We start from the raw sequence: 81,851 nt of genomic DNA on the forward strand, positions 1-81,851 counted from the left end.
CGTGAGTGAGAAACAGGGTTAGAACACTGTTTCTCACTCACGACGCGTCAGGCGAAGAGGCCGTCCATGCGTCCGCTGTGGCCCGGCAGCACCTTGCCCGCGTCGGTCGCCAGCACGTCCTCGACCAGGCTCGCGTAGACGTCCCGGAAGTCCGTGGTCAGCTTCAGGTCGCCGTCGTCGAGGTCGGTCAAGCTCGGCTCCGCGCCGTGGAAGCCGCCCTTCACGCGCGGTCCCAGGACGAACACCGGGCCCGCCGTGCCGTGGTCGGTGCCCTGGCTCGCGTTGGCCGTCACCCGGCGGCCGAACTCCGAATACACCAGCACCGTCGCCTGCTTGCCCCGGTCGGTCTTCGCCAGCCGCTGCGCGAACGGGGTCAGCGCGCCGTCCAGCTCGGTCAGCAGGCGCTGCTGGGTGCCGCGTTCGTCGGCGTGCGTGTCGAACCCGCCCAGCGACACCGAGTACACCCGCGTCGGCACGCCCGCTTCGATCAGCCCGGCGACGACGTCGAGCTGGGCGGCCAGCTCTCCCTTGCGGGGCTGCGTCTTCGCCTTGTCCTTTGTGGACCCGCCGAGGGTGGTGACCGCGCGGTGCAGGTCGTTCACCGATCGCGCCGCGCGTGCCTGCCAGAACCCCTCGCCGGCCTGTGCGGTGCCCAGTCCCTCGAAAGCCTTGCCCAGCGCGCCTTCCGGTAGCTTCAGCCCGCCGACCGGCATTGACGCGGCGGCGGTCCGCTCCCCGGCCAGCATCGGCGGCAGCACCGGGTCGACCGACACCGCGCGCAGCGGGTCGTCGCCGGTGGCGTCCAGCCAGCGGCCGAGCCAGCCGGTCGGCACCGACGTCTCCGGCGACGCGGTCTGCCAGATCGCCATCGACCGGAAGTGGCTGTGGTCGGGTTTCGGGTAGCCGACCCCGCGCAGCACGGCCAGCTGCCCGCCGTCCCAGAGGCTCTTGAAGCCCTTCATGCCCGGGTTGAGCCCGAGGCCTTCGCCGAGGTCGAGCACCTCTTCGGGCTTGTACGCCAGCTCGGACCGGGCGTTGACGTAGGCGGAGTCGCTCGCCGGGACGACCGTGTTGAGCCCGTCGTTGCCGCCGTAGAGCGTGACGACGACGAGCACGCCCGCGTCCGGGTCGAGCGGGTTCTCCCCGGCCGCCGACATGAGGTGGCCCCAGTCGACCTGGGTGGCCCCGGCGGCGAGCGCCGCCGCGGCCGTCACGCCGGTCGCGGTGAGGAACCGGCGTCGGTTCACCTGCTGCACGATCGTCACCCGCTCACTGCGTATTCGGGGGCACAAGCGGCCACTGTGGACAGTTGACGCACATTGCCGGCGACCCCCGCGAGCGCGGCGCGGGTCCGGTCGGACCAGGCGTCGACGCCGAGGAGGTCCCCGATGGCGGCGACCTTGTCGCGCGCCTTCGTCACCGCGCCGAGGTCGGCGTGCGCGGTGACCTCCTGCGCGAGGTGCAGCCGCGCGACGCCCGCGGACGTCGTCAGCCAGGCGCCGCCCGCCGCCCAGCCCCCGACGCTGGGTGGCTGGAACGGCACCTGGCCCATCCCGCGCAGCCCGGTCAGCAGCTGCGCGCGGGTCTTCTCGTCGAGCTTCGACGGACGGACACCGAGCGCGCGCAGCAACCCGGCCAGCCACTCGACCGGCTGCTTGACCAGCGACGTCGCGCTGTCGTGGAACGCCGGTTCGTCGGTGACCGCGCGCAGCAGCGCCCGGAGGTCGCGATGGCTCCCGTAGGCGGCGACCAGCCGGTTGAGGGCGTCGGCGGGCGGCGGGGTCGCGGACACGAGCCGGAACCACACGCGCCCCACGACGAACGCCGCGGATTCGGGCCGGCCGAGCACGAGGTCGGTGAACGACCGCGCGTCGAAGTCGCCGCTGGTGCCGAGGATCTTCTTGACGCCGTCGTCGTGGCGCTTCGCGACCAGCTGCGCGCCGTCGGCGTCGCGCTTGGCGGACCACCCGGTGAGCGCCCGCGCGGCTTCCCGGACGTCGTCCTCGGTGTAGTGCCCGACGCCGAGGGTGAACAGCTCCATGAACTCGCGGGCGAGGTTCTCGTTGGGCTTGCCCGCTTTGTTGCTGTTGCCGTCGAGCCACAGGAGCATCGCCGGGTCGACCACCATCGCGCGGGCCAGGTCGGTGAAGCTGCCGAGGGCGTGCTCGCGCTGGGTGCGGTTCTGCGCGAGCATCAGCCGCGGGCTGCGGACCTTCTGCTCACTCGTGGCGAAGTGCCCGTGCCAGAACCAGGTGAGCCGTTCCACCGACGCGACGTCGGCGGCGGCCATCCGGTCCAGCCACCAGCCGGCGGCCTGCGTCGCCTGGACCTGCACCTGCTTCTTCGCCTGTTGCTTCGCGGCCTGGTCGGCGTTCTTGCCGGGCTTGTCCGGCGGCGGGCCGAGGTCGGGCATCGGCGTCGCGGCCGCCCCGGCGTCCGGGCCGGTGCCGAGCAGCCGGTCGCGGGTCTCGGCGAAGCCCCGGTCGAGCTCCCCGGGCCGGGGCCCGAAGCCGAGCCGGTCGTGCAGCCGCCGGACGGCCGCGCGTTCGGAGAGGACCATGTCCCCGATCCTGCGGCGCGCGGGGTCGCCGCGGTGGGTGGGCGGGCGTTTCTTAAGCCGATCCACAGCCACGCCGGCCGGCGGGTGAGGCCGTAAAGTCGTCGTCGTGACGACTTCTCCCGATCCACCGCTCGCCCCGGACGAGCAGGTCGCCGCCGGCGGCGAACGCGAGGTGCTGGAGACGTTCCTGGACCTGTACCGGGGCATCGTCGTCCGGAAGGTGTCGGGCCTGTCCGCGGAAGCGGCGCGCCGGCGGCTGGTGCCGTCGTCGACGACGCTCGCCGGGCTCGTGCGGCATCTGACGTCGGTCGAGGGGGAGTGGTTCGCCGGGGTCTTGGGCGGGCGGCCCGTGGCCGGCGCGGCGGGCGACGGCTGGACCGTCGACGACGTGACCGACGTCGAGACCCTCGTCGCGGACTACGAACGCGCCTGCGCGGAGTCCCGGCGCGTGGCCGCGCGGTTCGCGCTCGACGACACCGTGCCGATGCCCCGGCTCGGCCGCGTTTCGCTGCGGTGGATCTACGTCCACCTGATCGAGGAGACCGCGCGGCACGCCGGGCACGCGGACATCCTCCGCGAGCAGAGCGACGGCGCCACCGGCTTCGACGGGTGACGGGGGAGCGGATGCGGATCAGCGACGAGGACTACCTGTGGTTCGCCGGCCGGGCCCTGGACGGGATGGCGGCGATCCTCGCGGAGCTCGGCGACGAGCGGGCCAACCGGCGGCCACCGCTGCCCGGGGCGAACACGCCCTACGCGATCGTCACGCACTGCCTCGGCGTGCTCGAATTCTGGGTCGGCTCGCTCGTCGCCGGCCGCTCGGTGCACCGGGACCGGGATGCCGAGTTCACGGCGTCGGGTCCGGTGAACGCCTTGGTCGAGCGGGTCGCCGTCGCCAAGGAACAGCTGCGCGCCGACCTGAAGGTGGCCGAGCCCGCCGAACCGCTGCGCGCGCCGGCGCCCGCCAAGTACGCGGACACCCCGGCGGGCCGCTCGCAAGGTGGTGCGCTGCAGCACGTCTACGAAGAGCTGGCGCAGCACCACGGCCAGCTCGAGCTGACTCGCGACGTCCTGCCTTAGAGCCGGTCGGCGAGCGTCTTCGCCAGGGTGGTGTAGACGTCGTCGCGGTGCTTGTGCAGGCAGATGTACGCGGTCCGGTTCTGGCCGTGGCTCCGCTTGCCGGTCATGACGAGTGCTTCGCCGGTGGTCACGCCGCAGAAGAACGCGCCGTCGCCGATTCCGGGGAGCGGCGTCACCGGTCCGGTGCAGTCCTTCTTGGCGTTCTCCATCATCTTGGGCAGGGAGTAGGAGCGGGCCGAGGCGATGATCCACAGGTCGGCCAGCCACGGGGACACGTACTTGCCTTCGTAGCGGCACTGGAACTCGGTGCCGGGCACGAAGGTCTTGTCCGGCGGTTTCTCGGTCGTGATGATGTCCTCGCTCGTCCCGAGCACCCGCTGCAGCTCCGCGGTACCCAGGAACGGGCAGGCCCCGGTGACCTTCGCGGGTGACGCCGGCGGTGTGAACTCCGGCGCGGACGGCTTCGGGGTGGTCACCGCGGTCGTGGCCGGCCGGGTGGTCGTGGGTGTCGCCGAGATGGCCGGCAGTGGCGGCGCGAGGGGCGTGCAGGCGGCGCAGGTCAGTGCCAGAACGGCCGCGAGCGCAGCCCCGGATCTCCCCATTTCGCCAATCTAGCCCCAAAACGGCGCTTCACCGAGGGGCGGAGCGAAGCGGGACCTCCCGGATGCGCCACGCCGCGACCGCCGCCAGCCCGGCGGCGAGCGCCGCGACGGTGAAGATGCGGGACATCCCGGTCGCCAGCGGGCCGGTGGCCAGCAGCGCGCCGAACGCCGACGTGCCGACCGCGCCGCCGATCGTGCGGAACATGGTCGTGTTCGCCGTCGCCACGCCGATCTCTTCGGTGGGCACGGTGTTCTGGGCGATCAGCGTCATCAGCTGCGTGCTCAGGCCGAGCCCGGTACCGACGAGCACAAGCGCGCCGCTGGTGAGCCAGACCGGGGTGCCGGCGTCGCCGGTGGCGAGCACCGCGCACCCCGCCGCCATCGCCGCCGCACCGATGATCGGGAAGCGCCGGTACCGGCCGGTCCGGCTGCTCACCCGCCCGGCCACCTGGGACGCGACGACGACGGTCAGGGTCATCGGCAGCAGCAGCGTTCCGGAGCCGGACGCCGACGCGCCCTGCACGGTCTGCTGGAACAGCGGGACGAACGTGATCGTGCCGAAGCTGACCACGCCGACGACGAAGATCACCGCGGTCGTCAGCCGGATGTTGCGCTCGGCGAACAGGCTCAGCGGCAGGACCGGTTCGCGGCTCCGCCGTTCCACCGCCACGAAAGCCGCGAACGCCACGAGCGTGATCGCCGCCACCACCCACGCCGGGCCCGTGCCGGTGGTGACCAGGAGCAGGCCGGTCACGGCGGTCGTGAGCAGCAGCGCGCCCGCGACGTCGAGGTGCACCCGCCGCCGGGGCGTCGGCGGCACCACCAGGACCACCGCGGTGGCCGCGAACACGACCACGCCGAGGGGGAGGTTGAGGTAGAAGTTCCAGCGCCAACCCAGAAAACTCGTCACCAGGCCGCCGAAGAGCGGGCCGCCGATCTGGCCGGCCGCCATCACGCTCGCCGTCAGGCCCTGGTAGCGGCCGCGGTCGCGAGGCGGGACCAGGACGCCGATCAGGGAGAGCGCGCCGACGGCCAGTCCGCCGCCGCCCAGGCCCTGGACCGCGCGGAACGCGATCAGCTGCGTCATGTCCTGGGCGAACCCGCACGCCACCGAGGCGACGGTGAAGAGCGCGATCGCGCTCAGGTGCACGCGTTTGCGCCCGTAGAGATCCCCGAGCTTGCCCCAGATCGGGGTCGAGGCCGCCGTCGTCAGGGTGTAGGCGGTGACGACCCAGGACAGCCGGTCGAGCCCGCCGAGCTGCCCGACGATCGTGGGCATCGCCGTGCCGACGACGGTGGTGTCGAGCATCGCGAGCAGCATGCCCAGCAGCAGCACGGTGAACGCCGCGCGCAGCCGCGCCGGGCTCATCGGTGCCGCGGCCGCGTCCGCGTGGGGTGGGGAGACGACCATGACGCCGCCCCTCAGACGCCGAGCACGAGATCGGCGACCCGGTCCGGCTGCTCGAGCTGCGGCTGGTGGCCCGCTTCGCGCACCACCGTGAACTCGGCGCCTTCGTCGTTCTCCCCGGCGAAAGCCGCCGCGAGAGCGCGGCCGTAGGACAGGTCGGCGATCCCGTCGCTTTCGCCCCAGATGACCCGTACCGGCATCCGCACCGATTCCAGCCGCGCCCGCAGGGCCGGGTCGTGCATGTACGGGTCGCCGGCGTAGCCGTTCAACGCGACGGCGTTGCCCTGCATCGCGGCGAGGCGTTCGGGCGGGAGGAGCGACGGGTCGAGCCGGAACCGGTCGGGGGAGTGGAAGACGTAGTCGGCGAGCTTGTCCGGCGGGATCGCCGACAGGTCGGTGATCGGGTGCCCGTCGACGGCGATCCCGACGGCGTCCAGCAGCACGAGCCGGCCGACGCGGCAGGCCGACGCGTCCCCGGCGTCGCGGGCCGCCTGCTCGTCGACGCCCATCTGCGCCGCGATCCACCCGCCGACCGAGTTGCCGGCGACGAGGACGCCGGTCAGGCCGAGCTCGCCGACCAGCTGCCGGAAGATCCGCGCCAGCGCGGGGACATCGGTGACGCCGGCGGCGGCCGGAGTGCCGTCGAAACCGGGGATGACCGGCGTGAGCACCCGGGTGCCGCGCGCCGCGAGGAGCGCGGCCAGGCCGGCCACCGAAGCCGGGCCCGCGCCGCCGTGCAGCAGCAGGACCGGCTGCCCGGCACCGCGTTCTTCGACCCGGACGACCACGTCGTCGTCGAGCCGGACGTCGGTGCTCACCGGCGTCTCGCTCGCGTAGGTCGTGGCCGGTTCCGTGTGGTAGCGGGCCATGATCTCGGTGATTTCGGTGCCCTGCGCGGGCCGTCCGGCCTCGGTGGCGAAGTCGCGCAGGTCGCGGAAGTACTGGACGTAGAGGTCCGGGGTGAACGTGTTGAGGACGACCGCGGGCTCGTCGCCCGGGTTCGCGAAGGTGTGCGGCGCGCCCGGCGGCACCATGACAAGGCTGCCGGCCGGCGCGTCGTGGGTCTCTTCGCCCACGGTGAAGCGGACCGTGCCGCGCACGACGTAGAAACCCTCGTCGTGCTGGGCGTGCCGGTGCTGCGGCGGGCCGGGCGTGTGCGGGGCGACGACGATCTCGCCGAGGCCCAGCCGGTGGCCGGTGGTGCTGCCGTCCTCCAGGATCCGCAGCTGGATCGGGCCCGTCAGGGTGATCTCGCCGTCTTCCGGCCCGACGATCGCGATGCGTGTCATTCCGCTCCTCATGAGAGTCAACTATCACGAAGAAGGTAAACCCTCATCTGGCGTTCGTGCAAGTGGACTCTTATGATGAGAGCTGGCTCAGATTTGAAAGGCGGCGACGATGGACGGCGGACGGGTCAACCAGAAGCGGCGGACGCGCAACGCGATCCTGGCCGCCGCGACCGAGCTCGTCCGGGACGGCCGGACGGTCACGATGCCCGAGGTCGCCAAGGCGGCGGAGGTGTCCGAGGCGACCGCCTACCGCTACTTCCCGGACCTGGCGAGCCTCCTGCGGGAAGCCGTCGCGGGGACGCTGTTCGACCCGGCCGAGGCACTCGCCCCGCTCGCGGACCGCACGGATCCCGTCGCCCGCGTCGCCGCCGCGACCGAGCACCTGCTGCGTCACGTCCTGACCCACGAGGGCGCGGTCCGCGCCATGATCGCGGCGACGATCACCCGCCCGGCCGACACGGTCGCCCGGCCCGGCCTGCGCTTCGGCCTCATCGAGGCGGCCCTGGCCCCGCCGGCCGAGCTGGGCGGGCTCGGCGGGCCGGAGCTGGCTCAGCTGAAGCGCGATCTCGCGGTCGTCATGAGTGCCGAGGCGTTGTTCGGGCTCACCGATCTCCAGGGATTGGCCGCCGGGGATGCCGTGACGAGCATCGTCCACACGGCGAGCGTGCTGACGCGTTCCGCGCTCGAGGGGTGAGGCGGCAACCCCCGGCTGGTCGCGGCGGGGCTCGCAACCTCCGGGCGGCGTACTCTCGGACCGTGCAGATGCCGACACGGCGCGAAAGCGAGCCGTCTTCGCCGGTTCGCGGCCACGGGTGCCGCCGGCCGGCCGGGGAGCGCGGGCCATGACCGCCGACCCGGTGACCGCCCGCCGGGGCCACGACCACGCCGCCGTCCGCTACGGCTCCGACGCCGAACTGCTCGCCGTCGCCGTCCCGTTCCTCGAAGCCGGCCTGGCCGCGGGCGAGCCGACCCTCGTGTCGCTGGACCCGGACCGGACCGAGCTGGTGCGCCGGGCCCTTTCGCCGTCGGCGCAGGTGCAGTACCTGGCGCCCGCCGACGTCTACGCGCGGCCCGCCGCCACGATCCGGTCCTACCGCGAGCTGATGGCCGGGTTCGTCGCCGAGGGCGCCCGGGACATCCGCGCCCTGGGTGAGCTTCCGCGCGTCGCGATCGACACGTCGTGGGACTGGTGGGCCCGCTACGAGGCCGCGGTCAACCACGCCTACGACGACTTCCCGTTGCGCAGCATCTGCGCCTACGACACGCGGACCACCCCGCGGCACGTGCTCGACGACGTCGCCCGCACGCACCCGTTCCTCGCCGCGCCCGGCGGCGGGCGCCTCGGCAACGCCGGCTTCGTCGACCCGCGCGCCTTCCTGGCCGGTCCGCGGCCGATGGCGCCGCACCCGATCCAGCACACCGCCCCGCTCGCCGAGCTCCTCGACCCGCTGCCGTCGGCGGCCCGGCGAGCGGTCCTCGACGTCGTCAAGACCGACCTGCCCGCCGCCGAGATCGACGACCTCGTGCTGGCGGTCAGCGAGATCGTCGACAACGCGTTGCGCCACGGCCGGCCGCCGGTCGCGCTGCGGATCTGGGCGGACGCCGACCACGTGGTCGTGACCGTGCACGACGCCGGCGAAGGCCCCGGCGACCCGTTCGCCGGCCTGCTCCCGGCCGGCCGCCACATCGGCGGCCGCGGGCTGTGGATCGCGCACCAGGTCTGCGACCAGGTGATCCTTCACCGCGACGAGACGGGCTTCACCGCCCGCCTCACCGTCGGGAACGCCTGGCTCCGCCGCGCGGACTGAACCCCCGGCTCACCGGTTCGCGGAGACCCGGTGGGGGCGGGGCGGGTGCGTCGCCCCGCCGTAGTGGGTGGCCCCGAGCGTCACGGCGGCGACGAGCACGGCGGCGCCGGTGACGGTCAGGATGCGCGCCGGGGTGCGCAGCCGCGGTCGCGGGCCAGGGATGTCGGCGCCGGTGTGGGACAGCTTCGCCGTGGCCCACCGGTAGCCCTGCGCGAGGGCGAACACCAGGGTCGCCCCGATGATGAAGAAGTCCGCGACGTTGAAGGTGTACTTCCCGACCGGAACGAAGTCGATGGCGCCGCGGACGCTGCCCGGCGCGGTGAGGTGGTGCAGCCCGAGGCGGTCGAGCAGGTTGCTGGTCCAGCCGCCGATCGCGAGCGCGGCCGGAGCCCGCAGGAGCACCGGGTGCCGGCGGCGCAGGAGGAGCAGCGTGGCGGCGGTCAGCGTCGCGCTCCCGGCGAGGTCGAGCACCGCCCCCGTCACCGGACCGGCGTACCAGGCGCCGACGACCGGCCCGACCAGCGGGTTTCCGCCGAAGTTGATGTGCGCCCGGGGCACTTCGCGCCAGGCCCACGCTTTGGTCACCTGGTCCGCGATGATGACCAGGACCAGGGCGAACGCCGTCCAGGGCGGCCGGGAGACCGTCGCGCCGAGACCGGTTGCTTCGAGCCGGATCGTTCCGGCGGTGCCATCACGGGTCATCGCTTCTCACCGCCCGGGCCCAGGCGACCACGGGCCGTGGCCCGGACGGGCGGCGACGGGGCTGCGTGGATTCGCGGGGTTGGGGAATACCCCACCGGCGACGTCGTCAAACCCCGGGTGCGGAAGCGCTTCTGTCCATTGTGGACCCGCGGGGGTGGCTCAGCCGGCGGTCTTGATCAGTGGCGCGTCCCGGGAAAGCTCCCGGAAGCCGACCCCGAAGTACAGCCCGCGGGCCCGGGGGTGGCCCGGCGCGCCGAGGCAGGCGACCGTCGCGTGCAGCGCACCCGCCGCCCGGGCCCGGTGCATCCCGTGCAGCATCATCGCCCGGCCGAGCCCGAGGCGCCGGTGGTCCGGGTGCGTCCCGACCGGCTCGAACTCGACGGTCTTGTTCACCTCGTCGAGCCACAGGATCGCCGAGGCCGCCATCGTCCCGTCCGGTGCTTCCACCAGCACGTGCAGATCGCCGCGATAGGCCGAGGTCCGCCGGACTCCTTCGTAGCTCGCGAGCGTGTACGCCGAGGGAGTCCAGCCGGCCAGGTGGGCCTCGACCGCGGCCGCCGGCCCGGCTTCCTCCGCGGTGCGGAAGCGGAATCCCGCCGGCAGCACCGGTTCCTCGATCTCGGCGAGGTCGCGTTCGTTGAGCTGGGTCCACGTCCCGTTGTCGCCGAGGGCACCCGGGTCGGTCTCGTAGCCGTGCGCCGCCCAGCGCTCCAGCGCGAACTCGTCGGCCGCGCCCGGCAGCACCGCGCGCTCGACGTCGCCCGCCGTCGCGTCGAACCAGGTGATCACATCGTCGATTAGCCCGGCGTGGTCGGGGTGGACTTGGTGCACCAGGGACGCGTCGGTGACGTCCTTCACGGAACCGTCGTTGCGCCGCACCCGGCGCGGGAGCTGGGCCCAGCCCCACGCCACCAGCTCACCGCCGGAAAACCACAGCCGGCGCGGCCAGGTCGCGTTGTGGTCGACGTGCCCGCGGCCCCAGTTCCAGGCGAGCTCGCCGTACGACGCGTCGCCGTTCACCAGGTCGGGCCGGGTGGCGGTGATGCGCTGCGCCAGGCTCTGCATGAGCTCGACGTCCTCGGCGGTCAGCAGCTCGACGTTCCCCATGGTCGGTCACTGTGTCAGGACCCCGCGGAGCCGTCGAATCGATTTCGGGCGGGGCTGCCGGCGCTCGGGTGGCGAGTCAGGGCGGGTGGCGCGGCGGTTGTCTTGAATGAGTCATTCAGGACCTGTGCGGTCCTGAATGACTCATTCAAGACAGTGGTTTCGAGTGGGCCGGTGCGGGAGACTTCGCTGCCGAGCTGCCCAGCCGATTTTCGGGGGGAGCTACCGGCGCTCGGGGATGCCCGCGAGGACCGCGCCGAGGCTCGGCAGCCAGCGCTGCTGCGGATCCGGGGCCGAGAGCCACTCCGTCGCCACGTCCACCCGGTGCGCGCCGACCGGGAGGGGGAGCAGTGTGCCCCATGCGAGCACGTCGACGTTCCGGGGCAGCGCCGAGCGCGGCGGGATCAGGCCGTCGGTCTCCGCGAGGAGGGCCACCCGGGGGCCGTGCTGGGTGGGGAGGTGCATGGCCGGGCCCTGGCAGCCCGTCGCCGCCAGGCGGGTCAGGACCGGGCCGGCGCTGAGCTTGGGCAGCGTCACCGCGCAGATCCCGTTCTCCAGCGCCAGGAACGGGTGGACGCCGCGCCACTTCACCGGCCAGCCGAACAGGCGGCCGTAATAGGCGTCGACCCGGTCGACGGGCGTGGTGGTGCTCGTCGGCACCTGCTGGTCGAGCGACATCGTCGGCGCCTTTCCACGGGGAGGGGTGATTTAGTCAGCCTAACGGCACTCAGTGCCGCTAGCAAGTGCGGCTGCTACCGTCCGGCCATGACGGATTCGCCGCGCCGCACGCCGGCCACCCGGGTCGGGGCGACCCCCGCGGGCCGGCGGCAGCTGCGCCGCGCCCTCGCCTCGGCGGCCGTGGACCTGTTCGCGGCCAACGGCTACGAGGCCACCACGGTGGACGACATCGCGGCCGCCGCCGGCGTCGGGCGCCGCACGTTCTTCCGGTACTTCGATGCCAAGGACGACGTGCTCTTCGCCAACCACGACGAGATCGTGGCGGAGATGGAGGAGGCCTTCGCCGCCGCCGACCCGGGCCGCGACCCGGTCGAGGTGGCGTGCTCCGCGGTCGGCCTGGTGCTCGACTCCTACGCCACCGACCTCGACGTGTCGCTCAAGCGGTTCGCCCTGACCCGCACGGTCCCTTCGTTGCGGGACAAGGAGGTCGCGACCGTCGACCGCTACCAGCGGGTGCTCGCGCGCTACCTGCAGGCGCGCTACGAGGAGCAGGGCGACGAGACGGCGAGCCTGCGCGCGGCCGTCGCCGCCGCGGCGATCGCGGCCGCCAACAACCATGTCCTCCGGCGCTGGCTGCGCACCGGCGGCACCGGCGACATCAAGGCCACCGCGGCCGAGGCGTTCGCGCTGGTCGTCGACGCGTTCCGGGCCCCGCGCGGCGACGAAGCCACCGTGGTCGCGGTGCTGACCACGGCGACGCCCCTGCGCGAGGTCGTCGCCCGGGTCGGCGAGGTCCTGCGCGGCTGACCAGCGGTGGCACTGAGTGCCACGCCGCTCGGGTGCGGGCTACACTCGATCGGTGGCGAAGCGGAAGAAGGTCAAGCCGACGCCGTTCCCCGAGACGAACGGCGGCGTTCCGTTCAACGCCTCGGGCGTGGTGCGGACGGGGTCCCGGCGCTTCACCTTCGTGGACAACAAAGACTCCACCGCCTTGTTCGAAATGACGTTCGACGCCGATCTGGCCGTGGTCGAACGGATCCACCGGCGCCGGCTGGCCGGCGCGAACGGGCCGGGCGATCCCGAAGGCCTCACCCGCGTCGACCTCGACGGCGACCCCATTCTCATCGTCGCCTCTTCCTTGTCGGTTGCGGCGAACGGCAAAGGACAGCGGATCAACGACGGCCTGGTGCGCGTCCGGTACCGCCCCGACGGCGACCTGCCCGCCGAAGCCATGACGGGGTTCCGCGAGTGGCTGCTCGCGCACGTGCCCACGCTCGCCGAGGCCGGCCGGCTGGAGCCGGACGCGGGCGGGCTGAACGTCGAGGGCCTCGCCTGGGACGCCCACGCGGGCGCCCTGCTGTTCGGCCTGCGGGGACCGGCCGTCCCCGGCCGTGTCGCCCTGGTCCGCGTCCCCGTCGACGTGGGCGGGAAGTGGACGACCGAGTCGCTGGGGCCGCCCGCCGTGCTGTCGGCCGGAGTCCCTCGATCGACGGGCATCCGCGACCTCTCCTGCGACGCGCGAACCGGCGGGCTCCTGCTGCTGCTCGGCCGGTCGGCCAGCCACGACGACGCGCCGTTCCGGCTCGCCACGTGGGATCCCGGCGACGAAACGGTCCGGCCGCTCGACGTCACCTTCCATCGCAGCGCGAAGCCGGAAGGCGTCACGACGTTCTCTATCGGCGACGAGCGGCGGATCCTCATCGTCGACGACGACGGCGGCTACGCGGTCCTTTGATTCAGGAGAAGTACAGTTTCGACGCGGCGACGTCCTGGACGACCCGGGGCCGGCCGGTGGGCGTGGGATCGGTGCCGAAAGCCGCACCGGCGCCGGTCCGGACGCTCGTCAGCGTGAAGAAGCCGCTGAAGCCGAAGGGATCGTCCGGTGGGTCGATCGCGGTGACCGAGAACTCCTCGCCGTGGTCGGCATTGTCCGCCGCGCGCGTGCCGAGCAGCTGGTGGCCCTGGGGCGACGCCGTCGTGCTCGCGTGGAGGAACCGGCCGGACCCCTTGCCGGCGAGCGACTTCCCGGTGCCGAGAGCGTCGAAGCACCACAGATCCGCTTCGTCGACGTCGGCGGGCCGAAGCCGGTGGATGACTTCGAAACTCCCCGGGTCCGCCGCGACGGGTTCGGTGCGGCTGGCGTGCATGCACTCGTTCGTGACGTCTTCGCGGACGTACGCGCCCTCGGCGCCGGGCAAGCCGCCGCAGAGGTAGCCGGCGGACGTGGCGAGCCGGAGCTGCTTGCGGACCGTGGTGACCTGCGCGGGCACGTCGGGCACCCCGAGTCCGGTCAGCACCGCCGCCATCCGCTCGAGCAGCGGCTTGAGCACCGTCTCCTGGGTCCGGTGGCCGAACACGCTGTCGCGGTAGGCGCGGATCTGGCCGATCAGCTGCGCGCGGCGGCCCGCGTCGTCGCGCACCAGCCGGGCGAGCAGCCCGGCCGTGTCGAGCCGGAAGTGCCGGGCGGGCTGCAGGGTCTGGTCGAGGCCCCACGGGATCATCTTGAACTCGACGTCGTCCACGCCGGGCGCGGCGACGGCCTTCACGTCGTTGTACACGTAGGTGTTGTTGGTGTTCCGGGAATAGCCGTCCCAGTGCTTGAGGAAGAACTCCATCGCGTAGACCTTGACGAACTGGTCGAGGTCGAACACCTGGCTCGCGCCGGCCAGGCCGTGCGCGGCGATGTGGTCGATGGCGAGCCGCAGGTCGGCCTTGTCCTCGAACTTCGACAGCGATTCCACGCCGATGAAACCGAACCGCTTGTCGACGAAGTCGTCATTGTGCTCGAGCTCGTACAGGTTGCCGTCCGGGTTGCCGAAATTGCGCTCGATGTAGCGCGGCATGATCGGCTCGACGTTCACGAAGACACCCGGGGCGGTGACGCCGGCGACGCCTTGGCCGATCGGGGTGCCGTTCACGAGCACCCGGGCGAAGTTGCCGCGGGAACGGGGCAGGCCGGCGAGCTCGAAGAGCCGGTAGCCCAGCAGCTGCCGGACGTAGGAGGCGTCCTGGACCGAGTTGTTGAGCGTCAGGTACCGCGACCCGATCAGCTTGTTGATCGGTGACTTGTTGGCGTCGAGGAACTTCCCGAAGTCGATGTGCAGGCAGGGTTTGTCGCTGTTGATCGACCCGCAGAACGACTTCTTCTTGATTCCCACGTCGGAAAAGCTCGTGCGGGCCGGGAACTTCGTCCCGGATATCTCGACCGACGCCTTCCGCCAGGTGTAACGGCTGCCGCCGGCCCAGTCGAAGTTGCACACGCCGCCGGCCGGCTGCTCGGTGCGCACCGCGTCCCAGTCGGCCTGCGGCAGCACGATATCGATCGTGAGCACATTGTCGATCTCGTAGAGGGAATCGAGTGCCCGCTGTTCCTGATCGCCCATCCCGTCAGTCTACGACCGGTTTTCCCGCGGCGGACCGGAAGAAATTCAGCGGGGAATTTTACGATCACGCCGCTTTTCGTGGATTGCTCACCCGGCCCGGGGCGGGTGGACGGCCGTGATGCCGGCGAGGATGAGGTCCACCCCGGCGAGGAACTGCTCGCGGTCGTCGTGCCCGCGCAGCTCGGCCGCCACCGACCGGGTGAACGGGTACTCCTCCGGGTCCAGGTCCTCCCAGGCGTTCGCCACCGCGTCGAGGAACTCGGTGCGATTCGCCTGGGGTATCGCGATCCGGGCGTTCGCCGCGTTCTGCCCGGCCGCGCCGAGGATGTAGGTGACCAACGCCGACGTCGTCGTGAACCGGTGGCCTTCGGGTACGCCCAGCGCGTGGACCGGACGGCCGACGGCTTCGAAGATCCGCGGGGTCACCGAGCCGCGCGAGAGCTGCAACGCCAGCTGCGTGGCCAGCCAGGGGTGCCGGTCGATCGCGTCGAACAGCCCGAGTGCGACCGCGCGGACCTCGTCGCGCGGGGAACCGGTGGCGCCGGTCGTCAGCACGGTGGCCAGGACGCCGTCGGTGGCGGCGTCGAGCAGCTCGCCCTTGTTCGCCACGTGCCAGTAGATCGCCCCGGCGCCGGTGGCGAGGCGTTCGGTCAGCGTCCGGAACGTCAGTCCGGCCTCGCCGCTCGTGTCGAGCAGTTCGATCGCCGCTTCGACGATGCGTTCGCGGCTGAGGGCCTCGGTGCGGCGGCGGGTGCGGGGTGGCATGCCTCATCTTGACATACCTGGAACGCTGTTCCAATATGGAATGGCATTCCAGACCACGAAGGAGTCATCATGAACGTCACGATCATCGGCGCCGGGCTCGGCGGCCTCGTCCTCGCTCGCGTCCTGCACGTCCACGGCGTCCCGGTCACGGTGTACGAGGCCGAACCGTCCCCGGCCGCCCGCAAGCAGGGCGGCCTGCTCGACATCCACACCCACACCGGCCAGGTCGCCCTCGAGGCGGCCGGCCTGACCGGCGAGTTCCGCGCGCTCGTCCTGGAGGGGCACGAGGCCACCCGGGTCCTCGACCGCGACGGCACGGTCATCCACGACGAGCCCGACGACGGCACCGGAGGCCGTCCCGAAGTGCCACGCGGCGAGCTGCGGCAGCTCCTGCTCGACTCGCTCCCGGACGGCACCGTCCACTGGGGGCACAAGGTCACCGGCGTCCGCGCGCTGGGCGACGGCCGCCACGAGGTCACTTTCGCGGGCGGCACCACCGTCACCGCCGGCCTGCTGGTCGGGGCGGACGGCGCCTGGTCGAAGGTCCGGCCGCTGCTCTCCGGCGCCGTCCCCGAGTACATCGGCCGCTCGTACGTCGAGACCTTCCTGTACGACGGCGACACCCGGCACCCGGCCGCCGCGAAGGCGGTCGGCGATGGGTCCCTGCTGGCGCTCGCCCCGGGCAAGGGGATCCAGGCCCACCGCGAAAAGGGCGGCACCCTGCACACCTACGTCGCGCTGACCGAGCCGGTGGAGTGGTTCGGCGACTTCACCGACGCGGCCGCCGCGATCGAGCGGACCGCGCGGGAGTTCGAGGGCTGGGCCCCGGAACTCACCGCGCTGATCACCGACGGCGACACCCCGCCGGTGCTCCGTCCGCTCTACAGCTTGCCGGTCGAGCACCGGTGGGACCGCGTGCCGGGCGTGACGCTCGTCGGCGACGCCGCCCACCTGGCGGCCCCGAACGGCGAAGGCGCGAACCTCGCGATGCTCGACGGTGCCGAACTCGGCCGGGCCTTGGCCGCGCACGACGACGTCGAGGCCGCCTTGGCCGAGTTCGAGCAGGTGATGTTCGCCCGGGCCGCCGAGGCGGCCGCCGACGGCAACGAGCTCCACGAACTGCTCTTCGGCGACGACGCGCCGCACGGCCTGGTCGCGATGTTCCGGGGGTAGTGACCGAGGTCAGGCGCCGTCGTGGGCGTCGGTCATCAGGTCCGCCAGGTCCTCCGGCGCCAGGAACGACGGCGGGGGCGGCGGGCCCCACGCGTAGAGGCTCTTCTCGCCGGCGACGACGCGGGGCTCCCAGAGCTGGTCTTCGAGGATGCAGTCGATGTCGGAGTAGTACTCGGAGAAGTTGCCCGCGGGGTCGCGCAGGTACCAGAAGAAGTTCGAGCCGATGTGGTGCCGGCCCAGGCCCCAGGTGTGGCGCTCCGGGTGGCCTTCGAGCATCGCGGTGGCGCCGCGGCCGACCTCGTCGACGTCGTCGACCTCCCACGACGTGTGGTGCAGGAAGCTCACCGGTGCCTGCTGCACCAGCACGTTGTGGTGGTCGGTGGAGCAGCGCATGAAGGAGGCGAAGCCCGGGGCCTCGTCGCTGACCTTGAACCCCAGTCCCTCGGTGAAGAACCGCTGCGTCGCGGCCTGGTCGGTGGAGCCGAACACGACGTGGCCGAGCTTGCGGGGCCGGACCGCGGACTCGCGGTCGATGCCGGGCGCGCGGGTGTTCGCCCGCCGGGCCGCACCGGGGCCGTTGTAGACCACCGGCTCCGGCGGTTCCTGGCGGATCCGCGGCGCGACCGACACGACGACGTCGAGCCCGGTGACCGGGTCCTTCGTGTGCAGCGCATCGCCGTCGATGCGGCTTTCGACGTCGAGGCGGGCCAGTGACGCGGTGATGCGGCCGAGGTCGTCCGGGTCGTCGGCGCCGATGCCGAGGGTGAGCAGCCGGCGGTGCGGGGTCCGCCGGAGCTCGAGCTGCTCGCCGCCGTCGGCGGTGGCGAACCCGGACGCGGTCGGCGTGAGGCCGAACTCGGTGTAGTACTTGGCGGTTTCGTCGACGTCCGGGACGCCGATGGCGATCTTGGTCAGGCGGTGCAGGCTCATGACGGGTTCCCTCCGGTCAGACGAGCGGGGTGATCTGGTCTTCGCGCCCGAGCAGCGCCTTGCCGTAGACCTCGTAGTTGACCGTCGGCGCGGCGATCGCGTGCCGGGCGGCCACCGCGGAGTCGCGCCAGATCCGCTGCAGCGGGTTGACGTCGGCGAAGCTGCCCGCGCCGTGCGCCGAGAGCAGGACGTCGATCGCGCGGGTGATGTTCTCGACGGCCCAGCCGGTGTCGGCGCGGGTCCGGGCGCGGGCTTCGACGCCGGGGTACGTGCCCGCCGCCGACGCCGTGTCGATGTCGTCGGCCGCGCGGTAGGCGTGCAGGTGGGCGGTGTCGATCCGCATCGCCGCTTCGGCCAGCTGGAGCTGGAAGGCGACGGAATCCGCCTGGGTCGCGTAGGTCGTGTACGAGACCGGCTTGCGGGAAGCCTTCTCCTTGACCAGCTTCAGCGCCTTGCGGCCGAGGCCCAGCTGCGGCCCGGCCAGCACCAGCGTCAGCACCGGCACGAGCGCGGCGCGGAAGAGGTCTTCTTCGGGCTCGCCGTTCGCGTACTGCCCGCCGATGGCCGGCGGCACGGACATCACGCGGTGTTCGGGCACGAAGACGTCGTCGGCGATCAGGCAGTTGGAGCCCGACGAGCGCATCCCGGCGACGAACCAGGTGTCCTCGAAGCCGAGGTCGGTGCGGGGGAGCAGGGCCATGCCCTGGTCCACGACCTCGCCGCGCTCGTCGGTCAGCGGGATGCCCAGGGCCGACCAGTCGGCGTGCCACGAGCCGGAGTTGTAGTACCAGCGCCCGGTGACGCGCCGGCCACCGTCCACTTTGGTCGTCTCGGCGGTCGGGGCGAGCACGCCGGACACCTTCGCGTCCGGGTTCGCGCCCCAGATGTCGTCCTGGGCCTGCCGGCTGAAGAGGCCCGCGAGCCACGCGCAGACGTTGCTCAGCGCGACGACCCAGGCCGTGCCGCCGTCGGCTTCCCCGACCGCGGCCGAGACGTCGAGCATCGCGCGGACCGGCAGTCCGTACCCGCCGTAGCGGCGGGGCTGGGCGATCTTGAACGCGCCGACCTCGGTGAGCGCGGCGATGCTCTCTTCGACGACCCGCCGGTCGGCCTCGCCCTGGGCGGCGTTCTTCTCCAGCAGCGGCTGGATGTCGGTGATGCGGGCGAGGAGCTGTTCGAGGGTGGGCGCGGGCTGTTCGGTCGCGAGGGTCATGACGGCGTTGTCCTTTCCGGGCGGGTCAGCGGGCGCAGGCGGCGATCTGGTCGGTGATGAGCGGGCGCGGCCGCGCGGCGAAGCGGGAGTGGGTGCCGAACGTGCGGTGGGCGTACACGAGCGGCGGCAGGTCGGTCCGGCCCAGGTCGGTGACCAGGCCGAACAGCAGGAGGTGGTCGCCGGCCTCGACGACGCGGTCGAGGGCGCAGGCCACCCAGCCGGCGGCGTCGCGCAGCCGGGGCAGCCCGCGGTCGGCGAACCACGCCGTCTCGCCGCCGAAGCGGTCGGCGCCGCGGGTGGCGAACCGGACGGCGAGGTCGTCCTGGCCCTGGCCGAGCAGGCTCACCCCGAACCGTCCCGCGTCGAGGACCTCGGCCAGCAGCGCCGAGCGCCGGTCGAAGGCGACGCTCACCAGCGGCGGGTCGAGCGAGAGCGAGGTGAACGAGCTGACCGTCGCGCCGTGCGGGCGGCCGGTGGCGTCGCTCGTCGTGACGACCGTGACCGGGGCGCAGACCGCGGCCATCACGGCGCGGAACCGGTGTCCGTCCACAGTGGTCATGACGGCTCCGTGAACCGGTGGCGCATCGTGCCGATGCCCTCGATCGTGGTCACGAGCTCGTCCCCGGCGGCGAGGAACCGCTGCGGGGAGCGGGCCATGCCGACGCCGGAGGGCGTGCCGGTGAAGATGACGTCGCCGGGCCGCAGGGGCAGGATCGCCGACAGCCGCGCGACGATCTCGGGCACGGAGAAGATCAGGTCGCTGGTGCGGCCCTTCTGCACGGACTCGCCGTTGACCGCGCAGCCCAGCTCCAGGTTGTCGCGGTCGGCGAACTCGTCCGGCGTGACCAGCCACGGCCCGGTGGGCCCGAAGCCGGGTGCGGACTTGCCCAGGCTGAACTGCGGCGCCGGGCCGGCCAGCTGCACCGTCCGGTCCGAGAGGTCCTGGCCGGCGGTCAGCCCGGCGATGTGGTCCCAGCCGCGCTCGGCGGAGACGGTGCGTGCTTCGCGGCCGATGACGGCGACCAGCTCGACCTCCCAGTCCACAGTGGACCCGGTGAGCGCGACGTCGCCGTGCGGGCCGGTCAGGCAGCTGGGGAACTTCGTGAACACGGCAGGCGAATCGGGCAGGCCGAGGCCGGACTCGGCGGCGTGGTCGCGGTAGTTCAACCCGACGCCGAAGACCTGGGCCGGAGTGGGGGAGGGCGCCCGCAGGTCCGCTTCTTCGAACGCGTCGGCGTCGAACGCGTCGGCGTTGCCCGCCCAGGCGGTGAACTCGTCCCACCGGGCGTAGACGGCGTGGGGGTCGGCGGAGAAGCGCTGCCCGCTGGCGCGCTCGACGTCGACGGCGCCGCCGGAGGTGAGCAGGACGAGCCGGCCGGCGAGGTTGGCGATCCGCATCGAGATGCCTTTCGGTCGAGGAGCCCCGACGCCGTGATCCCACTCGGCCGCGTCCCCGGATCGGTGCCGGGGCGGCGAGGTGCGTCGGTGTCCCCATACTCTGCCCGCGATATCCGACTGTCAAGACAAGAATCGATTCTTGTGCGAAGAGTGTGTTATCGTCTCGGCATGGCGAAGAGAGCGGGTGGCGAGAGCCTGGCCGTGTCGGTGTACCACCGGCTGCGCTCGGCGATCCTCAATGCGGAACTGGCCCCGGGCGAGCGGGTCAAGCCCGCCGAGCTGAGCGCGGAGTTCGAGGTCAGCCTCAGCGTGGTGCGCGAGGCGCTGGGGCTGCTCGCCGCCAAGGACCTCGTGCAGGTGGACCGCAACCGCGGGTTCCGGGTCACGCCGCTGTCGCTGCAGGCGCTGACGGACCTGACCGAGGCCCGCGCGATCAACGAGGGCTCGGCGCTGCGGCTGTCGGTGCGGCGCGGCGGCGTCACGTGGGAGTCGGAGGTGCTGGCCGCGCACCACCGGCTCGCCGGGCAGCCGATGATCCTGCCCGGGCCGCCGATGCGGCGCAACGAGGAATGGGCCCGCGCGCACCTGGAGTTCCACCACACGCTGATCAAGGCGTGCGGCAACGTCGTGCTGCTCGACATCTGCACCCGGCTGTCCGACGCGGCCGAGCTCTACCGCGCCTGGTCCGGCCCCGGAGGGGAGGAGCGCCACCGCGACGTCGCGGGCGAGCACCAGGGCTTGGTGGACGCCGCATTGGCGCACGACGCGGACCTGGCCGTCGCCCGGTTCGAGGCGCACGTCAACCGCACCAAGGAGATCCTGATGGAGTCGAGCTTCAGCGCCGAGCCGGCCTCGTGACGGCGGCCGACGTCGCCCAGCTGGTCCTGCGCGAACGGCAGGGCCGGGATCGTGGCTGGTGGGACCGGATGGGGGCCTGCTACGCACCGGGTTCGGCCGTGCGGCTGAGCTGGTTCCGGGGCAGCGGCGAGGAGTTCGTCGCCCGCTCGCGGGAGATGGCCGGACGCGGCGACGTCACCCGCCACCGGCTCGGGCCGCCCGTCGTGGACCTCGACGGGGACCGCGCGATCGCCGAGATGTCCGCGGCGATCGAGCTGCGGACCGTGCTCGACGGCGTCGAAGTCGACCTCACGTCCTACACGCGGCTGCTCTACCGGGCCGAAGTCCGGAGTGGACGGTGGCTGATCACCTCCCTGGATCCGGTCTACGAACGCGACGTCCTCGCGCCCGTGCTCCCGGGAACCCCGGTGCCGCTGCCCTCGCTCGGGGGTCTGCGCCCCTCCTACCGCTTCCTGGCGCACGTGTTCGGCCGGCGCGGGTACCCGATCGCCGACGACCTCTACGGCGACGACCGCCCCGCCGAGGTCGCCGGGCTCTACGACTCCCTCTTCACCTGGCTGCCCGGAAAGGCATCATGACCAAGACCGCCCTGACCGGTGTCCGCGTCTTCGACGGCGCCGGTCTCACCGAACCCACCACCGTGGTCGTCGACGGCGCGCTGATCGGCACCGACGTGACCGGCGCGGAAGCCCTCGACTGCGCCGGCGCCACTCTGCTGCCCGGGCTCTTCGACGCCCACGTCCACCTGCTCACCCCGGACGACCTGCGTGCCCTCGCCGCCCACGGCGTCACCACGGCGCTCGACATGGCGTGCTGGCCGCGCGAGCGCGTCGACTCGTTCCGCGGTCAGGTACCGGACATCCGCAGCGCCGGTGTGCCGGCGATCGGGCCGGGCGGCAACCACGCGAAGATGCCCGGCATGCCCGAGGAGGCGATCCTCACCGCGCCCGGCCAGGCCGCGGAGTTCGTCGCCCGCCGCGTGGCCGAAGGGGCCGACTACATCAAGGTCGTCGTCGAGGGCGACCTGCTCGACCAGGCCACGATCGACGCCGTGGTCGCCGCGGGCCGGGCGCACGGCAAGCTCACGGTCGCCCACGCGTCGTCAGTCGACGCTTACCGGCGCGCGGTGCGGGCGGGCGCGGATGTGGTCACCCACGTCCCGCGCGACGGCGTCCTCGACGCCGGAACCGTGTCGGCGATGGCCGGGCAGGGGCAGGTCGCCGTGCCCACGCTGACGATGATGGCCGCGCTCACCACCAAGCTCGGCGCCGACGGCTACGCGTTCAGCCGGGACTCGGTCACCGCGCTGCACGCGGCCGGCGTGCCGATCCTCGCGGGCACCGACGCGTTCTCCGCACCGATGCTGCCCTTCCCGGTCGTCCAGGGGGCGAGCCTGCACCAGGAACTGGCGCTGCTGGTCGAGGCAGGACTGTCCGAAACGGACACTCTGCGCGCCGCGACCGACCTGCCCGCCCGGTACTTCGGCTTGCCCGACCGCGGCGCCGTGCGCGAAGGACTGCGGGCGGACCTCGTGCTCGTCGACGGCGACCCGGCCCGGGACATCACGGCGACCGCCAAGATCCGGCGCGTCTGGGCCGCCGGAGAGGTGGTCGCGTGAGCGGGCTGGTCGACGTTCACGCGCACTTCCTCACCCCGGAGTACGTCGAGGCCGCGGTCGCGGCCGGGCACGGCTCGCCGGACGGCATGCCGGGGTGGCCGACGTGGGACGCGTCGCAGCACCTCGAGCTGATGGACCGCTGGGGCGTCGAGGTCTCGCTGCTGTCGATCTCTTCGCCGGGGGTCCACTTCGGCGATGACGCCGCCGCGCGACGGCTCGCGCGGCAGGTCAACGACGTCGGTGCCGAGGTCCGCCGGGCGCACCCTGATCGGTTCGGGCACTTCGCGTCGCTGCCCCTGCCCGATGTGGACGGTGCGCTCGCCGAGCTGGCGTACGCGGCCGACGAGCTGGGCTGCGACGGCGTGACGATCGAGACCAACGCCGGCGGCCGCTACCCCGGCGATCCGGCGTTCGCTCCACTGTGGACGGAGCTGGCGCGCCGCCGGACCCCGGTGTTCGTCCACCCGACGTCCCCGCCGCACGCCGAGGCGATCGCGCTCGGCCGGCCGCGGCCGATGCTGGAGTTCCTCTTCGACACCGGCCGGGCCGTGAGCGACCTGGTCTTCACCGGGACTCTGCAGCGGTACCCGGGCATCCCGTGGATCTTCACCCACGGCGGGGGAGTGCTGCCGCTGCTGGCCGATCGCCTGGAGCTGTTCCGCACCGCGTTCACCGGGGACGCCGGCGGGCCGACGGTCCCCGGGCAGCTCGGCGAGCTGTGGTTCGACATCGCGGGAACGCCGTTCCCGCGGCAGGTCCCGGCGGCCGAGCGCGCGTTCGGCACCGGCCGGCTGCTGTACGGCAGCGACTTCTGCTGGACCCCGCCGGCGGCGGTCGACGCGCAACTGGCGAGCATCGACGCGGCCGCGCAGCCCGCGGGCACCACCTGGCGGGAGCTCACCACCCGCAACGGCGCCCGGCTCTTCCCCCGGCTATCGCCTGCCTAGAGCCGTTCGCGGCCGGTGCGGAAGAACGCCGTGATCTCGCCGTCGAGTTCGCGCACGGGGCGGGCGGCCCCGAACGGCGCGTCCCAGAACTCGCCCTCCCGCGGCTCGAACGGGCCGACGTAGGCGTAGGGCTCGCCCAGGTAGCCGTCGCCGGGGGAGACGCCGTAGTTGACCTCGTCGAGGGTGATCGCGACGTCGAAGTGCTCGGGCCACAGCACCGGCGTGACGTCCGGGGTGAACTCGCGCAGCGCCCGGTCGCCATCGGCGAAGGCTGCCAGCAGGCCTTTCAGCGCGTCCGCGTCGAAGGTGATCGTCTCGCCGGGCCGGACACCGGGACCGCCGGAGTAGACACCGGCGGGCTCGCCCGCCTCGAGCCCGGCCTCCGCCGCGACGTCGGCATAGGTCCGCCCGGCCAGCGGCACCCGGGCCGAGTCCGTCACGAGTCCGGCACCTTCGACGCGCAGGGCGGGCCCGGCGACGGTCGCGAATCCGCCCTCGGCCACCCGGAGCTCGATGCGCCCGGTCGCGCGGTGCTGCGGGCCCGCCAGCAGCAGCTCCGCGACGCCGTGCAGTGACCGCCTGGTCGGTTCCCAGTCCATCCGAACTCCTCGTGTAACGCCCGGGAGGGTTCCGGGCACTGAGCCTGCCGTCGAAGCAGTGTCCCCGAACCCTGGAGGCGTTACATGGCGGAGAACGGCTGGCACCGGGTCGACCCGGCCGACGTGCCCGCGGACGGCCGGGTCCGCAGCGTCACCGTGGACGGCCGCGGCGTCGCCCTGTCGCGCTGCGGCGCGCGGCTGGGCGCGTTGGAAAACCACTGTCCGCACCAGGGCGGGCCGCTCGGCGAAGGCTCGATCGAGAAGGGCTGGCTGCGCTGCCCGTGGCACGGCTACGACTACGACCCGGTGACCGGGCAGCCGCCCGAGGGGTTCGGGGACGCCGTCGCCACCTACCCGGTCGAGGAACGCGCGGACGGCGTGTTCGTCCGTCTGCCGGACCCGGCGCCGCCGGCGCGGACGGTCGCCGACGTCCTGGTCGAGACGCTCGTCGCCTGGGGCGTGCGGCACGTCTTCGGCATGGTCGGGCACTCGAACCTCGGGTTCGCCGAGGCGCTGCGGCGGGCCGAGGCCCGCGGCGAGCTGACGTACTTCGGGATCCGGCACGAGGGCGCGGCGGCGTTCGCGGCGAGCGCGTACGGCAAGCTCACCGGACGGCCGGCGGCGTGCTTCGCGATCGCCGGGCCGGGTTCGACGAACCTGCTGACCGGGCTCTACGACGCCAAGCTCGACGGGGCGCCGGTGCTCGCGATCTCCGGGCAGGTGCCGTCGAAGGTGCTCGGCCGCGGCGCGTTCCAGGACGTCGACCTCTCCGCGGTGTTCCGCGACGTCGCCGTGTCCACCACGACCGTCCACAGTGGAAGCGACCACGGCGAGCTGGCGGCGCTGGCCGTCAAGCACGCCCTCGACCGGCGGGGCGTCGCCCACCTGGTGCTGCCCGACGAGGTGCAGGTGCAGCCGAGCGACGCGGAACCGTCCACACCGGACGGCCGGCGCGCGGGCCGGGCCGGGCCGCCCGGAGCCGCCGCCGTCACCGCGGCGGCCGCGCTCGTGCGCAACGCGCGGCGCCCGGTGTTCGTGGTGGGGCACGGCGCCCGCGACGCAGCCGCCGAGGTCACCGCGCTGGCCGAGCGCCTCGGCGCCCCGGTCCTCACCACGTTCAAGGCCAAGGGCCTGGTGCCCGACACCCACCCGCTCGGCGCGGGCGTGCTCGGCCGCAGCGGGACGCCGGTGGCCAGCTGGCTGATGAACGAAGCCGACGTGCTGGTCGCCGTCGGCGCGTCGTTCAGCAACCACACCGGGATCGCCGCCTACAAGCCGATCCTGCAGATCGACGACGACCCGGCCGCGATCGGCCGGTTCGACGCGGTCACGACGTCGCTGCTCGGCGACGCGCGGCTCGCCCTCGACGCGCTCGTGGCCGAGCTGGGGGAGCCGAAGGCCGAGGACCAGCGTGCCGACGTCGCCGCCCGCTGGGCGATCTGGCGCGCCGAGAAGGCCCGCCGGGTCGCCGACGACCGCGGCCGGGGCGTGTCGGCCGCGGCGGTGTTCGACGCGCTGTCCCGGCACCTGCCCGCCGACGCCGTGGTCACCGTGGACGTCGGCAACCACGCCTACTCGCTGGGCCGCTACCTGGAGTCGAAGGGCCAGCCGGTGCTGATGTCGGGCTACCTCGGCTCGATCGGGTTCGGCTACCCGGCGGCGCTCGGCGCGTGGGCGGCCGCCCCGGACCGGCCCGTCGTGGCGGTCACCGGGGACGGCGGGTTCGGGCAGTACGCGACCGAGCTGACCACCGCCGTCAAGTACGGCATCCCGGTCAAGCACGTGCTGCTGAACAACAACGCGCTCGGCAAGATCAGCAAGGAGCAGCTCGCCGGGGACTACCCGGTGTGGCAGACGTCCCTGGTCAACCCGGACTGGGCCGCCTACGCCGAGCTCTGCGGCGCCACCGGGATCGCCGTCACCGGGCGCGAGCAGCTGGACGAGGCCATGGCCGCGCTGTTCGCCGCCGAAGGACCCACCCTGCTCTGCGTCGAACAGGACGCCGAACTCCTCTGAAAGGACGACCATGCCCAGCTATGACGACCTGCGTGCCCTGTTCGTGAACTGCACGCTGAAGCGCTCGCCCGAGCGCAGCAACACCGAAGGCCTGATCGACGTCAGCCGCCGGATCATGGAGAAGAACGGCGTCGGCGTCGAAGTGCTGCGCGCCATCGACCACGACATCGCCACCGGCGTCTGGCCGGACATGACCGAGCACGGCTGGGCGAGCGACGAGTGGCCGTCGATCTACGAGAAGGTGCTCGCGGCGGACATCCTGGTGCTCGCGGGACCGATCTGGCTGGGGGACAACAGCTCCGTCACCAAGCTGGTCATCGAGCGGCTCTACGCCTGCTCACACCTGCTCAACGACGCCGGGCAGTACGCCTACTACGGCCGGGTCGGCGGCTGCCTGATCACCGGCAACGAAGACGGCGTCAAGCACTGCGCGATGAACGTCCTCTACAGCCTGCAGCACCTCGGCTACGCGATCCCGCCCCAGGCGGACTCGGGTTGGATCGGCGAAGCGGGCCCGGGACCGTCCTACCTGGACCCCGGCTCCGGCGGCCCGGAGAACGACTTCACCAACCGCAACACCACGTTCATGACGTGGAACCTGCTGCACCTGGCGAGGATGCTGAAGGACGCGGGCGGCATCCCGGCGCACGGCAACCAGCGCAGCGAGTGGGACGCGGGCTGCCGGTTCGACTTCGTCAACCCCGAATACCGCTGAGCGTCGCGGTGTGCCCGCCCGCGGGGCCGGGGTGGCCGTAAGGTGTCCGTCATCTTTTTCCGCCCCCGCAAGGGATACGCTCGGGCCGTGACCGAGCTGCCCCCGGACGAGGAGCTCGTCGCGGCCCTGCGGGCCGGCGACGGCGCGGCGTTCGCGGACGTGCTCGACGCCTGGTCGTCGTCGATGCTGCGGCTGGCCCGGTCCTTCGTCTCGACGCACGCGACCGCCGAGGAGGTCGTGCAGGACACCTGGCTCGCCGTCGTGACGGGCCTGGGCGCCTTCGAAGGGCGGTCGTCGGTCAAGACGTGGGTGTACCGGATCCTGGTCAACACGGCCAAGAAACGCGGGGCGCGCGAGAAGCGCAGCGTCCCGTGGACGAGCCTGCTGCCCGGCGACGAGGACCACGGCCCGACGGTGGATCCCGGCCGGTTCCGGGGCCCCGGCGGCGCCTATCCCGGGCATTGGCGGGAAGTCCCCGAAGCGTGGGCGTCGCCGGAGAAGACCGCACTGGCACTGGAAGTCCGCGAGGTGATCACCGGCGCGCTGGCCGAGCTGCCCGCGCGGCAGCGCGCCGTGATCAGCCTGCGCGACGTCGCCGACCACACCGCCGAGGAGGTCTGCGAGATCCTGCAGATCACCGCGGCGAACCAGCGGGTGCTGCTGCACCGCGCCCGCGCGGTCGTCCGGGAACGCCTGGCCGGCTACCTGGGGGCGGCGGGATGACCTGCGATGAGTTCGTCGAGCTGGTCACGGCGTTCCTCGACGATGCGCTCGACCCGGCGACGGAGGACCGGTTCGTCGAGCACCTGTCCCGCTGCGACGGCTGCGAGCGTTACCTGGCCCAGTTCCGCACCACGATCGCGGAACTGGGCGAGCTGCCCGCGGAGTCGCTGTCACCCGCGGTGCGTGCGGACCTCCTGGACGCCTTCCGCGACTGGCACCGCGGCTGAGTCCCGCAGGGTCGGGCGCAGCGCGAGGACCACCGCCGTCGTGACCACCAGGTGCATCAGCATCAGCCCGACGACGTTGGCGGCGGTCGCGCCCGCGGTCAGGAGCAGCAGGTCCGGGACCCAGGTCAGGACGAGGACCGCGGGCACGACCACGCGCAGCGCCTGGGGAGCCCGGCGGGCGATCAGGATCCAGCCCGCGGTGCCGAGGAGCAGCCCCAGCACGGTCGCCGGCAGGTAGGCGGGGGCGTTGAGGCCCATGCCGATCCCGCCGTCGTCGAGCGAGGACGCGGTGAGCGCTATGACGGCGTTGACGGCGGCGGCCGCCACGACGGCGACCCCCAGGCGGAGAGCCGTGGCGGACGTCCGGGTGGCGGTGGGGGTCATCGCTCCTCCTTGGGTTGCGTATTAAACCCAAAGGTAGATTGAGTTGCGTGTTAAAGTCAAGCGTGGACGAGCAGGCAGAGGAGCCGTTCGAGCGGCTCGGCAGAGACGAGCGGCGTGTGTGGATCAACCTCGCGAAGGTTCTGCTCACCCTGCCGGGAGCGCTGGAGAGCCAGCTGCTGCGCGACGCCGACCTGACGTTGCTGGGCTACATGATCCTGGCGCGGCTTTCGGTGGTGCCGGGGGAGAACCTGCGGATGAGCGAGATCGCCGAGATGGCCAACGGGTCCCTGCCGCGGATTTCCCACGCGGTGGCCCGGCTCGAGGATCGCGGGTGGGTGACCCGCAAGGTGTGCACGGGTCAGGGGCGCCGCTTCACGATCGCGACCCTCACGGACGCCGGCCGCGAGCACCTGGCGGCCGCGTCGCCCGCGCACGTGGCGAACGTGCGGCGGCTGGTGGTCGACCCGCTCGGCGACGACTTCGTGCGGCTCGGCGGCGCCGTCGAGCGGATCGTCGAGAACCTGGGGCTGCCGACCGAAGTCCTCAAGCGGCCGAATCCCTGATCGGCGTCAGCGCAGGTGCGAGGCGCCGTTGACGTCGAGGATCGCGCCGGAGCTCCACGCCGCCTCCGGTGAGGCGAGGTGGACGATCGCCGCGGCGACGTCCTCGGCGGTGCCCACCCGCCCGAACGGGCTCTGGTCCCGCAGCGCTTCGCCGCCCGGGCCGGTGAGTTTGGCCTCCTGGCGCTCGGTCGCGACGAACCCGGGCGCCACCGACGTCACGGAAATCCCGTGCGGCGCCAGGGCGATCGCCATCGACTGGCCGAACGCGTGCAGGGCCGCCTTGCTCGCGCCGTAGGCCGGGTGCTCGGGTTCGCCGCGGAACGCGCCGCGCGAGCCGACATTGACGACGCTGCCCGGCCGTTCGTGCTCGATCAGATGCCGGGCGACCGCCCAGGTGACGTTCGCGGCGCCGAGGAGGTTGACGTCGACCGTGCGCCGCCACACTTCCACCCACTGGTCGTAGCCGACCTCGGAAACGGCGTGGCGGGTCTGCTCCGTCGGGGCTTGGGCGGCGTTGTTGACCAGGACGTCGACGCGGCCGAGCGTCGCGATCGCCTCGTCGACGACCTGGCGCGCCGCGGCCGGATCACCCAGGTCGCCGGCGATGCACGTGTGCCCGGACCCCGTCAGTTCCCGGAGCGTCGCCTCGGCGTCGTCGCGCCGGGTCGCGTAGTGGACCGCCACGCGGTAGCCGCGTGCCGCGAAGGCGACGGCAGTGGCCCGGCCGATGCCCCGCGAGCCGCCGGTGACCAGCACGCCCTTGTGTTCGGTCATCGTTCGGCTCCCGGGGAGACGGACAGGGCGCGCAGATCGTCGAAAGCCTGCGAGAGATGGACGTCCAGGCTCTGCGACGGGTCGTCGATCCAGGCCTGGGCCGCGTGGTGGAAGGTCGCCCAGCCGGTCTGCGCGGCCAGCGCCGCCGGCCCGCCGGGGACGCCACGCCGGCGCAACGCCTCCGCCAGGGCGTCGCCGAGCGACGCGTGCTTGGCCAGTTCGCGTTCGCGCAGCGCCGGGGTCGCGGCGATGATCGCCAGCCGGGGCTCGGAGAACGGGCGGTTGGCCTCGAGGATCAGCGCGGCTTTCCGGAACGCGCGCAGCAGGATCTCGAACGGCGTGAGGCCGTCAGGTGCTTCGGCGACCTCCTGGGTCATCGTGTCGCGCAGGTCGGCTTCGCCGTCGAAGAGCACTTCGCGCTTGTCCGGGAAGTGCCGGAAGTACGTGCGCTCGTTGAGGCCGGCCCGCGCGGCGATCTCCGCCGTGGTGGTCCGGTCGAACCCGCGTTCCCCGTACAGCTCGAGAGCCGCCTGCTGGAGGCGGCGGCGCGCTTCCGCTCCGCTTCGTGGCACGAGCCGAGGCTACCGCATTCCGTCAGTGACTGGCGTCACGTTGCGTCAGTCGCTGGCGCTACGCGTAAAGTCAGTGACTGGCGCTAAGTAGTGCCAGTCACTGGCGTTAACGGGAGTGTCCGCATGCATGTCTTCGTCACCGGTGGTTCCGGCCAGACCGGCCCCACCGTCGTCGCCGAGCTCCTCGCGGCCGGCCACACCGTCACCGGTCTCGCGCGCTCGGACGCGGCCGCCGCCCGGCTGGAGTCGTTGGGCGCCACCGTAATCAGCGGCTCTCTGGAGGATCTCGACAGCCTGCGCGGCGGCGCCGAAGCCGCCGACGGCGTCCTGCACATGGCCTTCGGCGGCGACTTCGCCGACCCGGACGACCTGACCCGTCGCGACACGGCGGCGATCGAGGCGCTCGGCCGCGCGGGCAAGCGGTTCGTCAGCACGTCGGGCACGCTGGTCCTGCCGGGCGGCCGGGAGTGCACCGAGCGGGACGAGCCCGACGCGCACGGAATCGCCGGCTTCCGCATCCCGGGCGAACGGGCATGCCTGGACGCCGGCGGCACGGTGGTCCGGCTCGCGCCGACGGTTCACGGGCCCGAAGACCACGGGTTCATCCCGATGCTCATCACCACGGCACGCCAGTCCGGCGTGTCGGCGTATGTCGGCGACGGCGCCAACCGCTGGCCCGCAGTCCACCGGCGCGACGCGGCGATCTTGTTCCACTTGGCGTTGGAAGAGGCTCCCGCCGGGAGCGTGCTGCACGGCGTGGCGGAAAACGTGCCGTTCAAGAGCATCGCGGAGACGATCGCCCGCAAGCTCGGCGTGCCCACGGTTTCCTTGACTTCGGAGGAGGCTGCGACGCATTTCCCGAGCCCGTTCATGGCCCGGGTGTTCGGCTTCGACGGGCCGGTTTCCAGTGCCGGAACGCGACTGCTCGGCTGGGAGCCGACGCACCCGGGCCTGCTGGAAGACCTGGAAACCGGCGACTACTTCGCCGCGCGGGCCTAGCTTTCGAGCGGGTCGAGCCGCGGGGTTTCCCCCGGCCCCGCGGGGAAGTGGGCGATGAACGTGACGCCGTCCTCCTGAGCGTCGAACCGGGCGATCCGCGCGGCTTCGGGCTCGTAGAACACGTCGCCCGGCCGGAGCAGCGTCTCGGGCTCGCCCTCGATCTGGTACACCGCCGAACCCGCCTCGATGCTGCCGAACACCGGTCCATTGTGGACGTGCAGGCCGGTGCCGAAGTCCGGGGCGATCGTGATGCGGCGGATCTCGACGTGGTCGACCACGCGCGGGGCCGGAAGCTGCTGCTCCAGCACCATGGTCCGGGTGACGGGCTCGGCGGGGACGGGCGCGGGCTCGGCGCCGGCGACCGGGTCGCCGAGCTCCGTCGCGGTGCCGTCGGCGGGGATCTCCTCGATCGCCAGGTGGGTCATCGCGCTCGTGTCGGTGGCGCCGTGCCAGTGCCACTCGCCGGCGGCGACGCGGACCGTGTCGCCGGGCCGGACCAGCTGGGCCGGGCCTCCGCGCCGTTGCACGTACCCGGTGCCCTCGGTGACGACGAGGACCTGGCCGAGCGGGTGCCGGTGCCAGCGCGTGCGGGCGCCGGGCGCGAACTGCACCCGGTCGACCCGGGTGCGCGACGGGCCCTCGGGGACGGCGAGCGACGTGATCCACGCACTGCCGGAGATCGCGTCGGCGGGCGCGGCGGTGCTGGGGGGAACGGGACGGACGTGCACGGCGGGGCTCCTCAGCGGGCGTGGGTGGTGAGCAGGGCCAGGACGCCGGAAACGGCCTGGTCGAACGGTTCGGGCGCGTCCGCGGCGCGCGCCAGCACGTAGCCGCCCTGCAGGACGGCGACGACGGTGGCGGCCAGCGCGGCGGTGTCCAGCCCGGCGGGCAGCTCGCCCGCCGCCTTGCCCTCGTCGAGGACCTCGGCCAGCCGGGCGCGAAGGCGCGTCAGGGTCTCGTCGACCGGCGCGCGCAGCTCCGGGTCGGCGACGATCTCGGGGTCCTGCGTGAGCCGCCCGATCGGGCAGCCCCGCAGCACTTCGCGCTCACGGCGCAGGTACGCGGTGATCCGCTCGAGCGCGGTCCCGGGCCCGCGCAGCTGCGCCTCGGCGGCCGCCAGCAGCTCGTCCGCGCTGCGCCGCACGGCTTCCAGCGCCAGCTCCCGCTTGCCGGAGAAGTGGTGGTACATGCTGCCCTGCCCGGCGCCGGCGTGCTGCTGGATGGCCTTGGGGCTGGTGCCCACGTAGCCGCGTTCCCACAACAGCTCGCGGGTGCTGTCGATGAGCTGGTTCCTGGTGTCCACGCCGAGCACTGTACATACTAGTAGGTACAGAGACCAGAGCCGTCCCCGCCGAAAGGGGCGCGCAAGGCTCAGTGCACCGGCTCGAGAAGGGGATGCGGCCGCGCGAGAACGGCGCTGACCTGGCCCTCTTCCGGCGACGGCGGCGTCAGTCCCGGGCCCGGCGTCATCACCGTCTCGGCGAGCGTGACCTCGGCGCCGCAGCGCAGGCAGGTGCCCGACTGCGGCACCTCGCCGTCGCAGCCCGCGTGGACGAACACGCGCCGCCGGCCGCCCGGTGCGTAGTGCTCGTCGCCCCAGGCCGACAGGGCGCGGACGACCGGCCAGAGCCCGCGGCCCTTGGCAGTCAGCTCGTATTCGCTGCGCTTGCCGGGGCCCGGCACCCGCGCCAGCACGCCTTCGCCGATCAGGAACTCCAGCCGTTCGGTCAGGACCGCGCGCGGGATGCCCAGGTGCTCGACGAAGTCGCTGAAGCGGCGGACGCCGAAGACGGCATCGCGGACGATCAGCAGCGTCCAGCGCTCTCCGACGATTTCCAGGGCGCGGACCATCGAGCAGGCCTGGTTGGTGTATTCGCGGGGGAGTGCCATGCGTCCCAGTCTGCCACAGAAGAGTTCGGTCATCGAACCAACCGTGCTAGCCTTCCAGCGAAAGAGTTCGGTGACCGAATCAAGAGGAGTTCGCATGGCCAGCCGCCCGGGAGCCGTCCTCGTCGCCTCCGGTGGCGCGACCCTGCTCGCGCTCTTCGTGTTCACCGCGCCGCTCTCGATCGTCCCGGCCGTGGCCGGCGGGCTCGGGGCCGGTGCGGTCGCGACGTCGTGGATCCTCAGCTCGATGAGCCTCGGCCTGGCCGTCGCGCTGCTGCCGGCCGGCGCGGTCGGCGACGACTTCGGCCGGCGGCGCGTCTTCGTCGCCGGCGCCCTCGTGACGGCCGTGGGGTCCGTGCTCTGCGCGGTCGCGCCCGGGCCGCTGACGTTCATCGCCGGCCGGGTCGTCGAAGGCCTCGGCGGCGCCGCGCTGATCGCGTGCGGGCTCGCCGTGCTCGGGCCCGCGTTCCCGGATGCGGCCAGCCGCGCCCGCGCGAGCGGCCTGTGGGGTGCCTGCGTCGGCGCGGGCATCGCGATCGGCCCGCTGGCCGGCGCGGCCCTCGACGACGACTGGCGCGTGCTCTACATCGTGATCACGGCGCTGTCGCTCGGCGTCGCTGTGCTCGGGCGGGTTCTGCTCGAGGAGTCCGTTTCGGGGCGGGCGCGGACGATCGACCTGCCCGGCGCGCTGCTGCTGGGCGGCGGGCTCGCGGCGCTGCTGGCCGCGCTGACCGAAGGCAGGCAGGGCTGGACGAGCCCCTTCGAACTGGCGCTGATCGCGGCGGCGGTCGTACTGCTCATCGCGTTCTTCGCCCACCAGAACTCGTCCGGCGGCGGGATGCTCGACCTCACGCTCTTCCGCCGCCCCGCGCTGGTGTCGGCCACGGCGGGCGCGTTCGTCGCGGGCGCCGGGGTCACCGCGCTGATGGCGTTCCTCTGCACGATGCTCGAGAACGGCCTCGCGCTCAGCCCCCTGGCGGCGGCGCTGGTGGTACTGGCCTGGTCGGCGACGAGCGTGCTTTCGGCACTGCTGACCCGCCGGCTCCCGGCCACCCTCTCCGGCGGCACGCGGCTGAGCGGCGGCCTGGTCGTGGTGGCGGCGGGACTCGTCCCGCTCGCGTTCGTCACCCCGGGCTCGAGTCCGGGAGCCCTGCTGCCGGGCCTGCTGGTGGCCGGGCTCGGCACCGGCGTGGTGAACGCGTCGCTGGGGCGCGAAGCCGTGGCGAGCGTGCCGCCGCACCGGGCCGGCATGGGCAGCGGTATCAACAACACGAGCCGGTACGTCGGCGCGGCGATCGGCGTCACGGTGGTCAGCGTGCTGGCGGTCCACGGCACGCCGACGCCGGCCACTCTGACCGCGGGCTGGAACACCGCGGTCCTCGTGGGCATCGCGGTCTCGCTGGTGGGCTCGGCGGCGATCGCGGCCCTGACCGCCCGGGCGAAGCGCGCCGCAGCGGCGGTCGCGGCCTAATCGTCCGACTGGGGCATGGCCGCGAGGTGTCGATGGAGGATTGGGGAAGCGGAGTGGCCGGAATCCTCCATCAACGGGCCCCGAGGGCCCCTGCTGTGACGCGACCCTGACGGCGGAACCGTCGCCGGAGTTTCAGTGGGCGAACCCGTTCCAGCGTCACAACTTGCGACCTAGCTGTCCCGGGCCGCGAACCGGTCGAGCATGGCACGCAGTTCACCCGCGCCGACGTTCGCGCCGAAGGCTTCCGCGCCCGGCTCCAGGCGGACGCCCTCGGCCAGCGGGCCGGCGATCAGCGGGTCGAAGCCGAACGCGTCGACCAGTTCCGCCACACGCGCCACGTCGGCCGGGTCGTCGCCGGCGATCGCGATCGCCTTGCGGCCCGGAGTCCCCGCCGGGCGGGCCTCGTCCTCCAGGTCGTGATAACCCATGTGGTTGAACGCCTTCACGACGCGCGCGCCCTCCAAAAAGGACTGGACCGTCTCGCTGGTCGACACGCGCAGGTCGTCGCGGTGGCCGTCGACCTCCCACCAGTAGTTCATCGCGTCGATGACGAGCTTGCCGGCCAGTGCCGCCGCCGGGACGGTGCGGTACTTGCCCAGCGGCAGCGCGAGGAGCACGACGTCCGCCTTGACCGCCGCCTCTTCCGCGGTCGTCGCGACCGCGCCGGGCGTGAGGACGTCGACCGTGAGCGCGATCTTCTCCGGTGCGCCCGAGCCCGCGACGAGCACGTCGTGCCCGGCGGCGAGCGCGAGCCGGGCCAGGACGGTACCCACCTTGCCCGCGCCGAGGATGCCGATGATCATTTCGTCTCCGAGAGAAGGTCACGCACCATCGGGATCACCTTGGTGCCATAGAGTTCGACGGCGCGCAGACGGGCGCTCGCCGGCTGCGACCCGGAGCTGTAGATCAGGTCGAAGCGGCCGACGCCCAGCTCCGCGACCGCGCCGGCGATCTTGCGGGCGACGGTCTCGGGCGAGCCGATGTACAGCGAACCGTGCTCGATCTCGTGGTCGTACTCTTCGCGCTTGATCGGCGCCCAGCCCCGCAGCGCGCCGATCCGGTCGCGGATCACGCGGTAGCGCGGCCAGAACACCTCGCGCGCCTGCTCGTCGGTGTCGGCGACGAACCCGGGGGAGTGCATGCCGACCGGGTGGGCGGTGGTGCCGAACTGCGCGGCGGCCCGGCGGTACAGGTCGAGGTAGGGCGCGAACCGCCCCGGCGGTCCGCCGATGATCGCCAGCATGAGCGGGAGGCCGTGGTGGGCGGTCCGGATCACCGACTGGGGCGAGCCGCCGACGCCGACCCACGTCGTCAGCCTGCCGGATTCGGTCTTCGGGTAGACGTCGGCGTCCTCCAATGGCGGCCGGAGCTTTCCTTGCCAACTAACAGGTTTCTCGTCGAGCAGCCGCACGAACAGGTCGAGCTTCTCCTCGAAGAGCGCGTCGTAGTCGCTCAGGTCGTAGCCGAACAGCGGGAACGACTCGGTGAACGAACCCCGGCCGAGGATCACCTCGGCGCGCCCGTCCGAGAGCGCGTCGACCGTCGCGAAGCGCTGGAACACGCGGACCGGGTCGTCCGAGCTCAGCACCGTGACACCGGAGGACAGCCGGATGCGCGAGGTGCGGGTGGCGATGCCGGCCAGCACGGTCTCGGGCGTGGAGATCGAGTACTCGGGGCGGTGGTGCTCGCCGAGGGCGATCACGTCGACGCCGATCTCGTCGGCGAGGACGGCTTCGTCCACCACCTGCCGGATGGCGGCGGCGTGGGACAGCGGCCGGCCGGCGTCGTCCTCGGGGACGTCGCCGAAGGTGTCGAGGCCGAACTGCAGGTCAGACACGGGAGGGCTCCTTCGTGAGCAGTTCACGCACCCGCGGCGCGACCTCGCGGCCGAGCAGCTCGATCGTCCGGGCCCGCGCGGCCCGCGGGAGGTGCATGATGTCGTACTTGAGGTCGAAGCGGCTCAGGCGCAGGTCCCGCGCCACGGTCGCGATCTTGCGGGCGACGGTCTCCGGGGAGCCGACGAACAGGGCGCCGGTGTCCACTTCGGATAGATAGCGCCGCCGGTCCGGTTCGTAGAAGCCGCGCTCGGCGGCGATCCGCGTCACGACCGGTTCCCAGTACCGCCACCACGTCTCGACGGCTTCTTCGTCGGTGTCGGCGACCAGGCCGAGCGAGTGCTGGCCGACCGGCTGAACGGGGTGCCCGAACTGCTCGAGCGCGCGGTGGTACAGCTCCACGTGACCGGCGAAGCGCTGCGGGCGCCCGCCGATGATCGCCAGCATGAGCGGCAGGCCGTAGCGGGCCGCGCGCACGACGGAGTCCGGGCTGCCGCCCACGCCGATCCAGGTGGGGATCCCGCCCGGGCGCATCCGGGGGTGCAGCGTCTCGTCGGTCAACGGCGCGCGTACGTCGCCGGACCAGGTGACGCTCTCCTCGCGCTGCAAGCGCACGAAGAGGTCGAGCTTCTCCTCGAAGAGGTGCTCGTAGTCGGCGAGGTCGTAGCCGAACAGCGGGAACGACTCCGTCGCCGACGCCCGGCCCAGTACCAGCTGGGCACGCCCGTCCGAGACGGCGTCCAGGGTGGAGAACTCCTGGTAGAGCCGCACCGGGTCGTTCGTGCTCAGCACGGTCACGGAGGTGCCGAGCTTGATGCGCTCGGTCGCCGTGGCGATCGCCGCCAGCAGCACGGGCGCCGCGCTGTCGGTGTGCCCCTCGCGGTAGTGCTCGCCGACGCTGAATACGTCCAGCCCCGCCGCCTCGGCCAGCCGTGCTTCCTCGACGAGCAACCGGACGGTCTCGGCGTCGCCCAGCGTGCGGCCGTCGTCGGTGGCGACCTCGCCGAACGAGTTCAGGCCCAGCTCGATCATGGTGCCTCCTTTGATTGACACGTCAATCATCCGCTCGATATGATTGACGTGTCAACTAGGAGGCAAGGTGACCCGGACGACACGGCGGCGCGTACTGCCGACCACGGAGGAACTGCGCGTCTGGCGCGGGTTCATCGAGACGACCGAAGCCGTGCGTGCCGAGCTCGGCGCGCGGCTGCAGGCGGAGTGCGGGCTCTCGCCGGGGGACTACGCGGTGCTGCTCGCGCTCAGCGAGGCCGAGGGGCAGCGGCTGCGGTCGTCGCAGCTGGCCGACGACATCGGCTGGGAGCGCAGCCGCCTGTCGCACCACCTCGGCCGGATGGAGAAGCGCGGCCTGATCCGGCGCGAGGAGTGCCGGACGGACAACCGCGGCGCCGAGGTGGTGCTGACGGCGGAGGGCTCGGCGGCGTTCCGGGGTGCGACGGTTCCGCACCTGACGGCGGTCCGCGAGCTGTTCGTGGACGCGCTGACCCCGGAGCAGGTCACCGCGGCGGGGGAGATCGCGGCGGCGCTGCGCGCCAAGCTCGGCTAGAGGTCGTAGGTCTTGCCGATGATGTCGCGCTGGATCTCGCTCGTCCCGCCGTACACGGTGGACACCACCGTCGAGCGCAGGAGGCGTTCCATGCCGTACTCGGTCGCGTAGCCGTAGCCGCCCATCATCTGCATGCCGTCGAGAGCCATGGCCTTCGCGAACTCCGTCGCCTTGAGCTTCGCCATGGACGCTTCGCGCGGCAACGGCTTCCCGTCGGACGCGTCGATCTTGCGGGCGACGTCGTGCACCAGCAGGCGGGTGCACTCCAGCTCGGTCGCGTGGTCGGCGATCCGGTGCCGCAGGGCCTGGAACGACCCCACCGGGCGGCCGAACTGGTGCCGCTCGCGGACGTAGGACACCGTGTCGTCGAACGCGCGGCGCGCCGTGCCGAGCATCACGGCCGCCAGGATCATCCGCTCGAGGTTCAGGCCCGCCATCAGCTGCCGCCAGCCCTGGCCGGCCTCGCCCACCACCGCGTCCGCGGGCAGGGCGCAGCCGGTGAAGTAGAGGTCGTTCACCTCGCGCCCGCCCATCGTGTCGATGCCGTGCACGGCCAGGCCTGCAGTGCCGGCCGGGACCGAGAACATCGTCAGGCCGTCGTGCTTGCCGCCGTCGGCGGACGTGCGGGCGACCAGCAGGATGTGGCGGGCGATGTGCGCGTTCGAGCACCACGTCTTCTGCCCGTCGATCACCCAGCCGCCGTCCTGGCGGGCCGCCTTGCACGCGAGGGCGCCGACGTCGGAGCCCGCCCCGGGTTCGGACATCGAGACGGCCAGCACCTCGCCGCGGAGGAAGTCGCTCAGCACTTCGCGTTTGCGCTCTTCCGAAGCGAACTTCTCGTACGACGCCGCGGTGATCACCGACGTGGCGAAGCCGCCGATGGGTGCCTGGTGGTAGGCCGTGGTCTCCAGGAACAACACCAGGTCCAGCATCCCCTGGCCGGCGCCGCCGTACTCCGGCGGGACAGCGACGCCGAGCCAGCCCAGCTCGGCCATCTTCCGGTACAGCGCGTCGTCGTGCGCGGTGGTCCGTTCGCCCACCTCCCGGCGGCAGAAGTCGTCGACGGCGGCGACGAAGTCGCGTTGCTCGGTGGTCAGGCTCACGAGTGCTCCCGGCGATGGTGGAGATACACGGCTACGTGAGATGTATCTTCGTATCTGAGCGGCCGGAACTCAAGGGCCGCTCAGGCGTCGAGCAGCGGGACGAGGTAGCGCCGCGCGAGCGTGGCCAGCTGCTCCTCGTCGTCGAGGTCGACGACGAGGCTCGGGATGGCCAGGAAGGAGGCGGACACCCGGACCATCAGCTCGGCCACGACGTCGGCGTCCAGCTCGGCGCGCACATTTCCCGCGTGCTGCTCGTGCCGGAGCTGGCCGGCCACGAACTCCCGCACGGTGGCCAGTGTGCGTCCGTCGTCGGTGATCATCGACGACGCGAGCAGGCCCGGTTCGGCGGCGATCAGGCCGCCGATCAGCGGGTTGCCGCGGATGGCGCGCAGCGAGCTCACGAAGCCGAGGACGACCCGGTCGGCGACCGTCCCGGCCTGCTTGATCTCGGCGAGGAACCGGTCGAAGTAGCGGCGGTACTCCCGGCGCACGACGTGCTCGACGAGCGTGTCCTTGGTCGCGAACCGCCGGTAGACGGTGATCCGCGAGAGCCCGGCCCGCTTGGCGACGTCCTCCATCGTGGACCGCTGGACGCCCATCCGGCAGAACTGCTCGTAGGCGGCGTCGAGCACGCGGACGCGGATCTCGTCGGCATCACCGACCTGCTCGACGGCGTCGAGATACGCGCGCGCCAGCAAGGACTCCGCACCCGGCTCGGCGGTGAACGGCGACACCACGGGTTCCACGACCACCTCCTGATCCTGCCAGCCTAGGTCCTGTGACCCGGATTCCTCAGTCCAGCATGGAGTTCTTCGTCTCCGGTGCCCACTTCACCGACACCACGAGCCCGACCGCGAGGACCAGGGTCAGGATCAGCATCGTCGGCGAAAAGCCGATTCCGTCCAGCGCCAGCGGCAGCAGGAACGTGCCGATCGCCGAGCCCACGCGGCTCAGGCCGTTCAGCAGGCCCACGCCCGAACTGCGCAGGTCCGTCGGGAACAGCTCCGGCGGGTACACCTGGTCGAGGTTGACCGCCGCCGACATCGTGAACGTGAAGACCAGGAACAGCGGGAACAGCAGCGCCGTCGGGGCGTCCGGCCAGACCGCCATCGGGGCCATCGTCGCGATCAGCACCACGAACGACCAGATCGTCAGGCCGCGGCGGGTCATCTTCGCCACCAGCCACAGGCCGCCGAGGCTGCCCAGCAGCAGGAACAGGTTCAGCACGCCGTCGCTGGTGGTGTCCTCCTCGCCGATGCCGATCTTGAGCAGCACCAGCGGCAGGAACGTGTAGATCGCGAAGTACGGGATCACCTGCGCGTTGTAGAAGATCGCGCCGAACGCCGTGGCGCGCCGGTACTGCTTGCCGAACAGCTCGCGGTACTTCGCGCGCCGCTCCGGGCGGTGGGTGGCCACCAGCTGGTCGAACGCCGCTTCGTCGCCGCGCAGGCGGCGCACCACCGCGCGGGCCTGGTCGAGGCGGCCCTGCGTGAGCAGCCAGCGCGGGGATTCCGGGACGCCGATGCGCAGCAGCACCACGGCGATCGCGGGGACGCAGCTCGTCGCCAGCAGCCAGCGCCATGAGTCGCCGCCCAGGGAGACCAGGTAGTTGCCCAGGAAGAACGCCGCGACGTACCCCACGGTCCACAACACCGTCAGCGAAGCCAAGAGCCCGCCGCGGTACTTGCGGGGGACGAACTCCGCGACCAGCGTCGGCCCGAGCGCGTAGTCGGCGCCGATGCCTATCCCGATCAAGAGCCGCAAGATGAACAGCTGCACCGGATCCTGCACGAAGAACTCCGCGGCCGACGCGACGGCGATCAGCAGGAAGTCCAAAGTGTACAGTCGCTGGCGGCCGATCTTGTCCGCCGCCCAGCCGACCAGCACGCTGCCGAGGAAGATCCCGATCAGCGCCGACGCGCCGAGCAGGCCTTCCCACACCGCGCCGAAGCCGAGCGACGACGCGATCACCGGCAGGGCGATGCTGATGATGCCCAGCTCGTAGCCGTCGGAGTAGTTGGCGCAGAACGTCAGCGCCGTGATGCGCAGGTGGAACCGGTTGAGCGGGACGTCGTCGAACGCCGTTGCCGCCTCACTCGGGGAGGAAGAGGTCGTGCTCTGCGGCATAGTCTTCGAAGCCTTCCAGTCGTTGCCGGGCCGTGGCGCCGGCCGCGTCGGCCATCGCCTCGACCAGCGCCACGGTCAGCGAGACGACCGCGGCGTGGGAGTCGAACACGAACTCCGACGCGACGCCCGCGCTCAGCACGTCGTCGGCGAGCGGGGTCAGCGCCGTGACGGGCCGGTCCGTGATCAGCAGGGTGCGCAGGCCCAGTGCGCGGGCCTGGTCGAGCGCGGCGGCGCTTTCCCGCGGGTAGCGGGGGAGCGCGACCACGACCAGCGTCCGCGCGCCGCACCGGTGGGCGTGGCGCAGGGAGTCGCCGAAGACGCTGCCGGAGTCGGTCAGCAGCCGGACGTCCGGGTGGATCTTCGTGGCCAGGTAAGCGAAAGAGGCGGCCTGGGCCGCGGAGACGCGGTAGCCGGCCACGACGAGCGGGACGGATTCCATGAGCCCCGCCGCGATCGTGCGCAGGCGGGTGTCGTCGGCCAGCTGGGCCCGCAACGCGCCAAGGTTCCGGACGTCGGCGTCGATGGCGTCCTGGAACTTGGTGCCGCCGCACTCCGGCTCGGGCTCGGCCGCGGCTTCCCGCAGGTAGCGGCGGAACCCGGCATAGCCGTCGAACCCGAGCAAGGCGACGAACCGGGTGACCGAAGGCTGGCTGACCTGCGCGTACTCGGCGAGTTCGGCGCTGGTGAGCGCGACGGCCTCGGTGGCGTGGTCGGCCAGGTAGCTGGCGATGCGCCGCTGTGCCGGGGTCAGCCGGTGGGCGGTGAGCAGTTCGTGCAGCGACCGGGACACCGGGTCTCCGTCCTTGTGTGAATGAGTAGTTTCATGTCACCTTAGGAATGAATGAAAACTTGTCAAGAGCGCTTGTTAAGGAAGGTGGCGATGACCGACACCAACCGCATCGAGATCAGCGGGACCGGGCTCCGCTGCGCCGACGTGGTGCGCGTGGCCCGGCGCAGCGCGTCGACGGAGCTCGGTGCCGACGCGGTGACGAGGGCGGAGTCGAGCTACCGGCTGGCCGTCGAGCTGGGTGCCAAGCGCGCGGTGTACGGCCGCACGACCGGGGTCGGCGCCAACCGGCACACCGTCGTCGACCCGGAGTCGGCCGACCACCACGGCCTGCGCCTGCTGCGCAGCCACGCGGGCGGGACCGGTGAGCCGCTGCCCGACGACGCCGTGCGCGCGGTGATGGCCATCCGCCTCAACCAGCTCGCCGCCGGCGGCAGCGGCGTGCACCCGCGGCTGCTGGAGGTGCTGCAGACGGCGTTGCGCGTCGGCGCGCTCCCGCACGTCCACTCGCGCGGCGCGATCGGCACCGGCGACCTCGCCCAGCTCGCGGAGATCGCCCTGACGCTGGCGGGGGAGCTGCCGTGGGCGGCGGGCGACCTCGACCCGGTGGCGATCAGCCCGGGCGACGCGCTCGCGTTCATCTCCAGCAACGCCGCCACCCTCGGCGAGGCGGTGCTCGCCTGGCACGACCTGAGCCGGCTGCTCGCCGCGAGCCACGTCGTCACGGCGTTGACGTTCTGCGCGCTCGGCGGCTCGGCCGAGGCGTACTCGGAGCGCGTCCACGCCGCGCGGCCGCACCCGGGCGCCGTCCGGTGCGCGGCGGAGCTGCGCCGCCTGCTCGCCGGCGTCGCGGAGGGGCGGCGACTGCAGGATCCGTTCGGGTTACGGGCGTTCCCGCAGGTGCAAGGACCGGCACTGGACGCCGCGGCCGCCGTCGAACGCGTGCTGGCCATCGACATCAACGCCGCCGCGGAGAACCCGCTGATCGACGTCGAGACCGAGCAGGCCTACCACCACGGCCAGTTCTCGACGGCTCACGTGGCGCTGGCGTTCGACCAGCTGCGCGCGGCACTGCACCACGTCGCGGAGCTGTCGACCGCGCGGCTGGGCGACCTCGTGGAGCCGGACCTGAGCGGGCTGCCGCCGTTCCTCGCGGAGGGGCCGGCGGGCAGCTCGGGGATCATGATCCTCGAGTACGTCGCGCACGACGCGCTGGGCACGCTGCGGCACGCGGCCTCGCCGGTCACCCTCGGCACGGCCGTGATCTCCCGCGGGCTGGAGGACCACGCGAGCTTCTCGACGCACGCCGTCCGCAGCACGGTAGTGGCCACGGCGGCCTACCGGACGGTGCTGGCGTGCGAACTGCTCGGCGCGGTGCGCGCGCTGCGGCTGGCCGGCGCGACGCTGCCGGACACGCCGCTGCGGGAAGCGTTCCGCCTCGCCGACGGCGGCCTCCCGCACATCCCGGAGGACCACCCGCTCAGCGCGGAGATCAACCAGGCCGAGCGCCTGCTGGACCGGCTCGCGGTGCTCTGACCGCTCGCCTGATGCCCCGGCGATCACGCGTGATGCCCGCCGGATCACGCGTGATGCCGTTCGGGACACGGGATTTGCTCAGAGGCCGCACGCCTTGGTCAGCGCGGTGACCTGTCCGGCCTTGCGCTGCACCCAGTTCGCGGGACTGGTGACGAGGTCGTCGACCGTGGTTTCGCGCAGCGTGGTGGCCAGGGAGTCGATCGCCTCGCCGGCGGTCGTGTTCCCGGCCCGCTGCGCGAGGTCGGTCAGCTCCCGGCCGGCCGCGTGCGCGCGGTCCGCCGCGGCCTGCGGGTCGGCGAGGTCCGGGGTGGCGGTGGCGATCCGCACCGCTTCGGTGCAGACGCTGACCGTCGTGGCGGCGGTGCCGACCTGGTCCGCGGTTTCGGCGGCCACGCCGCAGGAGGTGAGGGCCAGCAGGAGGCCGCCGCCGATGGCGGCCGTCGTGAGTCGTTTCATCGGACTTTCCCTTCTTCCGGAAGTGCGGTGCGGGTCTTGAGCAGGCTCGCGACGACCGCCGTCGCCAAGATCAGGCCCACCACGCCCAGCGAAAGCGCCGTCGGGATCTTCCAGATCTCCAGCAGCAGCATCTTCACGCCGACCCAGACCAGGACCAGCGCCAGGCCGAGCTTGAGGTACACGAACCGGTGCATGAGGTCGGCGAGCAGGAAGTACAGCGCGCGCAGGCCGAGGATCGCGAACGCGTTCGACGTGAACACCAGGAACGGCTCCTGCGTCACCGCGAAGATCGCCGGGATCGAGTCGACCGCGAAGACCACGTCGGTGACCTCGATCAGCACCAGCACCGCCAGCAACGGCGTCGCCACCCAGCGGCCCGCCTCGCGGACGAGGAACTTCTTGCCGTGGTGGACATCCGTCGACGGCACGACCCGGCGGAACACGCGCAGGACGACGTTCTGCTCGTAGTCCGCCGGTCCCGAGCGGTGCAGCGCCATCCGGATGCCCGTCAGGACGAGGAAAGCGCCGAACACGTAGAGGATCCAGGCGAAACTCGCGAGCAGCGCCGACCCCGCGGCGATGAACACCGCCCGGAACACCAGCGCCCCGATGACGCCGTAGAACAGGATGCGGTGCTGGTGTTCGCGAGGCACGGCGAAGTAGCCGAAGATGATCGCGAACACGAAGACGTTGTCGACGGCCAGGGACTTCTCGATCACGTAGCCGGCGAAGTACTGGCCCGCGAGCTCCGCGCCCCAGACCCACCAGACGATGGCGCCGAACGCGACGCCCAGCGCGACCCACACGCCGGACCACGTCAGCGCTTCGCGGACGCCGACGACGTGCGCCTTGCGGTGGGCGAACAGGTCGACCGCGAGCATCAGCAGGATGACGCCCAGCACGGCGGCCCAGGCCCAGATGGGGACGGTCACGGCACACTCCTCCGGTTCGGTGGCGAACCGGAGGTCTTCCCGGCCACCTCGCAAGGTGGCGCCGGCACCGGGTCTGCGCAGGGGCAGCCGGATTGACGATGCCGGACCGGGGCGGGTACTCCCCTCCGTCTCCTCCAGAATGACGAACTGTGCTTCGTCTGTCAAGTGTGGACGGCTAAGCTGTGCGCATGGCCACGTGGACGTTCCTGAGCAACCACGCACACGTTCTGCTGTGCCTGGCGGAGGATCCGGACCACCGGCTGCACGACATCGCCGAGCGCGTCGGCATCACCGAACGTGGCGTGCAGCTCATCCTGGCGGACCTGATCGCGGACGGCTACGTCGAACGCGAGCGCGTGGGCCGCCGCAACCACTACACGATCCACCCGGAAAGCCGCCTGCGTCACCCACTGGAGGCGCACCACCGGGTGGCGGAGCTGGTCGAGGCCCTCGGCCCGGTCCGGCGTCACCAGACGAACTGCTGACCGCCGTCGATGTCGTAGGTCGCGCCCGTGAGCGCCGTGTTCGTCATGAGGTGGACCGCCAGCGCGGCGACGTCCGCGGGACTCACCACGCGGCCGATCGGGAGCGTCGCCCGCAACTCGGCCCGGCGCTCCTCCAGCTTGTCGCCGAGCAGCGTCGCCGACAACGGCGTGTCGACGAACCCCGCGGCGATCAGGTTGACGCGCACCGGCGCCAGCTCCAGCGCCAGGGCCGCGGTGAACGGTGGCAGCGCGGCGGTCGCGGCCGGGACGATGCCGAGCCCGTGCCCGATGCGGCGGCCGCCGGTGCCGCCCATCAGCAGCAGCGAGCCACCCGGGCGCATCTTTCGGGGCGGCGTGGCGGGCGACCTCGAGCGCGACCGAGATGTGGCCGCCGAGCGCCGTGCGCACGTCGTCGGCGGTCATCTCCAGCAGCGGCCCGTAGTGCGGGCCGCCCGCGGTGATCAGGACGTGGTCGACCGTGCCGGGCAGGTCCGCGAAGAAGCTCGCCACCGCGGCCGCGTCGTGAGGCGTCGAACGCGGCCGTGCTCCGCGCACCCACGGCTTCCGCGGCCTGCGAGAGCTTGCCGGGGTCGCGGCCGGTGAGCACGACGTCGGCGCCCTCGGCGCGTGCCAGCCGTGCCGTCTCCAGGCCGATGCCCGCGCTGCCGCCGACCAGCACGACCGTCTGCCCGCTCAATCCGCTCATCCCTGCCACGGTAGCTCGCCACGGCGGCCGGTGACGTCATCCGTTCGCCGGACTTCCCTCGGGTGAACCGGCGCTAAGGACCCGTAAATTTCGGGGGAACCCTCGTGCGGCGCGGCGCGGAGAACGCGTCCGGCCGAAGTGGACCAGTAGGGTCCGGACCCGTGAAACAGGAGACCGTGCGGCCGGCGCTGGTGGTCGGCGCGCTCGGCGTCGTGTTCGGGGACATCGGCACCAGCCCGATCTACACGCTGCAGACCGTCTTCAGCCCCGGCGACCCGCACCCGGTCCCGGTGAGCGCGGACAACGTGTTCGGCGTGGTCTCGCTGATCTTCTGGTCGGTGCTGGTCATCGTGACCGTCACCTACGTGCTGCTGGCCATGCGCGCCGACAACGACGGCGAGGGCGGCATCATGGCCCTCATCACCCAGCTGCGGCGCGGGTCGCGAGGTGGCCGGACCGCGCTGGTGCTGGCCGGGCTCGGGATCTTCGGCGCCGCCCTGTTCTTCGGCGACAGCATGATCACCCCGGCGATTTCGGTGCTGTCCGCGGTCGAGGGCCTCAAGGTCGTCTCCGACGGCCTCGACGCCTGGATCGTGCCGATCACCGCCGTGATCATCATCGGGCTGTTCCTGGTGCAGCGGCGGGGCACCGCCGCGGTCGGCCGGGTGTTCGGGCCCGTGATGATCGCCTGGTTCGGGGTGATCGGCGCGTGCGGCGTGGCCGGGATCGCCGGGCACCCGGAGATCCTCAAGGCGCTCTCGCCGACGTACGCGATCGGGTTCATGGCCGGGCACTTCGACATCGCGTTCTTCGCGCTGGCCGCGGTCGTGCTGGCGGTCACCGGCGCCGAAGCGCTGTACGCCGACATGGGCCACTTCGGCCGGCGGGCCATCACCCGGGGCTGGCTGTTCCTCGTCCTGCCCGCGTGCGTCCTCAGCTACCTCGGGCAGGGTGCGCTGATCCTCGAGGACGGGGCGAACATCAGCAGCCCGTTCTTCCTGCTCGTGCCGAGCTGGGGCCGGCTGCCGATGGTGGTGCTGGCGACGGCGGCGACGGTGATCGCCTCCCAGGCGGTCATCACCGGCGCGTACTCGGTCGCCGCCCAGGCCGCCCAGCTGGGGTACCTGCCCCGGCTGCGGATCGCGCACACGTCGGAGACCGAGCGGGGCCAGATCTACGTCCCGTGGATCAACTGGCTGCTCATGGTTTCGGTGCTGACGCTCGTCTTCGCGTTCCGCAGCTCGACGGCGCTGGCGTTCGCGTTCGGCATGGCGGTGACCGGCACGATCACCATCACGACCCTGCTGTTCTTCTTCATCGCCCGGTCGAGGTGGGGGACCCCGCGCTGGCTGCTCGGCGCCGGCGCGGCCGTCCTGCTGACCGTGGACCTGCTGTTCGTCGCGGCCAACCTGACCAAGCTCGTGCACGGCGCGTGGCTCCCGCTGCTGATCGGCCTCACGGCGTTCACGATCATGACGACGTGGCAGCGCGGCCGCCGGATCGTCACCGCCGAGCGAGAACGCCGCGAGGGGCCGCTGCGCGAGTTCATCGACGAGCTGAGCGACCGGGAGACACCGACGCAGCGGGTCCCCGGCACGGCCGTGTTCCTCAACCGCGGCGGCCGCACGGCACCGCTGGCCCTGCGCGCCAACGCCGAGCACAACCACGTGCGGCACGAGCAGGTCGTGATCCTGTCGCTGGAGACCGAGCCGGTCCCGCGCGTGCCGGCCGAGGAGCGGGTGAGCGTCGAGGACCTGGGCCACGCCGACGACGGGATCGTGTTCGTCACCGCGCGCTACGGCTACATGGAGACCCCGGACGTCCCAGGCGCGCTGGCCCTGCTCGACCCAGCGCAGACCGAAGGGCGGCTGCGGCTGGACGAGGCGTCGTACTTCCTGTCCAAGATCGAGCTCCAGCGCGGCCCGGAGCCGACGATGGCGGGCTGGCGCAAGCGGCTGTTCATCGCGACGTCCTACATCACCGCGGACGCCGCGGAGTACTTCGGCCTGCCCCGGGACCGCACGGTGATCATGGGCTCCCACATCGACGTCTAGCCCGCGGTGAACCCTTTGGCCTCGAGGACCGGGGCGAGGCGGCTGACCTCGATCACCGACTTCCCGGCGCGGTACGCCGCGATGTACTCCGCTTCGGCCGCCTCACGGGCCTGCGAGGCCTCGATGACCTCGCCGAGCTCCTCCTGCCGGACCACGACCACCCCGTCGGCGTCGCCGCGGACGACGTCGCCCGGGCGGACCAGCTCGCCGCCGATCAGGACCGGCTCGGCCAGCGGGCCCACCGTCTCCTTGACCGTCCCCTTGATGGACACGCTGTAGGAGAACACCGGGAACCCGAGCGCCCGCAGCTCCGCCGTGTCCCGCACGCCGGTGTCGGTGACGAGGCCGGCGATGCCCTTGGCCAGGCAGGCGTTCGCCAGCACGTCGCCGAACGAGCCGGCTTCGGCGTACTCACCGGCGGAGACCACCACGACGTCGCCCGGCCGGGCGGAGGCGATCGCGACCTGCAGCATCAGGTTGTCGCGCGGGGCGCAGCGCACCGTGAACGCCGGGCCGCACAGCGACATCCGGTGGTCGACCGGCTTGATCGACGACGCCAGCGCCCCGCGGCGGCCCTGCGCTTCGTGGATCGTGGCCGCGGAATGCCGGCCCAGTTCCTTCACCAGGGCCGGGTCGGGACGGTCGAACTCGGTCATGACGGCTCCTGGGTGAGGGCGGCGCAGGCGCGCGCGATGCGGGTGCACGCTTCGGCGAGCACCTCGTCGGACGTGGCGAAGGAGATGCGGAAGTAGCCGGGCGATCCGTAGGCCTCGCCGTGGATCACGGCCACCTGCTCCGCTTCGAGCAGGTAGCGCGCGAAGTCCGCGTCAGTGCGGATCGCCGTGCCGTCCGGCGTGCGGTGCCCGAACGTGCCGGCGCAGTCGACGAAGAGGTAGAACCCGCCGTCGGGCGGTGTGCACGAGAGCAGTGGGACGGCGTCGATCAGCTTGGCCGTCCGGTCGCGCCGGGTCCGGTAGACCGCCACGGTCTCCTCGACGAAGTCCTGCGGCCCGTCGAGCGCCGCGACGGCCGCGGCCTGGGAGATCGACGACGGGCACGACGAGATCTGGGACTGCAGCTTGTTGATCGCCGCGACGACGTCGGGCGCGCCGGCGCCGTAGCCGATGCGCCAGCCCGTCATCGCGTACGTCTTCGAGACGCCGTTGGTGATCAGGACGCGGTCCGCGAGCCGCGGCTCCACCTGCGTGAGGGTGGCCGCCGTCCCCGGCTCGTACCGGATCTCGTCGTAGATCTCGTCGGTCAGCACCCGGACGTGCGGGTGGTCCAGGAGGACCTCGGCCAGCGAGCCCAGCTCCGCGTGCGTGTAGCTCGCCCCGGTGGGGTTTCCCGGGGTGTTGAGGACCAGCCAGCCCGTCCGCGGGGTGATCGCGGCACGCAACGCGTCGGCGGTCAGCTTGAAGCCCCGCTCGGCCGGGCAGGCGACGACGACCGGGGTGCCGTCGTTGGCCAGCACCATGTCCGGGTAGGACACCCAGTACGGCGCCGGGACGATCACCTCGTCGCCGCGGTCCACCGTGGCCGTCAGCGCGAGGAAGATGACCTGCTTCGCGCCGCCGCCCACGGCGATCCGGTCGAGCGGGACGTCGAGGCCGTGCCGCCGGGCGAGCTTCGCGGCGATCGCGCGCCGCAGTTCCGGCGTGCCGTTCACGGGCGTGTACTTCGTGTCGCCCCGCCGGATCGCTTCCACCGCTGCGGTTTTCACGTGTTCGGGGGTGTCGAAGTCCGGTTCGCCGACGGTCAGGTCGACGATCCGCACGCCGTCCGACCGCAGTTCCCGGACCCGCTGCGCGGCCGCGGTGCTGGGTGAGGGCTGGATGCGGGTGACGCGCTGGGCGAGGGTCATGCGTCGCTCCGCCGTTCGAACTCCAGCCCGCCCGGTACCTGGAAGGTCGGCAGGATCTCGATGTGGCCGATGTTGACGTGCCGCGGCGAGTCGACGGCGAACTCGATGGCGTCGGCGATGTCCTCGGGCTTGAGGGATTCGTAGCCGTCGTAGAACTCGCGCTGCGCCGCGTCCATGTCGCCGAGCAGCCTGCCGAAGATCTCGGTCTCGACGCGGCCCGGGCAGATCTCGGTGACGCGTACCCGCTTGCCGAACCCGTCCACCCGCAGCTGCCGGGAGATCGTGTGCACCGCCGCCTTCGTCGCGTGGTAGACGGTGTTGCCGCCGAAGTTGTAGACCCCGGCGATCGAGCTGATGTTGACGATGTGGCCCCGGTCGCGTTCCACCATGCCCGGCATGAGCAGCCGCACCAGGTGCAGCACGGCCCGGACGTTGACCGCGACGAGCTCGTCGACGCCGAACTCGTCGACGGTCAGGATGTTGCCGGTCCTCGACACCCCGGCGTTGTTGACGAGGACGTCGATCTCGAGGCCCCGCGTCAGCTCGGTCAGCGCGGCGGTGTCGGTGAGGTCCAGCGCGTGCGGGATGCAGCCGGTGCGCTCGGCCAGCTCGTTCAGGCGCTCGGTGTCGCGGGCGACGGCGTGGACCCGCAGGCCCTGTTTCGCCAGGCGCTCGACGACCGTGGCGCCGATCCCGGTCGAGGCGCCGGTGACCAGCGCGGTGGAATAGTCGGAAAAGGGCATGGGAGTCCTCCGGAATCGGTGGGGGGCGGGAACCGGGATCAGGCGTCGCGCAGCGGGACGTGCGCGCGGTCCTGCACCCGCGAGACGGCGATCAGCGTGCCGAGCGCGGTGAGCACGGCGTAGAACGCGGGCACGTAGACGTTGTGCGTCTGGGCGATGAGGTAGGTCATCAGCAGGGGAGCGGTGCCGCCGAACAGCGCGGAGGAGATGTTGTAGCCCAGGCCGTAGGCGGAGTACCGGACACGGGTGGGGAACAGCTCGACCAGCAGGATGTGGATGACGCCGGTGTGGCCGGCGAAGATCACGGCCATCACGCAGGCGCCGAGGATCGCGAGCCCGACCGAACCGGTGGCGATCAGCGCGTAGCACGGGATACCGGCGACGATCATCGCGGCGGCCGCGCCGAGCAGGACCTTCTTGCGCCCGACGCGGTCGGACAGCTTGCCCATGAAGGGGATGGCGACGGAGATCGCGACCAGGCTCGACGCCGTGACCAGCAGGCCCGAAACCGTGCCGAACTTCAGGTTCTTGCTCATGAAGGTCGGCATGAAGGTGAACAGGACGTAGTAGCCGGAGCCGTTCATCAGCGGGATGAACAGCGCGAGCAGCATCGCGCGCCGGTGCTCGGGGGAGGAGAACGCCTCCTTGAGCGGGTTGGCCGACAGACCGCCCTCCTCCTTGAGGCGGGTGAACCGCGGGGTGTCGCTGATCCGCCGCCGGATGTAGATGCCGGTGAGGCCCAGCGGTACGGCCAGCAGGAACGGGATGCGCCAGCCGAAGTCGTGCATCCGCTGCGCGCCAAGGCCGCTGGTCATCGCGGCCGCGATCAGCGTGCCGGTCAGCAGCGAGAGGAACGACGCGATCTGCGCGAAGCTCGTGTAGAGACCTCGCTTGCCTTCCGGCGCGTGCTCGGCGAGGAACGTCATCGCCCCGGCGGCCTCGCCGCCGACCGAGAAGCCCTGCAGCACCCGCAGCAGAAGCAGCAGGATCGGGGCGGCCACGCCGATCGCGGCGTAGCTCGGCAGGACGCCGATCGCCGCGGTGGCCACGCTGATCAGCAGGATGACGAACACCAGCATCCGCTGGCGGCCGATGCGGTCGCCGAGCTGGCCGCAGATGATGCCGCCGAGCGGCCGGAAGAAGAACGACACGGCGTAGCCGATGAACACCAGCATGACGGCGTTCTGCGAGTCCGGGAAGAAGACCGTGGCCAGGGTCGCGGCCATGAAGCCGAAGATGCCGTTGTCGTAGAGCTCGGCGAAGATGCCGACGCAGCCGGCCGCGGTGATGCGGCGCGCGGTCCTGGCGTCGACGACGGGGGAGTCGGAGTGTGCGGCCACGGTACTCATCATGGTCTCCTCAGTGGGCGGGGACGGGGATGCGGAGGGCGTGGAACACTGTGGACACTCGACGGTGGAGTGCCCGGATGGCGTGGTGCTGGGAAATCCGCGCGGAGACGGCATCTTCGACGGTGCGGCGCCGGAACCGGACGGTCTGCCCGGGCCGGGCCTGGCCGAGGGCGGACAGGCCGGTGGTGGTGACGACCGCGAGCACGGGGTAGCCGGCGGTGACCCCGCGGCCGCGGTGCAGGACGAGCAGCTCGTCGCCGGCGGGGACCTCGACGGCGCCGACCGGCACGCCGCGGGAGAGGACCTCGCCGGTGGTCTCCCGGCGGGGGACCGGGCCGGCCAGGCGCAGGCCGACGTGGTTGCTGCGGGCGGTGACGGTGAACGGCTCGGCGTACAGCCGTCCGGTACTGGCCCCGAAGTCGGCGACGTCGGGACCGTCGGTGACGTCGACGGTCCACGGCTCGCCGAACCGCGGCACCGGTGGGCGCAGGCGGAACACCGGGTGCCGGAACACGGGGTGCTCCAGCGGCGGGAGCCGGGCGGTCAGGGCGAGTTCGTCGCCCTCGTGGAGCCGGCGGCCGAACCCGAGGATCGTGTCCGGGGCACAGCTGCCGAGCAGGTAGGTCGCGGTCACGGCGCCGTGCACGGCGAGGTAGACGCGCAGGCCGTCGCGGATGCCCTCGATCCGGAGGGTCTGTCCGGCGTGGACGGTGAACGGCTCCCACCGGGCTCGCCGCGAACCGTCCACGGTCACCTCGGCGGGTGCGCCGGTGACGGCCACGAGCACGTCGGCCGAAGCGGTGCAGCCGAAGTCGAGCGCGGTGATCTCGACCAGCGGCGCGTTCTCGGCGTTGCCGACGAGCACGTTGGCGACGCGGGCCGAGTACTGGTCGAGCGCGCCGTTGACCGGCAGTCCCGACCGGGACCGGCCGAACCGGCCCAGGTCCTGGACGACGGCGTGGCCCGCCCGCGTGACGGTGAGGGTGTCAGGCATCGACGGCCTCCAGCGGCCGCCCGGCGTACCGGGACCACTCGGTGGCGTCGATCGGGACGAACCGGAAGCGGTCGCCCGGCCGGTAGGCGGTCAGGCGGTCGGCGCCGAGGTCCAGCACCCGCAGCGGGGTGCGGCCGAGCAGCGGCCAGCCGCCGGGGGAGGGCAGCGGGCAGATCACGGCCTGGCGCCCGGCGACCGCGACCGAGCCGGCGGGCACGCTCGTGCGCGGGGAAGCCAGGCGGGGCACGGGTTTGCCGAAGGCCGGACCGTCCATCATGGGCGCTCCGACCGGCGCGCCGAGGCAGCGGACCACCAGATCTTCGCCGCTGTGCGCGTCGATCACGTCCTGTTCGGACAGTCCGAGCCGCTCCGCGACGATCGCCAGGTCGGGGCCGTGGTCGCCGCCGTAGACCACCGGCACGACGAACCGGGCGGGTGCCGCGAGCCGGGACCGCGCCGCCCCGGCCGCCTGGGCGATGGCCCGGCGGACGACGACGTGGCCGACGCGGACGCAGTCGAACTCGACGAGCAGGGTGTCGTAGGTGGGGACGAGGCCGTGGACGCCGTCGATGCCGGCCGTCTCGAGGGCGTCGGCGAGGGCGTGCACCGTTTCCCACCGGTGCGCCTCGTCGCCGTGCGAAGCCGTCACCATGACGGCGGAGTCGCCGGCGTCCCGGATGCGCAGGCCGTGGTCCACCTCAGCCGCCCAGGGTTTCGACGGTGACGCCGGCGGCGCGCAGGTCGTCGCGCACCCGGCGCGCGACGGCGACGGAGCCCGGGGTGTCGCCGTGCAGGAGGACGGTGTCGCAGGCGACCTTCAGCTCCGAGCCGCCGACGGTTTCCAGGACTCCTTCGGTGACCAGCCGGACGGCGCGGGCCGCGATCTCCGCCGGCTCGTGCAGGACTGCGCCCGGCTCACCGCGGGGCACCAGGGTTCCGTCGTCGCGGTAGGCGCGGTCCGCGATCCCGACGATCGCGACCCGCAGGCCGCGCGCGCGGGCCGCGTCGGCGAGTTCGCCGTCCTGGGCCAGCACGATCAGGCCCGGGTCCAGCGAGACGACGGCTTCGGCGACGGCCGCCGCGTAGTCCGCGCGCGTGGCGACCAGGTTGCCGAGCCTGCCGTGCGGCGCGACGTGCGCCACCCGGGTGCCGTGCGCGGCGGCGAACGCCCGCAGCGCGCCGACCTGGTAGAGCACGGCGGTGCGCACCTCGTCCGCGGTGAGGTCCATGGCTCGCCGGCCGAACCCGGCCAGGTCGGGGAAGCCCGGGTGGGCGCCGACCCCGACGTCCCGCGCCACGCACCGGCGGACCGTCGTGTCCATGATGGACGGGTCGCCGGCGTGGAAGCCGCAAGCGATGTTGGCGGAGCTGACGATGTCGAGCAGTGCCTCGTCGTCGCCGAGGGTGTAGGCGCCGAAACCCTCGCCGAGATCGGCGACGAGATCGATTTTCGCGGTCATGAAGAGCCTCCGGAAAGCACGGGAGAGCCTCGGCCCGGAAGCATTTCGGGCCGCCGGTGAAAGCGCGTTTCGGTGACGGTAATCCCCGGTCGGGAGGGCGGCAAATACCCGTTCCGGCTGACGTGATCGCGGTTCGCTATGACCCCGGCCCCGTACGATGACGCTCGGCTCGCACCGGGAGGAACACTGTGGACACCAGGCGCCTGTACTCGTTCGTCAAGATCGTCGACGCGGGGAGCATCACCCGCGCGGCGGCGATCCTGCACATCGCGCAGCCGGCGCTCAGCCAGCAGGTGTCGACGCTCGAGACGGAGTTCGCGCAGCGGCTGCTGATCCGCAGCAAGCGCGGAGTGGTGCCGACCGAGGCGGGCCGTGCGCTGTACCGGCACGCGCAGCTCATCCTGCGCCAGGTCGAGCAGGCCCACGCGGCGGTGGACGTCGGCGGCCGCGCGCCGGCCGGCAGCGTGTCGGTCGGCCTGGCCCCCTACAGCACCGGCGCCGCGCTGGCACTGCCGCTGCTGCGCGCGGTGCGGGAGCGCTATCCCGAGATCGTCCTGCACATCAACGAAAACTTCGGCGGCGTGATCAGCGAAGCCATCATGACCGGCCGGATGGACATGGCGTTCATCTACGGCGCGGGCCCGATCCGCGGCGTTCAGTTCGAGCCGATGCGCACCGAGGACCTGCTGCTGATCTCGGCGGGCACCGGGCCGGCAGCGGGGGAGGAGGTCACGGTGGAAGAGCTCGCCGAGGTGGACCTGCTGCTGCCGAGCCGGATCCACACCATCCGCCAGGTCGTCGACGCCGCGTTCGCGCAGGCGTCGCTCGCCCCGCGCGTGGTCGGCGAGATCGAATCGGCGCTGACCCTGGTCAACGCCGTGACGGCGGACCTGGGCGCGACCGTGCTGCCCTGGTCGGCGGCGCGCGCGATCCTCGACGTCAGCGGTCTGGTCGTCCGGCGCATCGCCCCGGCGATCGAGGTCCAGCTCTCGCTGTGCACGTCCGACCACCAGCCGCTGTCGGAGCCGGCCCTGGTCGTCCACGACCTCTTCCATGAACTGATCACCGCGTTCGACGAAGAAGAACAGCGATAAGGCGAACGCATCACGCCACCGTAAATCGCTATTTGTCGGCCCGGCACCGCGCTGCCTAATGTTTTCCGGAGATCGGATTCCCGGCCCGAGGAGCGAATGTGAAGCAGCGTGTGCTCAGCACCCGAGGGGATCTTCCCGGCACCGGCCTCGGCCGGCTCGGCGCCCACGTGGACCTGGTCCGCTGGACCGGCGCCGGCCGTCCCCAGCCGGGCGACCTCGCCCGGCTGGCCCCCGGGGTGGCCGGCATCCTGTGCCTGGGCAACGACCACGTCGACGCGGCCCTGCTCGACGCCGCGGGTCCCGCGTTGCGCGTGGTGAGCCTGGCCAGCATGGGCTATGACGCGGTCGACCAGGCCGCCGCCCGCGAGCGCGGCGTCGTCGTCACGCACACCCCGGGCGTGCTGGCCGAAACGACCGCCGACCTGGCGTTCGCGCTCGTCCTGCAAGCGCGCCGCCGGCTGGGCCCGGCCCGCGACAGCCTCACTTCCGGCGGGTGGACCCACTTCGCGATGGACGGCTACCTCGGCCTGGACGTCCACGGCGCGACGCTCGGCCTGGTCGGGTACGGGCAGATCGGCCGCGCGATGGCGCGTCGCGCCGCCGGGTTCGGCATGCGCGTGCTGCACCACGACCCGGCCGCCCCGGACAGCGTCCCCCTGCCGGCGCTGCTGGCGGAGTCCGACGTCGTCTCCCTGCACGTGCCGCTGACCCCGGCCACCCGGCACCTCATCGGCGCCGCCGAGCTGCGGACCATGAAACCGACGGCCACGCTGGTGAACACCTCCCGCGGCGGCGTCGTCGACGAAGCCGCGCTGCTGGCGGCGCTGCGCTCCGGCGTTCTCCACTCGGCCGGGCTCGACGTCTTCGAGCGCGAACCCCTTGGCGCCGACGTGGCCGACCTCGTCGCGGCCGACCGGCTCGTCGCGCTGCCGCACGTCGGGTCGGCCACCGAGGCGACTCGCGCGGCGATGGTCGACCTGGCCGTCGACAACCTCCTCGACGTCCTCGCCGGGCGGCCCGCCCGCACCCCGATCCCCGAGGCGGTGCCCGCGTGACGAGCCATCCGCTGTTCGACATCGCCGGCCGCGTCGCGCTCGTGACGGGCTCCAGCCGCGGAATCGGCTTCGCACTGGCGCGCGGGCTCCTGGAAGCGGGCTGCGTGGTCGTCCTCAACGGCCGTGACCGCACCGCGCTGGAGCGCGCCGAGAAGGAGCTGTCCGACGTCGGGACGGTCCTTTCCGCACCGTTCGACGTCACCGAACCGGCCGCGGTGGCCGAGGGCATCGCCCGCGTCGAGGACCGGGCCGGGCCGCTCGACATCCTGGTGAACAACACCGGGGCCCAGCACCGGGCGCCGTTCACCGAGTTCTCCGACGCGGACTGGTACCGGCTGCTCGACACGAACCTCAGCAGCGCGTTCCTGGTCGGGCGTGAGGTCGCCCGCCGGATGCAGCCCCGCGGCCGCGGGAAGATCGTCAACATCTGTTCGGTGCAGAGCGAAACCGTCCGCCCGGGCATCGCGCCGTACGCCGCGACCAAGGGCGGGCTGAAGCTGCTGACCAAGGGGATGTGTGCCGACCTCGGGCCGGCCGGCATCCAGGTCAACGGCCTGGCGCCCGGGTACTTCGAGACCGAGCTGACGGCCGCGCTGGTCGCCGACGAGGAGTTCAGCGCCTGGGTGCGCGGCCGCACGCCGGCCGGGCGCTGGGGTCGCGTCGAAGACCTCGTCGGCGCGCTCGTCTTCCTTTCGTCCGACGCGTCCGCGTTCGTCAACGGGCAGCTGCTGTACGTCGACGGCGGCATGCTCTCGGTGCTCTGAGGTGGGTTCGATGACTTCTTCTTCGACAGCGTGCGTCGTGCACGGAGCGGGCGATCTGCGGATCGAGGACCGCGTCCCGGCCGAGCCCGGTCCGGGTGAGGTGGCGGTCGCGGTCGCGTACGGCGGGATCTGCGGGTCCGACCTGCACTACTACCACCGCGGCGCGGTCGGCGACTTCACCGTGCGCGAGCCGATGGTGCTCGGGCACGAGGTGGTCGGCCACGTCGCGGCCCTCGGGCCCGGGGTGACCGGCCCGGCGGAAGGGGACCCGGTGGCGGTCCACCCGGCGACGCCCTGCGGCGAGTGCCGAGAGTGCCGGGAAGGCCACCGGAACGTCTGCGCCCGGTCCCGCTACCTCGGCAGCGCGGCGCGCACCCCGCACGTCCAGGGCGGGTTCACGCGGCGGCTCGTGGTGCCCGCCGGCCAGGTCCGCGTCCTTCCCGCCGGGCTCTCCCTCGATCGGGCCGTGCTGGCCGAGCCGTTGTCGGTGGCGCTGCACGCGGTCCGCCGGGCGGGGGACGTCCGTGGCAAGCGGGTCCTCGTCACCGGCGCCGGGCCGATCGGCTGCCTGGTCGTGGCCGCCTTGCGGCACGCGGGCGCGGCGGAGGTCGTCGTGAGCGACCTGCTTCCGCAGCCGCTGAAGGTCGCCGAGCTGGTCGGCGCGACGTCGACGGTGCCCGCCGACCGTCCGGACGACCCGGCCTGGCCGGCGGACGCCGACGTGGCGATCGAGGCGTCCGGCGCCCCGGCGGGCCTCGCGACCTGCGTGGCCCGGATCCGCCGTGGTGGCACGGTCGTCCTGCTCGGGCTGCTCCCGACCGGCGAGACGGGCTTCCCGGGCAACGTCGTGGTGACGCGCGAGATCACGCTGACCGGCGCGTTCCGCTTCGACACCGAGTTCGACGACGCCCTCACGCTGCTGGCCGGCGGCTTGCCGGTGGACCCGGTGGTCACCCACCGGTTCCCGGTCGCCGAAGCGGTCGCGGCCTTCGACGTCGCCGGCGACCGCGCGGTGGCCTCGAAGGTGCTGATCGACTTCACCGGTGAGTAGCGCTCAATCCGGGGCCGGCAGCGGCAAGGCGAGCCGGAAGAGGGCGCCTTCCCCGAGGACGGTTTCCAGCTCGACCTCCCCGCCGTGCGCCCGGGCCAGCGACCGCGCGATCGACAGCCCCAGGCCCGCGTCCGCGCCACCCGTGCGGGTCCGCGACCGGTCGGCCCGGTAGAAGCGGTTGAACACCTTCTCCGCCTGCTCGGCCGTCATCCCCGGGCCGTCGTCCGCCACCTCCAGCACCGCGCGCCCCTCCGCCGTGCCGACGCCGATGCGGACCGGCGTGCCCGGTGGGGTGTGGGCGGCCGCGTTGCCCACCAGGTTGGTCACCACCTGCCGCAGCCGGGCTTCGTCCCCGTCGACCGGGGCCGGGCCCGGTAACCCGGTCCCGCCCGGCCCGGTCAGGGCGACCTCGCGGGAGGGATCCAGGGTCCGCAGGTCGTGCCGGGCGTCGACGGCGAGGGTGCGCAGGTCCATCGGTGCGCGGTCGAGCTGGTCCTCGGGGGCCTCGTCGAGCTGGGCGAGCAGCAGCAGGTCCTCGGTGAGCGCCGTGAGCCGGGTCGCTTCGCGGTCGATGCGGTGCATCGCGGCGTCCACATCGGACGCTTCGGGCAGCGCGCCCATCCGGTAGAGCTCCGTCGACCCCTTGATGCCGAACAACGGCGTGCGCAACTCGTGGCTGACGTCCGCGACGAACGTGCGCATCCGCGCCTCGGACGCCGCCCGGTCGGCGAAGGCCCCTTCCAGCTGGCCGAGCATGGTGTTGAGCGACGCCGCGAGGTGCCCGATCTCCGTCCCGGGTGACGCGAGGACCGGCACCCGCCGGGTGAGGTCGCCGCCGGCGATCGCGGCCGCCGTGTGCTCGATGCGGCGCAGCGGCCGCAGGCCCCGGCCGAGGGCGAACCAGCCGGCCGCCGTCAGCACCACGAGCAACCCGGCGCCGGTGACCAGGCTGCTCACCCGCAGCTGGGTGATCGTGGCGTCGGCTTCGGCGAGCGGCGCGGCCGAAACCACCGTCCCGCCCCAGCGCAGCGCCGGGCGCGCGACGGCTCGCCAGCGCTGCGACCCGTCGGCGGCGCTCAGGTCCACGGCCGTCCCGTCGGTGGGGACCGTGCGCAGCGCGTCGAACGGCGGCAGCGTCGCGCCGGCCACCCGCGAAGAGTGCAGGCCGCCCGCGACCGCGCCGCTCGCGTCCAGGTAGACGACGTACGGGGTGCCGAACAGGTCGAGCGCGGGGTCGACGAGATCCGGCCGCACGGCGGGGGTCTCGGCCGGCGGCGGGCCCGCCGCCCGCGAGATGAGCTCCGTCATCGACCGGAGCTGGCCGTCGAGCCGGTCGAGCTGGAACTGTTCCAGCCGGCCGGAGACGAGTGTGCTGACGAGGGTCAGGCCGGCCAGCAGCAGGCCCGCGGTGAGCAGGAGCAGCCGGGCCCGCAGCGACAGCCGCCTCACCGCCGGGGCTCCCGCAGCACGTAGCCGACGCCGTGCACGGTGTGGATCAGCTTGGGCTCCTCGATGTCCACTTTCCTTCGGAGGTAGGAGATGTAGGTGTCGACGATGCTGGCGTCGCCGCCGAAGTCGTCGCGCCACACGCGGTCGAGGATCTGCGCCTTGGACACCACGCGGCCGGCGTTCTCCATCAGGTAGCGCAGCAGCCGGAACTCCGTGGCGGACACGCGCACGGGCTTTCCCGCGCGCGTGACCTGGTGGCCTTCGGCGTCGAGGGCGAGGGTGCCCACTGCCAGGACGTCGGCGGGGTGCCCGGCGGTCCGGCGGAGGATCGCGCGGATCCGCGCGATCAGCTCCGCCAGGTCGAACGGCTTCGTCACGTAGTCGTCGGCGCCCAGGGACAGGCCGGTCACCTTGTCGGCCTGCCCGTCCCGCGCGGTGAGGAACAGAACCGGCACCGGCATGCGCCGCTCGCGCAGCCGCCGGACCACCTCGAAGCCGTCCAGGTCCGGCAGCATGACGTCGAGCAGCACCAGGTCCGGTGGTTCCGCGGTGGCCGCGGCGACGGCTTCGCCCGCCGTCGCCGCGGACGTCACCCGGAACCCGGCGAACCGGAGCGCGGCCGACAGCAGCTCGCGGACGGTGGCTTCGTCGTCGACCACCAGCAGCCGTTCGGCACTCATCGCTTCCATGCCGGCGAGGATACGGAGAGCGCGCTGAGAACCAGGCTGCCCGCGAACCCGGCGAGCGCGCCGGCCGCGAGCGCGAGCAGCGGGTTCGCGGTGAGCCGTACGTCCAGGACCGGCACCGAGAAGCTGAACGCGGTTACCGAGACGTCGGCCGAAACGCACGAGAGCAGCGTCATGACGACCGCCACGCCACCCGTCACCGCGCTGACGGCCGCCGCCCGGCGCAGCGGGCGGCCGCGGCGGACGACGAGGACGAGGACGGAGACCAGCAGAAGTGCGCCGGACACCCAGAGCCCGGGCGTGAAGTGCCCGAGATCCGGCACGCAGGGGAGCGCGGGGTCCACCGTCCACGGCACGCCGAGCCCCAGCAGCACGGCGCCGGTCACCAGCTGGGGGAGGACGAGCAGCACACCCCCGGCCGCCGCGGCGCCGCCGAACGCCCCGGCAGCGGCGGTGCACCCGGCGACGAGCACGGCCACCGGCCACCGCAGCACGCGAAAACCCTTTGCCACGAACGGAAACCGCGTCATGAGCCAGCACGCGCCGACAACGGCGAGCGCCAAGATCGCCGCGCCCAGCACCGCCGGTCCGACGGCCACGGAGAACCCGGCGTCCAGGTGACCGGGCAACGGCAGCCTCGACCCGGTGGAAACGCAGCCCTTCGGCCCGCCGGCGCCTGCCGGAAGCGCGAGATTTCCCTTGGCCAGTAACGTGATCACCGCAAGTCCCACGGAGAACGCCACTGTCGCCACGGCGCCACGGACGAGCAACTCGCCGTCACGGCGACTCAGCAGCCAACCCAGAACCACCGCGCCCACCAGGGAAACCCCGAGCGGGATCACGTGCAGGCCGCCGTGCAGGGCGACCGGGAGCCCGCCTGCCGGCATCGCCTCGACGTCCACCGGGGCGCCCACGGCCAGCGCGACGACCGCCGCGGTGAGCCCGGCGCCGCCGGTGCCGAGGAGGGCCAGGCCGGCCGCCGCGACCCCCGCCATGGCGAGCAGCGCGGCGACGGCGGCGGCCAGGCCCCGGGACACCTCCCGCATCAGACGTCCCGGCGCCGGAACACCGCGAACGCGACGGCCAGCACGACCGCGACCCCCGCGCACATCCCGGCCAGGTTCAGCCACGGGTGCGGGAAGTCCGGGTCGGGAACCGTCTTGAAGACCGCGGACGCGCCGAGGGTGGGCCAGTAGAAGAACATCCCGCGCAGCCACGCCGGGAAGAGACCGGCGAGGGCGGGCACCAGGAAGACGATCCCGACGAGGGTGGCGAGTGCGCCCGCGGTGGCGCGCATGAGCGTGCCGAGCCCGACCGCGAGCAACGCGATCGCGGCCAGGTAGAGCCCGCCGCCCGTCACGGCGGAGAGCACGCCGGGGTCGCCGAACCGCGCGTGCGGCAGGTCCTGGGCGGCCAGGACGGTCTGGCCGAGGAAGAAGGCGCCGAACATCAGCACCTGGCCCGCCACCACGGCGACACCGACGGCCACGACGACCTTGGCCGCCAGCAGCCGGTTCCGGCGGGGTGTCGCGATCAGGGACGTCTGCATCAGCCCGGTCGCGTGCTCGGAGGTGACGATCAGGATGCCCAGCACCCCGATGATCAGCTGCGCGACGATGTACGACGTCAGGCTGCGGTTGGTGGGGTCCCAGGATTGCGGGTCCTCGGCGTAGGTCTTCGCGGCGGCGTTCATGGCCAGCGCCGTGATGCCGAGCCCCACCCCGAAGAGGCACGCCACGGTGTACCAGGTCGAGCGCAGGCTGCGGAGCTTGATCCACTCGGCGTGGACGGAATGGGCGAAGGTCACGCGTTCGCTCCTTCGTACTCGACGCTGTCCTTGGTGAGCTCCATGAAGGCGTCTTCGAGGGAGACGCGCTGCGGTGTGAGTTCGGCGAGCGCGACGCCGTGGTAGGCCGCGAGCTTGCCGATCTCCCCGCTCGTCAGGCCGGAGACGACGAGCGAGGCCTCGACTCCTTCGCGCACGGTGGCGCCGGCGGTGACCAGCAGCCGCCCGAAACCGGTGTCCGGCGTGCGGACGAGCACGGTGCCTTCGCCGCGCACGAGCTCGCTCACGGCCGTGTCGGCGACGAGCCGGCCCCGGCCGATGACGACGAGGTGGTCGGCGGTCTGCGCCATCTCGCTCATGAGGTGGCTCGACACCAGCACCGCGCGGCCTTCACGGGCGAGCGAGCGCATGAAGTCGCGGATCCACCGGATGCCTTCGGGATCGAGCCCGTTCACCGGCTCGTCGAAGATCAGCACGCGCGGGTCGCCGAGCAGCGCCGCCGCGATGCCGAGGCGCTGGCGCATGCCGAGGGAGAACCCGCCGGCCCGTTTCCCGGCCACGCCTTCCAGGCCGGTCCGGGCGAGCACCTCGCCGACGCGGCGGCGGGGGAGCCCGTTGCTCACCGCGAGCGCCAGCAGGTGATCGCCGGCTTTCCGGCCACCGTGGACGGCGCCGGCGTCGAGCAACGCGCCGACTTCGGTCAGGGGCACGGGAAGGTCGCGGTAGCGGCGCCCGCCGACGCTGACGGAACCCCGGGTCGGCGCGGCGAGGCCCAGGATCATCTTCATGGTCGTGGACTTGCCGGCCCCGTTCGGCCCGAGGAACCCGGTGACCTGCCCGGGCGCCACGGTGAACGACAGGTCGTCCACGACGGTGTCGGGGCCGTACCGCTTGGTCAGGCCGCGTACTTCGATGGTGGTCATGGCGGCGAGCCTGGCCCGCCCGCCTGGCCGGTTCCTGGGAGGTTCTGGGAGAACTCTGGGAGATCCGCGGCCGGACGGGGTTCCGGCCGCGGCGTTCACCGGAAATCGATCCCGGCTCAGGCGTCCGCGCGGTGGATGACGATGTCGCCGAGACGCGTGCGGGCGTGGATCTTGACGTGGTCCGCGGACTCGGCCGCGTTCTCCGGCAGGGAGTTGCGCACCGCGCCCTTCGTGCTGTCCGCGTCCACCGACGCGGTGGTTCCCGCGGCGATGCCGACCTCGATGCCGCCCGCGGCGTTGGTCAGGTCCGCCTGGCCGCTCGTCATGCGCCCGATCCGGATCGGGCAGTTCGCCGCCTTGGCGAAGACACTGCCGTCGGCGTGGTCGACGGTGAAGCTGCCGCCGGAACCGGTGAAGTCGACGTCGGAGTGCGCTCGGCCGAGCCACACCCGGCCGCTCGCGCCCACGTACCGGAGCGTGCCCCCGGCCTCGCCGATCCGGACACCGGCCGTGCCGCCGTCGAGGTCGGCGGTCCCGGCGACGTGGCCGACCTCGACCTCACCGGACGAGAGCCGGCCGTGCAGCGCGTCGGCGTGGGCGAGCTTCACCCGGCCTGAGGCCATGTCCAGCGAGCAGGCGCCCAGCCGGCCGTCGGCGTGCACGTCCGTCCAGGCGGTCTCCAGGACCAGCGCCGACCCGGCCGGCAGCTCGACGGTGATGGCGACCGACCCGCTCTTGGCGCCGGGCTTGTTCGTCTTGATCGTCAGCTCACCTTCGGCGAAGGCGACTTCGGTCTGCTCGGCGACCTTGATGTCCGACTTGCTCGCGCTGTTCACGGGTTCGACCCGCACCACCGTGTCCGGCCGTTCGCTCGCGGCGATCCGCACGTGGGCGCCGGCGGTGGTGAGCGTGGCGGTGATCGGTTCCGGCGTGGTGAAGACGGTCATGGCGGTTCCCCTTGTGGAGTAGTCCCTGTGGTGTGTTGAGACCACCTTCGCCGGGTGACCTGACACCGGCCTGACACCGCCCGGACACCCGCTCAGTCACGGGTGGCGCGGGCGCGCAGGTGGGCCCGTTCGCCGTGCTGCCCGAAGAGGATGAGCAGCTCGACGGCCTTCCCGTCGGCACTCCCCAGCCAGTGGGGCAGCGTCGTGTCGAACTCCGCGGCCTCGCCCGCCGGCAGCACGAGATCGTGCTCGCCGAGGACCAGCCGCAGGCGGCCGTGGAGCACGTAGAGCCACTCGTGGCCGTCGTGGGTCTGGTGGTCCGGCTCGGGCGGGTGGTCGCTGCCGGGGATGAGCATCTTGTACGCCTGCATGCCGCCCGGCCGCCGCGACAGCGGCACGAACGTCATGCCGTAGCGGTGGATCGGGGTGAGGTGGACGCGCGGGTCGCCGGTGCGGGGCGCCCCGACGAGGTCGTCGAGCGGGACGCCGTAGGCGCGGGCCAGCGGCAGCAGCAGTTCCAGGCTGGCCCGCCGCTGCCCGCTCTCCAGCCGCGACAGCGTGCTCTCCGACACCCCGGTGGTGCCGGCGACCTCGGCCAGCGTCAGCCCGCGGTGGCGGCGCAGGGCCCGCAGCCGGGGGCCGACGGCGTGCAGGACGTCCTCGAAGTCGTCGGTCACCCCGGCCATCTTGCCGAAACCGCAAGAAACCGTGCCACTTCGGCACGTGCCGGGCACTGTGGGGTCCATGACGACGTTCTGGGACAACCACTACGCGACGCCGCGAGCCGATCCTCGGGCGAACGTCCGGCTCACCGAGGTCGTCGCCGATCTCGAGCCGGGCACGGCACTCGACCTGGGGAGCGGCGCCGGCGGCGACACGCTGTGGCTCGCCCGCCGCGGCTGGCGCGTGACGGCGGCCGACATCTCCGGCGTCGCGATCGCCCGCCTGGCCGAAGTCTCCCGGGAGCTCGGGCTCGGCGACCGGGCCACGGCGGAGCGGCACGACCTGGCCTCGACCTTTCCCGCCGGCCGCTTCGACCTCGTCTCGGCGCACTACCTGCACACGCCCTTCGCCCTGCCGCGCGCTCGTGTCCTGCGGCAAGCCGCGCATGCGCTGTCTCCGGGCGGCCGGCTGCTGGTCGTCGACCACGGGTCGGTCGTGCCGTGGTCGTGGGACCAGGACGCACGGTTCGCCTCCGCGGAAGAGGTGGCGCGCTCGCTGGAGCTCGATCCCGGCGAATGGACCGTCGAGCGGGCCGACGCCCTGTCCCGCCGCGCCACCGGGCCCGGTGGGCAGGTCGCCGACGTCGTCGACCACCTGCTGCTGATCCGCCGCGCCCAGTGAGCTTCCGAGGAGGACTCGCCATGCCCCGCCGACGCGACACCCCACCCCCGCGGACCGGCCCCGGCGAAAAGGACGTGCTGCGCGGGTTCCTCGACCAGCTGCGCGCCGCGGTGGCCGCCAAGGCCGAGGGCGTGCCGGAACCGCAGGCCCGGACGCCCGGCGTGCCGTCGGGCACGTCGCTGCTGGGCCTGGTGCGGCACCTGACCCACGTCGAGCGCTTCACGTTCCTCGGCGAGCACACGGCCGACTGGCCCGGCACGTTCCGGCCGCGTCCCGAGGAGACGGCCGCCTCGCTCTTGGCCGGCTACCGCGCCGCGGTCGAGGAGGCCAACGCCGTCATCGACGCGTGCACCGACCTGACCGAGCCGGTCGCCCGCCCCACCGGGACGCCGCCGTCGATGCGCTGGGCGCTGGTCCACATGATCGAGGAGACCGGCCGCCACGCCGGCCACGCCGACATCCTGCGCGAGCTGATCGACGGTTCCACGGGCCGGTAGGAAACGCTGGGCGCGGGGTGCGCCGCCGGTATGACGACGGGATGCGCGCTGATCACGAACGGGCGGCCGGGAGCGACGGCCGGGTGGCGAGGGGAACGGCGGGAGCTGCCGGGGTGCCCGACGGTGACGGCGTTGCGGTCGGTGGCCGAGGATCCCGGTGTCGAGCTCCGACTTCCCGGCTTCGGCGGTCGCGCCGTGCGACAGTGGCGGCATGGACGGCGGGGCGAGGACGGTCGCGGAGCTGGCCCGGATGCCGGCGTGGACGGTGACCGGCTCGCGCGGGCGCTGGGTCACGGCGGAGCGCATCCTCGCCCTCGGCGACCGGCGCTGGGTGATCGGCCTGACCCCGACGGCGGGTGGCGCGACGGCCCTGATGCTCTGGTGCGACGACGACGTGGTCGCCCACCGCCGCGGCGCCGAAGGGGCGCTCTGCGAGATCGCCCTGCGCTGGGTGACGAACCTGCTGGCCGGCCGCCCGTGGGACGGCCGCTGAACTCTCGGCGCGCCGCGCCTTCGTCCTCAGCAGGCGGGTCGTCCGCGCGACGAACCGGGCCCGCCGGTGCCGAGGCGGGCCCGGGCTCGGTCCTAGCGGATCGGCCTGGCCGCCGAGAAGTACGCGTTCGACGGCGTCATGAACGAAAGCACCACGCCGGCGACCGCGGCGAGGACGCCGACGTAGCCGACGATCGTGCTCTGCCCGACCAGCAGCGAGAGCAGAGACAGGGCGGTGAGCACCGTGAGCACGATGCGCGCCCAGTTGCGGCCGGCGCGCAGCTTGAACGCGAAAAGCAGGTACAACGCGGCGATGATCACGGCGATCACGACGGCGGTGACCATCGCGATGTTCACCGCCTGGTCGATCTGCGTCTCGGTCAGGCCGCCGCCGTTCCGCGTGTTCGAATTGCGCAGTGCGTCGGTGATCGCGTCACGATTTCCGAAGATCAACAATCCGCCGACGAGCCCGATGACGGTCGAAGCGATGAACGCCCAGAAAGCGTATTCGACCGTGCTGGGGCGAGCGGGAGCCGCCGCCGGCTGGCCGGCGGCGGCGGACTCGGGATAGTTCGGGTAGTTCGGTGATTCGGTCATAGAGATCGAATAGCACGCTTTCGGGTAAGCCGCTCATTGAACGGCCGTTCCCGGCGTTTAAACGTGATGTCAGCCGGTTTCGGAACTCGCACCGGCATCGGCGGTTTCTTCCGGAAAACAGCCGTTTTCCGATGGCCGGGCGTCGCGGCAACGCCGGTGCCAGTACGCCCACGTGACGGCACCCAGCAGCGGCGCCCAGAGCAGCAGCGGCAGGTAACAGGCGACGAGCAGGACGTGCCAGCCCGGCCCCGCGAACGTCACCGCGCCCAGCCCGGGGAAGTCGCGGAAGGCGTACGCCCAGATCACCGCCAGCGCCACCGCACCGGCGGCTGCCGGGACGATCGCCGCGTACGGCGCGACCCGGCGCCCGCCGAGCACGGGGATCCACCGTGGGACGCGCTCGCCCCACGGCCGGACGAGGCCGAGCGTGAGCAGGGCCAGTGCCTCGGAAACGACGCTCAGCCCGACGATGTAGCCGGCTTCGCCGAACCCGATCGCGTGGTACGGCCGCAGCCCGAGGTCGACGCCGGCCGCGAGGAAGAGCCGCCAGATCCCGGACGGCAGGGTGACCAGCGGAACGGCGTGGGCGGCGAGGACGGCCCACCGCGGCGGGACGCGGACGGCGGGGGAGCCGGTGAGTGGTGCGGTCATGCGCCGAGTCTGTCCGGGCGCGGGCGCCGGGACCTCCCGCCGAGGTATCAGCCGCCCCCTCCCGGGAGGGAGCCGCCGACCATCCACTGTGGAGACTCGTCAGGTGAGCCGCGCGGTGGACGGCGGTTTCGGCTGCTCGTCCCAGCCGAGCTGCGCGGAGACCCGCGCGGCGGCTTCCGCGGTGACGCGGCCCGCGGCGTCGAGACGGTCCCCGAGCCGTCCGGCGGGCGCGGAGACGTTCAGCGCGGCGGCGACCCGGCCGCGGAAGTCCCGGATCGGGGCCGACACCCCGACCAGGCCCTCCTCGAACTCCTCGCGGACGCGGGCGTAGCCGTCCCGGCGGGCCTGCTGGATCTTCGCCCACAGCTCGGGCAGAGCGTGCCCTTCGGAAAGCGCGTGGTGCGGGGAAAACCGGACGTAGAGGTCGTCCGGGGAGGCGTCGAGCAGCAGCACGCGCCCCGCCGACGTGCAGTGCGCCGGGACACCGCGGCCCTCCCAGCCGTGCACGCGGAAGGAATGCCCGGACACCGACAGCAGGGTCAGCACGTCCTGATCGCGCAGGACGCAGAGGTGGTTGGTCTCTTCGAGCTCGGCGGACAGGTCCCGCATCACCGGCTCGGCGGCCCGGACGAGGCGGTCCTCGGCGGTCCGGGCGACGAGGGAGAACAGCCGCCGGCCGAGGCGGTAGCCGAGCGTGTCGGGATCGCGTTCGACGACGCCCTCTTCGGCGAGCGCCTTGAGCGCTCGTGAGACCTGGCTCTTCTCCCGCCCGGTGAGCTGCGCGAGCCGCACGACGCCCAGCTCGCCGGCGCGCTGCGCTTCGGGCGAGGCGAGTGCTTCCAGCAGGTCGAGGTCGCGGCGGAGGCCGTGTCCCGGGCGCCGGGTGTCGTCCGCGAGTGCCATGCGCAAAAACTAACAGCGACCACCCGCGGTTGGCGCCGTCGCAACCCGGGTTGCGATGTCTTGCCCGCGGTTCCGGGCGCTCCTAGCGTGGTGACCGATGAAGATCACCGCGATCACCCTCGACCGGCTGCGGCTGGACCTGGACCCGCCGCTGCGGGCGGCCTGGGACCCGGACCCGCGGCGCCACTTCGACGCCACGATCGTGCGCGTCCGCACCGACGACGGCGTCACCGGCATCGGCTCCGGCGACACCATGGCCGGGTTCGAAGCCGTCGAGCACCTGTTCCTCGGCGAGGACCCCCTCGACATCGTCCGGCACGTCAAGGCCATCGAGACGGCCAACTTCCACGGCGGCTGCTTCTGGCCGCTCGAGGTCGCCCTCTGGGACATCATCGGCCAGGTCGCGGGCCTGCCGGTGGCGACGCTGTTCGGCAACTCGGCCCGCTCGCTGCCCGCCTACGCCTCCTCGGCCGAGCTGAAGTCGCCCGAAGAGCGTGTCGAGACGGCCCTGAGCGCCCGGGAAGCCGGGTTCCGCGCCATGAAGATCCGCATCGACCGCGACCACGTGGCCGACGGCGTCGCCGCGGTGACCGCCGTCCGCGACGCACTCGGCCCGGACTTCGACATCATGGTCGACCTCAACCAGTCCTGGCGGATGGCGGGCGACACGAGCCCCGCGGCCGACCTGGCCCGGACCCGGAAGCTGGTGCGCCGGCTGGCCGAGCTGGACGTCTTCTGGGTCGAGGAACCCCTGCCCTACCACGACCTCGACGGCTTCAAGACGCTCCGGGCGGAGAACCCGGGCGTGCGGATCGCCGCGGGGGAGATGCACCACTCGGTGCCGGAGCTCCTGCGCTACCTCGAAGAAGACGTCCTCGACGTCTACCAGATGGACGTCGTGCTCGCGGTCGGCATGCACCGCGCGCGGACGCTGGCCGAGCTCGCGCAGCTCAAGCACCGCGCGTTCACCCCGCACAGCTGGACCAACGGCATCGGCGTGCTGGCCAACCTGCACGTCTCGGCCGGCGTCGGCGGCGGCCCGTACTTCGAGTTCCCGTGGGACCCGCCCGGCTGGACGCCCGAGCGCCGCGACTTCATGCTGGCCGAACCCGTGATGATCACCCCGGCCGGCGAGCTGGACGTCCCGGCCCGGCCCGGCCTGGGCATCGAACTGGACGAGGAGGCGGTGGACCGGTGGCGGATCTGACCCACCAGGACTGGCTCGCGGCTGCCGGGCGGCTGACGCCCGAGCCCCGGCCCTTCATCGGCGGGAGGTTCGTCGAGTCCACTTCGGACGCGACGTTCCCCAGCGTGTCCCCGCGCGACGGCCGGGTGCTCGCGGACATCCCCGCGGGCAGCGCGGAAGACGTCGACCGCGCGGTTCGGGCGGCCCGCGAGTCCTTCGAGGACGGACGCTGGCGCGACCTGCCGCCGCGCGAGCGCAAGCGGATCCTGCTGCGCTGGGCCGAGCTCGTCACGGCGCACACGGCGGAGCTCGCCCTGCTCGACACGCTCGAAATGGGCAAGCCGATCAGCGAGTCGCAGCGCGTCGACGTCGCCAAGACCGCCGAGACGATCGCCTGGTACGCCGAGACGATCGACAAGACCTACGACGAGGTCGCGCCCGCGCCCGGCGACGCGCTCGCCTGGATCACGCGCGAGCCCCTCGGCGTGGTCGGCGCGGTCGTGCCGTGGAACTACGCCCTGCTCATCGCGTCGTGGAAGCTCGGCCCGGCCTTGGCCACCGGCAACTCCGTGGTGCTCAAGCCGGCCGAGCAGACGTCACTGGCGACGCTGTTGCTGGCGCGGCTGGCGACCGAAGCCGGCCTGCCGGACGGTGTGCTGAACGTCGTCCCGGGCCGCGGCGAGGTCGCGGGGCAGGCCCTCGGCCGGCACCCGGACGTGGACAAGATCGCCTTCACCGGCTCGGCCGAGGTCGCGCGGCTGTTCCAGGTCTACGCGGGGGAGTCGAACGGCAAGCAGGTCGCGGTGGAGGCGGGCGGCAAGTCGCCGCAGCTGGTCCTGCCCGACGCCGACCTCTCCGCCGCGGCGTCCGCCGTGGCCTGGGGCATCTTCTACAACGCCGGCCAGACGTGCAACGCCGGCTCCCGGGTGATCGTGCCGGCCGCGCTGAAGGACGAGCTGCTCGCCGAGGTCGTCAAGATCACCGAGGAGACGTTCCGGTCCGGCGACCCGCTCGACCCGGCGACCGTGCTCGGCCCGCTCGTCGACGATGTCCAGCTCGACCGTGTCCTCGGCTACCTCGACACCGCGCGTGCCGAAGGCGGGACGATCGTGCACGGCGGCGGGCACGCCGGGCTGACCATGGAACCGACCATTGTGGACGGTGTCCGGCCCGGCACGACCATCGAGCGCGAAGAGGTCTTCGGGCCGGTGCTGTCGGTGCTCACCTACGACGGCTCGCCCGAGGAAGGTCTCCGCCTGGCCAACGGCACGGACTACGGTCTGGTCGCGTCGGTCTGGACCCGCGACGTCACGACGGCCCACCGCGTCGCGCGGCGGTTGCGCGCCGGCACGGTGTGGATCAACACCTTCGACGCGAGCGACGTGATCACCCCGTTCGGCGGCTTCAAGGCGACCGGCGCGGGCCGGGACAAGTCGCTGCACGCCCTCGACGCCTACACCGCCCTCAAGACGACCTGGCTCAACCTCCCGGTTCTCTGAAGGAGATCGCATGCGCCTGTCCGTGGAACCGACCGGCCGCACCGAATACGGCCCCGGCGTCCTGGCCGAACTGCCCGGTTTCGTCGAATCCCTGGGCCACACCAGGGTTTTCGTGGTGACCGACCGCGGCCTGCGCGCGACCGGGATCGTCGAGCGCGTCGAGAAAATCCTGGCCGTGGCCGGGGTCGAGCACGCCTTCCACGAGGACGTCGGCCCGAACCCGTCGACGGCGGAGCTCGATCGCGGGGCCGCCCGCCTGCGTGCGTTCGGCGTCGCGGCCGTGCTCGCGCTCGGCGGCGGATCGGCCCTGGACGCGGCGAAGGGCATCTCCCTGCTCGCCGGCAACCCGGGAGCGGCCGCGGCGGACGCGGACCGGCTGTGGGACGCGGGCGACGGCCTGCCCCTGATCGCGGTGCCCACCACGGCCGGCACCGGCGCCGAGACCAACGGGTTCGGCGTCACCGAGGACCGGTGCGCTCGCCGGAAGGTCTACATCGGACACTCGTCGGTGAAGCCGCGGATCGCCGTCCTGGACCCGGAACTGACGCTCGGCCTGCCCGCGCGCGTCACCGCCGCGACCGGCCTGGACGCCCTGGTCCACGGCATCGAATCCCTGGCGTCGCGCGGGTCGACGCCGTTCTCGGCGGCCTACGCGACACAAGCGGTGAGCCTGGTCGGACGCTGGCTCCCGGCGGCCTACCGCGACGGCGCCGACCTGGAGGCGCGCTCCGGGCTGATGCTCGGCGCGCACCTGGCCGGGCACGCGCTGACGTTGTCGGGGCTCGGACTGGTCCACGGGATCGGCCACGCGCTGACCGCGCACACGGGCACCCCGCACGGCGTCGCGCTGGCGGCGGTGCTGGAGGAGGTGATGGCGTTCAGCGCCCCGGCCGCGGCTCAGGCGTACGAAGCGACGGCTCGCGCGTTGAGCCTGCCGCCGGCGTCGGACTGGACGGGGGCGGCGATCGAGGCGGTCCGCGAGATTTCGGGGGCGATCGAGATCAAGCGGCCGCTGCGCGAACTCGGCGTCACCCGGGACGACCTCCCGGCGATCGCGGCGGACGCGGTCGCGGACGCGGTCACGAAGAACGCGCCTCGGCTGCCGTCGGAGGCGGAGGTGGCCGAGCTGCTGGATTCGGTGTATTGACGCCTCAGAAGCCGCGGAAGACGCCGTCCGGGCCGGTCGCGTGGGTGAAGTCCGCCCAGTCCATATTCGCCAGGGTGATGTTGTTCTCCACGCTCCACAGCTCGGCGGGCACGACCCGGAACGGCGCGAGGTCGCGCTGCTCGCCGTCCCGGTGCGGGAGCACCCAGACGGCCAGGACCGGGTGCCCGGCACTGGTGAGGGTCGTCTCGTCGGCGAGGAAGGAGACGATCGGCCCGCCGGTCTGCTTGTCCCGCAACGCTTCCGCGGTCAGGCCCTCGAACGCCGGGTCGTCCACCGGCGTGACGTTGGCCAGGAAGCCGTCTTCGCTGGGTGTCCCGACTTCCTCGGCCAGGGCGGCCCAGGCATCGTCGTCGCCGAACCAGGTGCGAACGAGGACCGGGATGCCCGGTAGCGCGGTCATCGACGAACCATAGCGGCGCCCGGCTACGCGGCGAGATCGGCCGCCACGGCCAGTACGTGGGGCGCCAAGGCGTCCGCGATCACCCCGTACCCGGCCGACGACGGGTGGAACCGGTCCGCCGAGAACAGCGCGGGATCCGCGGCGAACCGCGCGCCGAGTTCCGGGCCCGGGGCCGCCACCGCGCCGCCCGCCCGGATGACCGCGTCGGCCTGGGCCCGCGCGTACTGGCCGCTCGCCGCGGTGACCAGCTGCCGGTACTGCGCCGGCACCCACGAGACGATCCCCAGGTCGGGCGCCGGGACCACGAGGGCCCGAGACCCGGCGCCGACCAGCCGGGCCACCGCCTCGTGCAGCTGGCCGGCCGCGATCGCCGGGGGGACGAACCTCGCGAGGTCGTTCGTCCCGATCACGATCAGCGCCAGGTCCACGCCGGTGCGGAGCGCGACGCCGACCTGGCGTTCCAAGTCGTCGGATCGGGCGCGGGGCACCCCGAAGCCGTGCAGGTCCACGGCGTGTCCCGCCGCGCGCAACCGCCGGGCGAGCCGCTGCCCGAGCGTGTCCTCGGGGCGTGCGGCACCCACGCCGGCCGCCAAGGAGTCGCCGAGGACGGAGAATCGGAGAATGGTCATCGACTCGTACAACGCGCGAACCCCGTCGTTGTCTCCCGGGGGTGGGTGCCCTTGACCAGGACCGTGCAGGTGCTGCTCGGGCTGGTGCTGGTCGCCGTCCTGGTCCTGGCGCTCGTGTGGATCTTCCAGCGCCGCCTGATCTACCAGCCGGACACCACGCCCGTGCCCGCCCTGCCCGGGGCCGAGGACGTCCGGCTCCGCACCGCAGACGGCCTGGAGCTGGGCGCTTCGTTCAGCCGACCCGCCCAGGCACCCCAAGCGACCGTCCTCGTCGCCAACGGCAACGGCGGCAACCGGGCCGGCCGGGCGCCGCTGGCCGCGAAGCTCGCGCGGGCCGGGCTGGCCGTGCTGACGTTCGACTACCGGGGCTACGGCGGCAATTCCGGCGACCCCGACGAGGCCGGCCTGGCTCTCGACGTCCGCGCGGCCTACCGCTTCCTCGTCGAAGACCGGCGCGTGCCGCCGGAACGGATCCTGTTCTACGGCGAAAGCCTCGGCTGCGCCGTCGTCGCCGAACTCGCTCTCGAGCACCCGCCGGCCGGACTGCTCCTGCGGTCGCCGTTCGTGGACCTCGCCGCCGTCGGCGCCGAGATCTACCCGTACCTGCCGGTGCGGCTGCTGCTGCGCGACCGGTTCCCGGTCCGGGACGAGGTCGCCCGCCTGCGCGTCCCCACCGTCGTGGTCCTGGGCGGCCGCGACTCGATCGTCCCGCCGGCCCAGAGCCGGGAGGTCGCCGCGGCGGCGTCCGCGCGGCTGGTGGAGGTCCCGGACGCCGACCACAACGATCCGGTGCTGCTCGAAGGACCCGAACTACTCGACGCGGTGCTGTCGCTGGTCCCGCGCTGACCCGTTCGCCGTCACCCAGGTCGCGATCCGGGCGCGGTGGGTGAAGCCGAGCTTGGTGAGGATGTGCTGCACGTGGCTTTCCGCCGTCCGCTCGGAAATGTGCAGCAGGGCGGCGATCTGCTTGTTCGTCAGGCCGTCGGCGACGTGCGCGGCGACTTCCCGTTCGCGCCGGGTCAGCGGGCCCGGCGCGTCTCCGCGCAGCGTGGCCGCCAGCGCGTCGGCCTTCTCGCGCAGCGGGGCCATCCCGAGCCGGTCGGCCGCGGCCGAAACGGACGCGGCGAGCCCGAGAGCTTCGTCGACGTCGCCTGGGCGAGCGCGCCGCGCGAGCACCTTTGCCAGCCCGAAGCGAGCCAGCGCGGCGTAGGGCGGTGTGCCGGCCTCGTCGTCGGCCGCGATCGCGAGCTTGAACTCCCGGACCGCTTCGTCGAGCCGCCCGGCGGACGCGGCCGCGAGCCCGAGGTACTGGCGGACCGAGCCGCTGACGAGGACCGAGCCCGCGCCGCCGGTCACGAACAGCCCGGCGTGCGGACGCAGGAGCGCCGCGGCCCGCTCGACGACTTCCGGCGGGCCGAACTCCGCGCCCAGCTCCACGGCGGCCGCGGCCACGGGCAGCGTCGCGGGCACCGGTGCCGATTCGGGTACGGAAACCCGGCGGTAGAGGTCGCCCGCCCGGGCCCGGTCGCCGGCCTGCAGCGGCCACGCGGCGTGCAGCAGCCCGACGAACGGCGGGGCGTTCTCGGCGAAGATGCGCTCCATCGCGGGCGTCACCAGGCTGGTCCGGCCGGTGAGCCCCGCGATGGCGGCGAGCACGGAGATCGGCACGCCCTGCAGCGACATGTGCGCCCGGTCGGCGACGAGCGCGAAGCTCTGCCGGATCGCTTCGACGGCGTCGTCGAACTGCCCGCGCGCGATGGCGAGCGTGGCGGAACTGCGCAGGTGGTGCCACCGCGCCAGCGGACGGCGGAGGCGGTCGGCGAGCGGCCGCAGCGCCCCCAGTTCCTGCTCCGCCTCGCCGAGCCGGCCGAGCATGAGCAGCGCGTCGAACCGCCACAACCGGCCCCACAGCTCGACGTCGGCGTCGTCGCGGTCCTCGCCGAGCGCGATCATCCGGTGGGCGAGGGCGAGCCGTTCGTGCACGCCCTCGGGCGCCGAACGCACCATCTGCCGGGCGCGCAAGGCCGAGCGGAGCACGTCCGGGTCGCCGAGCCGCTCGGCGATCGCCAGTGCCTCGGCGGACGCCGTTTCGGCCTCGGCGCCCCCGAGGAACCCGGCTTCCCCCGCCTGCAGCGCGAGCAGCCGGGCCCGGAGCGGGTCGTCGCCGGGCGGGAGCCCCGCGAGCGCCTCCCGCGCGATCTTGCCGCCGTTGAAGCTGCCCCACGGGTCCGACAGGCCTTCCATGGCCAGCGCCGTCTCGCCCAGCGCCGCCGGGTCGCCGGCTTCCCGGGCCGCGTCGGCGGCGGTCTCGAGGACCCGGGAGCCCCGCTCGATCTCACCGCCGCGGAGGTGGGCGATCCCTTCCCGGAGCCGCAGCCGCGCGCGGTCGGCGGCGGGGACGGGCGCCGCTTCGAGCGCGCGCCGGTAGAGCTCGGCCGCCCTTTCCCAGGCGAGCTCGGCCAGCGCCTGGTCACCGGCCCGTTCGGCCCACCGCGCGGCGCGCGCCGCGTCGCCGACGGGCAGCGACTCCAGCCAGTGGTGGGCGATCTCCGAGGTCCGGGCCGGGTCGCGCCGTTCGAGCCACGCCGCCATCCGGGCGTGCGCGGTCAGCCGCGCCGCCGTCGGCAGCCCGGCCGCCGCGGACTCCCGGATCAGGTCGTGCTTGAAGCTCCCCGCGGTCACGATGCCGGCGTCCGCGGCCTCGTCGAGGTCGGTCAGGACGTCGGCCGCGGGCCGGCCGGTGACGTCGGCGAGCGCGGCCGGGTCGACGTCGCGGCCGAGCACGGCGGCGGTCGCGACGAGCGCGCGGCACGGCTCGCCCAGCCGGGCCAGCCGCGCGCGGACGGTGTCCACGACGCCGTCCGGCAGCGCGTCCCCGGCGGTGCCGGCCAGCCGGGCCAGCTCGGTCACGAAGAACGGGTTGCCGCCCGAGCGGCGGCTGACCAGCGTCGCGAGCTCGGGGGAGACGCCGCCGCGGCCGAGCTGCTCGACGACCTCGGCCTCGGTCAGCCCGGCCAGCCGGACCCGGGTCAGGACCGGTTCGCGGGCCAGTGCCGCGAGCGCCGCGGTGAGGGCCTCCCGGCCGGTCGTCTCGGTGTCGCGGTAGGTCGCCACGAGCAGCACCGGCGCCCGGTCGAGGTCGCGGGCCAGATGGACGAGCAGAGCGAGCGACGCCGCGTCGGCCCACTGCACGTCGTCGAGCACCGCGACCAGGCCGTGTGGCGCGGCCGCTTCGCGCAGGCCGTCGGAGAAGGCTTCGAACGCGGCGAACCGCGCCTCCGCCGAGCCGCCGGTGTCCCCGGTCGGGAACGGCCGGTCCAGCGAGCGGGCCAGCTGCCGGAAGACCCAGTAGGGCGGGCTGCCCTCGTCGTCGCTCGCGCGTCCCCAGCCGACCGGGACGCCCGCTTCCCCGGCGTGCCGGGCCAGCTCGCGGGCCAGGCTGGTCTTGCCGATGCCCGGCTCGCCGACGACGAGCACGAGCCCGCCGCGCCCGGCCCGCGCCTCCTCGAGGCGGGCGCGCAGCAGGTCCAATTCGCCCGTCCGGCCGACGAAGCCCCGCTCCATGCGCAGCAACGATACGGCGCCCGGGCCGGTTCAGCGGGGTTCGCCGGGCCAGCGGGACTTCGGCCCGGCCGGCCAGATCGGAGCCGGGAACCACGTGGCCCGCGCCAGGCCCGCGACCAGGGCCTTCCAGAACTTCTTCATGCGATCCACCTCCCTCGCGCGCACACCGCGCGGACCCGGAGCAGCGCCCGCGGATCGGCCAGCGGATCGCCGTCGACGGCCAGCAGGTCGGCGTCGAAGCCCGGCGCGACGCGGCCCTTGCGGTGCGCGAGCCCGCACACGCCCGCCGCGACCGAGGTGATCGCCCGCAGCGTGTCGGCCGGCGACAGCCCGACCTGGCGCAGCATCAGCGGCGCCCACGGCAGCACGCCGTGGGGCTTGACCGGAGCGATCCCGGCGTCGGTGCCGGCGACGACCCGCGCACCGAGCTCGACGAGCCGCCGGTAGTTCGCGATGACGCCCGGCATGCGCTGGGCGATCTCCGCGGGGGGCACCAGCCCCTCGACCGGCACCATGCCGACCGTCGCCCCGACGGCCACACCCTGGTCCACGACGGCGCGCAGCAGTTCCTCGGAGTGGTCGACGCCGGTGGCGGACCAGAACGTGACGTGCTCCATGCCGTCCACACCGGCGGCGAGGGCGTCGGCGATGGCCGAGGTGCCGTGGGCGTGCGCGGTGACCGGCAGCCCGTGCCGGTGGGCCTCGTCGACGGCGGCCCGCAGGACGTCCCGGTCGAACTGCGCGCATTCCTGGCGCGTGCCCGGCGTCATCGTCCCGCCGCTGGCCATGATCTTGATGACGTCGGTCCCACGTTCGACGTGCTGGCGAACCGCCGCCCGCACGCCTGCCTCGCTCGCGTCGGCGACCCCGCCGAGGAAGTGGCAGTGCCCGCCGGGACTGGTGATCGGCGGCCCGGCGGCGACGAGCGTCGGCTGGTCGGCGCGGTCCTTGAGCGACAGCGAGAGGTAACCGCGGTCCCCGAGGTCCCGCACGGTGGTGACCCCGGCCCGCAGCGACGCCCGCCCGGCATCGGCCATGGCGGCGAGCGCCTGCTCGTCATCCCGCGCGGCCAGCCGGGCAACGGGCTCGGTACTGGCGTCGAAGGCGAGGTGGACGTGCGTGTCGATCAGCCCGGGCAGCAAGGTCGTCCCGGCGAGGTCGACGACGTCGGCCCCTTCGGGCACGGTTCCCCCGGACTCGACGCCCAGGATCGTGGCACCATCGAGCACCACCATCGGATCGGCGACGAACGCCGACCCGGCACCATCGAACAACCGAGCCGCGCGCACGGCGGTGAGCCTGCGCCGCTCGGTGATCACAAGCTGTTTCGTCATGCGGGCCACGATCACCGGTTTTCGGGGTCGGGGCGTCGGGGCGAGTACGGAGACGCGGTACGGAGATCCGGCCGCGCCGGCACCCGACCGCAGAGCAGGTCATCGGCTCAGCTCTCGGAGTTCCGCCAGTTCGGGAGGGGGTTCCGGGGCACGACCCAGCAGGTCCAGTAGCCAACCAAGAGCCAGCTCGGTGGTCGGTTCCGCGGATCTTGCCGCGCGGAACGCCTCGATCGCCTGCTTCGGCCGGCCGATGCAGAGCCCCGCGATAGCGAGCTGCTGTGATTCCTGCACGGGTGGCGTGTAGATACGCGGCGAGTGTGGTGTCGACAATAACGTGGTGAACAGCTGCTCGGCCGAACGCACGTCGCCTCGATGCCAGGCGATGGCGCCCAGCACGAGTAGGGCCCGGCGAGTCCCGTCTCCGCCGCCGGCGGTGACTTCGAGCAGGGTGGACTCGGCGTCGTCCAGCTGACCTTGCTGGGCCAAGAGCCAACCACGCCGGCTGAGCAGTAGCGAGCTCGACGGTTTGCGCCGGAGGCCGCGGTCCGCCCACTCGAGTGCGTCGTCGAGTTGTCCCGCGACACCGTGCACGTAGGCAATGCTGCTGTATGCGGATTCGTCGAACGGGTCGACATCGATGGCTTTCGAGAACATCTCCAGTGCTTCGGCGCTTCGATGAAGGCACTGGAGAACCACTCCCAGGCCCCGGTAGGTGCGTGCCGACTCGTCACCGAGCGCAAGGGCTCGATGGTAGCTTCTCACCGCATCCGCATGCTGGCCCAACCAGAGCAGGCAGTCGGCACGCCACGAGTGGACCATTTCGTAGGTCGGGTCGATCCGGAGGGCGCGGTCGAAAGCCGCCAACGCTTCGCGGGCACGACGAAGGTCGAGCAGGACGAGGCCTCGCCATTGATGGGGAATGGGGTCGTCCGGTTCGAGTTCTGCCTCGTGGTCGAACGCACCGAGCGCGTCTTCGTTCTTGCCGAACGCTCTCAGGATGATGCCGTACCGTCCCCATGTGAGCGCGCTCTCGGGGTGGACCTCGGTGGTCAGCCTCGCCGCTTCCAAGGCCGGCTCCGATGCGATCCATGCTCGCTTCTCCGTGGACCACCCGACCTCCTTCGATAATGACCAGAGGCCATTGCCGATGAGCTCGCGCAACCGTTGACTGTCGTCGGGCATCAGACTTTTCGCGTGGCGATAGCGATCCAAGGCCACCGCGGGCCGGTTGTGGGCTTGCTCGGCGGACAACACCGCGATGAGCGCGGTCCGTTCGTCCTGGCAACCGTCATCCGGTTGCGGGTTCCCGTTTTCTGGCCGCCGTGTGATCAGGTCGACGATCTGTTGGACAGTACCCTGGCGTAGCGTATCCAACCGGTCGCGTTCCTCGGTGGTGCAGGTGTCCGCGAACAACGCGGCGTGTTCGAGCAGGACGTCGTTGAGGCGGTCACGGTATCCCAGGGTGATGGGCGCAGCGATCAACGTGGTATCCCAGCCGGCCTCGGTGTCGGCCCAGAACCGGTGCCAGTTCAGTGCGCTGACCGTACCCGCCCAACGCTCGTCGCGGATGCGATCCTCGAGAAGCGCATGCCGCGAGTTGCGGATGACGAGCCGCTCCTCCAGCAGCGTGATGGCCCGTCGATTCGCTTCGGCTACGTCCGCGCGGCGAACCGGGTCCAGCAAGTAGCGGCGGAACACGTCTCGTACCACGTCGTGCAGTCGCAGCGAAGCCGCGAACACGAAGTCGTGTCGCTCGGCCAGACCACGCAGCGCACGTACTGTCTCCTGCCGGTCCGGGATGCCCCACAATGCCCCGACCAGCTCCGGATCGGCCGAGGAGTCGGCAAGAGCCAGCGCGAGCAGCCGAAATCGGTCCTCATGCGGATCGCTGCGTTCCAGGTGACGCAGGAATTGCTCGGTCATGATTTGCGCCAGCGTCTCGTGCGAGTGACCGATCGGTAGCTCGCTGGTGATCTGATTCAGCGGGACCCCGCTTCGCCAAAGTGCCAAGGCCGTCCGTACTGCCAACGGGATGCCATGAGTCGCTCGGTACAACTCGTCCAAGTCGTCGGATGTGGGAGGACGGGCCGGGGCGAGGCGGCTGAGGTAGGCGACCAGGTCGTCCTCCGCGAAGCCGCCTAACGCGAGGCTCCGTAGCCGACCGCCCGGCTTGACCTCCCGGCGAAACGCGGCCAGCTCCCCGGACAGGCTGGGCTGTTCGCCGCCCACCCGGCCCGCTATCACCCAGGCCACCCGCGGTCCGCAGCGGGACATCAGGCGGCGCAACCAGGGGCCGACACGTTCCACGATCTCGTAGGTGTCCAGGAGCACGATGAGCGGACTTCTTGCGGCGCGCAGCCCGTCGGCGAACGCGTCGACGAGCGCCTGTTCCGGTCGGATGAACAGGGCGAATTCCTCGGTGGTGAGGACGCCGCGGGCTCGCTTAAGGATGTGATCCACGAGCTGGCGTGCTTCGTCGGCACCCACCTGGAGGAGCTTGGCCACCTTGTCCGGTGCGGCCACCAGCGGTAACCCGACCGTGGGGCCGAGTTGCAGCAGCACCTCCATGAGCTGCGCGGTCTTCGAGCTGTCCCGGTCGTCCTTCTCTGCGGCGGCAGCCGGCGCGATGCGGCGCTGCAGCTTGCGCAGCACCTCATGCCTCCGGACGGTGAAGTCCCGGTACGACTTCAGCGTCCGGCGCACGCCGGCGTCGTCGCAGGCGGTGTGCAGGGCATCGAGCACGGTGTCCAGCGTCGGCCCGACGTCGACCGGGTACTGAGCGGGGTAGCGTTCCCGCTCGTTCTCCCAGTTCACCCGGACCACCGTGAAGTGCCTGCGGTAGCTGTCGACGGCCTGGCTGCCCCGCAACAGGTCGTCGAGGCGGTTCAGCAGGCTTGACTTGCCGATGCCGCCCAGGCCGTGGATGACGGCGACCTGCGCCCACGAAGGCGTTTCATCCCTGGGCGCGGCCAGTACGTCATCAAGGAGGCCACGCAGCCGCCGTTGCTCGTCTTGCCGTCCATAGAAACCCGCTTGACCTGGTGTGTGAGGCTCCGACATCAGACCGTCTCCTGTCGCCCGCAGTGTCACGGCGCCGACTGTCGGCTGCCGAAGTTCCGAGGTAATGGATCGGCGTGATCACGGTTCCTGTTTCAGGGCCAAAGACCCTGTTCCACCGCGTCCTGATGGTCCGGCTCGTGCGCGAGCCGGTGGTGATCCCGGTTCGTACGTCCCGTTACGTAGTCGCGAAGCCGCTTCCGCGCCGACGCGGACCGGGGCGTCCCTGCGGGAAGGGGGAGCGGGCAGCCCCCACCCTCCGCCGCCCCCGCGGCAGCAAGTCCCACCCTCCCCCGCTGCCGGGGGCCCCCCGCGTCCCGGTGCCCAACCAGTC

87 protein-coding genes are annotated in these 81,851 nt (G+C 72.7%); 33 read left to right on the plus strand and 54 right to left on the minus strand.

The genetic code is table 11. The features are described from left to right. Positions 1–47 precede the first annotated feature (47 nt). Complete coding sequence (locus QQ657_RS47055; RefSeq protein ID WP_284748930.1) at positions 48–1,265, minus strand: DUF1501 domain-containing protein; 1,218 nt, start codon at positions 1,263–1,265, stop codon at positions 48–50. Next, positions 1,262–2,560 (minus strand): DUF1800 domain-containing protein, encoded by a 1,299-nt coding sequence (locus QQ657_RS47060; RefSeq protein ID WP_284748931.1) that lies wholly within the window; start codon positions 2,558–2,560, stop codon positions 1,262–1,264. The genes QQ657_RS47055 and QQ657_RS47060 overlap by 4 nt, the downstream gene beginning before the upstream one ends. Positions 2,561–2,666: 106 nt before the next feature. On the opposite strand from QQ657_RS47060, the gene QQ657_RS47065 reads away from it, so the two are divergent. Together QQ657_RS47065 and QQ657_RS47070 are read left to right on the plus strand one after the other, a co-directional pair. Then, a complete protein-coding gene (locus QQ657_RS47065; protein WP_284748932.1) occupies positions 2,667–3,173 on the plus strand; it encodes a DinB family protein in 507 nt (168 codons plus the stop codon). Between the two features lie 11 nt (positions 3,174–3,184). After that, a complete protein-coding gene (locus QQ657_RS47070) occupies positions 3,185–3,640 on the plus strand; it encodes a DinB family protein (protein ID WP_284748933.1) in 456 nt (151 codons plus the stop codon). On the opposite strand, the gene QQ657_RS47075 is transcribed toward QQ657_RS47070, so the two are convergent. From QQ657_RS47075 to QQ657_RS47085, 3 genes are read right to left on the minus strand one after another with little or no spacing between them, the layout of a single operon-like run. Then, positions 3,637–4,242, minus strand: coding sequence for a hypothetical protein (locus QQ657_RS47075; RefSeq protein ID WP_284748934.1), 606 nt, complete (start codon positions 4,240–4,242; stop codon positions 3,637–3,639). The genes QQ657_RS47070 and QQ657_RS47075 overlap by 4 nt on opposite strands. Before the next feature lie 28 nt (positions 4,243–4,270). Then, entirely contained in the window at positions 4,271–5,653 is a 1,383-nt protein-coding gene (locus QQ657_RS47080) for an MDR family MFS transporter (RefSeq protein ID WP_284748935.1), read from the minus strand. A gap of 11 nt (positions 5,654–5,664) precedes the next feature. Beyond that, the gene (locus QQ657_RS47085) at positions 5,665–6,939 is read right to left on the minus strand and encodes an alpha/beta fold hydrolase (RefSeq protein WP_284748936.1); all 1,275 of its coding nucleotides are present in this window, start codon (positions 6,937–6,939) and stop codon (positions 5,665–5,667) included. Between the two features lie 109 nt (positions 6,940–7,048). On the opposite strand from QQ657_RS47085, the gene QQ657_RS47090 reads away from it, so the two are divergent. Continuing rightward, positions 7,049–7,633, plus strand: a complete 585-nt coding sequence (locus QQ657_RS47090; protein WP_284748937.1) for a TetR/AcrR family transcriptional regulator — start codon at positions 7,049–7,051, stop codon at positions 7,631–7,633. A 148-nt stretch (positions 7,634–7,781) separates the two neighbouring features. After that, on the plus strand, positions 7,782–8,747 hold the full coding sequence (locus QQ657_RS47095) for an anti-sigma factor RsbA family regulatory protein (RefSeq protein WP_284748938.1): 966 nt from the start codon (positions 7,782–7,784) through the stop codon (positions 8,745–8,747). Between the two features lie 9 nt (positions 8,748–8,756). Here the strand turns inward: QQ657_RS47095 and QQ657_RS47100 are convergent, their stop codons facing one another. The 3 genes from QQ657_RS47100 to QQ657_RS47110 all read right to left on the minus strand — a co-directional run bounded on the left by QQ657_RS47100 (position 8,757) and on the right by QQ657_RS47110 (position 11,231). Continuing rightward, on the minus strand, positions 8,757–9,449 hold the full coding sequence (locus QQ657_RS47100) for a signal peptidase II (RefSeq protein WP_284748939.1): 693 nt from the start codon (positions 9,447–9,449) through the stop codon (positions 8,757–8,759). Between the two features lie 159 nt (positions 9,450–9,608). Beyond that, positions 9,609–10,556, minus strand: coding sequence for a GNAT family N-acetyltransferase (locus tag QQ657_RS47105; RefSeq protein WP_284748940.1), 948 nt, complete (start codon positions 10,554–10,556; stop codon positions 9,609–9,611). 219 nt (positions 10,557–10,775) lie between these two features. Further along, entirely contained in the window at positions 10,776–11,231 is a 456-nt protein-coding gene (locus QQ657_RS47110; RefSeq protein ID WP_284748941.1) for a glycogen operon protein GlgX, read from the minus strand. Between the two features lie 87 nt (positions 11,232–11,318). Between QQ657_RS47110 and QQ657_RS47115 the strand changes: the two genes are divergently transcribed. Next, positions 11,319–12,038 (plus strand): TetR family transcriptional regulator, encoded by a 720-nt coding sequence (locus tag QQ657_RS47115; protein ID WP_284748942.1) that lies wholly within the window; start codon positions 11,319–11,321, stop codon positions 12,036–12,038. Between the two features lie 52 nt (positions 12,039–12,090). Then, positions 12,091–12,966: a hypothetical protein gene (locus QQ657_RS47120; RefSeq protein ID WP_284748943.1), complete on the plus strand. Its 876-nt coding sequence runs from the start codon at positions 12,091–12,093 to the stop codon at positions 12,964–12,966. A 1-nt stretch (position 12,967) separates the two neighbouring features. Here the strand turns inward: QQ657_RS47120 and QQ657_RS47125 are convergent, their stop codons facing one another. Together QQ657_RS47125 and QQ657_RS47130 are read right to left on the minus strand one after the other, a co-directional pair. Then, on the minus strand, positions 12,968–14,614 hold the full coding sequence (locus QQ657_RS47125; protein ID WP_284748944.1) for a CotH kinase family protein: 1,647 nt from the start codon (positions 14,612–14,614) through the stop codon (positions 12,968–12,970). 87 nt (positions 14,615–14,701) lie between these two features. Then, entirely contained in the window at positions 14,702–15,379 is a 678-nt protein-coding gene (locus tag QQ657_RS47130) for a TetR/AcrR family transcriptional regulator (RefSeq protein WP_284748945.1), read from the minus strand. 69 nt (positions 15,380–15,448) lie between these two features. On the opposite strand from QQ657_RS47130, the gene QQ657_RS47135 reads away from it, so the two are divergent. Continuing rightward, positions 15,449–16,552 (plus strand): FAD-dependent oxidoreductase, encoded by a 1,104-nt coding sequence (locus tag QQ657_RS47135; RefSeq protein WP_284748946.1) that lies wholly within the window; start codon positions 15,449–15,451, stop codon positions 16,550–16,552. Between the two features lie 9 nt (positions 16,553–16,561). Here QQ657_RS47135 and QQ657_RS47140 read toward each other — a convergent pair whose 3' ends face one another. Genes QQ657_RS47140 through QQ657_RS47155 form a run of 4 tightly spaced genes read right to left on the minus strand, consistent with a single transcriptional unit; the run spans position 16,562 to position 20,093 of the window. Beyond that, positions 16,562–17,482 (minus strand): VOC family protein, encoded by a 921-nt coding sequence (locus QQ657_RS47140; protein WP_284748947.1) that lies wholly within the window; start codon positions 17,480–17,482, stop codon positions 16,562–16,564. A gap of 16 nt (positions 17,483–17,498) precedes the next feature. After that, entirely contained in the window at positions 17,499–18,695 is a 1,197-nt protein-coding gene (locus tag QQ657_RS47145; RefSeq protein ID WP_284748948.1) for an acyl-CoA dehydrogenase family protein, read from the minus strand. 25 nt (positions 18,696–18,720) lie between these two features. Beyond that, positions 18,721–19,254: a flavin reductase family protein gene (locus QQ657_RS47150; protein WP_284748949.1), complete on the minus strand. Its 534-nt coding sequence runs from the start codon at positions 19,252–19,254 to the stop codon at positions 18,721–18,723. Then, a complete protein-coding gene (locus QQ657_RS47155; RefSeq protein WP_284748950.1) occupies positions 19,251–20,093 on the minus strand; it encodes a fumarylacetoacetate hydrolase family protein in 843 nt (280 codons plus the stop codon). The genes QQ657_RS47150 and QQ657_RS47155 overlap by 4 nt, the downstream gene beginning before the upstream one ends. Positions 20,094–20,261: 168 nt before the next feature. Between QQ657_RS47155 and QQ657_RS47160 the strand changes: the two genes are divergently transcribed. Genes QQ657_RS47160 through QQ657_RS47175 form a run of 4 tightly spaced genes read left to right on the plus strand, consistent with a single transcriptional unit; the run spans position 20,262 to position 23,516 of the window. Continuing rightward, positions 20,262–20,951 carry a GntR family transcriptional regulator gene (locus QQ657_RS47160; RefSeq protein WP_284748951.1) on the plus strand — a complete coding sequence of 230 codons (690 nt, stop codon included), beginning with the start codon at positions 20,262–20,264 and terminating at the stop codon, positions 20,949–20,951. Further along, the gene (locus QQ657_RS47165; RefSeq protein WP_284748952.1) at positions 20,948–21,529 is read left to right on the plus strand and encodes a nuclear transport factor 2 family protein; all 582 of its coding nucleotides are present in this window, start codon (positions 20,948–20,950) and stop codon (positions 21,527–21,529) included. The genes QQ657_RS47160 and QQ657_RS47165 overlap by 4 nt, the downstream gene beginning before the upstream one ends. Then, positions 21,526–22,569, plus strand: coding sequence for an amidohydrolase family protein (locus QQ657_RS47170; protein ID WP_284748953.1), 1,044 nt, complete (start codon positions 21,526–21,528; stop codon positions 22,567–22,569). Before QQ657_RS47165 ends, QQ657_RS47170 begins: the two co-directional genes overlap by 4 nt. Beyond that, the gene (locus QQ657_RS47175; protein WP_284748954.1) at positions 22,566–23,516 is read left to right on the plus strand and encodes an amidohydrolase family protein; all 951 of its coding nucleotides are present in this window, start codon (positions 22,566–22,568) and stop codon (positions 23,514–23,516) included. Before QQ657_RS47170 ends, QQ657_RS47175 begins: the two co-directional genes overlap by 4 nt. Here QQ657_RS47175 and QQ657_RS47180 read toward each other — a convergent pair. Continuing rightward, positions 23,513–24,115 (minus strand): hypothetical protein, encoded by a 603-nt coding sequence (locus QQ657_RS47180; protein ID WP_284748955.1) that lies wholly within the window; start codon positions 24,113–24,115, stop codon positions 23,513–23,515. The genes QQ657_RS47175 and QQ657_RS47180 overlap by 4 nt on opposite strands. 84 nt (positions 24,116–24,199) lie before the next feature. Between QQ657_RS47180 and QQ657_RS47185 the strand changes: the two genes are divergently transcribed. The 4 genes from QQ657_RS47185 (at position 24,200) to QQ657_RS47200 (ending at position 27,796) form a co-directional block, all read left to right on the plus strand. Further along, positions 24,200–26,131, plus strand: coding sequence for a thiamine pyrophosphate-binding protein (locus QQ657_RS47185; RefSeq protein ID WP_284748956.1), 1,932 nt, complete (start codon positions 24,200–24,202; stop codon positions 26,129–26,131). Positions 26,132–26,141: 10 nt separating this feature from the next. Further along, positions 26,142–26,846: a flavodoxin family protein gene (locus QQ657_RS47190; RefSeq protein ID WP_284748957.1), complete on the plus strand. Its 705-nt coding sequence runs from the start codon at positions 26,142–26,144 to the stop codon at positions 26,844–26,846. A gap of 87 nt (positions 26,847–26,933) precedes the next feature. After that, complete coding sequence (locus tag QQ657_RS47195) at positions 26,934–27,569, plus strand: RNA polymerase sigma factor (RefSeq protein ID WP_284748958.1); 636 nt, start codon at positions 26,934–26,936, stop codon at positions 27,567–27,569. Beyond that, positions 27,566–27,796 carry an anti-sigma factor family protein gene (locus tag QQ657_RS47200; RefSeq protein WP_284748959.1) on the plus strand — a complete coding sequence of 77 codons (231 nt, stop codon included), beginning with the start codon at positions 27,566–27,568 and terminating at the stop codon, positions 27,794–27,796. Before QQ657_RS47195 ends, QQ657_RS47200 begins: the two co-directional genes overlap by 4 nt. Here the strand turns inward: QQ657_RS47200 and QQ657_RS47205 are convergent. Continuing rightward, positions 27,740–28,180 (minus strand): DUF6069 family protein, encoded by a 441-nt coding sequence (locus QQ657_RS47205; protein ID WP_284748960.1) that lies wholly within the window; start codon positions 28,178–28,180, stop codon positions 27,740–27,742. The two genes, QQ657_RS47200 and QQ657_RS47205, sit on opposite strands and share 57 nt — an antisense overlap. Positions 28,181–28,227: 47 nt before the next feature. On the opposite strand from QQ657_RS47205, the gene QQ657_RS47210 reads away from it, so the two are divergent. After that, positions 28,228–28,743, plus strand: a complete 516-nt coding sequence (locus QQ657_RS47210) for a MarR family winged helix-turn-helix transcriptional regulator (RefSeq protein WP_284748961.1) — start codon at positions 28,228–28,230, stop codon at positions 28,741–28,743. 6 nt (positions 28,744–28,749) lie between these two features. Here QQ657_RS47210 and QQ657_RS47215 read toward each other — a convergent pair whose 3' ends face one another. Next, a complete protein-coding gene (locus tag QQ657_RS47215; protein ID WP_284748962.1) occupies positions 28,750–29,517 on the minus strand; it encodes an SDR family NAD(P)-dependent oxidoreductase in 768 nt (255 codons plus the stop codon). After that, positions 29,514–30,089 carry a TetR/AcrR family transcriptional regulator gene (locus tag QQ657_RS47220; protein WP_284748963.1) on the minus strand — a complete coding sequence of 192 codons (576 nt, stop codon included), beginning with the start codon at positions 30,087–30,089 and terminating at the stop codon, positions 29,514–29,516. Before QQ657_RS47220 ends, QQ657_RS47215 begins: the two co-directional genes overlap by 4 nt. A gap of 123 nt (positions 30,090–30,212) precedes the next feature. Here QQ657_RS47220 and QQ657_RS47225 point away from each other — a divergent pair, with 123 nt between their 5' ends. Further along, a complete protein-coding gene (locus QQ657_RS47225; protein ID WP_284748964.1) occupies positions 30,213–31,088 on the plus strand; it encodes an SDR family oxidoreductase in 876 nt (291 codons plus the stop codon). Here QQ657_RS47225 and QQ657_RS47230 read toward each other — a convergent pair. The 3 genes from QQ657_RS47230 to QQ657_RS47240 all read right to left on the minus strand — a co-directional run bounded on the left by QQ657_RS47230 (position 31,085) and on the right by QQ657_RS47240 (position 32,978). Then, complete coding sequence (locus QQ657_RS47230; protein WP_284748965.1) at positions 31,085–31,816, minus strand: cupin domain-containing protein; 732 nt, start codon at positions 31,814–31,816, stop codon at positions 31,085–31,087. The two genes, QQ657_RS47225 and QQ657_RS47230, sit on opposite strands and share 4 nt — an antisense overlap. A gap of 11 nt (positions 31,817–31,827) precedes the next feature. Next, complete coding sequence (locus QQ657_RS47235) at positions 31,828–32,391, minus strand: TetR/AcrR family transcriptional regulator (protein WP_284748966.1); 564 nt, start codon at positions 32,389–32,391, stop codon at positions 31,828–31,830. A gap of 68 nt (positions 32,392–32,459) precedes the next feature. After that, positions 32,460–32,978 carry a winged helix-turn-helix transcriptional regulator gene (locus QQ657_RS47240; protein ID WP_284748967.1) on the minus strand — a complete coding sequence of 173 codons (519 nt, stop codon included), beginning with the start codon at positions 32,976–32,978 and terminating at the stop codon, positions 32,460–32,462. Between the two features lie 94 nt (positions 32,979–33,072). Between QQ657_RS47240 and QQ657_RS47245 the strand changes: the two genes are divergently transcribed. After that, positions 33,073–34,446 carry an MFS transporter gene (locus tag QQ657_RS47245; protein ID WP_284748968.1) on the plus strand — a complete coding sequence of 458 codons (1,374 nt, stop codon included), beginning with the start codon at positions 33,073–33,075 and terminating at the stop codon, positions 34,444–34,446. 170 nt (positions 34,447–34,616) lie between these two features. On the opposite strand, the gene QQ657_RS47250 is transcribed toward QQ657_RS47245, so the two are convergent. The 3 genes from QQ657_RS47250 to QQ657_RS47260 are packed head-to-tail and all read right to left on the minus strand — an operon-like array spanning position 34,617 to position 37,313. Beyond that, on the minus strand, positions 34,617–35,249 hold the full coding sequence (locus tag QQ657_RS47250; protein WP_284748969.1) for an NADPH-dependent F420 reductase: 633 nt from the start codon (positions 35,247–35,249) through the stop codon (positions 34,617–34,619). After that, the gene (locus QQ657_RS47255) at positions 35,246–36,283 is read right to left on the minus strand and encodes an LLM class flavin-dependent oxidoreductase (RefSeq protein ID WP_284748970.1); all 1,038 of its coding nucleotides are present in this window, start codon (positions 36,281–36,283) and stop codon (positions 35,246–35,248) included. Before QQ657_RS47255 ends, QQ657_RS47250 begins: the two co-directional genes overlap by 4 nt. Then, the gene (locus QQ657_RS47260; protein WP_284748971.1) at positions 36,276–37,313 is read right to left on the minus strand and encodes an LLM class flavin-dependent oxidoreductase; all 1,038 of its coding nucleotides are present in this window, start codon (positions 37,311–37,313) and stop codon (positions 36,276–36,278) included. The genes QQ657_RS47255 and QQ657_RS47260 overlap by 8 nt, the downstream gene beginning before the upstream one ends. Positions 37,314–37,380: 67 nt before the next feature. Between QQ657_RS47260 and QQ657_RS47265 the strand changes: the two genes are divergently transcribed. Beyond that, complete coding sequence (locus QQ657_RS47265; protein WP_284748972.1) at positions 37,381–37,845, plus strand: MarR family winged helix-turn-helix transcriptional regulator; 465 nt, start codon at positions 37,381–37,383, stop codon at positions 37,843–37,845. On the opposite strand, the gene QQ657_RS47270 is transcribed toward QQ657_RS47265, so the two are convergent. From QQ657_RS47270 to QQ657_RS47285, 4 genes are all read right to left on the minus strand, one after another. Then, positions 37,842–38,948, minus strand: a complete 1,107-nt coding sequence (locus QQ657_RS47270) for an acyl-CoA dehydrogenase family protein (protein ID WP_284748973.1) — start codon at positions 38,946–38,948, stop codon at positions 37,842–37,844. The two genes, QQ657_RS47265 and QQ657_RS47270, sit on opposite strands and share 4 nt — an antisense overlap. A gap of 80 nt (positions 38,949–39,028) precedes the next feature. Beyond that, entirely contained in the window at positions 39,029–39,694 is a 666-nt protein-coding gene (locus QQ657_RS47275) for a TetR/AcrR family transcriptional regulator (protein ID WP_284748974.1), read from the minus strand. 46 nt (positions 39,695–39,740) lie between these two features. Then, positions 39,741–41,075, minus strand: a complete 1,335-nt coding sequence (locus QQ657_RS47280; protein WP_284748975.1) for an MFS transporter — start codon at positions 41,073–41,075, stop codon at positions 39,741–39,743. Next, the gene (locus QQ657_RS47285) at positions 41,041–41,865 is read right to left on the minus strand and encodes a MurR/RpiR family transcriptional regulator (protein WP_284748976.1); all 825 of its coding nucleotides are present in this window, start codon (positions 41,863–41,865) and stop codon (positions 41,041–41,043) included. Before QQ657_RS47285 ends, QQ657_RS47280 begins: the two co-directional genes overlap by 35 nt. Before the next feature lie 90 nt (positions 41,866–41,955). Between QQ657_RS47285 and QQ657_RS47290 the strand changes: the two genes are divergently transcribed. Continuing rightward, positions 41,956–43,398, plus strand: a complete 1,443-nt coding sequence (locus QQ657_RS47290) for an aromatic amino acid ammonia-lyase (protein ID WP_284748977.1) — start codon at positions 41,956–41,958, stop codon at positions 43,396–43,398. A gap of 78 nt (positions 43,399–43,476) precedes the next feature. Here the strand turns inward: QQ657_RS47290 and QQ657_RS47295 are convergent, their stop codons facing one another. After that, positions 43,477–43,854 carry a bacteriophage spanin2 family protein gene (locus QQ657_RS47295; RefSeq protein ID WP_284748978.1) on the minus strand — a complete coding sequence of 126 codons (378 nt, stop codon included), beginning with the start codon at positions 43,852–43,854 and terminating at the stop codon, positions 43,477–43,479. Beyond that, positions 43,851–44,786: a TerC family protein gene (locus QQ657_RS47300; protein WP_284748979.1), complete on the minus strand. Its 936-nt coding sequence runs from the start codon at positions 44,784–44,786 to the stop codon at positions 43,851–43,853. Before QQ657_RS47300 ends, QQ657_RS47295 begins: the two co-directional genes overlap by 4 nt. A gap of 188 nt (positions 44,787–44,974) precedes the next feature. On the opposite strand from QQ657_RS47300, the gene QQ657_RS47305 reads away from it, so the two are divergent. Then, positions 44,975–45,271 carry a helix-turn-helix transcriptional regulator gene (locus tag QQ657_RS47305; RefSeq protein ID WP_284748980.1) on the plus strand — a complete coding sequence of 99 codons (297 nt, stop codon included), beginning with the start codon at positions 44,975–44,977 and terminating at the stop codon, positions 45,269–45,271. Here QQ657_RS47305 and QQ657_RS47310 read toward each other — a convergent pair. Continuing rightward, entirely contained in the window at positions 45,253–45,612 is a 360-nt protein-coding gene (locus QQ657_RS47310) for an SDR family oxidoreductase (RefSeq protein ID WP_284748981.1), read from the minus strand. The two genes, QQ657_RS47305 and QQ657_RS47310, sit on opposite strands and share 19 nt — an antisense overlap. Next, positions 45,585–45,977 carry an SDR family NAD(P)-dependent oxidoreductase gene (locus QQ657_RS47315; protein ID WP_284748982.1) on the minus strand — a complete coding sequence of 131 codons (393 nt, stop codon included), beginning with the start codon at positions 45,975–45,977 and terminating at the stop codon, positions 45,585–45,587. The genes QQ657_RS47310 and QQ657_RS47315 overlap by 28 nt, the downstream gene beginning before the upstream one ends. Before the next feature lie 161 nt (positions 45,978–46,138). Between QQ657_RS47315 and QQ657_RS47320 the strand changes: the two genes are divergently transcribed. Then, positions 46,139–48,031 (plus strand): potassium transporter Kup, encoded by a 1,893-nt coding sequence (locus QQ657_RS47320; RefSeq protein WP_284748983.1) that lies wholly within the window; start codon positions 46,139–46,141, stop codon positions 48,029–48,031. Here QQ657_RS47320 and QQ657_RS47325 read toward each other — a convergent pair. From QQ657_RS47325 to QQ657_RS47355, 7 genes are read right to left on the minus strand one after another with little or no spacing between them, the layout of a single operon-like run. After that, entirely contained in the window at positions 48,028–48,687 is a 660-nt protein-coding gene (locus tag QQ657_RS47325) for a 4-carboxy-4-hydroxy-2-oxoadipate aldolase/oxaloacetate decarboxylase (protein ID WP_284748984.1), read from the minus strand. The two genes, QQ657_RS47320 and QQ657_RS47325, sit on opposite strands and share 4 nt — an antisense overlap. Beyond that, positions 48,684–49,895, minus strand: coding sequence for an aspartate transaminase (locus tag QQ657_RS47330; protein WP_284748985.1), 1,212 nt, complete (start codon positions 49,893–49,895; stop codon positions 48,684–48,686). Before QQ657_RS47330 ends, QQ657_RS47325 begins: the two co-directional genes overlap by 4 nt. Beyond that, positions 49,892–50,638 (minus strand): SDR family oxidoreductase, encoded by a 747-nt coding sequence (locus tag QQ657_RS47335; protein WP_284748986.1) that lies wholly within the window; start codon positions 50,636–50,638, stop codon positions 49,892–49,894. Before QQ657_RS47335 ends, QQ657_RS47330 begins: the two co-directional genes overlap by 4 nt. 38 nt (positions 50,639–50,676) lie before the next feature. Continuing rightward, positions 50,677–51,978: an MFS transporter gene (locus tag QQ657_RS47340; protein ID WP_284748987.1), complete on the minus strand. Its 1,302-nt coding sequence runs from the start codon at positions 51,976–51,978 to the stop codon at positions 50,677–50,679. Between the two features lie 19 nt (positions 51,979–51,997). Next, complete coding sequence (locus QQ657_RS47345; protein ID WP_284748988.1) at positions 51,998–52,981, minus strand: 5-oxoprolinase subunit C family protein; 984 nt, start codon at positions 52,979–52,981, stop codon at positions 51,998–52,000. Next, complete coding sequence (locus tag QQ657_RS47350) at positions 52,974–53,678, minus strand: 5-oxoprolinase subunit B family protein (RefSeq protein ID WP_284748989.1); 705 nt, start codon at positions 53,676–53,678, stop codon at positions 52,974–52,976. Before QQ657_RS47350 ends, QQ657_RS47345 begins: the two co-directional genes overlap by 8 nt. A gap of 1 nt (position 53,679) precedes the next feature. Beyond that, positions 53,680–54,441, minus strand: coding sequence for a LamB/YcsF family protein (locus tag QQ657_RS47355; protein ID WP_284748990.1), 762 nt, complete (start codon positions 54,439–54,441; stop codon positions 53,680–53,682). A 188-nt stretch (positions 54,442–54,629) separates the two neighbouring features. Here QQ657_RS47355 and nac point away from each other — a divergent pair, with 188 nt between their 5' ends. The 4 genes from nac to QQ657_RS47375 all read left to right on the plus strand — a co-directional run bounded on the left by nac (position 54,630) and on the right by QQ657_RS47375 (position 58,405). Beyond that, positions 54,630–55,535, plus strand: coding sequence for a nitrogen assimilation transcriptional regulator NAC (nac, locus tag QQ657_RS47360; protein ID WP_284748991.1), 906 nt, complete (start codon positions 54,630–54,632; stop codon positions 55,533–55,535). 98 nt (positions 55,536–55,633) lie between these two features. After that, entirely contained in the window at positions 55,634–56,590 is a 957-nt protein-coding gene (locus QQ657_RS47365; protein ID WP_284748992.1) for a 2-hydroxyacid dehydrogenase, read from the plus strand. After that, entirely contained in the window at positions 56,587–57,354 is a 768-nt protein-coding gene (locus tag QQ657_RS47370; protein WP_284748993.1) for an SDR family oxidoreductase, read from the plus strand. The genes QQ657_RS47365 and QQ657_RS47370 overlap by 4 nt, the downstream gene beginning before the upstream one ends. 10 nt (positions 57,355–57,364) lie before the next feature. Beyond that, positions 57,365–58,405, plus strand: coding sequence for an L-idonate 5-dehydrogenase (locus QQ657_RS47375; protein WP_284748994.1), 1,041 nt, complete (start codon positions 57,365–57,367; stop codon positions 58,403–58,405). A gap of 3 nt (positions 58,406–58,408) precedes the next feature. Here QQ657_RS47375 and QQ657_RS47380 read toward each other — a convergent pair whose 3' ends face one another. The 7 genes from QQ657_RS47380 to QQ657_RS47410 form a co-directional block, all read right to left on the minus strand. Further along, the gene (locus QQ657_RS47380) at positions 58,409–59,854 is read right to left on the minus strand and encodes a sensor histidine kinase (protein ID WP_284748995.1); all 1,446 of its coding nucleotides are present in this window, start codon (positions 59,852–59,854) and stop codon (positions 58,409–58,411) included. Next, complete coding sequence (locus tag QQ657_RS47385; RefSeq protein ID WP_434056854.1) at positions 59,851–60,534, minus strand: response regulator transcription factor; 684 nt, start codon at positions 60,532–60,534, stop codon at positions 59,851–59,853. Before QQ657_RS47385 ends, QQ657_RS47380 begins: the two co-directional genes overlap by 4 nt. Next, complete coding sequence (locus QQ657_RS47390) at positions 60,531–61,586, minus strand: hypothetical protein (RefSeq protein ID WP_284748997.1); 1,056 nt, start codon at positions 61,584–61,586, stop codon at positions 60,531–60,533. The genes QQ657_RS47385 and QQ657_RS47390 overlap by 4 nt, the downstream gene beginning before the upstream one ends. Next, positions 61,586–62,347, minus strand: a complete 762-nt coding sequence (locus QQ657_RS47395; protein WP_284748998.1) for an ABC transporter permease — start codon at positions 62,345–62,347, stop codon at positions 61,586–61,588. The genes QQ657_RS47390 and QQ657_RS47395 overlap by 1 nt, the downstream gene beginning before the upstream one ends. Further along, a complete protein-coding gene (locus tag QQ657_RS47400; protein WP_284748999.1) occupies positions 62,344–63,249 on the minus strand; it encodes an ABC transporter ATP-binding protein in 906 nt (301 codons plus the stop codon). The genes QQ657_RS47395 and QQ657_RS47400 overlap by 4 nt, the downstream gene beginning before the upstream one ends. Before the next feature lie 116 nt (positions 63,250–63,365). Next, positions 63,366–64,196 carry a DUF4097 family beta strand repeat-containing protein gene (locus QQ657_RS47405; protein ID WP_284749000.1) on the minus strand — a complete coding sequence of 277 codons (831 nt, stop codon included), beginning with the start codon at positions 64,194–64,196 and terminating at the stop codon, positions 63,366–63,368. A gap of 92 nt (positions 64,197–64,288) precedes the next feature. Beyond that, a complete protein-coding gene (locus tag QQ657_RS47410; RefSeq protein ID WP_284749001.1) occupies positions 64,289–64,873 on the minus strand; it encodes a helix-turn-helix domain-containing protein in 585 nt (194 codons plus the stop codon). 67 nt (positions 64,874–64,940) lie between these two features. Between QQ657_RS47410 and QQ657_RS47415 the strand changes: the two genes are divergently transcribed. The 3 genes from QQ657_RS47415 to QQ657_RS47425 all read left to right on the plus strand — a co-directional run bounded on the left by QQ657_RS47415 (position 64,941) and on the right by QQ657_RS47425 (position 66,530). Then, positions 64,941–65,540, plus strand: coding sequence for an SAM-dependent methyltransferase (locus tag QQ657_RS47415; protein WP_284749002.1), 600 nt, complete (start codon positions 64,941–64,943; stop codon positions 65,538–65,540). 20 nt (positions 65,541–65,560) lie between these two features. After that, on the plus strand, positions 65,561–66,037 hold the full coding sequence (locus tag QQ657_RS47420) for a DinB family protein (protein ID WP_284749003.1): 477 nt from the start codon (positions 65,561–65,563) through the stop codon (positions 66,035–66,037). 157 nt (positions 66,038–66,194) lie between these two features. Continuing rightward, positions 66,195–66,530 (plus strand): hypothetical protein, encoded by a 336-nt coding sequence (locus tag QQ657_RS47425; protein ID WP_284749004.1) that lies wholly within the window; start codon positions 66,195–66,197, stop codon positions 66,528–66,530. Positions 66,531–66,622: 92 nt separating this feature from the next. On the opposite strand, the gene QQ657_RS47430 is transcribed toward QQ657_RS47425, so the two are convergent. The 3 genes from QQ657_RS47430 to QQ657_RS47440 form a co-directional block, all read right to left on the minus strand. After that, a complete protein-coding gene (locus tag QQ657_RS47430) occupies positions 66,623–67,126 on the minus strand; it encodes a hypothetical protein (protein WP_284749005.1) in 504 nt (167 codons plus the stop codon). A gap of 69 nt (positions 67,127–67,195) precedes the next feature. Then, positions 67,196–67,777 (minus strand): hypothetical protein, encoded by a 582-nt coding sequence (locus tag QQ657_RS47435; protein ID WP_284749006.1) that lies wholly within the window; start codon positions 67,775–67,777, stop codon positions 67,196–67,198. 99 nt (positions 67,778–67,876) lie between these two features. Continuing rightward, entirely contained in the window at positions 67,877–68,680 is an 804-nt protein-coding gene (locus QQ657_RS47440) for an IclR family transcriptional regulator (protein ID WP_284749007.1), read from the minus strand. A 97-nt stretch (positions 68,681–68,777) separates the two neighbouring features. Between QQ657_RS47440 and QQ657_RS47445 the strand changes: the two genes are divergently transcribed. Genes QQ657_RS47445 through QQ657_RS47455 form a run of 3 tightly spaced genes read left to right on the plus strand, consistent with a single transcriptional unit; the run spans position 68,778 to position 72,512 of the window. Then, positions 68,778–69,887, plus strand: a complete 1,110-nt coding sequence (locus QQ657_RS47445) for a mandelate racemase/muconate lactonizing enzyme family protein (RefSeq protein WP_284749008.1) — start codon at positions 68,778–68,780, stop codon at positions 69,885–69,887. Then, positions 69,875–71,365 carry an aldehyde dehydrogenase family protein gene (locus QQ657_RS47450; RefSeq protein ID WP_284749009.1) on the plus strand — a complete coding sequence of 497 codons (1,491 nt, stop codon included), beginning with the start codon at positions 69,875–69,877 and terminating at the stop codon, positions 71,363–71,365. The genes QQ657_RS47445 and QQ657_RS47450 overlap by 13 nt, the downstream gene beginning before the upstream one ends. A gap of 10 nt (positions 71,366–71,375) precedes the next feature. Next, the gene (locus tag QQ657_RS47455) at positions 71,376–72,512 is read left to right on the plus strand and encodes an iron-containing alcohol dehydrogenase family protein (protein ID WP_284749010.1); all 1,137 of its coding nucleotides are present in this window, start codon (positions 71,376–71,378) and stop codon (positions 72,510–72,512) included. A gap of 4 nt (positions 72,513–72,516) precedes the next feature. Here QQ657_RS47455 and QQ657_RS47460 read toward each other — a convergent pair whose 3' ends face one another. Together QQ657_RS47460 and QQ657_RS47465 are read right to left on the minus strand one after the other, a co-directional pair. After that, positions 72,517–72,933, minus strand: a complete 417-nt coding sequence (locus QQ657_RS47460; protein ID WP_284749011.1) for a DUF6924 domain-containing protein — start codon at positions 72,931–72,933, stop codon at positions 72,517–72,519. 23 nt (positions 72,934–72,956) lie between these two features. Then, positions 72,957–73,562, minus strand: coding sequence for an SGNH/GDSL hydrolase family protein (locus QQ657_RS47465; RefSeq protein WP_284749012.1), 606 nt, complete (start codon positions 73,560–73,562; stop codon positions 72,957–72,959). Positions 73,563–73,613: 51 nt separating this feature from the next. Here QQ657_RS47465 and QQ657_RS47470 point away from each other — a divergent pair, with 51 nt between their 5' ends. Further along, entirely contained in the window at positions 73,614–74,408 is a 795-nt protein-coding gene (locus QQ657_RS47470) for an alpha/beta hydrolase (RefSeq protein WP_284749013.1), read from the plus strand. On the opposite strand, the gene QQ657_RS47475 is transcribed toward QQ657_RS47470, so the two are convergent. The 3 genes from QQ657_RS47475 to QQ657_RS47485 all read right to left on the minus strand — a co-directional run bounded on the left by QQ657_RS47475 (position 74,373) and on the right by QQ657_RS47485 (position 81,520). After that, positions 74,373–77,126 (minus strand): ATP-binding protein, encoded by a 2,754-nt coding sequence (locus QQ657_RS47475; RefSeq protein ID WP_284749014.1) that lies wholly within the window; start codon positions 77,124–77,126, stop codon positions 74,373–74,375. The genes QQ657_RS47470 and QQ657_RS47475 overlap by 36 nt on opposite strands. 137 nt (positions 77,127–77,263) lie before the next feature. Then, positions 77,264–78,460 carry an amidohydrolase family protein gene (locus QQ657_RS47480; RefSeq protein ID WP_284749015.1) on the minus strand — a complete coding sequence of 399 codons (1,197 nt, stop codon included), beginning with the start codon at positions 78,458–78,460 and terminating at the stop codon, positions 77,264–77,266. 99 nt (positions 78,461–78,559) lie between these two features. After that, complete coding sequence (locus QQ657_RS47485; RefSeq protein WP_284749016.1) at positions 78,560–81,520, minus strand: tetratricopeptide repeat protein; 2,961 nt, start codon at positions 81,518–81,520, stop codon at positions 78,560–78,562. Between the last annotated feature and the right edge of the window lie 331 nt (positions 81,521–81,851).

It is taken from the genome of Amycolatopsis ponsaeliensis (assembly GCF_030182635.1).
GTDB lineage: Bacteria > Actinomycetota > Actinomycetes > Mycobacteriales > Pseudonocardiaceae > Amycolatopsis > Amycolatopsis ponsaeliensis.

Bases quoted from the DNA above. Each gene is read 5' to 3' on its own strand.
- QQ657_RS47385 (WP_434056854.1), bottom strand. From the start codon at position 60,534: ATGAGTGCCGAACGGCTGCTGGTGGTCGACGACGAAGCCACCGTCCGC.
- QQ657_RS47080 (WP_284748935.1), bottom strand. From the start codon at position 5,653: ATGGTCGTCTCCCCACCCCACGCGGACGCGGCCGCGGCACCGATGAGC.
- QQ657_RS47325 (WP_284748984.1), bottom strand. From the start codon at position 48,687: ATGACCGAGTTCGACCGTCCCGACCCGGCCCTGGTGAAGGAACTGGGC.
- QQ657_RS47090 (WP_284748937.1), top strand. From the start codon at position 7,049: ATGGACGGCGGACGGGTCAACCAGAAGCGGCGGACGCGCAACGCGATC.
- QQ657_RS47215 (WP_284748962.1), bottom strand. From the start codon at position 29,517: ATGACCGAACACAAGGGCGTGCTGGTCACCGGCGGCTCGCGGGGCATC.
- QQ657_RS47465 (WP_284749012.1), bottom strand. From the start codon at position 73,562: ATGACCATTCTCCGATTCTCCGTCCTCGGCGACTCCTTGGCGGCCGGC.
- QQ657_RS47420 (WP_284749003.1), top strand. From the start codon at position 65,561: ATGCCCCGCCGACGCGACACCCCACCCCCGCGGACCGGCCCCGGCGAA.
- QQ657_RS47330 (WP_284748985.1), bottom strand. From the start codon at position 49,895: ATGACCCTCGCCCAGCGCGTCACCCGCATCCAGCCCTCACCCAGCACC.
- QQ657_RS47400 (WP_284748999.1), bottom strand. From the start codon at position 63,249: ATGACCACCATCGAAGTACGCGGCCTGACCAAGCGGTACGGCCCCGAC.
- QQ657_RS47405 (WP_284749000.1), bottom strand. From the start codon at position 64,196: ATGACCGTCTTCACCACGCCGGAACCGATCACCGCCACGCTCACCACC.
- QQ657_RS47445 (WP_284749008.1), top strand. From the start codon at position 68,778: ATGAAGATCACCGCGATCACCCTCGACCGGCTGCGGCTGGACCTGGAC.
- QQ657_RS47145 (WP_284748948.1), bottom strand. From the start codon at position 18,695: ATGACCCTCGCGACCGAACAGCCCGCGCCCACCCTCGAACAGCTCCTC.
- QQ657_RS47260 (WP_284748971.1), bottom strand. From the start codon at position 37,313: ATGATCGAGCTGGGCCTGAACTCGTTCGGCGAGGTCGCCACCGACGAC.
- QQ657_RS47085 (WP_284748936.1), bottom strand. From the start codon at position 6,939: ATGACACGCATCGCGATCGTCGGGCCGGAAGACGGCGAGATCACCCTG.
- QQ657_RS47485 (WP_284749016.1), bottom strand. From the start codon at position 81,520: ATGTCGGAGCCTCACACACCAGGTCAAGCGGGTTTCTATGGACGGCAA.
- QQ657_RS47075 (WP_284748934.1), bottom strand. From the start codon at position 4,242: ATGGGGAGATCCGGGGCTGCGCTCGCGGCCGTTCTGGCACTGACCTGC.
- QQ657_RS47415 (WP_284749002.1), top strand. From the start codon at position 64,941: ATGACGACGTTCTGGGACAACCACTACGCGACGCCGCGAGCCGATCCT.
- QQ657_RS47310 (WP_284748981.1), bottom strand. From the start codon at position 45,612: ATGCGCCCGGGTGGCTCGCTGCTGCTGATGGGCGGCACCGGCGGCCGC.
- QQ657_RS47440 (WP_284749007.1), bottom strand. From the start codon at position 68,680: ATGGCACTCGCGGACGACACCCGGCGCCCGGGACACGGCCTCCGCCGC.
- QQ657_RS47160 (WP_284748951.1), top strand. From the start codon at position 20,262: ATGGCGAAGAGAGCGGGTGGCGAGAGCCTGGCCGTGTCGGTGTACCAC.
- QQ657_RS47315 (WP_284748982.1), bottom strand. From the start codon at position 45,977: ATGAGCGGATTGAGCGGGCAGACGGTCGTGCTGGTCGGCGGCAGCGCG.
- QQ657_RS47290 (WP_284748977.1), top strand. From the start codon at position 41,956: ATGACCGACACCAACCGCATCGAGATCAGCGGGACCGGGCTCCGCTGC.
- QQ657_RS47185 (WP_284748956.1), top strand. From the start codon at position 24,200: ATGGCGGAGAACGGCTGGCACCGGGTCGACCCGGCCGACGTGCCCGCG.
- QQ657_RS47335 (WP_284748986.1), bottom strand. From the start codon at position 50,638: ATGCCCTTTTCCGACTATTCCACCGCGCTGGTCACCGGCGCCTCGACC.
- QQ657_RS47170 (WP_284748953.1), top strand. From the start codon at position 21,526: ATGACCAAGACCGCCCTGACCGGTGTCCGCGTCTTCGACGGCGCCGGT.
- QQ657_RS47480 (WP_284749015.1), bottom strand. From the start codon at position 78,460: ATGACGAAACAGCTTGTGATCACCGAGCGGCGCAGGCTCACCGCCGTG.
- QQ657_RS47305 (WP_284748980.1), top strand. From the start codon at position 44,975: ATGGCCACGTGGACGTTCCTGAGCAACCACGCACACGTTCTGCTGTGC.
- QQ657_RS47475 (WP_284749014.1), bottom strand. From the start codon at position 77,126: ATGGAGCGGGGCTTCGTCGGCCGGACGGGCGAATTGGACCTGCTGCGC.
- QQ657_RS47430 (WP_284749005.1), bottom strand. From the start codon at position 67,126: ATGACCGAATCACCGAACTACCCGAACTATCCCGAGTCCGCCGCCGCC.
- QQ657_RS47225 (WP_284748964.1), top strand. From the start codon at position 30,213: ATGCATGTCTTCGTCACCGGTGGTTCCGGCCAGACCGGCCCCACCGTC.
- QQ657_RS47190 (WP_284748957.1), top strand. From the start codon at position 26,142: ATGCCCAGCTATGACGACCTGCGTGCCCTGTTCGTGAACTGCACGCTG.
- QQ657_RS47250 (WP_284748969.1), bottom strand. From the start codon at position 35,249: ATGATCATCGGCATCCTCGGCGCGGGCAAGGTGGGTACCGTCCTGGCC.
- QQ657_RS47105 (WP_284748940.1), bottom strand. From the start codon at position 10,556: ATGGGGAACGTCGAGCTGCTGACCGCCGAGGACGTCGAGCTCATGCAG.
- QQ657_RS47100 (WP_284748939.1), bottom strand. From the start codon at position 9,449: ATGACCCGTGATGGCACCGCCGGAACGATCCGGCTCGAAGCAACCGGT.
- QQ657_RS47200 (WP_284748959.1), top strand. From the start codon at position 27,566: ATGACCTGCGATGAGTTCGTCGAGCTGGTCACGGCGTTCCTCGACGAT.
- QQ657_RS47355 (WP_284748990.1), bottom strand. From the start codon at position 54,441: ATGACCGCGAAAATCGATCTCGTCGCCGATCTCGGCGAGGGTTTCGGC.
- QQ657_RS47150 (WP_284748949.1), bottom strand. From the start codon at position 19,254: ATGACCACTGTGGACGGACACCGGTTCCGCGCCGTGATGGCCGCGGTC.
- QQ657_RS47460 (WP_284749011.1), bottom strand. From the start codon at position 72,933: ATGACCGCGCTACCGGGCATCCCGGTCCTCGTTCGCACCTGGTTCGGC.
- QQ657_RS47125 (WP_284748944.1), bottom strand. From the start codon at position 14,614: ATGGGCGATCAGGAACAGCGGGCACTCGATTCCCTCTACGAGATCGAC.
- QQ657_RS47280 (WP_284748975.1), bottom strand. From the start codon at position 41,075: ATGCCGCAGAGCACGACCTCTTCCTCCCCGAGTGAGGCGGCAACGGCG.
- QQ657_RS47070 (WP_284748933.1), top strand. From the start codon at position 3,185: ATGCGGATCAGCGACGAGGACTACCTGTGGTTCGCCGGCCGGGCCCTG.
- QQ657_RS47130 (WP_284748945.1), bottom strand. From the start codon at position 15,379: ATGCCACCCCGCACCCGCCGCCGCACCGAGGCCCTCAGCCGCGAACGC.
- QQ657_RS47435 (WP_284749006.1), bottom strand. From the start codon at position 67,777: ATGACCGCACCACTCACCGGCTCCCCCGCCGTCCGCGTCCCGCCGCGG.
- QQ657_RS47345 (WP_284748988.1), bottom strand. From the start codon at position 52,981: ATGCCTGACACCCTCACCGTCACGCGGGCGGGCCACGCCGTCGTCCAG.
- QQ657_RS47110 (WP_284748941.1), bottom strand. From the start codon at position 11,231: ATGTCGCTCGACCAGCAGGTGCCGACGAGCACCACCACGCCCGTCGAC.
- QQ657_RS47240 (WP_284748967.1), bottom strand. From the start codon at position 32,978: ATGGCACTCCCCCGCGAATACACCAACCAGGCCTGCTCGATGGTCCGC.
- QQ657_RS47245 (WP_284748968.1), top strand. From the start codon at position 33,073: ATGGCCAGCCGCCCGGGAGCCGTCCTCGTCGCCTCCGGTGGCGCGACC.
- QQ657_RS47390 (WP_284748997.1), bottom strand. From the start codon at position 61,586: ATGCGGGAGGTGTCCCGGGGCCTGGCCGCCGCCGTCGCCGCGCTGCTC.
- QQ657_RS47180 (WP_284748955.1), bottom strand. From the start codon at position 24,115: ATGGACTGGGAACCGACCAGGCGGTCACTGCACGGCGTCGCGGAGCTG.
- QQ657_RS47155 (WP_284748950.1), bottom strand. From the start codon at position 20,093: ATGCGGATCGCCAACCTCGCCGGCCGGCTCGTCCTGCTCACCTCCGGC.
- QQ657_RS47060 (WP_284748931.1), bottom strand. From the start codon at position 2,560: ATGGTCCTCTCCGAACGCGCGGCCGTCCGGCGGCTGCACGACCGGCTC.
- QQ657_RS47135 (WP_284748946.1), top strand. From the start codon at position 15,449: ATGAACGTCACGATCATCGGCGCCGGGCTCGGCGGCCTCGTCCTCGCT.
- QQ657_RS47295 (WP_284748978.1), bottom strand. From the start codon at position 43,854: ATGAAACGACTCACGACGGCCGCCATCGGCGGCGGCCTCCTGCTGGCC.
- QQ657_RS47115 (WP_284748942.1), top strand. From the start codon at position 11,319: ATGACGGATTCGCCGCGCCGCACGCCGGCCACCCGGGTCGGGGCGACC.
- QQ657_RS47140 (WP_284748947.1), bottom strand. From the start codon at position 17,482: ATGAGCCTGCACCGCCTGACCAAGATCGCCATCGGCGTCCCGGACGTC.
- QQ657_RS47455 (WP_284749010.1), top strand. From the start codon at position 71,376: ATGCGCCTGTCCGTGGAACCGACCGGCCGCACCGAATACGGCCCCGGC.
- QQ657_RS47375 (WP_284748994.1), top strand. From the start codon at position 57,365: ATGACTTCTTCTTCGACAGCGTGCGTCGTGCACGGAGCGGGCGATCTG.
- QQ657_RS47095 (WP_284748938.1), top strand. From the start codon at position 7,782: ATGACCGCCGACCCGGTGACCGCCCGCCGGGGCCACGACCACGCCGCC.
- QQ657_RS47205 (WP_284748960.1), bottom strand. From the start codon at position 28,180: ATGACCCCCACCGCCACCCGGACGTCCGCCACGGCTCTCCGCCTGGGG.